Below are 109,570 nucleotides of genomic sequence, written 5' to 3'. Positions count from 1 at the left end.
ATGGTAACATGTTCAGCTGACCGATACTAATAGGTCGAGGGCTTGACCAATACAAATTATTACAAAGTAAACTTAAGTGCAATTTTGAAAGAATAATCTTTCAATATCTAGTGATGATGCGTCTAAGGGTTACACCCGTACCCATACCGAACACGAAGGTTAAGACTTAGACGGCTGATGGTACTGCATGGGCGACTGTGTGGGAGAGTAGGTGGTCGCTAGGTAAATGTGGCTAGATAGCTCAGTCGGTAGAGCAGAGGACTGAAAATCCTCGTGTCCCTGGTTCGATTCCTGGTCTGGCCACCATTTATTTTAAATTAATTCGGCGCTATAGCCAAGCGGTAAGGTCAAGGTCTGCAAAACCTTTATGCCCCGGTTCAAATCCGGGTGGCGCCTCCAAAAATAAAGTCTGTAAACTTTTTGTTTACAGACTTTTGTTTTGTGTGAGATAAATAAATATACAGCTGTAATTAATGCACAGCAGAATAAAAAAATAAGCATAATTGTGGATAAGTATATAAAAAAGCACTATTTTGCGATAAAATTCAGAAAAGTCAAAAGTTAGTCACAGAAAAATGAAAATAATACACAGTTTTTGTGGATAACTATTGTTGATTATTTTTATTTCTGTGGATTATTTATAACACAAATTCTTTAACTGGAGTTATTGAGCCTGCTTCAAAATCTATTTTAACAGAGCCGCCTACTGGAAGAGTTATATTTGGATATTCATGACCAAAAGGCAGATTAATAATAGTAGGCTTTTTTAATGGCAATATTTTTTGAGCAATAAGTTCATTCAGTGTGAAATTATGTTCTTTCATATCATTTTCACTTGGTGTAAAATTGCCTAGTATAAATCCCTTGCAGCATTTTAGCTTATTAGCTAAATCAAGTTGAGTTAACATTCTATCAATTGAATAAATCTTTTCATTCACATCTTCTAGAAATAATATTTTATTGTTTGTATCAATTTCAAAAGGAGTTCCTAAACTGCTACAAATGATAGACAGGTTCCCACCCACAAGCTTTCCACTTATATTTTTAGTATTATGAACTTGCACTGAGTCAAAAGAATTCAAATCTATTTTATAATTGCATGAGTTATCCATAATAGCAGTAAGAAAGCTATCTCGAGTGATAAGATCTGAGAAGTCTGATTTTACCATTGGACCATGAAAGGTCACAAGATTTAATTTTTTATATAAATAGTTTAGAATCAAGGTTATATCACTATAACCACAAAATATTTTAGGATGTTTTTTTATAATTTCCAAATCCAGATAGGGTAGAATACGTGCACTTCCATACCCACCTCTGAAACAAACAATAGCATCAACTTCATCATCAATAAACATATTCATTAGATCGCAAGCTCTTGCTTTATCTTCTCCTGCTAGGTATCCATACTTATCGAATACATGATTACCAACTTTTACATTAAAACCTAAATTTTTAAAATCAGAGATTTTTTTATCTATTATTTCTGCATCGTCGCAACCAGCAGGTGATACAATTCCAATAGTCTTTCCAAATTTAATTCCATGAGCGAGCATAATAAATACCTCCCAAATAAAAATATAAGAGGACCATATAGTCCTCTTGTGTAACAATCTCAATTATTATATTATTCATCAGAATCCATAATTGAGATTAAAATAGTGTTTAATCTCAATAAAACTATGAAAACATGTCTTTTTTATAAAGTAGTCCTGCAACAAGTAGAGCAATTCCCATGGTAACTCCCATCACTATGTGAAATGCATAAGGACTGTCTTGCAATGGCAATCTAATATTCATTCCATATATTCCACCCATTATGGTTGGGATAGCTAATAATATAGTTAGTGATGCAAGAGCTTTCATTACTATATTTAAGTTATTTGATATTACAGAGGCAAAAAAGTCCATAGTACTTGCTAATATATTGCTATATATTTCAGTCATTTCGATAGCTTGCTTATTTTCAATGATTACATCTTCTAATACATCTTTATCCTCTTCATACTTCTGCATTATTTCAAGCTTCAACATTTTTTCCAAAGTTATTTCATTAGATTTAAGTGAAGTGGAGAAGTATACAAGAGATTTTTCTAGAGAATGAAGTTGTATAAGTTCTCTATTTTTCATGGATTTATGGAGTCTTTTTTCTATCATAAGGCTTTTCTTGTCTATTTGTCTTAGATATATAAGATAATATGTAGAAACTCTATTTAAAATTTGTAGAATAAATCTTGATTTCTTAAATGAGAAAAAAGATTTAATTTTTCCATAAGTGAAATCACTTAATATCTTTGAATTTTTTAGACAAACAGTAATAAGTTCATTTTCAGTATGTATTATTCCTAGTGGATAAGTATCATAGGTTAAAGAGTTATCTTCCATCTCAGTAAATGGTATATCAACTATTACAAGCATATTTGAATCCTCTATATCAATACGAGAGGCTTCTTCATCATCTAGAGGTGCCCTTAAAAATTCTATTGGCACGGAGGTTTTTTTAGATATAAGAAGAAGTTCTTCATCCGAAGGGGCAACTAAGTTAATCCAGCAGCCAGGTTCAATATTATCTAAGTTTTTTAATGTTGGATCAACATCACTTACTGATTTATATATCTGAATCATATAAAATACCTCCATTAATATTTCATAAAAATTATAACACTTAAAAACAATATACTAAATAAAAATTATTATACATACTATAAATTATAACATACATTAGTAAAATGCAGTAAAAGATATTATATGAAAGAATAAACTAACCTAAGTATTAAAAACTACAGTTTAGGGGGGGAAAAACAAATATTTGCCTGTAAAAGTAATGGATAAATAATTGAAATGGATGTATAATCACTATGTTATAATATTAGCTTGTACAATGGGGGAAACAAGTATATGGGTACGATGCATAAGGAAGTAATAGAAAGAAAAAAAGCTTCCGCAATTGTTGTTAGTATAATAGTTTTATGTTTAATGATTGTTTTATCAAATTATAATCAATCAGTAGTAATTTATAATGAGCAAGTTAGTTTATTTATTAATATATTTATAATAGTATTAACTATAGCCTTTGGAGTTCTTCAAGTAGTAAGATGCAGAACTTACTATAAGTATTCAATTGTTGCTGACAAGCTTATTATTCATAAAGTCAAATCTACCGGACAGATAACTTTAGAGAATATTAAGATAAAGGATATAGTTTATTTGGGAAAAATAATATCCTCTCCTAAGAAATATCCTATAAGTAGCACAAGGCTTTATGTATGCAATATTTTTGGACTAAAAACTTGTTGTTGTATATATAAAGATGCACATAAATATAAGAAGTTTTATTTTCAACCAAGTGGAGATTTGATAAAGAAATTAAGATGTCATAGAATACGACAAAAGGAAACCTTGGTAGTTTAAAAATAGGGTCATTAAGCATTATATGCTTAATGACCCTATTTAACTTTATAAGTGCTTAATAGAAGCTTATTATAACTAATAATAAGCAAGGTTTATTCAAAAATTATATAAATATAATTTTATAATTAGTATAAGAATCACTTTAAATTCTTCTTAAATGAATAAAACTCACCTTTAATTTCTCCTAGAAGTTCTTCACTTTGGATTATATCATATCCTGTTGCTGCTAAAGCTAAAGCAGTTTTAACAGCAATTTCTAAGGCGTGATTAGTTAAAGTAGAATCTCTAAATTCTTTAGTTCCATATTTTATACTATCATCTTCAATTATAGAAATAAATGATTGTATACAGGGTGCTTTTTGACTTACAACTCCTAGACTCAAACCAGACCTAATATCGCGAGGAGGCTTAATATCAATTATACCATGTTCTTTTAAATTATGACTTAGTAATCTATTTAGAGTTAGATTTGTAAGAAGTTCTTCACTTGGTGGTTCATAAAGCGAGGTAGAGTTTTGAACTCTCATAAGCTTTGATATATAATAGCATACTTCTTTAATTTTTTGATCTACTACCATAGCAAGATCCATATCTTTAGCCCGTATATAAAATTTTATTTCTGTTTCATTAGGCATAAGAGATGGTGTAGTTCCACCTTTAGATAATACTGAGTCAATTTTAACATCATCAGGGAAACCTTTCATAAGCACATTAACTGTATTAAGAGTAAGTAGTGCGGCATCTAAACAAGAATAAGTATATTCATTTAAGAATCTTAATCCATTTACACAACTAAAGTTTATTTGTAATGGAATTATTGCTGCTGAAGTTCCACTTTCACAAGTAACTATATCGGGATGTGCTTCCAGTACAACGTCAATATCATCAAAAAAACCCTGATGAACCATAGTTGATTTAGTACCACCAAGGTATTCGCCGGGGCATCCTAAGAGTATTACTGTTCCAGAACTTTTCTCAATTATATGTCCTAGGGCTATAGCTGCACCTACAGAGATTGTTGAAAGAAGATTATGGCCAGTAATATGACCAGCTTCTTTAATTGCATCATACTCACAAACATAACATATCTTAGGGTAGCCTGATCCCTTTGTTGCGCAAAAAGAAGTATTTAAGCCTAAAAAACTATTTGTTACATTGAATCCTTTCTCAGATAGAAAGTTACTAATATATCTACAACATTCGTATTCCGAATAGCTTTCCTCAGGATTATTGTATAAGAATTTACATAGGTCACTTAAATTTTCCTTCTCAGAAGATAAATAAGATTCCATATCTTTTTTCATTAATTTTACCTCCGAAATAAACAGTTTAATATAGTTTATCCTTACTCTAAGAAAATATTTATTGTGGACAAATTAAGATTACAATCATTATTGAATAAAATATATTAGATGAGTTAAGAATTAAGATAATATGTAAATATATGGAGGCAGTAGTTAGATATGAATAATATATATAAAAATAAATGTATAGTATGTGGAAAAACTCATGAAAATGGTATAATAATAAACGGTAAAAAGATTTGTCGTAATTGCGAGATGAATTTAATTGGTTGCAAATCAAATACAGATTTTTACAAGTATTATTTGAGCTGTATTAAGAAACACGTAACCCCTCATATTTTGAAAAATAATTATGAAACAAGCGAGTATTTATAATATAGGAGGTTCTTATGAAGAGAGTTCCTTTAGTAGAAGCTTTAAAGGAATATGTTAAGCTACGTAATGCACCGTTTTCTATGCCCGGGCATAAGAGTGGCAGAGGGTTTAAATGTGATGCTTTGGATATAGATTTAACGGAATTTATATTATCTGCTGATATAACAGAAGTAGATGGATTAGACAACCTCCATAAACCAGAAGGGGTATTAAAAGAAGCCTTAGATATGCTTAGTAATCTCTATGGCAGCGAAAAGTCATACTTTTTAGTTAATGGGAGTACTTCAGGAAATTTAATAATGAGCTATACGTGTTTTGATGAAGGTGACAAGGTACTAGTTGAAAGAAATTGTCATAGATCTATAATGAATAGCCTCATTATGAGAAAATTAAAACCTATATACATGGAGAATACAATAAATCCAATACTTAAGGCTCCGGAGTCTATAAGTAGAGAATACTTTATTAAACTGCTTTCTGATAATGATGAGATAAAAGGAATTTTTCTTACTTATCCAAATTACTATGGGATTGGATGTGACATTAAGTTCATAATCGATCAATGTAAGAAGAGAGATATAAAAGTGCTAGTTGATTGTGCGCATGGAGCGCATTTTGGAATTCATGAGAGGTTGCCTAAAAATCCAGTTGAACTTGGTGCAGATATGGTAGTAATGAGTGCTCATAAAACTTTGCCAAGCTTTACTCAAACTTCTTATTTACACATAAATAATAAAATGCTAATAGAAAAAGCTGACTTTTATTTTGGAGTGTTTCAGAGTACGAGCCCATCATATATGTTTATGGCTTCTCTAGATTATAGCAGAGCTTTTCTTGAATATGAAGGTAAAAGAGCATATGATAATCTATTTGATAAAGTGGACAAGATAAAAAGCAAGATAAACAATCTCTCATATATTAAGGTTTTTGATAAAAGTTATATACATGAACCAGGTGTTATATTTGACGATAGCAGACTAGTGTTATTTTTAAGTAAAGGCTTAAGTGGGCATAAGCTTTTAGATGTATTAAGAGATAATAGAATTCAAGCTGAAATGAGTGGAGATAATAATGTGGTATTATTAACTTCCCCTTTTAATACTGAAGATGATTTTGTTAGTCTTCTGAAGACACTTGAAATATTAGATATCGATGCAATAAGGGATACAGATAAGTCCATATATGAAACTAAATTGCCAATACAAGATTTGATACCTGCAGATGCTTTTGCACTTGAAAAAGAAATAATACCATTAGAAACTTCGCTAGGAAGGACAGTTGGAGAAAATATAATCCCATATCCACCTGGTGTGCCTATGTTGATAATGGGTGAAAAGATAGAATATGAACATATTGAAGTCATAAAAAAATCACTTAATGATGGAATAACTATGTTAGGAATAAATAGTGGCAATATTAAGGTTATAAAAGAAAATCAATTATGTATAATGAATAAGTAAACGAATTTAACTTAATATAATAAGAAAGAGTGAGACATATGAAAAAAGGGTTATTTATAGTATTTGAAGGACCAGAAGGTGCTGGAAAAACTACTGTGATAAAGGAACTTGAAAGTTTATTTAGAGATTCAAAGATAGAATACATATTTACAAGAGAACCAGGTGGTATATCAATTTCTGAACAAATAAGAGGTATAATTCTTAATAGAGATAATGTAGAGATGGATGGAAGAACTGAAGCATTACTTTATGCGGCTTCAAGAAGACAACATTTAGTTGAAAAAGTAATTCCTGCTCTAGAAGAAGGTAAGGTAGTTTTATGTGATAGATTTATATTCTCATCCTTGGCATATCAGGGCTATGCTAGAGGTCTTGGAATGGACAATGTCATGGAAATAAATAACTTTGCTATTGAAGGTCACATGCCAGATTTGACTATACTATTTGATATAGATCCTAGAGAGGGTTTGAATAGGATACATAAAAATAATGAAAGAGAAGTAAATAGATTAGATCTAGAAGGTATAGAATTTCACGAAAAGGTAGTAGAGGCATATCACATATTAGCTAAAAGGTATGAACATAATACAGTGATTGTGGATGCTTCTAAATCTTTAGCTGAAGTAAAAGAAGCAGTTGCTAAAGAGATTATTACTTTTATCGAAAGAAAAGGATATATTTAACTAATTGTATTCAAAACTAATTAGTTGTGATAAAATAAAGAATAATAAAAGCTTACAATATATTCAATAAAATTTGCGGGAGGTGTTATTATGAAGTTAGTTATTGCAATAGTTCAGGATGATGATGCATTAGACTTAATTGATGGAATAACAGATGAAGGGTTTAGAGTAACGAAGCTTGCAACAACAGGTGGTTTCTTAAAATCAGGAAATACTACATTAATGATAGGTGTTGAAAAAGAAAGAGTTGATGTAGTTATTAACCTGATAGAAGATATCTGTAAGACAAGAAAACAGGTAGTATCTTCCCCATCTCCTATGGCTGGAACAACAGGAGTCTATATACCATACCCCGTAGAAGTTGAGGTTGGAGGAGCGACAGTATTTGTAGTTGACGTTGATAAGTTTGTCAAAATATAAAAGGGGGAGAGTGCATGGATTTTATAGGACATAGTGAAATATTAAACAGATTTGATAATAGTGTAGAAAGAAATGCACTCTCTCACGCTCATCTAATAATTGGTGAAGACGGAATTGGTAAGAGTATCTTAGCCAAAAGATTTGCAGCTAAAATAATGAAAAAAGATGATTTTAAAGAATATATTGATATAGTTAATTATAAAACTACTAAAAACTCTTTTGGAGTAGATGAAGTAAGAGAAATTATAACAGAAACAAATAAAAGGCCTTATGAAGGAGATAAAAAAGTAATTATTATATATGAGGGGAATAAGCTAACTGTTCAAGCACAGAATGCTTTACTTAAAACAATTGAAGAACCCCCTTTTGGTGTGTATATAATAATTTTATGTGAAAGTGCTGAATTAATTCTAGATACAATAAAGTCTAGATGCCAAGTACATAAGTTATTTCCGCTAAAGGAATCGGAAATAAAGCTTTTTATAGAAGAAAAGTATTCTAATATAGATGAAGATAAGAAGAGTACCTTAATTTCTTTTAGTGAAGGAATACCTGGAAAAGTTGAAAGGTTTATTGAAGATAGTAGTTTTGAAGAGTTAAGAAATATAGTATTGGATTTATTAAAGGACATAAATAGTCATAATGAAGACATAATACTAAAGTATGAGACTATTATAGCTAAGCATGATAATAAAGAAGAGGATATATTTTCGATTATAATATCCTTTGTAAGGGATATAATTATATATAAAGAGCTAGAAGATAGTACGTATATTATAAATAGAGATAAGCTAGATAAGATAAAAGACTTATCAAACATGATGGCTTATAAAAAGTTAAGGGGAATAATCAGCGTTATAGATGAAACTAGGAAAAATCTAAGGAGTAATACTAATGCTCAAATGACCTTTAATGTTATGATGATAAGCCTACTGGAGGTTTAATATGATCAAAGTCGTAGGAGTTCGTTTTAAAAAGGCAGGAAAGATTTATTATTTTAATCCAAACGAGATTGAAATAAAGAAGGACGATAACGTTATAGTTGAAACAGCAAGAGGAATAGAATTTGGAGAATGCGTAATCGGCCCTAAAGAAATAGATGAAAGTGAAATCGTTGCACCTCTAAAGAGTGTTCTAAGAGTGGCTGATGTTGATGATATAGCTAGGCATGAAGATAATAAAAGCAGAGAAAAGCATGCTTTTGAAGTATGTTTTGATAAAATAACAGAACATAAATTAAATATGAAACTTATAGATGTAGAATATACATTTGATAATAATAAAGTTATATTTTATTTCACTGCAGATGGAAGAGTAGATTTTAGAGAACTAGTAAAAGATCTTGCAACTATATTTAAAACAAGAATAGAACTTAGACAAATTGGAGTAAGAGATGAAGCTAAAATGATAGGGGGGCTAGGACCTTGCGGTAGATCCTTGTGTTGCTCTACATTCTTAGGTGATTTTGCTTCAGTTTCAATAAAGATGGCTAAAGAACAAAATCTTTCACTTAATCCTACCAAAATATCAGGAATATGTGGAAGACTTATGTGTTGTCTTAATTATGAGCAAAATACATATGAAGATATACGCAAAAGATTGCCTAAGATTGGTTCAGTTGTTGATACTGAGCTTGGACGAGGGGAAGTTATTTCTAACTCAGTAGTTAAAGAGAAGGTTAAAGTTAAACTCTTTAGAGGAGAAGAAGATTTTGTAGAAGAATTCAAGATTGAAAATGTTAAGATTATATCGGGCGGATATGAAGGTACCGTAGATGATAATGATATAAAGCTAGAATTAGATGACGATGTAGATAAAAAGATGATAAAGGACTTGTTTAGTGGTAATTAAGGAGGTAAACTATGAAATCTTCAATAAGAATTCCTAGCATGAAAACATCAGATGACATTATTAAGATTAAAAAGGCTATTTCAAGTAATGAAGGAGTAATTGCTTGTGAGATAAGCAAGGAAAAGGGAGAAGTTAATGTTGTTTATGACAATTATTTTGTTGAACTGGATGATATAATAACTTCCATTGAAGATTTGGGGTATATTGTTTTGTAAAATTGCATAACTAGAAACAAAAGTCTTTTAAAATTAAAAAAAACATGTTAAAATAAATGTGGTGTTTGTACACCACATTTTTTTAGGAGGTGTTTGTTATGGCATATAAAATTACAGATGCTTGCGTAAGCTGTGGAGCATGCGCTGCTGAATGCCCAGTTAATGCTATAAGTCAAGGAGATACACAATTCGATATAGATGCAAATTCATGCATCGATTGTGGAAACTGTGCTAATGTTTGCCCAGTAGGAGCACCAGTTCAAGACTAGTTTTAAATTGGACAGGCCACCGTAAGGTGGTCTTTTTTTATATAAAAATATTATTTAAGCAAACTAAAAAGTATGACGTTATTAGATGAATTTTCATTTTTATCAGGTATAAACTCATGAGAATCAATCTTTTTCACATTTTTAATAGAAGTCAGGAATTTTTCTGGACCTTCAAGCTCAAAAGTAAGCTGAGGGGTTTTGTAGTGCATAGGAATAATATAAGTTGGACTTATAGAAGTTGCAACCTTAGCAGCTTCTGAGCCATCAATAGTAAAATTCCCTCCTATAGGTATCATAAGAACGTCTACTTTTCCTATCTGTGATAATGTTTCAGAATCAAGTGTATGCCCGAGATCCCCAAGATGACATATTCTAAAACCATCAATATCGATAATATAAATAATATTAGTTCCTCTTTTTAATCCATTTTCTTTATCATGATAACTTTGTATACCTTTTACGGTACAAAAATCAGTTTCATGATATCCTATTGTATCTATTAATTTAGTTTCAGAATTAGCTACAGATATATAACAATGATCAAAGTGTTTATGACTCATAACTATTAAGTCAACTTTATCTTCATAAGTTGAATAACCTATATCATTAGGAAATGGATCTAATAATAACCTTTTCCCAATAGAATTTTTTAATAAAAACGAAGCATGTCCCAACCAAAGTATTTCCATATATTCACATCCTCAAATTTGTTTTTTATACTTCTATTATAACCATAACATGTGGTTATACTCAATTAGAGCAAAATAACTCTAAGTTTCTTTGATTATCTTTGTTAATTAATAAAACTTATTACTTGATTCAATATTGAAAAAATATTAATATATATTTAAGGTCAAAGAAAGTCAAAGTAAGGTGGTGATATGGTGGCAAGATTGTCTGACGTTATAGAAGAATTCATAAAAAACTTACTTGAGCAGAGCTGTGATCAAGAACTTCAAATACAAAGAAATGAGCTAGCTGACAAGTTCTCTTGTGCACCATCACAAATAAATTATGTGTTAACAACTAGATTTACTTGTGATAAGGGTTATTTGATTGAAAGCAAAAGAGGCGGTGGAGGCTGCATACTTATAAAGAAAATTACTTATGATACAAAAGATAAGATTTATCAAATAATAAGTTCTAGCATAGGAGATAGTTTAACCTATCAAAATGGAGTAGCAATAATAGAAAGCTTATATGATTTAGACATAATAAATAAACGGGAATTAGCTTTAATTAAAATTACAATTAATGATAGAACTCTCCAAAATACAGAAAATAAAAATAGAGTTCGAGCAGATATATTAAGATCATTGGTTATGGTTCTATTATCTTAAATAAAAGGGAGGTATGAGATATGTTATGTGATAAATGTGAATCAAGAGAAGCTACTGTTCATATCGTTAAGGTTGTAAATGGAGATAAGAAAGAAGTGAATCTATGTGATAAGTGTGCTAATGAATCCATGGAGATACCTTTAAATCCTTTTGAAGATTTAGGTGAGTTTTCATTCCAAAACCTTTTGAGTGGGCTTGTGGACTATGTAAACAAAACATCCAGAGATGCTCAGAAAACCGTAGTAACTTGTGAGAATTGTGGAATGGCTTATGATGAATTCCAAAAGACAGGACTTTTAGGGTGTAGTGAATGTTATAAAAACTTTCAGAATACAATTAATCCTGTAATAAAAAGAGTTCAAGGTGATGTAGAACATGTAGGAAAAGTCCCTACAAAAGCAGGTAAGTGTTTAGTAGAAAAGAAAAAATTATTGAAATTGAAGGAAGAACTTCAGCACGCAATTTTGGGTGAAGAGTATGAAAGAGCTGCAGTCCTTAGAGATGAAATAAAGTCACTTCAAGAAACCATTGGAGAATAGGAGGATGCTTTATGAATAACTGGATTAGTGGACTTGATAATGCTAATGATGAAATAGTTATTAGTTCAAGAGTAAGACTTGCAAGAAATTTAAAAAAAATCCCTTTTACTAATAAGCTTGATGAAAACACAGGAAGAGAAAATGTTGACAGAATAGAGAGTGCATTCTATTTAAATGAAAATACAAGAGATAAGTTTACAACAGTTAGGCTTTGGGAGATAGGTGGAAATGTATCAACTAGTTATTTTGAGAAGCATCTTATTAGTCCTAATTTACTAAAGTCTTATAAGAAAACAGCTTTTTTAGTTGATAAAGATGAAACAATGAGCATAATGATAAATGAAGAGGATCATATAAGACTTCAGTGTATAACAAAAGGATTTGATATTAAAGAAGCCTACAATGAAGCCACTAAACTTGATGACATGCTTGAAAATTATCTTGATTATGCTTTTGATGAGAGATTTGGATATTTAACAGCGTGTCCTACTAATATAGGCACTGGAATGAGAGCTTCAGTAATGATTCATCTTCCAGCACTTACTATGAATAAAGAAATAGATGGGTTAATAAAAGGATTAGCACAAGTAGGAATGACAATAAGAGGTCTTTATGGAGAAGGCTCTAATGCAGATAGTAATATATATCAAATATCTAATCAAGTAACCTTAGGAATTACCGAAGAAGAAATACTTACCAATCTACAGGCTGTTGTTTCTCAAATAACAGCTCAAGAAATAAAATCAAGAGAATACCTAAGAGCTAATTATGAATATGAAATTTTGGATAAAATATATAGGTCAATTGGAATACTAAAGAATGCAATTATTTTAAGTTCAAAAGAATGCCTAGAACTTTTGTCTTATGTAAGATTAGGCGTAGAAATGTCAATAATAGATGATATAGATAAAAAACTTTTGAACAGTTTACTGGTATTAATTCAGCCAGCTTCACTTCAACTTAAGGTTGGTAGAAAGCTAACAGAGAAAGAAAGAGATATAGAACGAGGGAAATTAGTTAGGGAGACATTTAGAAAAATTAATAATTAGGAGGTGACACCATGTTATTTGGAAGATTTACTGAAAGAGCTCAAAAGGTGTTAATGAATGCTAGAGAGCAATCTAAAAAGTATAAACATGGTTATATAGGTACAGAGCATATACTTGTAGGTATATTAGCAGATGAAGGTAAAAGTAAAGAATTATTAAACTCGTACGGTGTTACTGTAGAAGCTGTAGGTAAACTGATTCAACAATATGTTGGTGAAGGAGAAGTAGAATACTTCTCTGGTGAGATTCCTCTAACACCAAGAACAAAAAGACTTTTGGACAATAGTCTAGTAGAGGCTAGAAATCTAGGCCATAACTATATAAGTCCAGAGCATATATTACTAGCATTATTAGCTGATAATGAAGGTGTAGCATATACTATACTAAATAATCTTAATGTGAATTTTGAAAAGCTTAGATCAGATATAATAAACAGCTTTAATGGAAAGCCTGCATCACAAGGTGGTCAGCCAGATAGCCCACAGAGAAGAAGAACTGATAAAACACCAAGTTTAGATCAGTTTGGCAGAGACTTAACTGAAATGGCCGTTGAAGGCAAGTTAGATCCTGTAGTAGGAAGAGATGAAGAGACACAAAGAGTTTTAGAAATTCTTTGTAGAAGAATAAAAAATAATCCTTGTTTAATAGGAGACCCTGGAGTAGGTAAGACTGCAATAGCAGAAGGGTTAGCTCAAAAAATAGTTGAAGGAAATATACCTGAGATACTTAAAGATAAAAGAGTAGTTTCCTTAGATATAACATCAATGATAGCCGGTGCAAAATATAGAGGTGAATTTGAAGATAGATTAAAAAAGGTAATGGAAGAAATAAGAAACGCAGGTAATGTACTTTTATTTATAGATGAAATTCATACAATTGTAGGAGCTGGTGGTGCTGAGGGAGCAATAGATGCATCTAATATACTAAAACCAGCATTAGCAAGAGGAGAAATTCAATGTATAGGTGCTACAACTATAGATGAATACAGAAAATATATTGAAAAAGATTCTGCGCTTGAAAGAAGATTCCAGCCAGTAAATGTTGGAGAACCTTCTAAGGATGAAACTTTACAGATATTAAAAGGACTTAGAGATAAATATGAGGCTCATCATGGTGTTAAGATAACTGATGAAGCTCTAGAGGCTGCAGTTAATCTTTCAGATAGATATATAACAGATAGATATATGCCAGATAAAGCTATAGATCTAATTGATGAAGCAGCAGCTAAGGTTAGAATAGAAAACTTAACTACTCCTCCAGATTTAAAAGAAATGGAAGAACAAATAGAGAAAGCTACAAAGGAAAAGGAAGATGCCATAGCGGTACAAAATTTTGAAAAGGCAGCTGAACTTAGAGATAGAGAGAAGAAATTAAGAGAAAAGCTTGATCATATGAAGACGAACTGGACTACTCAAAGTAGTACTAAAACTCATATAGTTGGAGAGCAGCAAATAGCATCAGTTGTTTCAAAATGGACTAAAGTTCCTGTAGAAAAGCTTACAGAAACAGAATCAGAAAAGCTCTTAAAGCTTGAGGAAATACTTCATAAGAGAGTTGTAGGACAAAATGAAGCAGTTAAATCTGTATCTAGAGCAGTAAGAAGAGCTAGAGTAGGACTAAAAGATCCAAATAGGCCTATCGGATCCTTCATCTTCTTAGGGCCAACTGGAGTTGGAAAAACAGAGCTTTCAAAAGCATTAGCAGAGGCTATGTTCGGTGATGAAGATAATATAGTTAGAGTAGATATGTCTGAATATATGGAGAAACATTCAGTATCAAGACTTATTGGATCTCCTCCAGGATATGTAGGATATGATGAAGGTGGTCAGCTTACAGAGGCAGCAAGAAGAAGACCTTATTCAGTAATATTGCTTGATGAAATAGAAAAGGCTCACCCAGATGTGTTTAATGTATTACTTCAAATACTTGAAGATGGAAGACTTACAGATGGAAAAGGAAAGACTGTTAACTTTAAAAATACAATAATTATAATGACATCTAATGTAGGTGCTCATACAATAAAGAAACAAAAGTCTATAGGCTTTGGTTTAGATGAAAATAAGAGTGAAACAGAATATGAAAATATGAAAGAAAATGTTATGGATGATCTTAGAAAGACATTTAGACCAGAATTCCTAAATAGAATAGATGACACAATTGTGTTCCATGGATTACAAGAGGAAGACTTATTACAAATAGTCAACCTAATGGTAAATTCAGTTACAGAAAGACTAGATGAACAAGATATCCATTTAGATTTTGATGAAGAAAGTAGAAAGATTCTTGTTGAAAAAGGTAAAGATGTAACCTATGGAGCAAGACCTCTAAGAAGAGTGATTACCAAGAGTGTTGAGGATAAGTTAAGTGAAGAGATGCTTAAAGGTAATATAAAGAGAGGTCAAAGAGTAAAAGTTACTGTAGAAGAAGGAGAATTAAAGTTTACTCCAGAGCTAGTACCACAGGAATAAATTTGTTAGAAAAACCGTAGTTTATAAATATATGAACTTTAAGAATTAAAGTTTATGTATGAGAGAACTACGGTTCTTTTATTAGGGTATATCTGCAAACTTAATTTATTATTTTTAATAATCGTAGACTCCTGTGATTTTCATTAATATATAAATTGATTGTTAAGTTAAGAATCGTATAGACACATATATGAAAAAGATATAAGTAAGAACTCAATAAAAACTTGAATAATAAATATAAATAATAAAAAACTATAAGATAGGAGAAGTGTGCATAATTAATAATAATTATCTTTTAAAAATAGGTTGCAAAATGAGTTTATAGTGCTATAATAATATTAAAGATACCCCTTGGGGGTAAACAAAGCGGTCAAAAGTATTATTAGGAAAGAGGGAAAAGCATGGCGAAAAATGAAAAGCAAATTGATTTAATGATAATAGGTGGAGGCCCAGCTGGATTAACTGCAGCTATTTATGCAGCCAGAGCTAAGCTAGATATGGTGCTTTTGGAAGATGCTATAGTAGGCGGACAGGTAAGAACTAGTTATTCCATAGAAAACTATCCTGGATTTAAGACAGTTGAAGGTAGCAAACTAGCAGATTTAATGCAAGAACAGGCGCTTGAATTAGGTGCTAAAATAGATGAATTCGACTTAGTAGAAAGAGTAGATTTTTCAGAAAATGAAAAAATAGTTGAAACTACTAGTTATATATATAAGCCTAAAGCAGTAATAATAGCAACAGGGGCAACTCCTAAAAAACTTCCTATACCTAGTGAAGAAAAATTTTCTGGTAAGGGAATACATTACTGTGCAGTTTGTGATGGAGCGATGTATGAAGGAAAAGTTATTGGAGTAGTTGGTGGAGGAAATTCAGCTCTTGAAGAAGCTTTATTCCTTACTAAGTTTGCATCAAAAGTAATTATGGTAAGAAGATTCGATTATTTTAAAGGTGAAGCAGCAACTCTTGAAGAAGTTTTACACCATCCAAAGATAGAAGTTATGTACAACTGGGATCTAGTGGATGTATCTGGTGAAAAATTTATGGAGAAAGCTAAGATAAAGAACACAAACACAGGAGAAGAAAAAGAAATCCAGATGGAAGCTGTTTTTGGATATATAGGAACAGAACCTAAGACTGAACACTTCAAGGATTATGTAAACCTAACTCCTCAAGGTTATATATTAGCAGATGAAAATACAAGAACAAACATAAAAGGTGTGTATGCTGCTGGTGATGTAAGAGAAAAGCAATTTAGACAAATTACAACTGCAGTGGCAGACGGAACTATTGCTGCACTTGATGCAGAAAAATATATTTTAGAAGCAAAGAGAGGTAAATAATATGGTAAAAATATATTCAACTTCATGGTGTCCATGGTGTGTTAAGGCAAAAGATTACTTTAAGATAAAAGGAGTAGAATACTCAGAGATAAATGTAGCTGATGAGCATGAATTTAGAGAAGAAGTATTTGCTGTATCTGGTCAAAGATCAGTACCAGTTATTGAGATAAACGGAGAAGTGATAGTAGGTTTTGACAGAGCGAAAATAGATAGAGCATTGGAGGTAAAATAATGTTTAATGATATACGTAATGGAAGTGTATATAAAAATCTTGTGAATGGGCAATGGATTGAAACAAACACAAAGAAATTAATAGATATAAAATCACCAATTGATCAATCACTGGTAGGAAGCATTCAGGCAATGAGTAAAGAAGAAGTAGATGCTGCTATACAAAATGCTAGTGAAGCTCAATTATCCTGGAGAAATGTACCGCTAAATGAAAGAGCAGATATTCTTTATAAAACTGCAGATATTTTAGATAAGAAAGCGGAAGAAATAGCTAATATAATGGTAAGAGAAGTTGCAAAAGATAAGAAGAGTGCTGTTTCAGAAGTTACAAGAACTGCTGATTATATTAGATTTACTGCAGATGCTGCTAAGAGTATGGAAGGTGAGTCTATACCTTCAGATCCATTCCCTGGGTTCAATAGAAGCAAAATTTCAGTAGTAACTAGAGAACCACTAGGTGTGATACTTGCAATATCTCCATTTAATTATCCAGTAAATCTTTCTGCTTCAAAGATAGCGCCAGCTGTAGTAGCAGGTAATTCAGTAGTGTTAAAGCCAGCTACTCAAGGAAGTATATCAGCATTATATTTGGCAAAAGCTTTCCAAGAAGCCGGTCTTCCAGCAGGAGTTTTAAATACTGTAACTGGAAGAGGTAGTGAAATAGGTGACTATGCAGTTACTCATGATCATATAGATTTTATAAACTTCACAGGAAGTACAGAGGTTGGTAAGCATATATCACAAATAACTGCAATGAAACCTCTTCTAATGGAACTTGGAGGTAAGGATGCTGCTATAGTTTTAGAGGATGCAGACTTAGATCTTACAGTTAAAAATATAATAGCAGGTGGATATTCATATTCAGGTCAAAGATGTACAGCTGTTAAGAGAATATTAGTAATGGAATCAGTTGCAGATGAGTTGATAGCTAAACTTAAAACAAAGATTGAAGCTTTAAAGGTAGGTAATCCTTTAGAACAGGAGCAAGTTGATGTAGTGCCTTTAATAGACACTAAGGCAGCAGATTTTGTTGAAGAACTTATGAGAGATGCTGAAGAAAAAGGTGCAAAACTGATTATTGGTGGAAATAGAGAAGGAAACTTAATCTATCCAACACTATATGATGAAGTTACAGTGGATATGAGATTAGCATGGGAAGAACCATTTGGACCAGTACTTCCTATAATAAGAATTAGTGATAGAGATGCTGCAATAAAGATAGCCAATGCTTCAGAGTATGGTTTACAATCATCTGTATTTACAAAAGATATTAATGCTGCATTCTATATAGCATCAAAACTTGAAGTTGGTACTGTTCAAGTCAATAACAAGACTGAAAGAGGACCAGACCATTTCCCATTCTTAGGAGTTAAATCTTCTGGTATAGGTACTCAAGGTATAAGATACTCAATAGAAGCAATGAGTAGACCAAAAGCTATAGTTATAAATTTAGCTGATTAATTATTAATGTAATTCATAAAAACCTCTTTAGGATGATTTATAAAATTATCCTAAAGAGGTTTTTCTATTTGAAGAATAAGTAAGTCTAAAATCTGCTATTAATAGATTTTAAAATGGTGCTGTTAAAACACCGTGTTGAAATTAAGTGGTTATACATCCGATGCTTTAATGAGCTTACGCAAAGAATTAATATGATTTTGTCATATTCCATGGCTAAAACTGTAAACTCACTACGTTCGAACAGTACAGTTTATTAACGCCATTCCATCTGAAAAAATCATTTAATTCTAATAGCTCGCTCATATAGCATCTCCCGTATAACCACTTAATTTTAACAATAATATTAAACATAGCCTTTAAAATAAATTATTATTTGACTTAGAAAAACACTATGTTGTACAATAAGTACAACATAGTGTAAGTGAAATTAGGAGGATAAATGGAAGAATTAATTAATAAATTGCAGGATTTTAATTTTACAAAGACAGAAGCTGAAGTTTATATATGTTTGCTTAAGAATGGTGAGCTAAATGGTTCTCAAATATCAAAACTACTTAATATATCAAGGAGTTCAATATACAGTTCTTTAGAGAACTTATATAACAGAGGAAATGTGTTAATGCTTTCTGGTGAACCTACTATCTATAAAGCTCAGTCACCAGATACTTTGATAAATAATATAAAAAATAACTACCAAAGTTCTATAGATATATTAGAAAAGTCCTTAAGTAACATTGATAGATTTAAATTGGATGATCAATACTGGAATATGAAAGGGTATTCAAATTTTATAGATACTACTAAAAGATTATTATTAGAGACTGAAAATGAAGTATATATAGCCACTACTTTTGAGTTAAAGTTATTCGAAGAAGAAATAAGGCAATTAATTAAGAAGAATGTCAGAGTAATAGTTTTCTCCTTTGAGGATCTAGATATAAGTGAATTAGATATAGAATATTATCATCATGAAAGTAAGAGTATGTTTTATGACGGAAGAAGATGGATGATGATTGTTGATAATAAAAAATCGCTTATAGCTAATGAAACACGAGCTGGTGATATATTAGGAACTATAACAGAAAATTCATTAATGGTATCAATAATTGCAGAGCACATCCATCACGATATATATCTTTTAAAATTAAAGAATAAATATAATCAGAATATGGTTACTAATGATATATTAATTAATAGCGGCTTTGAACTTGGATCCTCGGTTTGTGGAAACCGTAAAGATAAATAATAATATAAATATTAAATCGGAGATGAGTATTTTGACGAATAAAAAGAAAGAGAAAAAACAACTAACTGTATTTAATCTAACCTGGCCAATTTTTATAGAAACCTTACTATTTATGCTACTCGGAAGTGTAGACACATTGATGTTAAGTAGGTATTCTGATAATTCAGTAGCGGCTGTTGGAGTATCTAATCAGTTGATATCAATGATGAATATAATGTTTGGAATATTATCTACAGGTACCTCAGTACTTATTGCTCAAAACTTAGGCGCTGGCAATAAAAAAATGGCTTCAAAGGTAGCCACCGTATCATTAATTATTAATCTATTATTTGGACTTTTACTTAGCGGAATCATGTATTTTGCGGCTCATGGCATATTGGGTGCTATGGGGATAAGACCAGAGCTTATGAAATTTGCAGTACAATATCTACAGATAGTAGGTGGATTTTTATTTATGCAAGCTGTGATGATGACTTGTACAGCTATAGTTAGAAGTCATGGGCTTACTAAAATATCAATGTATGTTACTATAGGCATGAATGTACTCCATGTTGTACTAGATTATGTATTTATATTTGGTGCTTTTGGAGTGCCTGTATTAGGAGTATCTGGAGTTGCAATATCCACAAATATTAGTAAGTTACTTGGACTTATTGTAATGATTTTTGTTGTATTCAGAAATGTTGAGAGAGGGTTTAGCATAAAAAACTTAAAACCATTTCCTACAAAGATAGTAAAAGATCTTTTGAAGATAGGGGTTCCTACTGCAGGAGAACAGCTTTCATATAATGTATCTCAGCTTGTTATAACATATTTTATCAACTTCTTAGGAAATGAGGCTCTAACTACGAAAGCATATGTACAAAATATCGTAATGTTTGCATATTTGTTTTCAATAGCTATAGGCCAAGGTACTGAAATACTTATAGGGCATTTAGTTGGTGCTGAGGAAAATGATAAAGCTTATAAGACCTGTATCCATAGCTTAAAACTTGCTTTAAAGATATCCTTTGGAATAGGAATTATATTCGCTTTACTTAGAAATCAAGCCTTATGTATATTTACTTCTAATCCAAACATATTAGCGGTGGGTGGAGTGATTCTGATAATAGACGCATTTTTAGAACCAGGACGTTCCTTTAATTTAGTAGTAATCAATTCTTTAAGAGCTTCTGGAGATGTTAAGTTCCCTGTTTATATGGGTATATTTTCAATGTGGGGAGTAAGCGTAACCTTATCATATTTGCTTGGCATAAAATTAGGTTTGGGGCTTGCAGGAATGTGGATAGCTTTTGCTTGTGATGAATGGTTCAGAGGAGTTCTAATGCTTTGGAGATGGAGAACAAGAAAGTGGGAGAAGATGGCCTTTGTTAAGAAAGGCATGGTTCAACAAGCATAATTAAGAGGTGCAAATTAAAAATATTATTTAGATTTTTACTTTATATAGAAATCTAGGTTTGTAATTGAAGCCTAGATTTTTTCATTCATAAACTTAAAATAAGCTAAAAGGAATAAGTACTGAATTTTCGCATATTATAAGTTTGATGTAATAGAAAGTTATATTTATTAGCTATGGGTGTAGCGTCAATTTATAGTAGTTAGTAATAAATTTACAAAATATACCCAGTAAATTAATAAAATTTAGAAGGAATTTTAAAGTATGTAAATAATATTAAATATATAGTTAATTTATTATGAGAAGAGGTGAGTTTGGTATCTATAATTTATGCTGTTAATAAGCATTGTATAGGTGCCAATTTATGAGATGATTGATGATAGCGAAAAGATGAGATGGAGTCTAAAAGAATTATACTCTTCATTTGATGGAGAAGATTTTAAAAATGACATGAAGTTATTAGATGATATAATAGATGAATTTACAAATTGGTGTGATAAGAATCTTTCAAATACTGATAATCTAAAAGAAAAGTTAGAAGCTTATATAAGTATTTTTACTGAATACAGAAATGTTATAGGAAGATTAGGAAGCTTTGCAAGTTTGAATTTTGCAGCTAATGCTAAAGATGAGAAGGCAAAAAAGTATATTACTTTAATTGAAAAAAAAGACACTAAAATCACTGAAGCTGAAGTCAAATTTTCAAAATGGATAAGTGATATAAAAAATTTAGATGAAATACTTAGTTCTTCTGAGATATTAAAAAAACATATATTTTACCTAAAAGAAATAGTTTCAAAAAGTAAATATATTTTAAGTGAGAAAGAAGAAGTGGCAATATCAAAGATGAGGCTTACAGGCTCTAGTGCTTGGTTAAAATTAAAAAATCAATTAACCTCAAATCATAAAGTTCAGATTGATATAGAAGGAAGAGTAGAAAAGTTACCTATAACCAAGATTAAAAATATGCAGTTTTCAAAGGATAATGTATTAAGAGAAAAGGCATTTTTTGCAGAGCGCATTAGTAACGATTCTATTGCAGAAGGTGTAGCTGCTGCATTGAATGGGATAAAGGGAGAGGTATTAACTATTTGTGAATTAAAAGGATATTCTTCACCTTTAAATATGACTCTTGATAATTCTAGAATGGATGAAGAAACTTTAAATGTTATGCTTAAAGTTATGAAAGAAGGCTTAGGGTATTTCAAAAGATATTTCTTAAAAAAAGCAGAGATATTAGGATATGAAGATAAGTTGCCTTATTATGATATAATGGCTCCAGTAGGAAGTAGAGATATGAACTTTAGCTATGAAGAAGCCAGAGATTTTATAGTAAAACATTTCTCGTCATTCTCGCCTGAAATGGGAGATTTAGCTTTAAAGGCTTTCGAAAGTAGATGGATAGATGCAGAAGTGAGAGAGGGAAAAAGAGGGGGAGCTTTCTGTCATAACCTTCATTTCATAAAGGAAAGTAGAGTGCTATGCAGCTATGATGGAAATTTTAAAAATGTATGCACTATAGCTCATGAACTTGGCCATGCTTATCATGGAAGTATACTTCAGAAAGAAAGTATATTAAACTCATCTTATCCTATGCCTCTGGCTGAGACAGCATCAATATTTGCTGAAAGTATTGTAAGAAATGCTGCTCTGAAAACAGCAGATAAAGATGAGGCATTGGTGATACTGGGAGCAGAACTAGAAAATTGTGCAAGTGTAATAGTAGATATATATGCAAGATTCTTATTTGAGAAGGAAGTATTTCATAGAAGAAAAGATGGAGAATTATCTGTAGATGAAATAAAAGATATAATGGTATGGGCTCAAAAAGAAGCTTATGGAGATGCAATAATTGAGGAAACCTTCGATTACTATGCATGGGTGCATAAACCACATTATTATTATGTTGAAAGAAACTTTTATAACTTTCCATATGCTTTTGGTCTATTATTTTCAAAAGGGCTATATAAGATATACTTGCAACAAGGAAATGATTTTATAGAAAAATATAATGAAGTGCTTAAGCTTACAGGCCAGGCAAATATTTATGATGTAGCTAAGCATGTAGAAATTGATTTGCATAATGAAGAGTTCTGGAGAGGATCTTTTGAAATTATAAAAAGAGACATAGATAAGTTTTGTAACGTAGACATCAGTTGAGAGTAGTATCTTTATTTTAAATATAGAGTTTTAATGTAACCTACTAGTTTTACCAGTAAAGAAGTGTGAGTACAGAATTTAGATAAGATTTAATTTGGATACTAATAACGTAAGTAGGTAATTACCATTTTAGTCTCAAAGTTTATAATATTAATATGCTTATAGGAGGAAATATGTTAGAAAAAAAGAAGATATTTAAAGAAGTTATGAGTTGGGTTTACACAATTGCTGGAGCGTTAATTTTAGTGACAATACTTGATACAAAAGTTTTTGCTATGGTTCAAGTACAACAGAGATCAATGGAGAATACTCTACATGATGGTCAGGAGTTACTTGTAGATAAAGTGAGCTATGATTTCACTGAACCTCAAAGAGGAGATGTAGTCATATTTCTAGAAAATAGGAGCAGGGATAATTCTTTTTCAGACTTTAAAATATTTTTAGATGATGTTATTCAAAGAAAGCAAGAGAATACTAGACTAGTAAAAAGAGTTATAGGGCTTCCTGGTGATGAGATAGATTTAAGAGATGGTTATGTATATGTAAATGGAGAAAAACTTAATGAAACTTATACTCAAGGCACAACTGTAAAACAAGGGGTTAACTTTCCACTAAAAGTATCTGAGGGTAAACTGTTTGTTTTAGGGGATAACAGAGAAGTAAGCATAGATAGTAGATCTTTTGGTCTTATAGATAAAAAGCAGGTTGAAGGAAAAGCAAGGCTAAGAGTGTGGCCTTTAGATAAGATTAGTTCTGTAAAATAGAGAAATAACCACTGAGACGAGACAGTCTCAGTGGTTATTTTGTTTATTTAAGGGTTACTTCTAGGGGTTCTCCCTGTGCAATTATTTTATAAGGTGAGGTGTTAACACTATAAAGATATTCTTCATTTGAATCCATATTTTTAAATTCAGCAATATAATCATTTTTATTAGACGAATCTAAATTTTTATAGAAACTAAAATCATCCAAAGAAAATGTATTATTTAGGTCTTTATTTTGCAACCAGATTGGAAACTGATGCTTTAATAAGTTTTTAGGATCATTAATTTCTAAATAAAACTTTATATTGTTAGACTCTTTTTTTATATTCGTAACATTGATGCTTCCTATACCATCAAATTTGAAGTTTTTAAGCGTTTTTAAATTATAAGCTATAAGCATTTCTTCTGAGTATTTAACCATTTTTTCTTTATCGTTTAGAGTGTCTAATAAATTTGTTTTATAAGCCATTATATAGACTTTTTTTGCATCTTTTTCTACATTGGTAAAATCGCATATAAAGTTTTTTTCATCTTGAGATCTACAAGATTTAGTTTCGTATATCCTGCCTTTATCATCATAAAGATAAAATGAAAAGTTTTCAAAATCCTTTGCGTTTGAAGGGAGAGTGAACTTTATTGATGTTCCTAAGGGACTGGTTTTAAACCTATCTATCTTGATTTTGCAGGAGTCAGTCAAACTAATGGTGCCTATGCTATTCTTTGCTATAGTTTGATCAATAATTTTCTCTCTTGAAACCGGTAAGCTAAATTTGACGCTTACGTCATTAGCTGGAATATTATGAATTTCTATAGAGAGATCAAATCTTTTTGGTGGCTTTTTTGAAGGATCTGTTTTAAAGGTAGTAACTACTAAGAGGGTGTTATCATCAATAATCTTTGAATGATTATCAGCAGTTATAAACAATCCAAATGAACTTGGTAGATATGGAGTTATCATAAAATCATTTATGTTCTTACCGTCCTTATTCTTTTCAATGTTCAATCCAGGTTTATAAATCCTCATAGCAACCATGACATTTTCATCATCAGCCATTAGTTTATCTATGGTGAATTTATAGCCGTTCTTCTCTTGGCTTAAACCGACATAACTAGAAAAATCCTTAAACTCTTTATAGTAACCTAATTTTTCGTATAAGGAATCTATTACCGGTATACTTTCAATAAAAGATTGTGCAAAAGCAGGTTTAACCGTAAAGGTTCCAACTGTTATAAAAATGGCTAGTGAAGCTGCAATATATATAAACCTTTTCTTCTTGGAAACTTTAATGTTTTTTCTGAAGTTATTTTTTAATTGTTTAACTTCTAGGTCTGTTAAGTCTGTTTCTATATTGTCAAACTCTTCTTCATTAAAAGAAGATGAATTTAATAATTCATATATATTATCATTCATTGACAAAACCTCCGTAACCGCTAGTTAATTGTTCCTTTAATTTTTTCTTTCCTCTGAAGATTCTATTATCTACTGAAGACCGAGTAAGATTTAGAGAAGAACATATTGTGTTTATGCTATCTCCAATAAGGTATCTTCTTATAAAAATTTCTCTATCAGGATATTCTAATGTGTTTATAATATTTAAAAGTTCATTTCTATTTTCATTATCTAAAATTATATCTTCAGTGCTTTTTTCATTTATTAGAGTGATATCATCAATATCACATTGATCTTTAGTTTTTATGAGTTTTCTTTTGTAATCTATTGCGTTATATTTACTTACTGCAATTAACCAAGAAGTGAATTTTGACTCCTCAGATTTATAAGAGGAAATATTGTTCCATACCTTTAAAATTACATCATTTAAGCACTCCATGCAGTCTTCTCTATGATCTGTTCCAAGAACAGAAGTTATTACTTTAAACATTAAATTAGAGTAGTTATCTATGACATAATCTAATGCAGAAGGATTCTTCTTTATCAGCTGATGTATAAAGTTTTCACTAGTGATCTTCATTTTGCACCGTCCTTTCATATATAACTACGTAGAGATAATTAAATTTCTCTCAAACAAAAAATGTAATAAATTATATATTAGTTAAAAAATTCTTAAATATTGTTATGAAAATAAGTATACTACAATATCTAGAGAATATTATTTGGTGATTTTTTAAACATCCGAGATAATGAACATATATGAGGAAACTTACAGGTAATAAAATATAGGCATTCAAAAATTTTTATAAAGTATAATTTTGTAAGAAAAAAGGATCAAGCTAAAAAGTAATAAATACTTTAAGCTTAATCCTTTATGTTATTTCATCATCAAAGATATTTTAATTAATAATTTTGAGTACCGGGTTGAGATATATCACTTAGTGAATGACCCGCTTTTTGATCAGCTTGAGGTTCTGTTGCTAGATCACCAAGTGAGACTACTCCTACTAGTCTTTGATTTTCAACTATAGGAATTCTTCTTATTTGTTGTTGACTCATTATTCTTGATAAGTCTTCTAAGCTCATATCTGGTGAAGCTGTTACTGGATTGGTTGTCATAATATTTTTAACAGAGTCGCTTGAAGTATGAGAGCTAGAAGATACTGCTCTTAAAGCTATATCTCTATCAGTTACAATTCCTATAACCTTGTCACTATCACATACTGGAACTGATCCTATATCATATTCCTTCATAAGTGTAGCAGCTCTTTCAATGGTATCATTTGAAGATAAACTTACTACGGATTTACTCATTATATCTCTTGCTTTCATAAAAAACACCTGCCTTCAATTAAATTTCAACATTAGTGTTTCCTTAAAAAATAAAATATTACTAGAAAAATTTATGATGAAGTATTTAACATGAATTAGCTATAATTGAGATATAATAATATTAATTGATATTATAAGTCTTTTATTCTATAATTTAGTAGATATTTTAAAACGATTAGATAAAAGGGGTTGAATTAATTGGAAGATATAATTTTTAGTGTATTCTTAATTATATTTGGTGCAATGGTATGTGGTGCTGGTGTTAGAGCTTCAGATGAAAGAATTAAGAATTTCTCAAATTTTAAAAAGTATGATAAAATTTCAAATGATTTAATAAAGTTTTTGAGAACTCAGAACATAGTAATTGGAGTAGCTCTAATATTAACTGGATGCTTAAACTTTTATACCACTTTATCTACAACAATATTAGCATTTATAATAATAGCTATATATTTAATTACGATAATTCTAAGTTTTGTAGCTAAGAGAAAGTACTTATAGTAGTGTTGTTATTTCATAAAAACTAAGATTTGATGATGTGATTAACAATAAAATAAGCAGCATAAATAATACTAGTATATAAAAAATCCCTCTTAGAGGGATTTTTACTATATAATAATAGAACAGGCTTTTATATCTAGTTAAGTAGCAATTATTTGGATATAATTAGAATATAAAGTTTAAGATTGATTTTACATTTAATATAAGGAGTGAATACAGTGCAATGGTTAAATAAATTAGAAAGAAAGTTTGGTAGGTTTGCAATAAGAAATTTAATGATGTATATAGTGGGAGCAAATCTATTTGTATATTTAGTTGATTACTTATTTCGAGGCAATGGCTTATTTCAAACAAGTCTATCATATAAACTTGCGTTTATACCAAGTCTTATTCTAAAAGGTGAGGTGTGGAGGCTTATAACATTTATTTTTATACCACCGAGTTCTTCTCCACTATTTATAATATTTGTTTTATATTTTTATTATATTATAGGTTCGTCCTTAGAAAATGAATGGGGAAGCTTTAAGTTTAATGTTTATTACTTTGTTGGTGTGATTGGCACTATAATAGCTGGCTTTATATCAGGGGGAGTATTAGGAACGTACCTAACACTTTCATTATTTTTAGCATTTGCATATGTGTATCCGAATTATCAAATACTACTGTTCTTTATAATTCCTGTTAAGATAAAGTACCTAGCTTGGCTTGATGCAGCGTTCTTAGCCTTGTCATTTATAGGAGGAGAACTAGATACTAAGTTAGCTATAGTTGCAGCTTTAATTAACTTCGTATTATTTTTCGGTAGGGATATATTAAGTAGAGGGAAGCATGGCGGTTATGCTTATAATAACAAGAGAAAATTTAAAAATAAAACTAAGAATATTAAGTTAGTATGGAGACATAAGTGCGAGATTTGCGGAATAACTGAAAATGATGACCCTACAATGGAGTTCAGATATTGTTCAATTTGTGAAGGAAATCATGAATACTGTATAAATCATTTAAGAAATCACGAACATGTAAAAAATTAAATTTAGACAAAAATAAATGAAGGTATCTCAATACTGAGATACCTTCATTTATTTTAATTAAAGACCTAAAGCTTGATCTATAGCAGGCTTATCAAATCCAACTATTACAGTACCGTTTATATCTAATACAGGAACTCCCATTTGTCTTGATTTATTAACCATTTCTTCTCTAGCGGTTAAATCTTCTTGAACATTTAGTTCCTCATAATTAACTCCTTGTGCTTTTAAGTAGCTCTTTGCCTTAACACACCAAGGGCATGAATTAGTTGTATATACTTTTACCATAACATTTCACTCCTTATTAACAAATAATTATTATCTACATTCATTATACCTCATGAGGGTATATTATTCAATACAAAAGTTATTGAATCTTTTATAGTATATGACTATTATTATGATGTGCTTACAAATAGTGGTTAAAAATATTTAATCATAAATATCTTTTTCTTATTCATAAGGGGAACTTATATTTCTTTATAAAATAAAGATCTAGGTTAGTTTTACTACGTGTGCAGTAATAGTTGAAATTATAGGCTTGCAATGTTTTAAAATCTTAAACTTACATACTTATGCTATATGATACATTTACAATGAATAAAACAACATTTTTATAATAATATATTTTGACAATATAAAAATTATATACCTATAAAAATTAGTTAATAAAAAATTTCTTATTAACTTGGATGGAATACTCTGTAGAATGTAAAAAATATATTTTGATTGGATTTGAAATATTATTTTAAATCCTTAATGAAACTATGAAGTTCTAATTTCAACTTTTAAGCTATGCATGCCACGAAAATCCTCAGGAGCTAAGATTTCTGAACATGCATAACTTAGGTTTTTCCAATGGAACCCTATAGTTTAAAATGCTATAATAAGTTTTGAAATAAATCTTGATGGTTCATATTTTAATGCTTGTAAAAGAATGTGAAGATTAAATTGAGATTAATTAAGCCAGCGAGTAAATTAATGCTGATGAGTAGAGTTTTACCCCTATAATATATTTAAAATGATAATGTTTTATTAATGGATCTTATTTATAAGGAAATAGATAAAACTATAAACAAATAAAGTATAGTAGTATAGTGGTCTAGACAAGTAGAGAAATTTATAATATAATTAAATCAGGAGGAACGAAAATGATAGATAAGAATAGTCCTATACCAGTTTATTATCAATTAAAGGAAGATATAAAGAGAAAAATATCTCAAGGAGTATGGAAGGTTGGTCAGTGTATAGATAGTGAGAGAGAGCTTTCGGAGAGCTATGGAGTAAGTAGAATGACAATAAGACAGGCTCTTGGCGAATTAGTTCAAGAAGGAATACTGATTAGAGAAAAAGGAAAAGGAACCTTTGTATGTGAACCCAAAGTAAAGCAAAAAGATATGATGAGCTTCTCTAATATAATTAAGAAGCTTGGTGGGAAGCTAGAAACTAAGGTTTTGGGACTAGAGATTATAGATACACCTGAAGATATGCATGATGTATTTTCTTTTGATAAGCTGTATAGAATAGATAGAATGAGAATTGTAGATGGGGAAACCATAGCAAATGAAATAGTATATATACCATGTGATTACTGTGGATATATAGATGAAAAGTTATTAGAAGGCTCACTTTTTGAGATGTTAGAAGGCTTTGGTTACAAAATAGATTATTCTCAATCTTCAATAAAAGCAATAATAATGGATGACTATTATAAAAAACTATTTAATGTAGACAGAGACGTTCCTTTGATCAATATATACTCTAAAACTATAACAAACAATGGAAAGATTCTTTTTGTAGAGGAATCTACCTACAGATCAGATAAGTATTTATTAGAAGTAGATATTTCAACACGGGAGGGGAAATTTAGATGAAAATAATAATTGCTAAAAATTATGATGAAATGAGTGAAATTGCAGCTCGAGAAATTGCTGATTTTATAAATAACAAACCAGATGCGGTTTTAGGGCTTGCTACTGGAGGAACTCCAGCTGGAATGTATAAGGAGCTTATCAAGTTAAATAAAGAAGGAAAAGCAGACTTCTCTAAAGTAACTAGTGTAAATCTTGATGAGTACGTAGGACTAAGTGGAGAACATGAGCAAAGCTATAGATATTTTATGGATGACAATCTATTCAATCATGTTAATATAGATAAAAGTAAAACTTTTGTTCCTAATGGATTAGCAGAAGATATAGATGCATCATGCAGAGAGTATGATGAAAGAATATCGGAACTTGGAGGAGTTGATCTTCAACTGCTTGGAATAGGTGGCAATGGTCATATAGGCTTTAATGAACCAGCTGAGTATTTATACCAAGGTACACATCAAACTGAATTAGCTGAAAGCACTATAGAAGCTAATGCAAGATTCTTTGATTCAATAGATGAGGTGCCAAAGAAAGCTATAACTATGGGTATTGGCGGAATAATGAAATCGAAAAAAATACTTCTTTTAGCTAGTGGAGAAAATAAGGCTGAAGCAGTTGCGCAATTAGTAAGTGGAAAGATAAGCACAAAAGCACCAGCTTCAATGCTACAAATGCACGGGAATGTAGTTGTTGTTATTGATGAAGCTGCAGCTAAGTTTATAAAAGAAGCATAATATATATTGAAAATGTCACATATTTGTGGCATTTTTTTATTGTTTATGAAACTATAAAGTTTTTAAGATAGGATTGCTTGCGTAATTCATTTATTTTGCTAAAATCTTATGGCTATATTAAAAATATAATTTATTTATATGATATACTTTAATATAAGCATGATACTATTATATAATGTTTAATGTTAACCCAATAATGCATATTAATATAGAAAGTTTATTCAGGATTTTATATTATTTTAACTAAAAAATTTAAAATATAAATTTTATTATGATAAAATATGGTTATATTTTTATTAAAATGAAAGAATATTAATATATAACAGGAAAAGATAAAGTAGTAGGTGGATATAATGGCTAAAATTAAAACTCTATATGTTTGTCAGCAATGTGGTTATGAATCACCAAAGTGGTTAGGAAAGTGCCCAGAATGTAATTCATGGAATTCTATGCTAGAAGAAGTAAAGGAAACTAAGCCACAAAAAGCTTTATTTCCATCAAGACAAACTAGTTCTCCTAAGCAAATAAAAGATATTAAATCTGGAGAAAAAGAAAGATATGATACAGGAATTATTGAACTCAATAGAGTTTTAGGTGGTGGCCTTGTAAGGGGATCTCTTACCTTAATATCTGGGGATCCTGGTATAGGAAAATCCACGCTGCTTTTACAAACGGCTAATAACATATCAAAAAAATACGGAAAGGTTCTTTACGTTTCTGGTGAAGAATCAGAAGAGCAGATTAAGATAAGAGGAGATAGGTTGGGAGTTGAGGCTGAAGAATTATATATAGTATCAGAAACTAGCCTTGATGTAATAGAAAGTTATATAGAAGATATAAAACCTGTTTTTGTAATAATTGACTCTATTCAAACCATATATAAAGAAGGGGTTACTTCTGCACCAGGAAGTGTGTCTCAAGTTAGAGAATGCTCTAATGTAATAATGAGGATGGGGAAAAGTAACAATATACCTTTATTTATAGTAGCTCATGTGACTAAACAAGGTGAATTAGCAGGTCCTAGAGTGCTAGAGCATATGGTTGATACAGTGCTTTCTTTTGAAGGAGAAAGAACAGAAGAATTTAGAATACTTAGAACGATGAAAAATAGATTTGGAACAACTAGTGAAATTGGAGTATTTGAAATGAGCCAAGAAGGTCTTATTCAGATTTATGATCCATCAAGAATGTTCTTAGAAGACACTAATTACAATCAAGAAGGGTCTATGGTTGTAGGACTTATGGAGGGTACAAGACCAATACTTGTAGAAATACAAGCGTTAGTTACAGAGACTAAAGCTGTCATGCCAAGGCGTACGGGAGTAGGTATAGATCATCAAAGACTTAGCTTAATTTTAGCTGTTCTTGAAAAAAAGATAAGAATACCATTTTATAATAGCGATGTTTATTTAAATGTAGTAGGTGGACTTAATATAGAGGGTACCACTGCAGACTTAGGTATCGCGTTAGCACTTATATCGTCATCTAAAGCAAATGCAGGGGCGTTAGAAAAAGTTATGATTATTGGTGAAGTAGGACTTACTGGAGAGATAAGACCGGTAAACAATTGTGATAGATTAGTAAATGAAGCACAAAAGATGGGGTTTACTAATGTAGTAGTTCCATATAGAAACTTAGATAAGCTTAACAAGGAAGGACTAAATGTAATTGGTGTCAGAACTTTAAAGGAAGCAGTAAGCAAGATTTTCTGATAGGTCGGTGAAAGATATATGAGAATAGAAAATGATAAAGAAATTAAAAACATTTTAAAAATAGTTGGTCCAGGAACGCAGCTTAGAGAAGGTCTTGAAAATATATTAAGGGCTAAAACTGGAGGGCTTATAGTACTAAGTAATACTGAAGAGGTCATGAGGATCGTTGATGGTGGATTTACTATAAATTCTGATTATTCACCGTCATATATTTACGAGCTAGCAAAAATGGATGGGGCAATTGTAATAAGTTCAGATCTAAAAAAGATTATTTGTGCAAATGCTCAATTAGTACCAGAGTCATCTATACAGACTTTTGAAACAGGCACAAGGCACAGAACTGCTCAAAGAGTAGCTAAACAAACAGGAATGATAGCAGTTGCTATCTCTCAGAGAAGAAATATAATAACTATATATAAAGGTGAGCTAAAATATGTATTGAGAGAAAGCAGTGTTATATTAGCAAGGGCTAATCAGGCTGTACAGACACTTGAAAAGTATGTGGCAGTTCTAGATAGAGTTATTAATAATCTGAATTTATTAGAGTTCCAGGATTTGGTGACTTTATTTGATGTAGTTACTGCTATTCAAAGGACAGAAATGGTAATGAGAATAGTAGGAGAGATAGAGAGATATATAGTTGAACTTGGAAATGAAGGCAGACTGATTTCCATGCAGCTAAACGAGCTAATAAAGAATATAGAGCAGGACGGAATACTTTTAATAAGAGATTATTGCAAGATTAATATGGACCATAATGAGATATATAAAGATATGCAGAAGCTTAGCCAAGAAGAATTACTTGATTTAGATATGATAGGTAAGCTTCTAGGATATGTATCAGTTCCAATGATAGATACATTAATTTCTCCAAGAGGTTATAGGATTCTAAACAAAGTGCCAAGAATTCCTGCAACTGTTATAGAAAATCTTATAAAACATTTTAAAGAATTGACAGCAATTCTAGATGCTACAACAGATGATTTAGATCAAGTTGAAGGTATTGGAGAAGCAAGAGCGAGAGCAATAAGAAATGGGCTAAGAAGAATAAAGGAACAAGTCTCATTAAATAAACAATTATAAAAAAGTTAGCAGGTTATAATCCTGCTAACTTTTTATTTGTTTTGTTAGATTTTATACGTTTCACTAATTAAAAGCTTTTAAAACTTAACACATTGTTAAGAAAGATAAAATCATATATATTTATCTAATTTACATCTTATTAGAATAAATCTTACAAAATTACATAAAAGTTTTGTAAAGTTAATACTAAAAGTATGATTATTTGGATACTATATATACGTGGTAAAAAAGCTTACAAGGCATTTTATCTATGATTATGATCAAGTATTATAAGTTCCATGTAAATGAATACGTTTAAAGTTGATGAAATATTAAAAAATTTACAAATGGTTGTTATTAAAATGCAATATTTAGGTAATAATTAATAAAGCGTCATCTAAACGTAAATTTTCCCAATGTATTTATTCGATCATATTCCTTTATCAATATATCGTAAAGGTTTAAATCTAAGGAGTTGCAAAGCGAAGTAAGATAGAAGATATTATTACCAATCTCTCTTTCAATAATTTCTCTGCAGCCTTCGCATAGTTCTCCTTCAAGATGACTTTTTAAACATTTATCTAAGACATCTATAGAATCGTCCTCTTCCGGAAGACATTGTTTATCAGCAGAAATTTTTACGCAACCACAATTTGTTACAGCTTTAGCTACAGCTCTATTCACCCTAGCATTAGACTCTTGAAATTTAGATAAAATATCAAGAATACTCTTGTGTCTTAGTAGTGATTCCTGCACAGCATTTTGAAAATCATCGAATATAACGTCTTTCATCGGTATCACTCCTTTTGATAAATTTGTTTGATATTTAATTTAATTATAAGTATTTTCAGATAATTTTGTCAATGAAGTAAGATGTGATCATCCTTAGATATTATATTAAATCATTGCTATTTTTTTTTATAGGGGGTATTTAAATAGTAATTTATAGAAAGTTCAAATCTATTCATTATGTTTTTTAGAAACTATATGTTATAATTGTTTAAAGGATTTTATAAAAATTGTTGTTTTCAAGAATGTATTTCAATATAATGGAAATACTTAGATAATAGGAGGTGAAAAATATTGGTAAAAAAACTTTTTAGACTTACTTTTACTATAATTGGATTAGTAGTTGGTTATTTTATAGCGGATGGGCTTATAAAAACAAATTATATAGCAAATAATTTTTCCTCTATAAAAATGCCAGTAGTAGCTTTAATTTTTTATTCTTTATTTATTATTATTTTCGGACTTATACTTTTTATTGTTTCTCCACTTTTGTATCGAGGTATATCAAAGTTAATAGATGCTATAGAAAGCAGTATGCAGAAACTCACTGCCAGTGAAATATTATTTGGTGCATTAGGTGCGATAATATCACTAATAATAGCATCATTATTTATGCTACCACTTAATGGAGTATTAAATAAGATACATGAAATATTAGCTCAGGTAGTGTTCATTGTAGTTAACCTTGTTGCGTTGGTAATTGGAGTAGATATTTCTGTTAAAAGAAAAGATGATATAATCGCTTTATTTGATGGATTAAAAAGAAGTTCGAGCAAAGATAAAAAGAATAAACACGGAAATAAAGCATATCCAAAAGTTTTAGATACGTCTGTTATAATTGATGGAAGAATATTTGATATATGCCAAACGGCATTTGTTGAAGGACCGTTAGTTATTCCAAGCTTTGTTCTTGATGAATTAAGACATATATCAGATTCATCAGATTCCTTAAAAAGAAATAGAGGAAGAAGAGGACTAGATATACTTAATAAGATTCAAAAAGAGCTAAGCATAGAGGTTCAGATTTGGGAAGGCGATTTTCCAGATATTCAGGAAGTGGATTCTAAGCTTTTAAAGTTAGCTCAAACTTTAAGTGGAAAAGTTGTAACTAATGACTATAACTTAAATAAAGTAGCGGAATTTCAAGGTGTACCTGTTCTTAATATAAATGAATTGGCTAATGCTATAAAGCCAGTAGTACTTCCAGGCGAAGACATGACCATAACAATTGTTAAAGATGGTAAAGAATCAGGTCAAGGGGTTGCATATCTTGACGATGGTACAATGATAGTTGTTGAAGGTGGAAGAAAGTTTATTGGAGAAAATATTGATGTTACAGTTACTTCAGTACTCCAAACTGCTGCAGGAAGAATGATATTTGCGAAACAGAAAGAAGTAGTTTAAAGGGGTTATTATTATGTCAAAAGCTTGTGCAATTATTGTGGCTGGCGGCAAGGGCAAGAGGATGGGTGCTGATATAGCTAAGCAATATATAAATATTGGAGGAAAACCAATATTATATTATGCAATTAAAGCCTTTGTAGAGTGCAGCTCTATAGATGAAGTAGTATTGGTCACTCAGAAAGATGAAATACAATATTGCAAGAGCGAAATAATTGAAAAGTTTAATCTGCCTGTAAAAAAGATTATTGAAGCAGGAGCAGAAAGACAGGATTCCGTATATAATGGATTAAAATCAATACAAGATTGTGATATAGTATTAATTCATGATGCTGCTAGACCATTTGTTACTAGAGATATAATTGAAAGTGGTATAACATATGCTAAAGAGTTTGGGGCAGCAGCTCCAGGAGTTACGCCTAAAGATACCATTAAGATTAAGGGTGATGACGGATTTTCTTTATCAACACCCAATAGAAGTACATTATTTGCAGTACAAACACCACAATGTTTTAGATATGATGAGATAAGACAATGCCATGAAAAAATAAAAAACAATAATATATCAGTAACTGATGATACTATGGCGTTTGAAATGTTTCATAGCAAAGTGTTTTTATATGAAGGTGACTATAAGAATATAAAGATAACTACTCCAGAAGATTTGATTTTAGCGGAAAATTTTGTAAAAGAAGCGTAAGTTTTTAGTGAATATAAGAAATATACTAGAAGAAGTTAAAGAAAAATTTCATATATTGACATGCTTTTTTTAAAAAGTTATAATAAATTAATCAAATTTAATATTGAAAAGCATTGAAGAAGAATAGTAAGAGCTACCTTACAGAGAGAGAATCCTTGGCTGAAAGATTTTCGACTGCTTTGAACCTGCTTCTGAGTTGTAGGTAAAAACTATCGGTCTAATACCGTTATTATTAGTTGAGTACAAATTTAGGTGGTACCGCGATATAAGTTCGCCCTAAGCATAGGGTGGACTTTTTTTATTTGTTTTTAAAATGAGATACGTAAAAAACGCAAATGAAAATTGAGTTAACCATTTTTATTCAAATTGAAAGTATGTAATTTTATAATTGCTTTAAAGATAGAGGAGGATACGCAAATGAAAATGTCAAACATGTTAGTTTCTACACTAAGAGAAGTACCTGCAGAAGCTGAAATAGATAGCCATAAGCTTATGCTAAGAGCAGGTATGATGAGAAAGATGGCATCAGGTATTTACAATTATATGCCACTTGGACTTAAAGTACTAAAAAAAATAGAAGATGTTGTTAGAGAAGAAATGGATAATGCAGGAGCACAAGAGTTTTTGGCTTCAGCTATGATTCCAGCTGAATTATGGAAAGAATCAGGAAGATGGGATGCTTACGGCGCAGAGATGTTTAGACTTAAAGATAGAAATGAAAGAGATTTTTGTCTTGGGCCAACTCATGAAGAAGTATTTACAGATATAGCTAGAAATGAAATAAAATCGTATAAGCAATTACCAGTAAATCTTTATCAAATACAAACTAAGTATAGAGATGAAAGAAGACCAAGGTTTGGGGTAATGAGATCCAGAGAGTTCATAATGAAAGATGCTTACAGTTTTGATAAAGATGAAGCAGGACTTGATATATCTTACAATAAGATGAATAAGGCTTATGTGAACATATTTAATAGATGTGGATTAGATGCAAAGTGTGTTGAAGCTGACTCAGGTGCTATTGGAGGATCAAACTCAGCAGAATTTATGGTTAAATCTGAAGTTGGTGAGGATGATATTGTATTCTGCAGTTCTTGTGATTATGCAGCTAATATTGAAAAAGCAGCACCAACTCCTGAAGTAGCAGAAGCTGAAGAACTAAAGGAACTTAATAAAATAGAAACTCCAAACACTAGAACAATAGAAGAACTTATAAAATTCTTTAATACTACAGAAAAGAAGTTTGCTAAAACTCTTATATACAATGCAGATGGTAAGATTGTTGCAGTTATGGTAAGAGGAGATAGAGAAGTAAATGAAACAAAGGTTGCAAATGCTTTAGGTGGTGTTACTAATTTAGAAATGGCAGATAATGAAGCAGTTGCAAAAGCAACTGGAGCACAAGTTGGATTTGCTGGACCAATAGGCATAAAGGTTGAAGCTTTATTTGTTGATACTGAAGTTGAAAAGATGTATAACTTCATAGTTGGAGCTAACGAAACTGGCTACCATATAGAGAATGTAAACTATGGAAGAGACTTTGAAGGAACTGTTGGAGACTTTAGAAACATAACTGAAGGCGAAAAATGTCCACACTGTGGAGGAGCAATTACTATATCTAGAGGAACTGAAGTAGGCCATATATTTAAACTTGGAACGAAATATTCAGTTTCTATGAATGCAAACTTTATAGATGAAAATGGAGAACAAAAGCCATTTATAATGGGATGTTATGGAATAGGAATAACAAGAACAATGGCATCTATAATAGAGCAACACCATGATGAAAATGGTATAGTTTGGCCACTTTCTGTATCACCATATCAAGTAGCATTAGTGATTGTTAATATAAAGGATGAAGCTCAAGTGAAGGTAGCTACCGAACTTTATGAATCTCTTAAAAAGAGAGGCGTTGACGTAATCCTAGACGATAGAAATGAAAGAGCTGGGGTTAAGTTTAAGGATGCTGATCTTATGGGAATACCAATGAGAATAACAGTAGGTAAAAAGATTACTGAGAATCAAGTAGAATTTAAGCTTAGAAATTCTCAAGATATTGATGTAATAAATATAGATGATGTATATAATACAGTAAAAAAACAGTTTGATGAATCTGGTTTGTATATATAAGAATATAATAAATATATAAAATTAATTCACAAAGGGAGGGTTGTTTATGATGAAAATATATAATACTCTAACAAATAAAAAAGAAGAATTTATCCCCATTGAACAAAATAAGGTGAGGATGTATGTTTGTGGACCAACAGTATATAATTTTTTTCATATAGGAAACGGAAGAACCTTTATAGTATTTGATACTATAAGAAGATATTTTGAATATAGAGGCTTTGAGGTTAAGTTCGTACAAAACTTTACAGATATTGATGATAAGATGATCAATAAAGCCAATGAAGAAGGAACAACAGTTAAGGAACTAGGTGATAGATATATAGATGAATACTATCAAGATGCAGACTCTCTTAATATAGAGAGAGCTACAGTTAACCCTAGAGCAACTGAATACATTGATGAGATTGTAAGTTTCGTAAAAGAGCTTGTTGATAAAGGGTATGCATATGAGATTAATGGGGATGTTTACTTCTCTACTAAAAAGTTTACTCACTATGGAAAGCTATCAGGTCAGAATATAGAAGATCTACAAGCTGGAGCAAGAATAAATGTTGATGAAAGAAAACAAGATCCTATGGATTTTGCTATATGGAAAGCTCAAAAACCAGGTGAACCAGGATGGGAAAGTCCGTGGGGATTAGGAAGACCGGGGTGGCATATAGAATGTTCTTGCATGGCAAAGGATATACTTGGTGAAACAATAGATATTCACGCAGGTGGATCAGATTTAGTATTCCCACACCATGAAAATGAAATAGCTCAAAGTGAAGCTCTTACAGGAAAACCATTTGCAAACTATTGGATGCATAGTGCTTTCCTTAATATAAACAATCAAAAAATGTCTAAATCATTAAATAACTTTTTTACAGCAAGAGAGATATTGAGCAATTATGAGGCTGATGTAATAAGATTTTTAATGTTATCAGCTCATTATAGACAACAACTTAATTTTAATGAGGAGTTATTAGAATCTGCAAAGGCATCAGTTGAGAGAATCTACAATGCTATAGCAAATTTAGAAAACTTACTTGAAGAAGTTAAGGTGGAAGTTGCTACAGATGAAGAAAGAAGTTATTTAAATTCTCTAAGTAAACATAAAGAAAAGTATATAGAGAGAATGGATGATGATTTTAATACTGCAGATGCTATCACAGCTATCTTTGATTTAATAAAGGATATTAATACTAATATATCAATAAATTCTTCTAAGGAATCTATAGTTGAAGCGTTAAAGCTTATAAGAGAACTTGGAGAACCTTTAGGAATTCTGCAGAAATCAACTAAGGTTTCATTAGAAGATGAGATAGAACAATTAGTTGAACAAAGACAACAAGCTAGAAAAGATAGAGACTGGGCATTAGCAGATAAAATTAGAGATGAGCTAAAAGACAGAGGTATTGTTCTTGAGGACACACCTCAGGGAGTAAGATGGAAAAAGATCTAATCTTTTAGTGACTGTTTTGGATATTTTAGACTTGTGGCATTGAAGAGCATAAATGGTGTTTCTTTGCCACGAGTCTTTTTATTGTACAGGAAAGTATTTGAAATTTAGTAATAAGCAATAAGTCATGAAGGGGGAAACAAGGTTGAGAAATCTAGAAAACATAAAAAAGGTAGTAATAAAAGTAGGCACCTCAACTCTTACTTATGCAAACGGAAATCTTAATTTAGTTAAGATGGAGAATATAGTTAGACAAATAGCAGACTTACATAATAGAGGTCTTGAAGTCATATTAGTTACTTCTGGCGCTATTGGTACAGGGGCTAGTGCTTTGGGGTATAAGGAAAGACCAAAAACCATACCAGAAAAGCAAGCATGTGCTGCTGTTGGGCAGGTAACTCTTATTCACATGTATCAGAAGCTTTTTTCAGAATATAATAAGGTTTCGGCTCAAATTCTTATGACTAGAGAAGATATCAGAGATAGAAAAAGGTATCTAAACGGAAGAAACACCTTCTTTACCCTGTTAGATATAGGTGCTATACCAATAGTTAATGAAAATGATGCTCTTGTGGTAGATGAAATCAAATTTGGTGATAATGATAGCCTTTCGGCTATGGTGGCGTCATTCGTAGATGCAGATCTGTTAATTATACTTTCTGATATAGAGGGACTATATGACAGTAACCCAAAAGAGAATAAAGATGCTAAAATCATAGATTATGTTGAGACCATAACGAAAGAAATTGAAGGTTATGCAGGTGGTGCAGGGTCAAAGCTTGGCACAGGAGGAATGATAACAAAACTTCATGCAGCTAAGATTTGCTGCTCATCTGGTGTCTCAATGATAATATGCAATGGAGCATCAAATGATAGCATAATAAGAGCTGTAAATGGTGAAAATGTTGGAACCTATTTTCAAGGCAAAGTTAAGCCTATGAAAGGAAGACAACATTGGTTAGCATACGAGGCAGCACCAAAAGCCAGTATAATAGTTGACCTAGGAGCTGAAAAGGCTCTAAGAAATCATAAAAGTCTTTTGCCAAAAGGCATAGTATCTATTGAGGGCAAATTCGATGAAGGTGATGTAGTAAGTATACTAAGTATTGACGGAAATAGGATAGGACACGGTATATCTAGCTATAACTCAAAAGATCTAAGTTCTGTAATTGGTGTAGAAACAAGAAAGATAGAAGAAATACTAGGGTATAAGCATTATGATGAAATCATTCATATAAATAATATGGTTATATTTTAAAGTTGGGGAGGTAACAAACATGGATTACAAAGCATATATGATGCAAAAAGGATTATTGGCAAAAGAAGCTTCAAGACGTATGGCTAATGTTACGACAGAAGTTAAGAATAAAGCTCTTTTAAATATAGCAAAAGCTATTAGAGAAAATACAAATATCATAATATCGGAGAATGCCAAGGATATAGAGAATGGCACAAACAAAGGTTTATCTAAAGCTATATTAGATAGATTGCTTCTGGATGAAAAAAGAATAGAAGCAATGGCTTCAGCTGTGGACCAAGTAGCAGGACTTAATGATCCTATAGGAGAAGTGATTGAGGGGTTTAAAACTTATAATGAGCTTAAGATTTCTAAGATAAGAGTTCCATTAGGTGTTGTAGGCATAATATACGAAGCTAGACCTAATGTTACTATTGATGCAACAGCGTTATGTATAAAGAGTGGAAATAGCTGCATACTTAGAGGTGGTTCTGAAGCAATAAATTCTAATATAGTTATTTCGGAAATTATATCTAAGGCTGCAACAGAAAGTGGACTTCCAAATGGAGCTGTAACCTTTGTTGATATAACTGATCGAGAAATAGTCGATATAATGCTTAAGTTCAATCAGTGTATTGATGTTCTTATCCCTAGAGGTGGTGCTAACCTAATAAGAAAGGTTGTTGAAAATGCCACAGTTCCTGTAATAGAAACTGGAGTTGGCAATTGCCATGTATTTGTAGATGAAAGTGCAGATGTTAAGAAGGCTATTGAAATTATAGTTAATGCTAAAACTCACAGACCAGGAGTATGTAATGCTATAGAAACTATATTAATTCACAAAAATATTGCAGAGAATATACTCGGAGAACTTAAAAAAGAGCTTGAGGGAAAAAAGGTTCAATTAAGAGGCTGCGAAGAAACTAGAGCGCTTATTGAATGTGAAGAGGCTACAGAAGAAGATTGGGCTACTGAATATCTTGATCTAATATTGGCAGTGAAGGTTGTTAGCGATATTGATGATGCATTAGAGCATATATATAAGTATGGAACTAAGCATTCAGAAGCTATAATAACTGAGAGCTACACAAATTCTCAAAGATTCTTAAAAGAAGTGGACGCAGCTGCAGTTTATGTAAATGCTTCTACTAGATTTACAGATGGAGGAGAGTTTGGCTTTGGTGCAGAAATAGGAATCTCAACTCAAAAGCTTCATGCAAGAGGACCTATGGGGTTAAAAGAATTAACTTCTTATAAGTATTTGATTTACGGAGATGGACAAATTAGGAAATAAATTTGAAGAAATTTTTAATTTTATTAGAGTAGCCTATGCTACTCTTTAAATTTTTATATAAAAATTCTATAATATGATTTAAAATAGAATAAGAATAAAATTTATTAAGAATGAGTAGTATATAGGTTAAGATATATATGTACAAGCTGAGGAGGTTTTTTATGAAACAAAGAAAATTTATTAATAACACTAAAAGGTCCTTTGTGGTTATAGGAATTATAACGTTCATATTTGCTGTATTATTTTTTAGGTTGGGATTTTTGATGATTGTCAGAAAAAACTTTCTTGTAGCTAAAGCAGAATCACAGTCTTCATATCAACAGACTATTATGCCTAAGAGAGGCAGTATACTAGATACCAATGGTCAGCAGCTTGCGGTTAGTGGGGATGTTTATAAATTAAGTTTGGACTTATTTGAGGTTCATAATTATGCTGATAATAAAAGCAGAAGAACTGGTGATAAGCCTCAAGAAATAGTAAAGGATATAGCAGATAAGCTTGCAGATATTTTAGGTAAAGATAAAAAAGAAGTTGAAGATTTCATGGAGAAAAAAAATGATCAAGGGGTTTACCCAAGAGGATTGGCTCTTGCTAGAAAAATAGAAAAGGGTCAAATAGATAAGATAAAAGAATTAAGAGATAAAAATAGCTATAACTTTGTGATTATAGAAAATGATACTAATAGATACTATCCTAACAATAATTTTCTTGCTCAGGTATTAGGTGGAGTAGATGTAGATGGTAAAGGCTTATTTGGCTTAGAGCAGTACTATAATAAGGACCTCACAGGGGTGCCAGGAATTAGCATAAGTCAGGTTGATAGAAAATCTAGAGATTTACCATATTCTAATCAAATATATACTCAACCTGTAAATGGTAAGGATTTAACTACAACTATAGACTCAAGAATTCAGTACATTTGTGAGAAAATAGCAGAAAAAACAATGGAAACTACCAAGGCTAAAGGCGTAAATATACTAGTAACTGATCCGAAAACTGGTGAAATATTGGCAATGGTAAATAAGCCAGATTTTAATCCTAATGATCCTAAAAAAGGAATAACTGATAACAATGCTCTTTTTGAGTTGTGGAGGAATAAGGCTGTAAATGATGTGTATGAACCAGGATCAACTTTTAAACTGGTAACTATGTCTGCAGCGCTAGAAGAAAATCTAACCTATAGAGATGATAAGTTTTATGATAAAGGATATGTTATTGTTGATGGAGTCCCTATAAATTGCTGGAAAGAAGGAGGACATGGAGCGGAGAATTTAGTAGACTTATTAAAAAATTCCTGTAATCCAGGGTTTATAGAGTTAGGTAAAAGGCTAGGTAAAGAAAAAATGAATAGCTATATAGAAAAATTCGGTTTTGGAAAACAAACTGGTATAGACTTCCCTGGAGAAGCAACTGGTATAGTAAAATCTACGTCAACTATGAGTAATGTAGACTTAGCTACAATTTCTTTTGGTCAAACTGATGCAGCATCAATGGTACAGCTTATAGGAGCAATAAATGCTGTATTTAACAATGGAGTATATACAACTCCTCACTTTATGAAGAATTTATCACAAGTTGATACTGATGGTAATAGAAAGGTAGTTGCTACCTATGAAGAAAAGAATAGCAGACAAGTAATAAGTCAAAAAACTGCTAATACAGTTGCTGGATTCTTGGAAGAAACCGTATCTAAGGGTTCTGGTAAGCTTGCTTACATTGAAGGTTATGGAGTGGCAGGTAAAACAGGAACTGCTCAGAAAGCAAATATTGGTGGAAAAGGATATGGAAAAGATGTAGTTGCTTCGTTTATTGGAGGGGCTCCATATAATAACCCTAAAATAAGCCTTCTAGTCACAATAGATACACCTGAAGGAATAGAACACATGGGCGGAGAAATAGCAGCACCAGTCGCTCATGATCTTTTTGATCAAATATTTAGAGCGATTGGATATGACCCTACAAAAAAATAATAAGCTTTAGGAAAGCGCAGTTTTAAGGAGATTACATGTTAGAAGATTTACTTTTTAAGAAATTAACTAAAGAAGAGGCTAGAAGATTAAATCCACTTCAATTAGCATTTGTAGGAGACGGAGTTTATGAAGTCTTCATAAGAAATTATATATTACTTGAAAATAAGGAATTATCAGCACATAAAATTCATGTTAAAGCTATTCAATATGTAAAAGCTCATGGACAAAGTGAAATTATGAAGGTTTTGGAAGCAGAGCTTAGTGAAGATGAATTTTATATTTTTAAAAGAGGAAGAAATGCTAAATCAGCAACAGTTCCTAAAAATGCAGATGTTATTGAATATAGATCAGCCACTGGGTTTGAAGCATTAGTTGGATATTTATTTCTTATAGGGGATAAAGAGAGGTTGCTTTATGTTTTAAACAGAAGTATAGAGATAATTAATCCTTAAAATTATAAGTTCTTAACTATTTAACTATATAACTAGTTAAATAGTTAAAAACATAAAAATCTAACTATATAAAAATATAAGAATATAACAATTTAAAAAGTTAAGAATTTATAGTGAAATTCAACAGTTGATAGTTTTTTGTAAGCTTTGTATAGCTACAAAAAGCTTTATACTGTTCAAAAATAATAAGATAATATTGATATGTTTGTTTAATGTCATTTATATAAGCAATAATATTAAGAGGAGTGGAAGGTTTGAGTTTAAAAGTTAAGTTAATACAATATACCCCTGAGGCTGAGAAAGTTATTGCAGCAGCAGCTAAACTTTGTTATAGTTCAGTTGGAATTGATTCTATTATGGACAATCTGAATGAAGAAAGTACAGATAAGTTTTTAAATATGCTTGTATCTATAGGGCATGAATCGCCTATAGAGCATGTATCTTTTACTTTTGGAGTAGAAGGTGTGTCTAGAAGCTTAAGTCATCAATTAGTAAGACATAGAATAGCGTCATACTCTCAACAAAGCCAAAGGTACGTAAAACTAAATCAATTTGAGTATATAATACCTCCAAGCATAGAGAATGACGAAAAGGCAAAAGAGGTGTACATAGCTGCTATGGAAAAAAGCCAAGAGGCTTATGATTCTTTAGTGGAAATTTTAAAAAATAATTACATAAGCTCTGGTATAGATGAAAAGAGCGCTGAGAAAAAGGCTATTGAAGATGCAAGATATGTATTTCCAAATGCCTGTGAGACAAAAGTTGTTTTTACTATGAATGCAAGAAGCTTACTGAATTTCTTTCATCATAGATGCTGTAACAGAGCGCAATGGGAAATAAGAGCAATGGCAGATGAAATGCTTGAAGAAGTTAAAAAGGTTTGTCCTACTCTATTTAAAAAGGCCGGTCCTAATTGCGTTAAAGGAGCTTGTCCTGAGGGGAAAATGACTTGCGGTAAAATAGTTGAAGTTAGGGAAAAGTACTTAGGAAAATAGGAATACAAGATTTAAGGAGATGAAGCACTTATGGCTCAAAGAATGAACAAAAGCAATAATAAAAATGAGAATAAGATTGATTATAAAAATAATAATAAGTTTGTTAAGAATGAACATGTTAAAAAGAACACAAGAGAAGATAGAAGAGAAGTAGATGCTCCGATTAGAGAGGATGTAGTAGAAGGTAGAAATGCAGTTATAGAGGCTTTGAAGTCTGATAGAACTATAGAGCAAATATTAATTGCTAATGGTAATATGGAAGGTTCTATTAACAAGATAATTGCTATGGCCAAAGAAAAAAGAGTTGTTATTAAAGAAGTGGATAGAAAAAAACTAGACTCAATTAGTGAAACTGGAACACATCAAGGTGTTATTGCAATAGTAACCCCATTTAAGTATTCAGAGGTAGAGGATATACTTAAATATGCAGAAGAAAAAGGTGAAAAGCCATTTATTATAATCTTAGATGAACTTGAAGATCCTCATAACCTTGGATCCATAGTTAGAACTGCTGAACTTTCCGGAGTACATGGGATAATAATTCCTAAAAGAAGAAATGTAGGAGTAACGTCAACTGTGTATAAATCAGCAGCAGGGGCAATAGAACATATGAAGATTGCTAAGGTTACGAACATAAATACAGTTATTGATGAGTTAAAGGAAGTTGGTGTATGGGTCTATGGTGCTGAAATAGACGGTGATTCATATTCTTATGAAACTGATTTTTCTGGCGCATGTGCTTTGATTATAGGTAGCGAAGGAAGAGGAATGTCTAAACTTACAAAAGATAAGTGCGATAAATTAGTTAAGATACCTATGGTAGGAAAAATAAACTCTTTGAATGCTTCAGTTGCAGGTGGAATAATGATGTACGAAATATTAAAATCAAGACTTTTGAAATAGTTTCAATAGAGTAGAGTGATATTGTGAGAATAATATATATTGATGGGTATAATGTTATAAACAGTTGGCCGAATTTAAATAAGATCAAAGATTATAGTTTTGAGTCAGCTAGACAACAGCTTATTGATACTATGCAGAATTATGGTAGCTATAAATCTTCCAAGATAGTCATAGTCTTTGATGCTCACAAAGTGGGCGGGAATATGGAAAAGAAAGATATAGCTGGAATGGTGACTGTGGTCTTTACTAAAGACGGAGAAACTGCTGATGCATACATAGAGAGAATGATAAATAACATAGGTAGAAAAGTTGAGGTTTTTGTTGTGACTTCAGACTGGTTGGAACAACAAACTATTTTTCAAAGAGGCGCTGTAAGGATGTCTTCCTTAGAGTTTTATAATGAAGTTTTATCTATAGAGGATAAGATAAGAAAAAAGACAGAAAAAAGTAAACTGAAGCAAAAAAACTTATTAGAAGATAGTTTAGATAAAAAAATACTGGAAGAACTTGAGAAAATACGCAGGAGTCGTTGATTTTACTTGACTAAGAAAGATTGGCTGATTTATAATTATTTAAGTAGCATCAGTGGTTAAAGGGGGGATAGTGTGGAGACGAGAGGTAGAGATAATAGCTTTGGAGAGTTTAAAGAAATTTCTGACGAAGAAGTAGTAATTAGAGCCAAAAAGGGTAATACTAATGCACAGGAGTATCTTATCAATAAATATGAAAACTTTGTCAAGACAAAGGCGAAGTCATATTTTCTTATTGGAGCAGACAAAGAAGATATTTATCAAGAAGGCATGATAGGTTTGTATAAATCTATTAGGGATTTTAATCCTGAAAAGCTTACCTCCTTTAAGGCGTTTGCTGAACTATGTGTCACAAGGCAGATAATAACAGCAATAAAAACTGCAACAAGGCAAAAACATATTCCTCTAAATACTTATGTTTCCCTTAACAAACCTATATATGATGAAGAATCTGATAGAACATTGCTTGATGTACTTGCTGGGCTTAAGATAACAGATCCAGAAGAACTTATAATAAGCAAGGAAGAAATGACTCATATTGAAAAAGAGATGGGAAGAGTGCTTTCAGATCTTGAGATGGAGGTACTTATGTCTTATTTAGATGGCAAGTCATATCAGGAAATTGCTTGTGATTTAGATAGGCAGGCTAAGTCGATAGATAACGCACTGCAAAGAGTAAAAAGAAAGTTAGAAAAATGTTTAAATATTAAATAATACAAAATACAAAAAATATTGACAAAAAAAATTAATGGTAGTAAACTTTATAATTGGTATATGTTATATATCAATTATATTATATAAAACTGCTCACGTAGCTCAGTCGGTAGAGCGTCACCTTGGTAAGGTGGAGGTCGACGGTTCAATCCCGTTCGTGAGCTCCATTTTTTGGAATTTACAAAACGCTAGGCAAAGTTTATCAAATTAAAAAAGGAGGAACACACAATGGCAAAGTCTAAATTTGAAAGAAATAAGCCACACGTAAATATCGGAACAATAGGACACGTAGATCACGGTAAGACAACATTAACAGCAGCAATAACATCAGTATTAGCAAACAAGGGATTTGCAGAAGCATTTAAGTATGACGAAATAGATAAGGCACCAGAAGAAAAAGAAAGAGGAATCACAATCAATACAGCACACGTTGAGTACCAAACAGAAAACAGACATTACGCTCACGTTGACTGTCCAGGACATGCTGACTATGTTAAGAACATGATAACAGGAGCAGCACAAATGGATGGAGCTATATTAGTTGTATCAGCAGCAGATGGCCCAATGCCACAAACAAGAGAACATATACTACTAGCATCAAGAGTAGGTGTTGACTATATAGTAGTATTCTTAAATAAAGCAGATATGGTTGATGACGAAGAATTATTAGAATTAGTTGAAATGGAAGTTAGAGAATTATTAAGCGAATACAACTTCCCAGGAGATGACATTCCAGTAATAAAGGGATCAGCATTAAAAGCATTAGAAAACCCAACAGATGAAGCTGCAACAGCTTGTATCGCTGAGTTAATGGATGCAGTAGATAGCTATATCCCAACACCAGAAAGAGCAACAGATAAGCCATTCTTAATGCCAATAGAAGATGTATTCACAATCACAGGTAGAGGAACAGTTGCAACAGGAAGAGTTGAAAAGGGAATACTACATGTAGGTGAAGAAGTAGAAATAATTGGTTTATCAGAAGAAAGAAGAAAAGTAGTAGTAACAGGAATAGAAATGTTCAGAAAGTTACTAGATGAAGCACAAGCAGGAGATAATATAGGAGCTCTATTAAGAGGTGTTCAAAGAGCAGACATCGAAAGAGGTCAAGTATTAGCAAAAACTGGATCAGTAAACCCACACAACAAGTTCGTAGGTCAAGTATACGTACTTAAGAAAGAAGAAGGCGGAAGACATACACCATTCTTCGATGGATACAGACCACAATTCTATTTCAGAACAACTGACGTAACAGGATCAATCAAGTTACCAGAAGGAATGGAAATGGTTATGCCAGGAGACCACATCGACATGAACGTTGAATTAATCACTCAAGTAGCGATGGATGAAGGATTAAGATTCGCTATAAGAGAAGGTGGAAGAACTGTAGGTTCAGGTGTTGTTACTAGCATCGTCGGTTAAGATCATCTTATGTGAGGGCTGGGTTTAATAACCTAGTCCTTTAAATAATCATGATTTCTTGACAGGATACGCTATTTATGATAAGTTAATTGAGTAACAAACTCATTATAAAAAAAGAGTTTATTTTTTTATGCCCATTATTTATTTGACTGGAGGTGCAGATCATGAGAGTGAAAGTAACTTTAGCATGCACAGAATGTAAGCAAAGAAACTATAATTCAATGAAGAACAAGAAGAATGACCCAGATAGATTAGAAATGAAGAAATACTGCAAGTTCTGCAAGAAGCATACTCTTCATAGAGAGACAAAGTAATTAAATTTTACACACTTTGTTTAAGGATGTGAATTTATGGCTGTAAATGGGAAGATTAAACAGGCTGAAGCTAAAAAAGAAGCTGGCTTATTTAAGTTTTTAAGAGAGGTTAAGGCTGAAGTTAATAGAATAACTTGGCCATCCAAAGACGAATTAAAGAAGGCGTTTATAGCAGTAGTGATTTTCGCTCTAGTATATATGGTACTAGTTGGCGGAGTAGACTTCATATTACAAAACCTCTTTGATTTACTTTTTAAACTTAAGAAATAAGAGGGAGGTTGGATGGATATATATCCATCTGATAAATTATGAGTGAAAGAGCTAGATGGTACGTAGTACACACATATTCTGGCTATGAGAATAAGGTTAAAGCTAACCTTGAAAAAGCCATTGAAAACAGAAATCTTCAATCATTCATCCAAGACGTTCAAGTACCGATGGAAGAAGTAATTGAAGAAAAAGATGGTAAGCAAAAAGTAACTCAGAAGAAGAAGTTCCCAGGATATGTGTTAGTGAAAATGATGATGACTGATGACTCATGGTATGTAGTTAGAAATACTAGAGGAGTTACAGGATTCGTTGGACCTGGATCAAAACCAGTGCCACTTACCGATGAAGAGGTAGAATCTATGGGAGTAAATGAAGCTCCAATAGAAATTAACTTAGAGGTAGGAGAGTCAATTAGGATTGTTTCTGGTCCTTTAAAAGATTTTATGGCGACTATTCAAGAAATAAATCCAGAAAAGCACAAGGTTAAGGCCTTGGTTGATATGTTTGGCAGAGAGACTCTTGCTGAACTAGATTTCCATCAAGTTGAAAAATTAGATTAACAATCAGACTAACGTCTTAATCAAGTGGGAGGGCGTATGTCCGAAATTACCACAGTATAGGAGGAATAACTCATGGCTAAGAAAGTAACAGGAATGATTAAATTACAACTTCCTGCAGGAAAGGCAACACCAGCACCACCAGTTGGTCCAGCTTTAGGACAACACGGTGTAAACATTATGGGATTCTGTAAAGAATTCAATGCAAAAACAGCTGATAAGGCTGGTCTTATAATACCAGTTGTTATTACTGTATATCAAGATAGATCTTTCAGCTTCATTCTTAAAACTCCTCCAGCTGCCGTTCTTATAAAGAAGGAGCTAGGATTAGAAAGCGGTTCAGGAGTACCAAACAAAACTAAAGTTGGTAAGATAACAAAAGAACAAGTTAGAAAAATAGCTGAATTGAAGATGCCAGACTTAAACGCTGCATCAGTAGAAGCTGCTATGAGCATGATAGCAGGTACTGCTAGAAGCATGGGCGTAGTTGTAGAAGAATAATATTCACTTAATCGGTGGGAGGTACTTACCGTTAATACCACAAAGGAGGCTTATATAAATGGGTAAGAAGTACGTAGAAAGCGCAAAGTTAGTTGATAAGAGCGCGTTATATTCACCAGCAGAAGCTTTAGAATTAGCAATAAAGACAGCTAAAGCTAAATTTGATGAAACTGTAGAAATACATGTAAGATTAGGGGTTGACCCTAGACACGCTGACCAACAAGTTAGAGGAGCAGTTGTTCTTCCACACGGAACTGGTAAGAGTGTTAAAGTATTAGTTTTTGCTAAAGGCGATAAAGCTAAAGAAGCAGAAGCTGCAGGAGCAGATTTCGTTGGAGCTGAAGAATTAGTTTCAAAGATCCAAGGCGAAAACTGGTTCGATTATGATGTAGTTGTAGCTACTCCAGATATGATGGGTGTTGTTGGTAGATTAGGTAGAGTTTTAGGACCTAAGGGATTAATGCCAAACCCTAAGTCAGGTACAGTAACATTTGATGTTGCTAAAGCTATAGCTGAAATCAAAGCTGGTAAGGTTGAATATAGAGTTGATAAAACTGCTATAGTTCACTGTCCAATAGGAAAGGCTTCATTCGGCGTAGAAAAGTTAGCAGATAACTTCCACACTTTAATGGAAGCTGTTATAAAAGCTAAGCCAGCAGCTGCAAAAGGACAATACGTTAAATCAGTATCACTAGCAGCTACAATGGGACCTGGAGTTAAAGTTAACCCAACAAAAGTTTTAGAATAGTATTGACTTAATAATACTAATCTAGTATAATAATTTTTGTTGTTAAAAGAGAATAATATTTCCGTAGACAGTGGGTGCGTAAGCATAACGTAAAACAACCTGCCGAGGGTTCCAATACAAGCTTGTAATGGTCTTTTCGTATCTACGGAAAGACCTTTCTTATTTATATAAAGCAGTTTTAGACTGTGAGGAGGTGGACACACAGTAATGAACAAGAATAGAGAATTAAAAGAAGCAAAAGTTGCTGAAATTAAAGAAAAGTTAGAAAAAGCTCAAGCAGTTATTCTTGCAGACTATCAAGGTCTAACAGTTGAAGAAGATACTGAATTAAGAAAAGCATTAAGAGAAGCTGGTGTAGAATATAAGGTTTATAAAAACAGTATGGTAACATTAGCAGCTAAAGAGCTTGGTCACGAAGGTATAGTTCAATACTTAGAAGGACCAGTTTCAATAGCATTCGGATACGAAGATGTTACAGCTCCAGCAAGAATTTTAGCTGATTTCGCTAAAACTCATAAGAAACTTGAGCTTAAGGCTGGTATAGTTGATGGAGAAATATTTGATCAAGATAAGGTTAACCAACTTGCATCAATACCATCAAAAGAAGTTCTTATTGCAAAACTTCTTGGAAGCTTCAAGGCTCCAATATCAAACCTTGCTTACTTATTAAGTGCTATAAAAGACAAAAAAGAAGCAGAATCTGCTGAATAGTCTTTAAAAAAACTAAACTATAAAATTAACTGAAAAATTTCGGAGGTGCGAATAATGAATAAAGAACAAATCATTGAAGCTATAAAGAATATGACTGTTTTAGAATTAAACGACTTAGTAAAGGCTTGCGAAGAAGAATTTGGAGTTAGTGCTGCTGCTCCTGTTGCTGCTGCTGGTGCTCCAGTTGCTGCTGCAGAAGAAAAGACTGAATTCGACGTAGTATTAGCTAGCGCTGGTTCAGAAAAGATAAAAGTTATAAAGGCAGTTAGAGAAATAACTGGTCTTGGATTAAAGGAAGCTAAGGAAATAGTTGACGGAGCTCCTAAGACTCTTAAAGAAGGCGTTTCAAAGGAAGATGCTGAAGCTATGAAAGCTAAGTTATCTGAAGTTGGAGCTACTGTAGAAGTAAAGTAGTCTTTTAAGATAAGACACTGCTTAAAGCGGTGTCTTTATCATTTAATATAACAATTTAAACAAAAATTAAGGGTTGTTAGAAATTTTTATATATAAAGCCATTAGGATACATTGACAACAAAAGCGTTAAATGATATGTTGATTAAGATGGTATAGTTATATATATGGATTGTTACTGATAAGCAGGCAATACCTAAATTAAAGTGAACTATTAAACTATAATAGTTGATTTTGATTTGGGTATTTTATTAATTTAGCTGTTAAATAAGTTGAGATGGAAGTGGGTTAATCTATGATCATTGAAAAGATATTGAATAACAATGTTGTGATTACTGTAGATCCCAAGACAAGACGAGAAAAAATTCTCATGGGAAGCGGATTAGCTTTTAAGAAAAAGGTAGGTCAAGAAATTGAGGATGATAAAATCGAGAAGATATTTATAATGGATAATCCTAACGACAGCGATAAGTTTAAAAAGCTGATAGAAGAAATTCCTATGGAGATTATACAGATAACTGGAGATATAGTAAAAAAAGCTGAAGAGCGATTAAATAGAACATTAGATAATCACATTTATGTTGCATTATCAGACCACATAGCTTTTTCTATAAAGCGACTTGCAAACGATATAGTGGTTCAAAATAACTTATTAGTGGAAATAAAAAGAGTACATAGGGAAGAGTTTGAGATTGGACAATGGGCGGTAGGTTATATAAATGAAAAACTTAATGTTTCATTACCTTTAGATGAAGCAGGGTTCATTTCGCTTCATATAGTAAATGCCAGTTATACTGATAATATAAGCGAATCATATATTTTAACTAATGTTGTAAGAGATGTTCTAAATATAATTAGATATCATTTTTCTACAGAATTTATTGAAGATGATTTAAATTATGATAGACTATTAACTCACTTAAAGTTTTTTGCTAAAAGAGTAATTACTGCGGAAAATACTGAAAAAACAGATAGTGAATTTATAGATATAATTAAAATTAAATATAGAGATGCTTATGACTGTTCATTAAAGATTAAAGCTTTTATAAAAAGTAAATATAACTATGAGGTTATCGAAGATGAGCTAGTGTACCTAAGTTTACATATACATAGAGTTATAAATGTAGTAAAAGCCAAAATTAAATAACATAATGGTTACTGAGTGTGCAAGCAGATCTAAGTTTATTGCAAGCTCTAATTCGATTTATATCGTTTTAGAGGTCGGTTTGCAATAGATTTGGGTCTTTTATTATATAGTGTATTTCTCTTGGCGTTGCTATAAATACGTCTTTTTAATAAGAAAATATATTGAAAAATAGTATAGAGAAGTGATGTTGATATCACAAAAATTAAAGGAGAAAAAATGAAAAAGATTTTTGGAGTTTTACAACCTGTAGGTAAAGCGCTTATGCTTCCTGTAGCGCTTCTTCCAGCGGCGGGGATATTGCTTGCTTTTGGCAATATGTTTAGAAATCCTTCATTTTTAGACAGGGTTCCAGCATTAAATGCAAATTGGTTCCAACTTTTGGCGTCTGTAATGGAGAATTCAGGTAGTGTAGTTTTTAGCAACCTTGCACTTTTGTTCGCGGTTGGGGTTGCTGTTGGGTTAAGTGATGGCGAAGGTGTTGCAGGATTAGCTGCAATAGTGGGTTTTCTTATAATGAATACAACGATGGGAACCTTCCTTGGTGTCAATGCAGACATGTTAAAGGATCCAATGTATGCAGATGTATTAGGTATACCAACACTTCAAACAGGAGTTTTTGGTGGAATAATTATAGGTATAGTGGCGTCTGTATTATATAAAAAATATTATAGAATTGAATTACCATCATATTTAGGTTTCTTTGCAGGAAAAAGATTTGTACCGATAGTAACAGCAGCAATTGCAGTATTAATAGGACTTCTTATGACTTTAATATGGCCTCCTATACAACATGGTCTATTTGCATTTTCAAGTGGAATGATCGATACAAATAAGACATTGGCTGCTTTTGTGTTTGGAGTAATTGAAAGAGCATTAATACCTTTTGGTTTGCATCACATATTTTACAATCCGTTCTGGTATCAGTTTGGTGAATATACAAATAAAGCTGGGCAACTAGTAATGGGAGATCAGAATATATTTATGGCTCAGTTAAAGGATGGAGTTCCATTCACAGCAGGTACTTTCATGACTGGTAAGTTTGTTTTCATGATGTTTGGGCTTCCGGCAGCTGCATTAGCAATATATCAAGAAGCTAGACCTGAAAAGAGAGCGGTAATAGGTAGTATAATGGTTTCTGCTGCACTAACTTCATTTTTAACAGGTATAACAGAACCATTAGAGTTCTCGTTCTTATTCGTTGCACCAGTATTATTTGGTATACACTGTATATTTGCAGGATTGTCATTTATGATAATGAATATATTGAACGTGAAGATAGGTATGACATTCTCAGGTGGAGTAATAGATTACATATTATTTGGTGTTATACCTAATAGAACACGATGGTGGTTAGTAATACCAGTTGGCTTAGTACTCTCGGTAATTTACTACTTTGGATTCAGATTTGTAATAAGAAAATTTGATTTGAAGACTCCAGGAAGAGAACCTGAAGATGAGAATGTTGCAGTTGTTGTAGACAAAGATGATTTAGCAGCAGAAATAATTGCTGCACTTGGTAATAAAAAGAATATTAAGAGTCTTGATGCTTGTATAACAAGATTGAGGGTTACAGTAAAAGATATACAAAAGGTTGATAGCAATAGATTGAGGCAATTAGGTGCTGCAGGAGTTATGCAAGTTGGTGATAACATTCAAGCTATATTTGGACCAATGTCAGATATAATAAAGTCACAAATAAGTGATATAATAGCTGGAAGAACAGTGACTAAGACTTTACCAAAGAGAAATGTAGTTGTTAATAAGCTAACAGAATATAAAGAAATTTCGAGTAATGATAGTATAGTGGCTCCTATAACAGGAAAACTTTTGGATTTAAGTGAAGTACCTGATGATGTATTTGCATCAAAAATGATGGGTGACGGATTTGCTATAGATCCAACTGATGGATTATTAGTTTCGCCGGTTGATGGTGTTGTAGAATCAATATTCCCAGCTAAGCATGCATTAACAATGATTGCAACCAATGGAAAAGAGATTTTGATTCATGTTGGTATAGATACAGTGCATTTGAGAGGACAGGGATTTGAGTTAATAGTGGAACCAGGTCAAAAGGTTAAAAAGGGAGATACGCTTTTAAGAATAGATTTGAATTATATCAAAGTAAACACTAAGTCTATAATTACTCCTATAATATTTACTAATTTAACTGAGGAAGAAGCAGTAATTTTATCATCTAACAGAGATGTAGTAAATGGACAAAAAGGTATAGTCTTTATAGTTAAAAAATAATAATGTCTAATTAGGTAAGCCTAGGGTAAAAACTCTAGGTTTATTTTTTTATTCGCTTCATCGACTTTTTTACAAAAACAAATTAAAGGCTATATTAATTTGTTAACTAAAATTTAATTTGATTAGTTTTAGTGGTAATATTAACATGTATTTATATGCCAAGTTTCATAATTTAATAAAAATAGTAATTCATAATGAAGAAATAAATTAGCTGCCATTGATAAAGAATATTAGTAAATTTTGTTTGCAAAGTTGTCATAAATACATTATAATGTATTTTTATAAATTTAATTGACAACTATTCAATGTTATGGTAGTATATTTAATTGCATTGAAATATAACTTTTCACATGTAAATTGGAAAGTTATGAATTAAATTATAAAATTTAGGCAAAATAATTAAATGCAGTGTATTAACTCCAATAGCATTTTTATGTTTATTGGTTATTTTAGTTTATACAAGGGGTGAAAGTTGATGGTACATCCTGTCCAAAATGGAAAAAGAACTAGAATGAGCTTTGGAAAGGTAAAAGATGTTGCAGAAATGCCGAACCTAATTGAGGTGCAATTAGATTCATACCAGTGGTTTTTAGATGAAGGTCTTCAAGAAGTATTTGATGACATAAATCCAATAGGAAACTTTACTGGAAATCTTGTACTTGAATTTGTAGGCTACAAACTTGATAGAGATAATATCAAGTACTCAGTAGAAGAGTGTAAAGAAAGAGATGCAACATTTGCTGCTCCACTAAAGGTGGCAGTAAGGCTCCAGAATAAAGAAACTGGTGAAATAAAGGAACAAGAAGTTTTCATGGGTGATTTCCCACTGATGACTGAACAAGGTACATTTGTTATTAATGGTGCAGAAAGAGTTATAGTTTCACAATTGGTAAGATCACCAGGCGTATACTATAATTTTGCTGTTGATAAAAGTGGTAAAAAACTTTATTCTTCAACAGTTATACCAAACAGAGGTGCTTGGTTAGAGTATGAAACAGATTCAAACGATGTTATCTATGTAAGAATAGATAAGACAAGAAAACTACCAATAACAATCTTAGCAAGAGCTATGGGTTTTGGAAGCGATCAAGAGCTTGTTGAATACTTTGGCGAAGACGAAAGATTTAAAGCTAGTATTGAAAAAGATAATACTAAGACAAAAGAAGAAGCTTTACTAGAAATATACAAGAGGTTAAGACCAGGTGAACCACCAACTGTTGATAGTGCAGTGTCACTTATAGATTCATTATTCTTTGATGCAAAGAGATATGATTTATCAAGAGTAGGTAGATACAAGTTTAACAAGAAGTTAGCAATTAACTTAAGAGTAGCAAATCAAATTGCTGCTACTGATATTGTTAATCCTGAAACTGGTGAAGTTTTAGTTTCAAAGGGTGAAAAGATATCAAGAGCTAAGGCAGAAGAAATTCAAGATTCAGGAATTAATGCAGTTGATATTATTGTTGATGATAAAGTAATTAGAGTAATCGGTAATCACTTTGTTAACATACATAAGCAATTCAGCTTTAACACTGATGATTTGAATATTAGAGAATTAGTTCATTACCCAACTTTAAAAGAAATTAAAGATAACTACTCAGATGAAGAGTCTATAAAGACAGCAATAAAGAAAAGCATAAATAAACTTATACCTAAGCATATTGTAAGAGATGATATATTTGCTACAATAAGCTATGAACTTGGCTTAGCTTGGGGTGTAGGATATGTTGATGACATAGACCACTTAGGAAATAGAAGACTTAGATCTGTTGGTGAGTTACTACAAAACCAATTTAGAATTGGTCTTTCAAGAATGGAAAGAGTAGTAAAGGAAAGAATGACTATACAAGATCAAGAAGGCTTAACTCCAGGTGGATTAATAAATATAAGACCTGTAGCAGCGGCTATTAAAGAGTTCTTTGGTAGTTCACAGCTTTCTCAATTCATGGATCAGACAAATCCGCTTTCAGAGTTAACTCATAAGAGAAGACTTTCAGCTCTTGGACCAGGAGGTCTTTCAAGAGAAAGAGCAGGATTTGAAGTAAGAGACGTTCATCATTCTCATTACGGTAGAATGTGTCCTATAGAAACTCCAGAAGGACCAAATATAGGTCTTATAAACTCACTTGCTACCTTTGCAAGGGTTAATGAGTATGGATTTATAGAAACTCCTTATAGAGTTGTAGACAAAGAAACAGGAAAAGCTACAGACGAAATAAGATATTTCACAGCAGATGAAGAAGATCAATACCTAGTTGCTCAAGCAAAGGAACCTATAGATGAAGAAGGTAACTTTGTTGATAAGAGAGTAACAGTAAGAGAAAAGGGAGAAGTTTTAGTTGTCCCTAGAGAAGAAGTTGATTTAGTAGATGTTTCTGCAAGACAGATAGTTTCAGTTGCTACTGCAATGATACCATTCTTAGAAAATGATGATGCTTCAAGAGCACTTATGGGATCAAACATGCAACGTCAGGCGGTTCCACTTTTAAAACCTGCAGCTCCTGTAGTTGGTACGGGGATTGAATTTAAAGCGGCAGTAGACTCAGGAGTTCTTCCTAAGGCTAGAAACGCTGGTGAAGCCATATACGTAAGTGCAAATGAAATTAGAATTAAGAGAGATTCTGATGGTGGAATAGATACTTATAGACTTCTTAAGTTTAAGAGAAGTAACCAAGGTACTTGTATAAATCAAAGACCTATAATCTCAAAGGGAGAGAAGATAGCTAAGAATCAAGTATTAGCTGATGGACCTTCTACAGACCTTGGAGAAATAGCTCTAGGAAAAAATATAAGAATTGGTTTCATAACTTGGGAAGGATACAACTATGAAGATGCTATGCTTATTTCTGAAGAACTAGTAAGAGAAGATGTATTTACTTCGATTCATATAGAAGAATATGAATGTGAAGCTAGAGATACTAAGCTAGGACCTGAAGAAATAACTAGAGATATACCAAACGTAGGAGAAGATGCTTTAAAAGATCTTGATGACAGAGGAATAATAAGAATTGGTGCTGAAGTTAGATCAGGCGATATTCTTGTTGGTAAGGTTACACCTAAGGGTGAAACTGAACTTACTGCTGAAGAAAGATTACTTAGAGCTATATTCGGTGAAAAAGCAAGAGAAGTTAGAGATACTTCTTTAAGAGTTCCTCATGGAGAAGCTGGTATAATAGTTGACGTTAAAGTCTTTACAAGAGAAAATGGAGATGAATTACCTCCAGGAGTAAATGAACTTGTAAGATGTTATATCGCTCAAAAGAGAAAGATATCTGTTGGTGACAAGATGGCTGGTAGACATGGTAATAAGGGTGTTATCTCTAGAGTATTACCTGAAGAAGATATGCCATTCTTACCAGATGGAAGACCGCTTCAGATCTGCTTGAACCCACTAGGAGTTCCTTCTCGTATGAATATAGGTCAGGTATTAGAAGTTCATTTAGGATGGGCTGCTTCTAGATTAGGTTGGCATATATCAACTCCTGTATTTGATGGTGCTACTGAAACTGATATAGAAGATTGTTTAGAACAAGCAGGATACAACAGAAATGGAAAGACAAAACTTAGAGATGGTAGAACCGGAGATGAGTTTGACAATGAAGTTACTGTTGGAATAATGTATATATTAAAACTTGCTCACTTAGTTGATGATAAGATACATGCTAGATCAACAGGTCCATACTCTTTGGTTACACAACAGCCACTAGGTGGTAAAGCTCAATTCGGAGGCCAAAGATTTGGTGAAATGGAAGTTTGGGCATTAGAAGCTTATGGTGCTGCTCATACACTTCAGGAAATATTAACAGTTAAGTCAGATGACGTTGTAGGTAGAGTTAAGACTTATGAGTCAATCGTTAAAGGTGAAAATATTCCTGAACCAGGTGTACCAGAATCATTCAAGGTTCTAATTAAAGAACTACAAGCTTTATGTTTAGATGTTAGAGTCTTAAATGATGATAAGGAAGAAGTTAAACTTAAAGAACTTGTAGATGAAGATATAGAAGAATTAGAAGTAAATATAGAAGGTACTGAAGATATAGTGCCACAAACTCCAGAGGTCGACGATAGTTATACTAGCGGAGAAGAAACTGAAGAAGATATAGATTACGATAGTTTAGATTTTGACGAATTCAATACAGACTTAGAACTTGATGATTTCAATGATGAACACTAAAAGTGAAGGGAGGATATACCCTTGTTTGAGTTAAATAATTTTGACGCTTTACAAATAGGATTGGCATCTCCAGAACAGATAAGAGAATGGTCTAGAGGTGAAGTAAAAAAACCTGAAACTATAAACTATAGAACACTAAAGCCAGAAAGAGATGGTTTGTTCTGTGAAAGAATATTTGGACCACAAAAAGACTGGGAATGTCATTGTGGTAAGTATAAGAGAGTTAGATATAAAGGTATTGTTTGTGATAGATGTGGTGTTGAAGTTACCAAAGCTAAGGTTAGAAGAGAGAGAATGGGGCATATAGAACTGGCTGCCCCAGTATCTCACATTTGGTACTTTAAAGGAATACCATCTAGAATGGGATTAATACTTGATATGTCACCAAGAGCATTAGAAAAAGTTTTATACTTTGCATCTTATATAGTTATAGATCCAAAGGAAACACCACTATTAAAGAAACAACTTCTAAATGAAAAAGAATATAGAGAAGCTGTAGATAAATATGGTGAAGAAAGCTTTGTTGCAGGAATGGGTGCTGAAGCAGTTAAAGACTTATTAGCTGAAATTGATTTAGAAAGATCATCAGTTGAGCTAAAAGAAGAATTAAAAACAAGCACTGGGCAAAAAAGAGTTAGAGTTATAAGAAGACTTGAAGTTATAGAATCATTCAGAAAATCAGGAAATTATCCTGAGTGGATGATTGTTGATGTAATTCCAGTTATACCTCCAGATTTAAGACCAATGGTTCAATTAGATGGAGGAAGATTTGCAACATCTGACTTAAATGATCTTTACAGAAGAGTTATAAACAGAAATAACAGACTTAAGAAGTTATTAGATCTTGGAGCTCCTGACATAATCGTTAGAAATGAAAAGAGAATGCTTCAAGAAGCTGTTGATGCTTTAATAGATAACGGTAGAAGAGGAAGACCGGTAACTGGTCCTGGAAACAGACCTCTAAAATCTCTATCAGATATGCTTAAAGGTAAGCAAGGTAGATTTAGACAAAATCTACTTGGTAAGAGAGTTGACTACTCAGGAAGATCTGTTATAGTTGTAGGACCTGAACTTAAGATGTACCAATGTGGACTTCCTAAGGAAATGGCTCTAGAATTATTTAAGCCTTTTGTAATGAAAAAGCTAGTTCAAGATGGAGTAGCTCACAATATAAAGAGTGCAAAGAGAATGGTAGAAAGAGTAATGCCTCAAGTATGGGATGTACTTGAAGATGTAATTGCAGATCATCCAGTATTACTTAACCGTGCTCCTACTCTTCATAGACTTGGAATTCAAGCTTTCCAACCTGTGCTTGTAGAAGGTAGAGCTATAAAGCTTCACCCACTTGTATGTACAGCATATAATGCAGACTTTGATGGAGACCAAATGGCTGTCCATGTTCCTTTATCAGTGGAAGCTCAAGCCGAAGCAAGATTCTTAATGCTTGCTGCAGGAAATATACTTAAGCCATCAGATGGTAAACCAGTATCTGTTCCTACACAGGATATGGTATTAGGTTCATACTATTTAACAATGGATAAGGATGGAGCTCTAGGAGAAGGTAGACATTTTGCATCAGTTGAAGAAGCTATAATGGCTTACCAAGTTAAGGAAATAGAAATCCATGCAAAGATATTTGTAAGAATGTCTAAGGTTGTGGATGGAATTAGAAGATCAGGCAGTATCAAAACTACTGTTGGTATGATAATATTTAATGAATCTATACCTCAGGATTTAGGTTTTATTGATAGAACTAATCCAGCAGACGAATTTAATCTAGAAGTTGATTTCTTGATAACAAAGAAATCCTTAGGAAAAATTATAGATGCTTGTTATATGGTTCATGGTCCAACAATGACATCTGTTATGCTTGATAAGATAAAGGCACAAGGGTATCACTATTCAACAATAGGTGCTGTAACAGTAGCGGCATCAGATATGATAGTACCAGATGCTAAGTATGAGCTTTTAAGAGAAACAGATGAAACAATTGAAAAGATTGAGAAAATGTATAGAAGAGGATTCATATCTGAAGAAGAAAGATATGAAAGAGTTATAGAAAAATGGACTAAGACAACTGAAGAAGTTGCCAATGCTCTTATGGACAGTTTGGATAAATTCAATCCAATATTCATGATGGCGGACTCTGGAGCCAGAGGATCTAAATCTCAGATTAAGCAGCTTGCTGGTATGAGAGGTCTTATGGCAAGTCCATCAGGTAAGATTATAGAATTACCGATCAGAGCTTCCTTTAGAGAAGGTCTAGATGTATCAGAGTACTTTATATCAACTCACGGTGCTAGAAAAGGTAATGCCGATACAGCTCTTAAGACTGCTGACTCAGGATACTTAACAAGAAGACTTGTTGATGTAAGCCAAGATGTTATAGTAAGACATGAGGACTGTGGCACTGAAGAAGGTTTATATGTAAGTGAGATAAAAGATGGTAATGAAATAATTGAAACCATTAAAGAAAGAATTGTCGGAAGATATATAGCAGAAGATATAATTAATCCAGCAACTAAAGAACTTATAGTTCCTGCACAAACATATATAGAAAATGATATGGCAGATAAGATTGTTGCAGCTGGAGTTAATAAAATAAAGATTAGATCTGTATTTACATGTAAAGCTAAGGTTGGAGTTTGCGCTAGATGTTATGGTATGAACATGGCAACAGCACAAAAGATCAACATTGGTGAAGCTGTAGGTATAGTAGCAGCTCAATCAATTGGTGAGCCTGGTACACAGCTTACAATGAGAACATTCCATACTGGTGGAGTTGTTGGAGCAGATATAACTCAAGGTCTTCCTAGAGTTGAAGAATTGTTCGAAGCAAGAAAGCCAAAGGGATTAGCAATAGTAAGTGAAATAGCAGGTACAGCAAGAGTAGAAGAAACAAAGAAGAAGAGAACTGTTATAATAACTTCAAATGAAGGTGAAGAATATAGCTACGATATACCATTTGGATCAAGACTTAAAGTTTCAGATGGAAGCGTAATAGAAGCCGGCGATGAAGTTACAGAAGGTTCAGTAAATCCACATGATGTTATGGCAATTAAAGGCGTGGATGGAGCTAGACAATATCTTCTAAACGAAGTTCAAAAAGTTTACAGACTTCAAGGTGTTGATATCAATGATAAGCATCTAGAAGTAGTTGTTAGACAGATGACAAGAAAAGTTAAAATTACTGAATCTGGAGATACTGAGCTTCTTCCAGGTACATTAATAGATATGTTTGATTTTGATGGTGAAAATGAAAGAGTTCAAGCTTTTGGAGGAGAATTAGCTCAAGGTGAGAAAGTTCTTCTTGGTATAACAAAGGCAGCTCTTGCAACAGACAGCTTCTTATCTGCTGCATCATTCCAAGAAACTACTAGAGTTTTAACTGATGCTGCTATAAAGGGTAAGATTGATCCGCTACTTGGATTAAAGGAGAATGTAATAATTGGTAAACTAATTCCTGCTGGTACTGGTATGATGAGGTACAGATCAGTAAAATTGAGCACAGAAAGCAGTTTAGCTGAAAAAGAGACTGCAAATGCTTTGGAAGAGTAGTAATTAATTATATTGACAGTAAAATTGATAGATGATACAATACAATTTGTGTGATTTAGCACAATTCTACAAGATTAACTTGTTTTAATGATAGCATTGAGGTAAAGTCTGATGCTTTACCTCTATGTTACTGTTTATTAGGGAGGTAATTTTCATGATAGACAGACTTTTAGGTAAAAAGGTCATAGGCACTAAGCAATGTATCAAATCCATGAAAAATGGAGAGGGAAAAACTCTTTATATAGCTAAAGATGCTGAACAAAAGCTAGTTAATCCAATAGTGGATTTGGCTAAAGAACATGGTGTTGAAGTAAAGTATGTTAATACAATGAAGGAACTTGGTCGTATGTGTGGTATAGAAGTAGGTTCTGCTGCTACACTTATGCTAGAGTAACTTAAATTAACTTAGCGAACACCTAATATTTATATAGATAGTTCAAAAACTTTCAGGAGGTGAAATGAATGCCAACTATAAGCCAATTAGTAAGAAAAGGCAGAAAGACACTAGCAACTAAATCAACTGCACCAGCACTAAAGGAATGTCCTCAAAAGAGAGGAGTTTGTACTGTAGTTAAAACTACTACTCCAAAGAAGCCTAACTCAGCGCTTAGAAAAATTGCGAGAGTTAGATTAACTAATGGATATGAAGTTTCAGCTTACATTCCAGGTGTTGGCCACAACTTACAAGAGCACAGCGTTGTTCTTATAAGAGGTGGAAGAGTTAAGGATCTTCCTGGTGTTAGATACCACATAGTAAGAGGAGCATTAGACTCTGCTGGAGTAGCTAACAGAATGCAGTCAAGATCAAAATATGGTGCTAAGAGACCAAAGCAAAAATAATTTTTGCTGACAGTGCTATGTCTTCAGCATTTACATAGATTTATATAGATTTATTTAGATAGCAGAAGTCAGAGCGCTTTGCGGTATTAATTTACCGAGTACCGATGAACTTAAAATTAAATTGTTAAGGAGGGAAGAAAAGTGCCAAGAAAAGGACATATTGCAAAGAGAGATGTATTAGCAGATCCAGTTTACAACTCAAAGGTTGTTACTAAGCTAATAAACAGTGTTATGGAAGATGGTAAAAAAGGAGTAGCTCAAAAAATATGCTACGACGCATTTGAAATCATGGCTCAAAGAACAGGTAAGGAAGCTATTGAAGTTTTTGAAACAGCTATGAATAACATCATGCCATTACTTGAAGTAAAGGCTAGAAGAATAGGTGGAGCAAACTACCAAGTTCCGATAGAAGTTAGACCTGAAAGAAGACAGACTCTAGCACTTAGATGGTTACTTGCAGCTTCAAATAACAGAGGCGAAAAGTACATGAGAGAAAGATTAGCTAACGAGCTTTTAGACGCAGCTAATAATACTGGAGCAGCTGTTAAGAAGAGAGAAGATATGCATAGAATGGCTGAGGCTAATAAAGCATTCGCTCATTACAGATACTAATCATAAAACTGTTTTGGCTTGTGCCAAAGCAGTTTTGTCGAATTTATAACATAAATCGAGAGGAGGAAATGTTTCATGGCTAGAAAATTTTCGTTAGAAAAATTCCGTAACTTTGGAATAATGGCTCATATAGATGCTGGTAAGACAACAACTACTGAGCGTATATTATTCTACACTGGAAAGAGTCATAAAATAGGTGAAGTTCATGAAGGCGCAGCAACAATGGACTGGATGGTTCAAGAGCAAGAAAGAGGTATAACTATTACTTCTGCTGCTACAACATGTGTATGGAAAGATCATGAATTAAATATAATAGATACACCAGGACACGTAGATTTTACAATAGAGGTTGAAAGATCTCTTAGAGTACTTGACGGTGCTGTAACTGTATTAGATGCAAAATCAGGTGTTGAACCTCAAACTGAAACTGTATGGAGACAGGCAGACAAGTATGGAGTTCCAAGAATGATTTATGTAAACAAGATGGATGCAACTGGAGCAGATTTCTTCAGATGTATTAATACAGTTAGAGATAGATTGAAAGCTAATGCTGTTCCAATACAAATACCAGTTGGGTCAGAAGAAAACTTTAAAGGAATAATAGATCTTTTAAAGAATAAGGCTGAAGTTTACTATGACGATCTTGGAAAAGATGTAAGAGAAGAAGATATACCAGCAGAATTAGCAGATCAAGCAGAAGAATATAGAGCTGCAATGGTTGAAGCTATAGCTGAAACTGATGAAGAATTAATGATGAAATACCTTGAAGGTGAAGAAATAACTGCAGAAGAGTTAAAAGCAGCTTTAAGAAAAGCTACTATAGCTAATCAAATAGTTCCATGTATATGTGGTTCTTCATACAAAAACAAGGGTGTTCAGTTAATGATTGATGGAGTTGTTGATTATTTACCATCACCATTAGATATACCTGCAGTTCAAGGAACAAGCTTAGAAGGCGAAGCTGATACAAGAGAAGCATCAGATGATGTTCCTATGTCAGCACTAGCATTTAAGATAGCTACTGACCCATTTGTTGGTAAGTTAGCATTTACAAGAATTTATTCTGGTGTTATGAAGAGTGGTACATATGTACTTAACTCAACTAAGAATAAGAAAGAAAGAATTGGTAGACTTGTTAAGATGCATGCTAATTCTAGAGAAGAAGTTGAAGAATTAGAAGCAGGTGAATTAGGAGCAGTTATCGGTTTAAAGAACACTACAACAGGTGATACTTTATGTGATGAAGATAGACCAATAGTTCTTGAGTCTATGGAATTCCCAGAACCAGTTATAAATGTTGCTATAGAGCCAAAGACAAAAGCAGGTCAAGAAAAGATGGGCTTAGCTCTTGCTAAATTAGCTGAAGAAGATCCATCATTCAAAACTTACACAAACCAAGAAACAGGTCAAACAATTATAGCTGGTATGGGTGAATTACATCTTGAAATTATAGTTGATAGACTTACAAGAGAATTCAAGGTTGAATGTAATGTAGGTGCTCCTCAAGTTGCTTACAAAGAAACAATTAGAGCTGCAGTTAAAGCAGAAGCTAAGTATGCTAAGCAATCAGGTGGTAAAGGACAATACGGTCATTGCGTTATTGAAATGGAACCAAATGAAGGAGAATACAAGTTTGAAAACGGTGTTGTTGGAGGAGCTATTCCAAGAGAATATATTCCAGCTATCGACAACGGTATTCAAGAAGCATCTAAGAATGGTATTATAGCTGGATACCCAGTTATAAACTTCAAGGTAAAAGTAGTTCATGGATCATACCATGAAGTTGACTCATCAGAAATGGCATTTAAGATCGCTGGATCTATGGCATTTAAGAATGCTATGGCTAAAGCAAACCCAGTATTACTTGAACCTTCAATGAAAGTTGAAGTTACAATGCCTGAAGAGTACATGGGAGATGTTATGGGTGACCTTAACTCAAGAAGAGGAAGAATCGAAGGAATGGAAGCTTTAAATGGAGCTCAAGTTATCAGAGCATTCGTTCCACTTTCAGAGATGTTTGGTTATGCTACAACTCTAAGATCAAGAACTCAAGGTAGAGGAACTTACACAATGGTATTCGATCATTATGAAGAAGTACCAAAGAGCATTCAAGAACAAATAGCAGGTAAAAAAGCTTAATAGATAGCTTAATTATATAAAAGTTATTTTAAGGAGGAATTCAAAAATGGCAAAGTCTAAATTTGAAAGAAATAAGCCACACGTAAATATCGGAACAATAGGACACGTAGATCACGGTAAGACAACATTAACAGCAGCAATAACATCAGTATTAGCAAACAAGGGATTTGCAGAAGCATTTAAGTATGACGAAATAGATAAGGCACCAGAAGAAAAAGAAAGAGGAATCACAATCAATACAGCACACGTTGAGTATCAAACAGAAAACAGACATTACGCTCACGTTGACTGTCCAGGACATGCTGACTATGTTAAGAACATGATAACAGGAGCAGCACAAATGGATGGAGCTATATTAGTTGTATCAGCAGCAGATGGCCCAATGCCACAAACAAGAGAACATATACTACTAGCATCAAGAGTAGGTGTTGACTATATAGTAGTATTCTTAAATAAAGCAGATATGGTTGATGACGAAGAATTATTAGAATTAGTTGAAATGGAAGTTAGAGAATTATTAAGCGAATACAACTTCCCAGGAGATGACATTCCAGTAATAAAGGGATCAGCATTAAAAGCATTAGAAAACCCAACAGATGAAGCTGCAACAGCTTGTATCGCTGAGTTAATGGATGCAGTAGATAACTATATCCCAACACCAGAAAGAGCAACAGATAAGCCATTCTTAATGCCAATAGAAGATGTATTCACAATCACAGGTAGAGGAACAGTTGCAACAGGAAGAGTTGAAAAGGGAATACTACATGTAGGTGAAGAAGTAGAAATAATCGGTTTATCAGAAGAAAGAAGAAAAGTAGTAGTAACAGGAATAGAAATGTTCAGAAAGTTACTAGATGAAGCACAAGCAGGAGATAATATAGGAGCTCTATTAAGAGGTGTTCAAAGAGCAGACATCGAAAGAGGTCAAGTATTAGCAAAAACTGGATCAGTAAACCCACACAACAAGTTCGTAGGTCAAGTATACGTACTTAAGAAAGAAGAAGGCGGAAGACATACACCATTCTTCGATGGATACAGACCACAATTCTATTTCAGAACAACTGACGTAACAGGATCAATCAAGTTACCAGATGGAATGGAAATGGTTATGCCAGGAGACCACATTGACATGAACGTTGAATTAATCACTCAAGTAGCGATGGATGAAGGATTAAGATTCGCTATAAGAGAAGGTGGAAGAACTGTAGGTTCAGGTGTTGTTACTAGCATCATCGGCTAATATTCTTCACATTTAGTTAGTGTTAAATTATAATTTATATAAATTGTTTTGATTAGTACCGGTTGAACTTTCGGGAAATATGCCTGAATCTGAATACTAAAAATAGTTTGCGCAAACTAGGATTATTATTTAGAGTAAAGGAATGGTTCGAGTATATACTTAAACGTGAATTGATAAGCGCAATATTAATTCATAAGTTCAAAAAGGCCTTAAATAGCAAGTAAAGAGACGTCTTTACTTGCTATTTTTTTATTCTTTAAAAGATTATAATGAAGTAAGCTGGGTATAATTAGTTTAAGTGTGGTAAAAAATGTTTAGTGATTTTAATCTTGTACATATTAAAATGAATAGAAAAATAAATAATAAGCAAAATAAGAAAATGTGTAGTAATTTAACGGAATTTGAGGACAAATTTCAGAGAAAGTATAATAAATAGATTATTTAGCAAAGATGAAGTAAAAAGATAAAAAAAGCTTGAAAATCAAATTGGTTCATAGTATAATAAAGAAGTTGCAAAGCTAACAGTGATGAATCAAGAGGTTGCGGGACTTCCCGGTAATTCTTGATGAGTATGTCTGGATCTAGAATCCGACGACAGGGAATCTGTATTACTATTTCTAAAATTACGAAACACCCGGTGCAGTTTACAGAAGTTCCGCTGTTGTGCGTAAGAAGTAATGCGTACATGAAAAGGAGGGAAAGCAGATGTCAAAACAAAAAATAAGAATCAGATTAAAGGCGTTTGATCACACAATATTAGATCAATCAGCTGAAAAAATTGTTGAAACTGCTAAGGCTACTGGAGCAAAGGTTGTAGGACCAGTTCCACTACCTACAGAAAAAGATATTATAACAGTTCTTAGAGCAGTTCACAAATATAAGGATTCAAGAGAGCAGTTCGAAATCAGAACTCACAAGAGATTAATCGATATCGTTAATCCATCACCAAAAACTGTTGATGCGTTAATGAGATTAAATCTTCCAGCAGGTGTAGATATCGAAATAAAGCTTTAATTTTAGATTATAAGTTTTTATGATTTTGAACTATTATGATTGCTTGATAGTAATCCGCTAATAAGTTTAGGAGGTGTAACCACATGAAAAAAGCAATATTAGGAAAAAAGATTGGGATGACTCAAATATTTGATCAAAATGGAAAAGTTGTTCCAGTAACTGTTGTTGAAGCTGGTCCATGTGTAGTTGTTCAAAAGAAGACTGTTGAAAAAGATGGTTATGAAGCAATACAAGTTGGATTCGGTGATGTAAGAGAAAAGTTGGTTAACAAACCAATGAAAGGACACTTTGCAAAAGCTGGTGTTGCATTAAAGAGACGTCTTAAAGAGTTCAGACTTGAAGATGTATCAGCTTATGAAATAGGTCAAGAAATAAAAGCTGACTTATTCCAAGTTGGAGAAAAAATTGATGTTTCTGGTATATCAAAAGGTAAGGGATTCCAAGGAACAATAAAGAGATGGAATGGACACAGAGGACCAATGACTCACGGTTCTAAGTTCCACAGATCTGTTGGTTCAATGGGAGCTTCTTCAGATCCATCAAGAACATTTAAGAATAAGAAAATGCCTGGACATATGGGTGCTGAAAATACAACTGTTCTTAATTTAGAAGTTGTAAAAGTAATGCCTGAAAAGAATCTTATACTAATAAAGGGTGGTATCCCAGGTCCTAATAAGGGAACTGTAGTTATAAGAAACTCAGTTAAGGGTTAATTTTCTGTAGAAAGGAGGAATAATGATGCCTGTAGTAGGATTATTTAATAAAGAAGGACAAAAAGTTGGAGATTTCCAATTAAATGAAAATGTGTTCGGAGTTGAAATAAATGAACATGCAATGCATCAAGTAGTTGTAGCATTGCTTGCTAATAAAAGACAAGGAACTCAATCAGCTAAAACAAGAGCTGAAGTTTCAGGTGGTGGAATAAAGCCATGGAGACAAAAAGGAACTGGTAGAGCAAGACAGGGTTCAACTAGATCACCACAATGGGCACACGGTGGTATCGTATTTGCACCAAAGCCAAGAAGTTATAGAGTATCTATACCAAAGACTATGAGAAGAGTTGCTATGAAATCTGCATTAAGCAGTAAAGTAGTTGATAACAGCTTATTAGTTCTTGAAGGTTTAGATTTCGAAGCTCCAAAGACAAAGCAAGTTATTAGTCTTTTAAATGCTTTAGAAGCAAAGAAGACATTAATAGTAACTGCTGAATCAAACGAAAATGTATATAAATCAGCAAGAAATATTCCTGGAGTTGCAGTAGTTCCAGTAAATAATATTAATGTTTATGATTTATTAAAATATGATAAGCTAGTGATCACTAAAGATGCAGTAGCTAAGATTGAGGAGGTGTACGCATAATGAATTTAACAAGCCATGATATAATAAGAAAGCCAGTTATAACTGAAAAGAGTATGGCAATAATGGCAGAAAAAAAATACACCTTCATAGTTCATAAATCAGCAAACAAAGTTCAAATAAAGAAAGCTGTAGAAGAAGTTTTCGGCGTAACAGTTGAAGATGTTAAAACTATGAGAGTTGAAGGAAAGACAAAGAGAGTTGGCGTTCACATCGGAAAGAGAGCTGACTTCAAAAAAGCTGTAGTTAAATTAGCAGCTGATAGCAAAACTATTGAATTCTTTGAAGGAATGCAATAATAATAAAAGCAGTTATTGGTCGTAAGGCCAGATAAGCGTAAGAAGGAGGGAATTTAAATGGCAGTTAAGAAGTTTAACCCTACCACTCCATCCAGAAGAAATATGACTATGTCTACTTTCGAAGAAATAACTACTGATATACCTGAGAAATCACTTCTTGTATCATTAAGTAGTACTGGTGGTAGAAATGCACAGGGTAAAATAACTGTTAGACACCACGGTGGTGGAGCTAAGAGAAAATACAGAATTATCGATTTTAAAAGAAACAAAGATGGAATTACAGCAAAGGTTGCTACTATAGAATACGATCCAAACAGATCTGCTTATATAGCACTTGTTGTATATGCTGATGGTGAGAAGAGATACATACTTGCTCCAGTTGGATTAAAAGTTGGAGATGTAATAGTATCAGGACCAGAATCAGATATAAAACCAGGAAACGCTCTTCCTTTAAAGAACATTCCAGTTGGTACATTTGTACACAATGTAGAATTACAAGCTGGTAAGGGTGGCCAAATGGTTAGATCGGCTGGTACAGCTGCTCAGCTAATGGCTAAAGAAGGCGGATATGCTACTTTAAGATTACCTTCAGGTGAAATGAGATATGTTAGAATTGAATGCAGAGCTACTATAGGTACTGTATCAAACTTAACACATGAAATCATCAAGATAGGTAAAGCTGGTAGAAAGAGACACATGGGTTGGAGACCAACTGTAAGAGGATCTGTAATGAACCCAGTAGACCATCCACACGGAGGTGGTGAAGGTAAGTCACCAGTAGGTAGACCATCACCATTAACACCATGGGGTAAACCAGCTCTTGGATACAAGACAAGAAAGCATAAAAAATACTCTGATAGATTCATTATTAAGAGAAGAAACAAAAAGTAGTATGAAGAGAGTGCTTAATTCTCTTCATAGCTTACTAACTTATTCGGAAAGTGAAGGGAGGATATTCTAGTGAGTAGATCAACTAAAAAGGGACCTTTCGTGCATGCTGGTCTTATGAAGAAAATAGAAGAAATGAATCAAGCTGGTGACAAGAAAGTTGTAAAGACTTGGTCAAGAAGCTCAACTATATTCCCAGAAATGATTGGTCATACAATTGCTGTACATGACGGAAGAAAGCATGTTCCAGTTTATGTATCAGAAGATATGGTTGGACATAAATTAGGTGAATTTGCATTGACAAGAACTTTCAAAGGTCATGTTGATACAGAAAAGACTTCAAAGAGAAAGTAATAGCCTGGAAAGGAGGAACTTAGAATGGAAGCTAAAGCTATAGCTAAGTATGTAAGAATGTCTCCTTTAAAAGTAGGAGTTGTTCTTGATTTAATAAGAGGAAAAAATGTTAATGAAGCTTTTGCTATATTACAATACACTCCAAAAGATGCTGCTGAAGTAATAAACAAAGTACTTAAGTCAGCTGTTGCTAACGCTGAAAACAATCATAGTTTAGATGTTAGCAGATTATTTGTAGCACAAGCACATGTAGGTCAAGGACCAACATTAAAGAGATTCAGACCTCATGCTCAAGGTAGAGCGTTCAGAATAAACAAGAGAACAAGTCATATAACACTAGTTGTTAAAGAAAGAGCTTAATAGAAGGAGGGAAACAGATGGGTCAGAAAGTGCATCCTCATGGATTAAGAGTTGGCGTTATTAAGGATTGGAATGCTAAATGGTATGCTGATAAGAAGAACTTCGCAGACAATTTAGTTGAAGATCATCAAATAAGAACATTCGTGAAGAAAGAATTATACTCAGCAGGTATTTCTAAGATTGAAATCGAAAGAGCTGCAAAGAGAGTAAAATTAAATATATTCACTGCTAAACCAGGTGTTATCATCGGTAGAGGTGGATCTGGTATTGAAAGTCTAAAAGTTAAGTTAGAAAAGTTCATAAAAGAAAAGAACGTTCTAATTAACATAGTGGAAGTTAAAAGTGCTGAAGCTGATGCTCAATTAATGGCTGAAAACATAGCTTCACAATTAGAAAAGAGAATATCATTCAGAAGAGCAATGAAGCAAACAATACAAAGAGCTATGAAGACTGGAGTTAAGGGTGTTAAAACTGCTTGTTCAGGAAGACTTGGCGGAGCTGAAATTGCAAGAGCTGAATTTTATCATGAAGGAACAATTCCACTACAAACTTTAAGAGCAGATATAGATTATGGATTTGCTGAAGCAGATACAACTTACGGTAAAATCGGAGTAAAAGTTTGGGTTTACAATGGAGAAGTTCTTCCAACTAAAAAAGTAGAGAAAGAACAAGTAAACGCATAGTAAGAAAGGAGGAATAACATCATGTTAATGCCTAAAAGAGTAAAGCATCGTAAGGTACAACGTGGTAGAATGACAGGTAAAGCTACAAGAGGTAATTTCCTTGCGTACGGAGACTACGGAATTCAAGCTACAACTTGTGGATGGATAACAAGCAATCAAATAGAGTCAGCGAGAATAGCTATAAACAGATACATTAGAAGAGGCGGTAAGCTTTGGATAAAGATATTCCCTGATAAGCCAGTAACTGAAAAACCTGCTGAAACAAGAATGGGATCTGGTAAAGGTTCACCTGAATACTGGGTAGCAGTTGTTAAACCAGGTAGAGTACTATTTGAATTATCAGGAGTTCAAGAAGAAGTAGCTAGAGAAGCTATGAGACTTGCATCACACAAACTTCCTGTAAAGACTAAGTTCGTTACAAGAAGAGATTTTGAGGAAATGGGTGGTGAAGAATAATGAAAGCTACAGAATTAAAAGAATTAAGATCAAGCAATCCTCAAGATTTAAAGGTTAAATTAAACGACCTTAAAGCTGAATTATTCAATTTAAGATTCCAATTAGCAACTGGCCAATTGGAAAATCCAATTAGAATAAGAGAAGTTAAGAAATCAATAGCTCAAATTAAAACAATAATAAGAGAAGAAGAATTGAAGGCATTCCAACAATAGTCTGAAAGGAGGTTTGTCCTGTGGAAAGAGGATTAAGAAAAAAGAGAATAGGAAGAGTTGTTTCAGATAAAATGGATAAGACTATAGTAGTTGCAGTTGAAACTAAGGTAAGACATCCATTGTATGGAAAGACAGTAAACAGAACTACTAAGTTTAAAGCTCATGATGAAAATAATGAAGCAAAAGTTAATGATAGAGTACAAATAATGGAAACAAGACCATTATCTAAGGATAAGAGATGGAGACTTGTTGAGATAATTGAAAGAGCTAAGTAATTTGGCTTAAGTTTCGAAAGGAGGGTAATTCAATGATACAACAACAAACCTTACTTAAAATTGCAGATAATTCTGGAGCAAAGGAAATAATGTGTATCAGAGTTTTAGGCGGTTCAAAAAGAAAGTATGGTAACATCGGAGATATCATCGTTGCTAGTGTTAAAAGTGCAACACCAGGCGGAGTTGTTAAAAAAGGTGATGTTGTAAAAGCAGTTATCGTTAGGTCAGTAAGAGGACTAAGAAGAGCAGATGGTTCATACATCAAATTTGATGAAAACGCTGCAGTTATTATAAAGGAAGATAAGCAACCAAGAGGAACTCGTATCTTCGGACCAGTTGCTAGGGAGCTAAGAGATAAGGAATTTAACAAAATTTTATCATTAGCACCTGAAGTTCTATAATAGATTAGGAGGTGGCTAAGATGAAGGTACATGTAAGAAAAAACGACACTGTAGTTGTAATATCAGGAAAAGACTCAGGTAAAATCGGTGAAGTTTTACAAGTATCACCAAAGACAGGAAAAGTTCTTGTTAAAGGTGTTAACATAGTGAGCAAACATGAAAAACCAAGCAGAACAAACATGCAAGGTGGAATAATAAAAGTTGAATCACCAATATATAGTTCAAAGGTTATGCTATATTGCGATAAATGTAAAAACGCAACTAGAATAAGCCATAAGGTTTTAGAAGACGGAACTAAAGTAAGAGTATGTAAGAAGTGTGGAGAAACATTCTAGAATCTGAAAGGAGGTACAAAAAATTATGCCAAGACTTCAAGAAAAATATGAAAAAGAAGTAGTTCAAGCGATGATGGAAAAGTTCGGTTATAAGAATATAATGCAAGTTCCAAAGCTTGAAAAAATAATAGTTAACATGGGAGTAGGAGAGGCTAAAGATAATCCTAAAGCCCTAGAATCAGCTGTTAGTGACTTAACAATAATAGTAGGTCAAAAACCTATTATAACAAGAGCTAAGAAGTCAGTTGCTAACTTTAAGATCAGACAAAATATGCCATTAGGATGCAAAGTTACATTAAGAAAGGCAAAGATGTATGAATTTGCTGATAAATTAATGTCAATAGCACTTCCAAGAGTTAGAGATTTCAGAGGAGTTTCAAGTAAATCTTTTGATGGTAGAGGAAATTACTCACTAGGAATCAAAGAGCAATTAATATTCCCAGAAATCGAGTACGATAAAGTTGATAAGGTTAGAGGAATGGATATTATCTTCGTTACAACTGCAAATACTGACGAAGAAGCAAGAGAATTGTTAAGATTCTTGGGAATGCCATTCGCTCAATAATAAGGAGGGTTACGATGGCACGTAAAGCAATGATTGAAAAATGGAAAAAAGAGCCTAAGTTCCAAACTAGGGCTTATACTAGATGTAGATTATGTGGAAGACCACATTCTGTACTTAAAAAATTCGGAATTTGCCGTATCTGTTTTAGAGAACTTGCTTACAAAGGAGAAATCCCTGGATGCAAGAAGGCAAGCTGGTAAAATCATTGATGTAATGAAAGGAGGCACAATATAATGGTTATGACAGATCCTATAGCAGATTTGCTAACACGTATAAGAAACGCAAATGCTGTGAGACATGAAGTAGTAGAGGTACCTTCTTCTAACATAAAGAAGGCTGTAGTAAATTTATTATTACAAGAAGGTTACATTAAGAATGTTGAAGAGTACAATGATGGTGTTGTACCAATGTTAAGAATCGCTTTAAAATACGGTTCTAACAAAGAAAGAGTTATAACTGGATTAAAGAGAATCTCTAAACCAGGTTTAAGAGTATACTGTAAGAAAGATGATATTCCTAAGGTTCTTAATGGATTAGGAGTTGCAGTAATATCTACTTCAAAAGGTATAGTTGTTGATAGAGAAGCTAGAAAAGAAGGCCTAGGCGGAGAAGTTATTTGCTACGTATGGTAATTACTATCCCAAATAGATAGGTTAAGTATAAATATATTAGGTCGTTTATGCCAAAATACAGGAGGTGCAATTATGTCAAGAGTTGGTAGATTGCCGATAGCTATCCCTGCTGGCGTAACTGTTACTGTAACACCAGACAACGTTGTTACAGTAAAGGGTCCAAAGGGAGAGCTAGTTAAAGCTATGCACAAGGACATAACAATAGCAGTTGAAGACAACCAAGCGGTTGTTACAAGACCAAGTGATGTTAAAGAACACAGAGCTCTACATGGTTTAACAAGAGCTTTATTAAATAATATGGTTACAGGCGTAACTAATGGATTCCAAAAAACATTGGAATTAGTAGGTGTAGGTTACAGAGCACAATTACAAGGTAAGAAGCTTGTAATGAACCTTGGATACTCACACCCAGTAGAAGTAGAACCAGTTGATGGAGTAACTTTTGCTTTAGAGGGAACTACAAAAGTTTTCGTTCAAGGTATTGATAAAGAAAAAGTTGGTGCAGTTGCTGCTGATATAAGATCATGGAGAGAACCAGAACCTTACAAAGGTAAAGGTATTAAATACTCTGATGAAGTTATCAGACGTAAGGAAGGTAAGACTGGTAAGAAGTAATAGAAAGGAGTGAACCTTATGTTCAAGAAGGTAGACAGAAAAGCGTCAAGAGAAAGACGTCACCTTAGAGTACGTAAGAAAGTTTTCGGTACTTCAGCTAGACCAAGACTTTCAGTTTATAGAAGTGAAAAGAATATATATGCTCAAATAATAGATGATGTTAATGCTGTTACTTTAGCATCTGCTTCAACTCTAGATAAAGAGTTTACAGCAAAAGCTGGAAGCAATAAAGAAGCTGCAAAATTTGTTGGCGAATTAGTTGCTAAGAGAGCTGCTGAAAAAGGTATAACAGAAGTTGTTTTTGACAGAGGCGGATATGTATATCACGGCAGAGTTCAAGAATTAGCTAATGGTGCAAGAGAAGCAGGACTAAAATTCTAATAAGGAGGGAAATACATGAGAATCGATCCTAGCACACTAGACCTTAAAGAAAAGGTTGTTTTCATAAACAGAGTTACTAAGGTTGTTAAGGGTGGTAGAAACTTCAGATTCAGCGCTCTAGTAGTTGTAGGAGATGGCAACGGACACGTAGGCGTTGGAATGGGTAAGTCAATTGAAATACCTGAAGCAATTAGAAAAGGAATTGAAGATGCTAAGAAGAACTTAGTAGAGGTTGCTATAGTTGGAACAACAGTACCTCACCAAATATATGGTAAGTTCGGAACTGGTAAGGTTCTTATAATGCCAGCTACAGAAGGTACTGGAGTTATAGCAGGAGGCCCTGCAAGATCAGTACTAGAATTAGCAGGATTAAAGGATGTTAGAGCTAAGTCATTAGGTTCTAATAACCCAAGAAACATGGTTAACGCAACAATCAACGGATTAGCTAGCTTAAGAACAGCTGAAGATATAGCTAAGTTAAGAGGAAAATCTGTTGAAGAGATTTTAGGTTAGGAGGGATTAGGCGATGGCTAAACTAAAAGTAACATTAGTTAAAAGCTTAATAGGTAGAAAAAAGGACCATATCGCTACTGCAAATGCCCTTGGACTAAGAAAAATCGGTAAAACAGTAGAACATGATGAAACTGCTCAAATCAGAGGTATGATAAACAAAGTTGACTACTTGTTAAAGGTAGAAGAAGTTTAATAACAAGGAGGTGTACTTAAATGAAACTTCATGAGTTAAAACCAGCTGCTGGAAGCAAAAAAGCTCCAAAGAGAGTAGGTAGAGGTACTGGTTCAGGATTAGGAAGAAACGCTGGTAAAGGTGAAAAGGGTCAAAATTCAAGATCTGGTGGTGGTGTTAGACCAGGATTTGAAGGGGGCCAAATGCCACTTTACAGAAGACTTCCTAAAAGAGGATTTACAAACATATTTGCAAAAGAATATGTTACAATCAATGTAGATAGATTAAACATATTTGAAAATGGAACAGAAGTTACTCCAGATTTATTACTTGAAAGAAGAGTAGTAAGTAAGGTGCTTGACGGAGTTAAGATATTAGGAAACGGAAATGTTGAGAAGAGTTTAACAGTAAAAGGTTGCAAGTTCTCAAAATCAGCGGCTGATAAAATAGTTGCTGCTGGAGGAAAAGTTGAGGTGATCTAATAATGCTATCAACCCTACGTAATGCCTGGAAGGTTCCGGAGTTAAGAAAAAGATTAATATGGACTTTTGTATTAGTTGCAATTTTCAGGATAGGAAATCATATTCCTGTTCCTGGAATTGATACATCTAGTCTTGATAACCTTACTAAGTCCGGAAGTTTATTTGGATTCTATGATTTAATTTCTGGTGGTGCTTTTAAAAGATTTAGTATATTTGCATTAGGAGTTGTTCCTTATATAAATGCATCAATCATAATGTCGTTGTTGAATATTTCTATTCCTCAGCTTGAGCAACTTTCGAAAGAAGGTGAAGAGGGAAGAAAGAAAATACAAAAGATTACTAGATATGCATCTATAGCATTTGGTTTTATAACAGCGTATGGTACTTATGTTCTTATTCATAATTTAGGAGCATTAAAAACTGATACACCTTTTAATACATTTTTAATAATGTTAACATTGGTAGTTGGTTCAACCTTCTGTATGTGGTTAGGAGACCAAATAACAGTTAAAGGTATAGGAAATGGTATTTCACTTTTAATATTTGTAAATATTATTTCTAGATTCCCTCAGACTTTAAGTGCTGTATTAGGTACTCAAAGTAAAGGGGACACAAATATAGTTGAAGTATTTTTATTAGCTGTAGCAGCACTTGCTTTATTAGCAGCAGTTATATTCTTATCTCTTTCTGAGAGAAGAATAACTGTTCAATATGCTGGAAAAGCAGTTGGTGGAAAAGTTTATAAAGGGCAATCAACTCATATTCCTTTAAGCTTAATAGGATCAACAGTTATAGCAATAATTTTTGCTATGTCAGTAATGCAATTCCCAACTGTAATTGCTCAGTTTTTCCCAACAAAGGGATGGGCTCAGTGGATTCAGGCTGGAACCTGGAGTCCTTTCAATAAAGATAAATGGTTATACCTAGTGATTTACGCTGTATTAACTATATTCTTTACTTGGTTCTATACTCAGGTTACATTTAAACCAGATGAAATGTCTGAGAATATGCATAAATCAGCTGGGTTTATTCCTGGAATAAGACCTGGCCAACCAACAGCAGATTATTTAACAAGACTTTTAGATAGAATCTCATTATTAGGTGGTATTTTTGCTGCAATTATAGCAGTATCACCACTATTAGTTGAAAATTATACAGCTTTTAAGGGTCTTTCATTTGGGGGAACATCTCTCCTAATATTAGTTAGTGTTTCGCTTGAAGTTATGAGACAATTGCAATCTCAACTTGTTATGAGACATTACCAAGGATTCCTTAAATAGATTAAACAATGGAGATGATGCCCGTGAAAATAGTATTATTAGGTCCTCCTGGTGCAGGAAAGGGAACACAGGCAAAATCAATAAGTAATAGATACTCCATTCCACATATATCTACTGGTGACATATTTAGAAAGAATATTTCTGAAAACACACCTTTAGGTGTAGAAGCTAAAAAATATATTGATGATGGTCAACTCGTGCCAGACGATGTGACTATCAATATGGTTAAAGATAGGCTTCAGCAAGAAGACTGTAAAAACGGATATCTATTAGATGGTTTTCCTAGGACAGTTCATCAAGCAGAGGCATTACAGTTATTTTTACAGGATAGAGGAGAAAACTTGGACACATCTTTATGCATTGATGTTCCAAAGGAATTTATTTTAGAAAGAATGACTGGTAGGAGAGTTTGTCCATCGTGTGGAGCTAGTTACCATGTAAAATTCAACCCACCAATAGTAGCTAGTAAGTGTGATGTTTGCGGAAGTGATATCATTCAGAGAAAAGACGATGCAGAAGAGACCGTTAGGGAAAGACTAGATGTCTATGAGAGACAAACACAGCCACTGATTGATTTTTATAGCAATAGAGATATGCTGTCAGTTGTTGATGGTACAAAAGCAATCAATGAGGTCTTTGAAAGTATCTGTCGCATATTAGGGAGCGATAAGTAATGATTATATTAAAAAATGATAATGAAATCGACCTAATGAGAAAAGCAGGAAGACTTCTTGGAGAAGTATTATTACTTCTAGAAGGAAATATAAAACCAGGAATAACTACAGCTGAACTAGATAAAATTGCAGAAGAATTTATAACTAAGCATGGAGCAAAACCATCTTTTAAAGGCTTATATGGATTTCCTAGTTCACTTTGTATATCGGTTAATGAAGTTGTAGTTCATGGATTTCCAGGAAAGTACAGATTAAAAGAAGGGGATATAATAAGTGTTGACGGTGGTGTCTTTTTAAATGGATATCATAGCGATGCTGCTAGAACCTTTGCTGTAGGTGAAATTTCTGATCAAGCAAGAAAATTAATAGATGTTACCAAAGAAAGTTTCTTTAAAGGGATAGAAAAAGCTCATGTAGGAAATAGATTAACAGATATATCTTATGATATTCAGCAATATGTTGAATCAAACGGATTTTCTGTAGTACGTGATTATGTAGGACACGGCATTGGTAAGGATGTGCATGAGGATCCTGAAGTTCCTAATTTCGGGCGTCCGGGTAGAGGTCCTAAACTTACTGAAGGTATGGTTTTAGCAATTGAACCTATGGTTAACATAGGGGATTACCATGTTAAAACATTATCTGATGATTGGACTGTAGTAACAGTTGATGGTAGCTTGTCAGCACACTATGAGAATACTGTAGCTATATTACCGAATGGCCCTGAAATATTGACACTGATAAAATAAATACGTGTTGCTTAGTTATAAATTCACATCTTGCCATTTTATTGGCTATGTTGATTTATGGCTAAGGTAATCATCGAGGTGAAAACTTTGCAAAAAGACACTTTAATTGGCAAGATGGTATTTTCAAAAGCGGGAAGAGATGAAGATAAACCTTATATAATTGTTGATCAGTTAAATGAGGAATATGTTCTGCTTGCTAATGGAAATACGAAAACATTAGAAATGCCAAAGAAAAAGAAACTAAAACACTTAGTTTTAACTAATAAAGTGGATGAACATGTTAAGGAATGTATATTATCTAAAGATAATACTACAGATCTTAAATTAAAAAGATTTTTAAAACTTAATGGCATTGTCAAGGAGGTCTGATTACCTTATGTCAAAAGATGATGTAATAGAAATGCAGGGCGTGGTGCTAGAAGCACTACCAAATGCTATGTTTCAAGTTGAGTTAGAAAGCGGACATAAGATATTAGCACATATTTCAGGAAAGCTTAGAATGAACTTTATAAGAATTCTACCAGGAGATAAAGTTACTATTGAACTTTCTCCATATGATCTAACTAGAGGTAGAATAACTTGGAGAGCGAAATAACATTCTTAAGTAATTTTAATATTTTGTGTTAACAAATCAAATTAATAGCAATCAAATTTTGCTAGCGAAAATACTATTCAGAGTAGTTTAAAGATAATATAAGATATTATCTTTGAGCCTCTAAAGGAATATGAGGAGGGTTAGCGATGAAGGTAAGACCATCAGTTAAGCCTATTTGCGAAAAGTGCAAAGTTATAAGAAGAAAAGGAAGAGTAATGGTAATCTGTGAAAATCCTAAGCACAAGCAAAAACAAGGCTAATAAGAAAATATAAGAAATAAAAAATAATTTGCGTTAGTATAAAAGTATTTGTTGACTTTTTGCTAAAACTAAAATAAGATTATATAGGTATTTTCTTAATGCTAATAAATTTTAGGGCGGCTGACTATAGGCGTTACCTATAGACCTAAGATTTTTTATATAAAATATGAATTAAAAACTTTAGTAAACGCATTTCAATTACCAGGAGGTGTAACTTTTAATGGCAAGAATAGCAGGTGTTGACCTACCAAGAGAAAAAAGAGTTGAAATAGGTCTAACTTATATATATGGAATAGGACTACCTACTTCACACAAAATTCTTGAAGCAACAGGAGTAAATCCTGATACAAGAGTTAAGGATCTTACTGAAGAAGAAGTAAACGCAGTAAGAGATTACATCAACAAGAACTTAAATGTTGAAGGTGATCTAAGAAGAGACATTGCGTTAAACATTAAGAGATTAGTTGAAATTGGTTCTTACAGAGGAATTAGACACAGAAGAGGTCTTCCAGTAAGAGGTCAAAAGACTAAGACTAATGCTAGAACAAGAAAAGGTCCTAAGAAGACTATAGCTAACAAGAAGAAATAGTGAGGAGGGAAGACAATGGCAGCTCAAAAGGTTAAGAAGACAAGAAGAAGAAAAGAGAGAAAGAATGTTGAACATGGTGCTGCACACATCAAGTCAACTTTCAATAACTCTATTGTTACTTTAACTGATGTTCAAGGTAATGCATTATCATGGGCAAGTGCAGGTGGATTAGGTTTTAGAGGCTCAAGAAAGAGCACTCCATATGCAGCTCAAATGGCAGCAGAGACTGCTGCTAAGGCAGCAATGGAACACGGTTTAAAGAGTGTTGAAGTTTATGTTAAAGGTCCAGGAGCTGGTAGAGAAGCAGCAATCAGATCTTTACAAGCAGCAGGTCTTGAAGTTACATTAATAAAAGATGTTACTCCAATACCACACAACGGATGTAGACCACCAAAAAGAAGAAGAGTATAGTTTACGTAATTAGGAGGTGTAATTAATGGCAAGATATACTGGAGCTACATGCAGATTATGTAGAAGAGAAGGTATGAAACTATTCCTTAAAGGGGATAGATGCTATACAGACAAATGCGCATTTGTTAGAAGAAGTTATGCACCAGGACAGCATGGAGCTAGCAAGAAGAAACTTTCTAACTATGGCGTACAATTAAGAGAAAAGCAAAAAGCAAAGAGAATATATGGTGTTCTTGAAAGCCAATTCTCAACATACTATAAAAGAGCTGAAAAATTAAGAGGAATTTCAGGTGAAAACCTATTAAGACTTCTTGAGTTAAGACTTGATAATGTTGCATTCAGATTAGGATACGGCGCATCAAGAGTTGAAGCTAGACAATTAGTTAACCATGGTCATTTCTTAGTAAATGGCAAGAAGGTTGACATTGCATCATACAAATTATCAGTAAATGACGTTGTAACTGTATCAGAAAAAAGCAGAGCTTCTGAAAAGTTCAAAGTTTTTGCTGAAAATCCAAAGCCATTACCAAAATGGTTAACAGGAAACCCTGACAACTTTGAAGGAAAAGTTGTAGCTGAGCCTGCAAGAGAGGACATCGATGTTCCAGTTAATGAAACACTGATCGTCGAATTATACAGCAAGTAAAAGTAATATTTGTATAGGTTTTTTAATCTTTGCAGATATAGGATCAGTTGCCCTCATAATAAGGTTGCCATTTTATATAAAAGGAGGGTTTGTTAATGTTAGAAATAGAAAAGCCAATAATCGAATGTGTTGAATCTAGCGATGACGGTACTTATGGTAAATTTGTTATTGAACCGCTAGAAAGAGGTTATGGAACAACTCTTGGTAATGCATTAAGAAGAATATTACTTTCTTCTTTACCAGGAGCTGCACCAACATCAGTAAAAATTGATGGTGTAGTTCATGAGTTCTCTACAGTAACTGGTGTTAAGGAAGATGTTACAGAATTAATTCTTAATATGAAGTCCTTAGCTCTTAGAATGACTGGAGATGGCCCAAAGACTATATACATTGATGCAAAAGGACCTGGAGTAGTTACAGGTGCTGATATAAAGACTGATGGTGATGTAGAAGTTGTTAGCGAAGATTTACATATCGCGACTTTAGATGAAAATGCTAAGTTGTATGTGGAGATTACCGTTAATAGAGGAAGAGGGTATGTTTCCCAAAATAAAAATAAGAGCGACAATCTTCCAATAGGTTCTATAGCAATGGACTCAATATATACACCTGTAAAGAGAGTTAATTTCACAGTTGAAAATACTAGAGTTGGCCAAATCACAGATTATGATAAGTTAACTTTAGAAGTTTGGACTAATGGAACAATAAAGATTGAAGAAGCTATAAGCTTATCTGCAAAGATTCTTATAGAGCACTTCAAATTATTTATGACTCTTACAGACAACACTAATGATGTTGAAATAATGATCGAAAAAGAAGAAGATAATAAAGAAAAAGTACTTGAAATGACTATAGAGGAGCTTGATTTATCAGTTAGATCATATAACTGTTTAAAGAGAGCTGGTATAAACACTGTTCAAGAGCTTGCTCAACGTTCAATGGATGATATGATGAAGGTAAGAAACCTTGGTAAGAAGTCCCTTGAAGAAGTTGAAAGAAAGCTTAAAGAATTGGGTTTAGGTCTTAGATTAAATGACGAGTAGGTAAGGAGGTAAAGCTATGGCAGGATATCGTAAGTTAGGTCGTCCTACTGATCAGAGAAAAGCTATGCTAAGAAACCTTGTTACAAGCTTCTTAAAGCATGGTAAAATAGAAACAACTGAAACAAGAGCTAAAGAAGCTAGAAGTCTTGCAGAGAAAATGATCACTCTTGCTAAAAGAGGAGATCTTCATGCAAGAAGACAGGTTTTGTCTTTTGTTACTGAAGAAGCAGTAGTGAAGAACTTATTTGAAAATGTTGCTCCAAAATACACTGAGAGAAACGGTGGTTATACAAGAATGTATAAAGTTGGCCCAAGAAGAGGCGACGGAGCTGAAATAGTTATACTTGAATTAGTATAATTTACTGGGGATTAAGTTACGGCTTAGTCCCCATTTTAACATATAAATTTATTTAGATGTATATTCATGTGTAAACAGTATAGAAAACTACTATTTTATAAAGTATAATAGACAATAGATATTGTCCACATTATAAAACTTATTCAGCAATTAGTAAGCTTTATAATGTGATTAGAAATAATTTTGGAGGAATTTCGATGAGTGATATGATGGTAGAATGCAAAGATCTCACTTTTAAATATGTAAATGGTGAAAACGGAGAAGAAAAATACGCTATTAATGGTGTTAACTTAAGTGTTAAAAAAGGTGAATTTTTAGTTGTGCTTGGACATAATGGCTCAGGAAAGTCCACTATTGCCAAACATATAAATGCATTACTCCTTCCTAGTGGAGGCAAAGTATATGTGGATGGAATTGATACATCTGATGTAAATAATACTTGGGAAGTAAGAAAAAGAGCTGGAATGGTGTTTCAGAACCCTGATAATCAGATGGTAGCTACAATTGTAGAAGAAGATGTAGCTTTTGGACCTGAAAATTTGGGTATAGAACCTTCAGAAATAAGAAAAAGAGTAGATGATAGCTTAAAGAAGGTTGAAATGTACGAGTATAGGAAACATGCTCCTCACCTGCTATCAGGAGGCCAAAAGCAAAGAATTGCAATAGCTGGCATTCTGGCTATGAGGCCACAATGTATAATATTAGATGAACCTACTGCTATGCTAGACCCTATAGGTAGAAAAGAAGTTATTAGTACTATAAAAGATGTTAATAAGAATTATGGAATAACTATAATTCTAATAACTCATTATATGGATGAAGCAGCTGAAGCTGATAGAATAGTAGTTATGGATCAAGGCAAAGTAATGATGGAAGGTGTTCCAAGAGAAGTGTTTTCACAAGTTGAAACTATGAAGAAGATAGGACTGGATGTACCTCAAGTAACTGAATTAGCTTATGAGCTTCAAAAGTCAGGAATAAATATAAACACTAAAATATTAAATGTAGATGAGATGGTGGATGCGTTATGTCAATTAAAATAGAAAACTTAACTCATATATATATGCCGAAATCGCCTTTTGAGAAAAAAGCATTAGATGATGTATCATTAGAAATAATGGATGGACAGTTTGTAGCTCTTATAGGTCATACTGGATCAGGTAAATCAACGCTTATTCAGCATTTAAATGGATTATTGAAACCATCTAGTGGGAAAATAGTTGTTGATGATATAGATATAACTCAAAAAGGGGTAAAGCTATCAGATATAAGAAAAAAAATAGGACTTGTATTCCAGTATCCGGAATATCAGCTTTTTGAAGAGACCATTGAGAAGGATATACAGTTTGGACCAAGAAATTTAGGTCTATCAGAAGATGAGATAGATAAAAGAACTAAGAGAGCTATGAAAATGGTTGGTTTAGATTATGAGACATATAAGGATAAATCGCCATTTGAACTAAGCGGAGGTCAAAAAAGAAGGGTTGCTATAGCTGGAGTTGTAGCAATGGAGCCTAAAATATTAATATTAGATGAACCTACAGCTGGATTGGATCCTAAGGGTAGGGATGAGATACTTGAGCAGATAAATATACTGCATAAGGAATATACTATGACTATAATACTTGTAAGCCATAGTATGGAAGATGTTGCAAAGCTGGCTGATAGAGTAGTAGTAATGAATAAAGGTAAATCTATATTAGATGGCATTCCTTCTGAAATATTTAATAAAATAGAAGTATTAGAAGAAGTGGGATTGGCTGCACCACAGGTAACTTACTTAGTTAGAGCTTTAAGAAATAAGGGATTTAATATAAGTGGCAGTGTGTTTACGGTAGAACAAGCTAAAAAAGAATTGCTGCAATATATAAAAAATAATAAGTAGAGAGGGAGATTAGGGATATTATGCTAAAGGAAATTACAATAGGCCAGTATATACCTGGTGATTCATTCATACATAAGTTAGATCCAAGAACTAAAATATTGATATCCATGCTTTTTATAGTTTCTCTTTTTATTATGAATAAATATGTTGGATATATTTTTGTTACAGCTTTCTTATGTGCATCAATACTATTTTCACAAGTTCATTTAAGGTTTTTATATAAAGGGTTGAAGCCTGTTTTTGTACTTATTTTGATAACTGCTGCATTAAATGTCTTTATGATACAAGGAAAACCAGAGAATTTACTTTTTGTTTGGAAGTTCTTAAAAATATATAAAGAGGGAATAGATACAGCAGTATTTATGACACTTAGACTTATATTCTTAATTTTAGGAACATCTCTATTAACTTTAACTACGTCTCCAATAGAGTTAACTGATGGAATTGAAAATCTTCTTAATCCATTTAAGAAAATAGGGGTTCCAGCACATGAGCTTGCGATGATGATGACTATAGCATTGAGATTTATACCAACTTTAATGGATGAAACTGATAAAATAATGAAGGCTCAACAAGCTAGAGGAGCAGATTTCGAATCTGGTAATGTAATACAGAAAGCGAAGAGCTTAATTCCTTTATTGGTTCCTTTATTCATAAGTTCATTTAGAAGAGCTGATGAGCTTGCTATGGCAATGGAAGCTAGATGTTATAGAGGTGGAGAAGGAAGAACAAGAATGAAGCAACTAAAATATGGAGCTAGGGATGTTGTAGCTTATATTATAATAATTGCTTTATTAGTAATAAGTTTTTACATTAGATTCGGAATAAAATAATTAGGTGATTTAGTTGAGAAATATAAAACTTGTTTTAGAGTATGATGGAACTAGCTATAATGGCTGGCAAAAACAGAAACATGGTATGACTGTACAAGATAAATTAAACAAGGCAATTAAAGCTGTAACTAAAGAAGAAATAGAGACTCTAGGAAGCTCCAGAACGGATTCTGGGGTTCATGCAAGAGGTTATGTAGCAAACTTTAGGACTGATAGTAGGATACCTGCTGAGAGGTTTAAGGATGCCCTTAATACAAAGCTACCCGATGATATATTAGTTGTATCCTCTGAAGAGGTTTCAGATGAATTTCATTCTAGATATTCATCAAAGGGAAAAATGTATAGTTACACTATAAGGAATAATGAAGTACCAACTGTTATAGGAAGAAATTATTTTTATAATTATGAAAAAAAACTAGATATAGAGTCTATAAGAGTGGCGGCTCAATATTTTTTGGGAACTCACGATTTTAAAGCTTTCCAAAATAAAGGTGGATCAGTAAAAACCACTGTTAGAACAATAAATCGTTTAGATATTGAAGTAAATGATGATATTATTAAATTTTATGTAGCAGGTAATGGTTTTTTATATAATATGGTAAGAATAATAGTGGGAACCTTAATAATGGTTGGTATACATAAGATTGAACCTAGTGATGTAAAAAAAATTATATCAGATAGAATAAGACTGAAAGCCGGAAAACCTGCACCAGCTTGTGGTTTATGTTTAGAAAAAGTTTTTTACTAAATATTGATAAAATTTGTTGACACGCCCGTAAGCGTGTATTATAATAGTCTATGTTCGTGAGATACGTGTATAAGATCCACTTAGCAGGGATCTTGACATTATAGATTTGACTATATGCGTAAGCAAGCTTTAAAGAAAGTTCAGGGAGGGAAAACGATGAAATCATACATTGCAAAAGCTAATGAAGTTGAAAGAAAATGGTATGTCGTTGATGCTGCTGGAAAGCCACTAGGAAGAGTTGCTAGCCAAGTTGCTTCAATATTAAGAGGTAAGAATAAGCCAACATTTACTCCAAATGTTGATTGCGGAGATTTCGTAATAATTATAAATGCTGAAAAGGTTCTTTTAACTGGAAAGAAATTAGATCAAAAGTTAATGAGAAAGCACAGCTTATATCCAGGTGGATTAAAAGAAACTCCATATAGAGAAGTTTTAGATAAGAAACCTGAATTCGCTTTTGAAGAAGCTGTAAGAAGAATGCTTCCAAAGGGAGTTTTAGGAAGAAAAATGCTTACAAAGCTAAAGGTTTATAGAGGTGCAGAACATAACCATGCAGCTCAAAATCCAGAAGTACTTGAATTAAAGTACTAATTTGACGCTCGGGAGGAGGATTAGAAATGGCAAAGGTTCAATACATGGCTACTGGAAGAAGAAAGAAATCAGTTGCAAGAGTTAGACTTGTTGCAGGTGAAGGTAAGGTAGTAATCAATAACAAAGATATAGAAACATATTTTGGTTTAGAAACTTTAAGAGTTATAGTTAATCAACCATTAGTATTAACTGGAACTAAAGATAAATTTGATGTTATAGTTAATGTACATGGTGGTGGACTTACAGGTCAAGCAGGAGCTATAAGACATGGTATATCAAGAGCTCTAGTTAAATCTGATGAAGCTGTTAAGCCAGAAATAAAGAAAGCAGGATTCTTAACAAGAGATCCAAGAATGAAGGAAAGAAAGAAATACGGTCTTAAGAAAGCTAGAAGATCACCACAGTTCTCAAAGAGATAGTATTTCAAAAAAAAGAGGAGCATTCCTCTTTTTTTTTATTGTAAAGGAATATATAAAATTTTTCTCATGTGCATTCGAAAAGGCAGATGCGTTAAAAAAGCTCACTGAAGAAGATCACTTAAGTGAGCTTTTTTATGTCTAAAATCATAATTTGTAAACATACCTATAGATATAATTTTTATATAGTGCATAAATCTATAAATGCTGCAGAAAATACTAAGGATATTATTGTATTTATGGAGGTCACTATGAGGAAGCGTATAGCTGTATTATTTGTTTGCATAATTTTATTTTTAACTAATACTGTAATTGTCAATGCAGTAGAAGACAAAACGAAACAAGCACAAAAAGTAGTATTAATAGATGCAGGACATGGTGGAATTGATGGTGGTGCAAAATCAAAGAACGGCACTATAGAAAAAGATATTAATCTAGCTATTTCATTAATGCTTAAAGACTATTTAGAGAAGAAAAATTATAAGGTCTATATGACGAGAGAAGATGACAGTGGGTTATATGAAAAAGGAAATTCTGTTAAAGAAAAAAAAGTAGAAGATTTAACTAATAGAGTCAAATTAAAAGAGAGTACTAAATGCGATATATTTGTAAGTATACATCAAAATATGTTCCCTCAGAGTAAATATTACGGAGCACAGGTATGGCACGCAAGTAATGAAGAAAGTAAAAAGCTAGGTGATACAATTCAAAGCTTACTAGTTGAGAGAATTGACAAAGATAATAAAAGAATAGCAAAAGCAGCTGGAGATCAATATAAGATATTAAGAGATAATTTAGGAATACCAAGTGTTATAGTTGAATGTGGATTTTTGTCTAATCCAAATGAAGAACAATTGCTAAAAACAGAAGATTATCAGAGAAAGTTAGCAGAGGCAATCAGCAATGGAGTAGATAAGTACTTTCAGTCTAAAAATAGTGCTGAATAACCAAATTTCCTAGGAAATAATGTTGTTATGCAGATATATAGAGAGTGTTTCAAAGTGATTAATATCTAAAAAACTCTGAAACAGTCTCTTTTTATATTATACAAAAGAGTATATTATACATAAGATTGTGCAAAATTATGGGTTCTTATAAGATAAAATCATTTTTTTACAAGATATTTTGATGTTATTATGTTTGTTGAACTATCAGTGACTACCCAATAAGTATTCCCACGAATTAATGTCAATGGAGTAACTCCATCACTTAAGAAGAACTTATTATCTCTCCAAAATATCTTTTGAACTTTTCCACCTGTGAATAAAAATCCATCACCTTCTCCTTTATGAGAAAAGATATCTTCGTGGTTTATATTTTTCTCATCTACATATTGTATGACTAAATTTGTAAAAGAGAGCTCTTTGTTTGTAACAACATTTTTTTCTGTTATTGGACCATTATAGTGAACATAGTTTTCTCCATTATATGTAAAACTGGAGGAAATACCTGGTTTATATTCTACAAAAACAGTATCACAATTGGATTTAAAATTAAATTTATATAAGTCTACCTTGTCCATAAAATCGAAATGAGGTATGTCTTTTAATGTTAGATTTTTAATCACATCTATAGAATCATTTCGCTCAATTTTCTTATTATAAAAGACTGCCCAATATTCTATATAATTGCTTTCCTTATTAAAGGTTTCATAGACTATATCACTTATCGTTACATTAGTGAGGTCTTTTATTTTTACTGGAGAATACTTAATACCGATTACTGAATTTGATGATCCAACCTCCGTAATTCTTTCACCTGTTATTGGGGATACACTAATACTGTTATGGGGAACTGAATTGGTCTTGTCCCTATTCATTATATGATAGAAATCGTAAAATACGATTAGTAATAGTATTACTATCAATCCGTATATTATTACGTCGTAAAGTTTTGAGGAAAGTTTTGTTTTCATGCCTACTCCTTAAAATAATGATATAATAGATTATAATTTCATTCTCATCATAATATGCTAAGAATTACAATTTATATTTAAAGATGAAACACTTCAATCCAAAATTTATTTGTTAAATAAATCTTATTAATATACTTGGGGAGGTTAATATGAAAGAAATACATATTACACAAATAATAGATTCAGTAAAGCAATTATGTATCTCTTCAAACTATTATCTTGGAGAAGATTTAAGAAATAGTTTACAAGATGCTAGAGAAAAGGAAAGTTGGCCAATAGCTAAAAATATTTTAGATAATATTGTGATAAATTCAAATATTGCTAAAAATGAAAATATGCCAATATGTCAGGATACAGGTATGACATGTGTGTTTGTTGAATTAGGGCAAGATGTACATATCATTGGTGGACTTCTTGAGGATGCAATAAATGAAGGAGTAAGAAGAGGATATGACGAAGGATTTTTGAGAAAATCTGTAGTTGAAGATCCTATAAAGAGAGTTAATACTAAAGATAATACCCCAGCAGTAATTTATTATAATATCGTAAGCGGAGATAAAATAAAAATTACTGTTGCGCCTAAAGGCTTTGGATCAGAAAATATGAGTGCAATAAAAATGTTAAAGCCATCAGACGGTATAGATGGTGTGAAAGAGTTTGTATTAGAAACTGTTAGAAAAGCTGGGCCTAATCCATGTCCACCAATAGTGGTTGGTGTTGGTATTGGTGGAACCTTTGATAAGGCTGCTAATTTAGCAAAGAAGGCATTAATAAGAAATATAAATGAAAGCAATTCAAGTAATTATTATGCTGATTTGGAAAAAGAACTTTTAGAAAAAATTAATGAGCTTGGAATAGGGCCTCAAGGCTTTGGTGGGAAAACCACAGCATTAGGTGTAAATGTTGAGGTGTATCCAACACATATTGCAGGACTACCAGTGGCGGTAAATATCAATTGTCATGCTACTAGACATGCTGAGATAGAGTTATAGGAGGAAGATTAATTGGAAAAGAAGATAATCATGCCATTAACTGACGAAAAAGTCTTAGATCTAAAGGCTGGGGATACAGTGCTTATCAGCGGTACTATATATGCTGCAAGAGATGCTGCTCACAAAAAGCTTATTGAATTAATAGAGAACAATAAAGAATTGCCTATTGATGTTAAAGATTCAGTTATTTATTATGTAGGTCCAACTCCAGCTAAACCAGGTGAGGTAATAGGGTCTGCTGGTCCAACAACTAGCTATAGAATGGATTCATATACTTCACAGCTGTTAAACCTAGGTCTTAAAGGTATGATAGGTAAGGGGCTAAGAAACAATGAAGTGGTTGAAAGTATAATAAAGAATAAAGCTGTATATTTTGGGGCTATTGGAGGAGCAGGCGCTCTTATTTCAAAATGCGTAAAGAAAAATGAGATTATTGCATATGAAGAACTAGGGGCTGAAGCTATAAGGAGATTGGAAGTAGAAGATTTACCTGTTGTAGTTATAATAGATAGCAAAGGTAATAATCTATATGAAATTGGACAAAAAAATTATTTAGCTAGTATTAAATAACAATATAGATACAATTAGATATATGTAAAATATAATCTTAAAACGGTCTTGTAATGTATTTTCATTTATAAGAAATTGTTAAATTGTTTCTAATCATATGTGTAAATAGATAAAGGGAATTTCTATAATCAGAGATATAGAAATTCCCTTTATCTATTAGATGTTTTTAAATCCTTTACCTCGAACTTCTGAAATATCAATTATGGTCACAAAAGCTTTAGGATCTACTAGATGAATTGTATTCTTTAGTTCGATCATCTGTCTTGTGGTCACAATACAATAAAGCATCTTCTTTCTATCATGAGTATATTCACCTTCAGCAAATAGAGAGGTCACACCTCTGTGTAAATCGTTAATTATGTAATTTATTACATCTTCTTCTCTTTCAGTAAGAATAAGAAGTAAGTTTTTTCTTGATAATCCTCTTACCATAACATCTAAGACATAGCTTTGTATAAACATAGAGATTAAAGTATATAGTGCTTTAGGGATACCGAAGAAAAAAGCACCTACTGCAACTATAACTAAGTTAAGAGTAAAGCCTAATTTTCCTATATTAAAATTGGAGTATTTTTTTCTAATAAGCATTGTAATTATATCAGTACCACCAGTAGATCCATTTCTTGAGAATACTAATCCATATCCAATTCCGCATAGTACACCACCGTATATGCAATAAAGAAGAATATCATCAAGAACTATAATTTTGGAAAATGGAGAAGTAATTATCAGTGACACAGATAATGACACCATTCCCAATGCAGAATACATTGTAAATTTCTTGTCTAGTTTAATATAGCTAATTATAAATAAAGGTAAGTTTATTAAGAATACAGAGAAACCTGCATTAAAGCCTTTTAAGTACTGGATTATTAGTGCTACTCCAGTAGCACCACCACTAAGAAGCTTTGCGTGGGTTAAAAATAAGTTTATGCCCAAGGATGATATAAAGCAGCCTGTTACTATTATTAAAATATCATATATGTAAGATTTTCGAGTTTTTATGTAGTCCATTTTAAAATCCTCTCACTAAAAGATAAATGTTTTACATGAAGATTATATAAGAATAACAGTATTATGTAAAAAGTAGAATAACCTATAAAAGCAAATTACAAGTTTTTATTCATGATTTAATAAAAAATGCTATAAATTCTTCATTATTGCTTATAAAGCCTAGTATACAATATTCGGTATTAATATATACGCAAATATAAATAAATTAATTATGATTAATTTATACATTAATAGACAATATTTATACTGTGATATAAAATATAGATTGAGTAATTAAAAATATTTAGTTGAATAGAGGAATATAAAATGAGAATTAAGCTTCCTGGAAGTATGAAAACTAAAATTATATTACTAATAATATTAGTATTTCTTAGTATAGGGATTTTTATAAAAGAAGGAATTACAAATAGTAAACACGCTGATAATAAAGCTACTATTGAAAATCAAACTATTAAATCTAAGTAAAACTCATTGGATTAATATGTACATTTTGGAAATTGGTTTAAAATTAATTTACAAAAGAGAGTAAGCGTTTAGCGGTTTGTAACATTATTGTAATGTACTACAATGTAGTAATAAATTAAAATATAATATGTAGGAGGGGATAATTATGAAAGTATTAGTGACAGGTGGAGCAGGATACATAGGTAGTACAATATGCTCTGCTCTTATTGATAATGGACATGAACCCATAATATTAGATTCATTAGTAACAGGAAGAGAAGAATTCACAAAAGGAAAGATATTTTATCAAGGAGATATAGCTGATAGGGATCTCTTGGAGACGATATTCTCTGAGCATCCAGACATTCACTATACAATACATTGTGCAGCATTAATTGTTGTTCCTGAATCTGTAGAAAGTCCTTATGAATATTATAGAGAAAATGTAGGCAAATCATTAGAATTATTTCATACGTTGAATAGATTAGGTTGTAAAAATGTAGTTTTTAGTTCATCAGCATCAATATATGATGATGTACCAAACTTCATGGTTACTGAAGAGGCACCGCTTAATGCAAGAAGTCCATATGCAAGGACAAAGTATATGATGGAAATGATACTAAAAGACTTCTGCTTTGCATATGGAATGAAGGGTATAGCATTAAGATACTTTAATCCAATAGGAGCAGATCCTAAAATGCGTTCAGGAGTACATGTTCAATTCCCAAGTCATGTATTAGGTAAGTTGGTTGATGTTGCTCGTGGAAATGATCCTGTATTTAAGATAACAGGTGTTAATTGGGAGACAAGAGATGGATCTGGAGTTAGAGATTTTGTTCATGTTTGGGATTTAGCACTTGCACATGTTAAAGCTGTTGAAAGATTTGAAGAGGCGTTTAAAGACTCGACAGCTATAGATAATTATCTAGTTATAAATCTTGGAAGTGGCGATGGGGTTACAGTAAAAGAACTAGTTAAAGCTTTTGAGAATGTGTATGGTAAAGAAATAAATAAAGAAGAAGCTCCACCGAGACCTGGGGATGTACCAGGATCTTATGCAAATGCTGACAGAGCAAAAAAATTGCTTGGATGGCAATCACAGCTGTCTATAGAACAAGGCATTGCAGATGCGTTAAAGTGGGGAGAAATAAGAGAAACCATAATTAAATACTAATATATGAGAAAATGTATTTAATATAAAGATAATAAAAAAATACAAGCTATAAAATATAATTGTTTATAGCTTGTATTTTTTGTTTTAGATATTATTAAAGATGTACCACTTTGATCTGAAATCTGTTTTTAAAACTATCACGGTTTCTGGTGAGAGAATTTAAAAATACAAAATTTATTACGAAGTTGTACATCTATATAATAAGTATTACTATGGATATTTATAAATTAATATATACGATTTAATCTAATTCTATGTGATTCAGAATTCCCTTAGATAATTGTAGTATGACTATTGCTGCAAACAAGTTCCAGATAAGAAATGCAAAATATATTGCATAATGCCCTAAAAATGATAATTCATTTGCGATAACAGCAGCACCTATTATTCCAGGAAGAACATAAAGTATTACTGAGAAAAACATTAATAATCCTTTTATTGCATCAGAATTTATACCACCAAACAATCTTAAATTAAGTACTGCTCCGTAAGTAAATACAAAGCCAAATGAGATATAAACAAGAATACAAAGTATTGCATCAAGTGGATTAGCTTTTATTATTACTGCTAAAGTTAAGAAGACTATAGCGCTATCTGAGATATATTTTAATATTGAAGATAGTGTGGCCCAGAATATTTTCTTATCATCACTATCTGGTATTAAAAATATATATGGTTTTACAATCTCAAAGTTAAACTTAGAAGCAAAATTAGATATGCAGCCCATGTATATCGTAAAGTATAGGAATATATTTATATCTTTTATAGGAAAGAATAGTCCATAACCTATTGCCCCTATAAGCAAGGCGCCTGTATACATATTAACAAGGCCAAAGCCTGTCTTTTTATATTCTAATAGATGCTTTCTGAAGATAGCTTCTCCAAACATACTATCATACTTATAGGTAACTTTTCTAGTTTTCCTTTTTCTCTTGCCCTCAAGCATAAAATCAGCAGATTTTAGTTGTTTAGTTTTTAGGTTTTTCATAGTTTCATTTAATTCAGATTTATCTAATACATCTTCATAGAAATCTAAATTCAAATTATAAAGTACAAATACTATCACAACTAGTACTAAAAGTAATAACCCTAGATAAATAAATAATGAATAGTTTAAACCGATAAAGCATTGGGTTATGATAGCTTTGACCCACCCAATTATAGGGACGTAATCTAAGCGATGATCACTATACATTGATGTAAGATATACTAATAAATTATCCCTATGATTATAGCCGTTAAAAGCTGTATAAAGTACTAAGACAGCAGCAAAAACTTCTGCCACTACTTGCAATATATTTTTTAAATAAGCTCTTTTTGAGCATATACTATAAATCAATACTGAAATGAATGATAAAATTATAAAAAATATTATATATGTTAATAGTAATACTACAACACCAAATGGCGCAAATCTGAACCAGTTAATCAAATTTGGTATTTGAAATAAAATAAACAAGGATGTAATAAAGGTAGTTTGAATCTCTTTAATAAATCCATACATAAGTATATTTTGTGGACTAAGTGGGGAAGTAAAGGCAAAATTCACATCACTCATAAGAAAAGATGAGTTTCTTTTCTGTGCTCCAAAATATACTGTGGTAATCATAAATATTATAGTAACTAGGGTTGATATGCCTATAAAGTAAACAGATGGTGTGCTTTTTAAATCTGCCTTCTTTGCTATAAAAGGTGCAGCAACGCAATAACCAAGTAAAAGTACATAAAATAAAATTGGTATCAATTTTGATGGTTTTCTTTTTATAAGCTTTATATTATTAATAAAGCTTCTTCTCAATATATACAAAAGAGGAGACATATTATTTTTCCTCCGTGAATTCAAAGAATATATCTTCCAGAGATTCATTGGATTCATCAAGTTCACTTTTACTCTTGGATAGTACTATTTCTCCATCTTTCATTATCAGTATTCTATCCCATAGCTCTTCCATGCTATCTAGTAGATGAGTACTTATTAGAATTGATACTCCATCATTTCTTAGCTCAGAAATTAAATTTTTTAATTCTTTTATAGCTTTTGGATCTAGACCAATCATAGGTTCATCAAAAAGTATTACAGAAGGATTTGTGATTAAAGCACAAATTATGCTTACCTTTTGTTGCATACCCTTGGACAATTCTTGAGCAAGCTTTTCTTTTTTATCAAACATATCAAAGGTTCTAAGTAATTCTTCAGCTCTTGCATCGTAATTTCTTATTCCATAAGCTTTGGCCATGAAATGAATATGTTCTTCTACAGTTAGTAGGGGATAGAGAGATGGTAGTTCAGGAACATATCCAAAAAGGCGTTTGCCTTCAACAGACTTATTAACTTTACCACATATTTTTATTTCACCTTCATATTTTAATAAACCTGCAATGGATTTTAAGGTAGTAGACTTACCTGCACCATTAGGTCCAACTAATACTGCTATTTCACCTTTATTTATTGTAAAGTTTATATTTTTAGCTGCTTCTAGCTTATTATATTTTTTATTTAAGTTTATCACTTCTAACATGCTATTCCTCCTTGAAATAATGACCTAATATTTTGTAATAAAATCTCATATTTAAATGAGTTTTTCAAAGTGTTGCTTATTAAATATATCGAAAGAGTGAATTGTTATATCTGGTGATATAAGAACACGTATACATTGTACCATTAAATTCCAAAAAATACTCTATTAACAATAAAACTTAAGAGAATTTTAAGATGTTTTAAATAAATATGCTTTTATATAAAAGATTGTTAAAATAATAGTTATGGATATTAGAACTTAAATTTATATTACAGTAAATGTGTATGAAATTTTTATAATTAGAGTTATTAAGGCATCATGGTGAATCAAGATTTATTATAAATGATAAAAAAGCACTTGTAGAGCAAATAAGAAAATCTTAATATATTTGTAATAAATTTGTATGTGGTTTTGTAATAAAAAGATAATATTATTGTATTTGGGTGATTTTAAAGTTTAGATAATAAAGGAGCACTTAGGAAGAGTTTTTATAGACGAAATGATATTATTGATTATGAGGTGTTAATTATGGAGAGTTTTTCAGTATTAGTGGTTGACGATGAGAAGGAAATAAGGGATGCAATTGAGATATATTTAAGGACAGAAGGTCTTAAGGTATTAAAGGCTTCCAATGGTATAGAAGCTTTAGATATGCTTCAGAGTAATAAGATACATATAATTATCTTAGATGTAATGATGCCAAAATTAGATGGAATAAGAACTTGCATGAGAATTCGAGAAGAAAATAATATACCAATCATAATGTTATCTGCTAAGTCCGAAGATAATGATAAGATATTGGGATTAAATATAGGTGCAGATGACTATATGACAAAGCCATTTAATCATTTGGAGCTTGTAGCTAGGGTTAGATCTCAGTTAAGAAGATATGAAAGCCCTTTGGTAGTTGAAGAAAAGGCTAATATCATACATATAAAAGATATGATATTAGATACAAATTTGAAGAGAGTTTTTATAAGGGGAGAAGAAGTTAGATTTACAGCTACGGAATTTAAGATAATTTCTCTTTTCACTGCTAATCCAGGGAGAGTGTTCTCTATAAAAGAGATATATGAAAGAGTTTGGGACGAGCCGTTCTATAGGAGTGAAAGTACAGTAACAGTTCATATAAGAAGGATAAGAGAAAAATTGGAAATTAACTCGAAAGAACCTGAATATATAAAGGTGGTGTGGGGTATTGGTTATAAGATTGATAAATAAATTAAAAGAGAGTTTCAAGAATTATTTTATGAAAATCTATGAACTTGAGATGTATATAGCAGTTTTAATGACTATATCCACATGGAAAACAGGAATTATAGATATTGTCACTATTATATGTTTATTGTGGTTAGTTATGTTTATATATAAAGTATTAAGGTATAGAAAAATATATGGGAATGAAGCTATAGCTAAATTTATATTTGATTTAAATATTATTAAATCGGTAGGTATAATTAAAAACTTTTTATATAATGTCCCTAGAATAGTAGTTAGAAATAAAAAAACATTAATAATAATAATAGGAATAACTGTAGGTATATATTTATTAATTGATCCATTTGATAATGCTCTATATAGGGTAAGGGGACATTATAATAATGCTTTAGATGGTATAACTATTTTGATATCATATGTTATTGGAGTTATAGTCTTTTTTTCTATATATATCATGAAAAGAATAAATTCGGTTGAAGAACTTATAGAACAAACAAAAGACCTTGCAAATGGCAATTTAAATAATAAGGTATATATGACTAATCAGGTTAGTGAGTTTAAAGAAATAGCTGATAATATTAATTCAATAAGGGAAGGATACGGAATAGTTTTATCAAATCAACTTAAAGTAGAAAAACTCAAAACAGAACTTATAACCAATGTATCACACGATCTTAGGACTCCTTTAACTTCAATAATCAATTATGTAGATATATTAAAAAGAGATGATATATCGGAAGAGGAGAGAACGGATTACTTAGAGGTGTTAAGCAATAAATCCTACAAGCTTAAAACTTTAATAGATGATTTATTCGAAATCTCTAAGATGAGTAGCGGGAAGGTAAAGCTAGATAAACAAGATCTGGATATAGTAGAGCTTTTATATCAAACACTAGGAGAATATACTGGACTCTATGAAGAAAAAGGATTGCAATTTAAGGTAAGTACACCAGATAGTTTAATTGTAAATGTAGATGGCTATAGGATGTCTAGAGTTATCGGTAATTTAGTTATTAACTCAATAAAGTATTCCATGAAAGATACTAGAATTTATATAGATGTGAATGATGAAGTGAAGTGCATAAAGCTAACTTTTAAAAACATAGCGGCGTATGAAATGGATTTTGACAGTGATGAAATATTCGAGAGATTTGTCAGAGGGGATAAGTCAAGAAATTCAGATATTGATGGATCAGGGCTTGGTCTTGCTATAGCTAGAAGTATAGTTGAACTTCATGCTGGTACAATGAATATTGAAACAGAAGGAGATATGTTTAAGGTTTATATAAGTATTCCTAAACAAGCAGAGTAAAGAGATGATAAGTCTCTTTACTTTTTTCTTGTGTTATTTTAATATAGTTTATAAACAAATACTAGCCGGAAAATAGTATGTTTATTTAGGAGGAAATCAATATGTCAGTTACATTTATACAATATCCAAAGTGTAGTACTTGTAGAAAAGCTAAAAAGTGGCTTCAAGATAATAATATAGAGTTTAATGAAAGAATCATTAATGAAGATAATCCTAAAAAAGAAGAGTTAAGCCTATGGATAGAAAAGAGTGGTCTGCCAATAAATAAATTTTTTAATACTAGTGGAAGGCTGTATAAAGAACTTAATCTTAAAGATAAAGTAAAGACAGCTTCCAATGAAGAACTTATCGAGGTTTTAGCTTCAGATGGAATGCTAGTGAAAAGGCCAATAATATTAAAAGATGATGTGGTTTTAATTGGATTTAAAGAAGAGCAGTGGGAAGATAAAATAAAATAGCTTTAATTAAGAAAAGAGGCATAGTCCTCTTTTTTTTCTGTATAAAGCGAGGAATAATCAAGTTTTGTAACTATGATAGGTAAGGGAAAGACTGCATGGTGTTTCGTGGATTATATTGGAAATATTTTTGTGGAAAGTTAGAGCTTAAAAAATGGTTTAGTAAGGAAAAAGAAGAAAAAATGAAATGTATACAATAAAGGTATATTATTTTGGCTATTTTGGGAAAAAAGCAATTTTACAAATTAATTAATTGGTTATTATAATATATAAGACAATATATTGTGTTATTGAGAATAGAATGTTAATAAACATACTATATATTGTGGGAGGAGAAATGCTATGAAAAATCTATCAGAACTGTGTGATATAGCGCTTAGTGCTATTAATGGGGATAAAGAAGTATATTCAAATAAAAAACTTGTAGATTCATTAGAACATATAATAAGAGAAAACATGAATTATGATGATATGATAAATTCTGCAATACAGGTTTGCCTAGAACTTACCACTGAAGAAGAACCAAAGTGGCTTAATGGAGCAGCTAAGCTATATATAGTAAGACTATATGATGAGGTAAGAGCTAACAGAGGAATCGATAAAGATTCAGATCCTTATAAAAACTTTTATGATTTTGTTTCTGAACTTACTGAAAAAGGGCTTTATGGAAAGTATATTTTGGAGAACTATTCAAAGGAAAACATAGATGAATTAGAAAAATATATGGACCAAAAGAGGGACCTTTTATTTACATACAGTGGTATAAGTTTGCTTGCTAAAAGATATCTAATTCAAGACTTCAATAGGAAGCCGCTTGAATTACCACAGCAGATGTTTATGGGAATAGCTATGCATTTAGCAATACCAGAAAAAGATGATAAAAGAGTTTATTGGGCTAAAAGATTTTATGATGTACTTAGTTCATTAAAAGCGACAATGGCTACTCCAACAATGTCAAATGCTAGAAAGCCATTTTATCAATTAAGTTCTTGCTTTATAGATACAGTAGAGGATAGTTTGAAAGGTATATATAAATCTCTAGATAATTTTGCAGAGGTATCAAAATTTGGTGGAGGAATGGGTATATACTTTGGTAAGGTAAGATCTTTAGGATCAGCAATAAGAGGGTTTAAAGGTGCTTCAGGAGGGGTTATACCTTGGGTGAAGCTATATAATGATACAGCAATAGCTGTAGATCAACTTGGTGTTAGAAATGGTAGTGTATCTATTTGGTTAGATGCATGGCATAGAGATTTACCAGAGTTTCTACAATTGAAGACTAATAATGGCGATGATAGAAAAAAAGCTCATGATGTGTTTCCTGGGATATGCTACCCTAATTTATTTTGGAAACTAGCAGAGGAAAAGATAGATAGTAATTGGTATCTGATGTGCCCACATGAAATAAGAACAGTTAAAGGTTATTCTCTAGAAGACTTCTATGGAGAGGCTTGGGAAGAGAGATATTGGGACTGCGTCAACGATGAAAGAATTGAAAAGAAGATAATGTCTATAAAAGATATTGTCAGACTTATAATAAAGAGTGCAGCAGAAACAGGAACACCATTTGCATTTTATAGAGATGCTGCTAATATGATGAATCCTAATAAGCATAAAGGAATGATATACTCATCTAACCTTTGTACTGAAATAATGCAAAATATGAGTGCTATGGATATCCTTCAGGAAGAAATAACAGATGTTAATGGAGATAAAGTAGTAATTGAGAGAACTAAGGCAGGAGATTTTGTTGTATGTAATTTATCTTCAGTAGTTTTAGGAAATGTTGATGTGACAAATGATGAAGAACTAGAATACATAGTAGAAACTCAAATAAGAGCTATGGATAATGTTATAGATTTAAATTATTATTCAGTTGCTTTTGCTGAGATAACAAACAAAAAATATAGAGCTATAGGACTGGGAACAAGCGGCTATCATCATATGCTTGCTAATAATAAGGTATCCTGGACTAGCGATTATCATATAGAATTTGCAGATAAAGTATATGAAAAGATAAATTATTATGCAATTAAGGCCTCAATGAACATATCTAAAGAAAAAGGAACATATCCACACTTTGAAGGTTCTGATTGGGAAACTGGTGATTACTTTAGAATTAGAAATTACGAATCACAAGAATGGGCTGAATTATCAGAGGATATAAAGAAGTATGGCATGAGAAACGGATATTTATTAGCTGTAGCACCAAATGGGTCAACGGCTACTATTGCGGGAACATCAGAGGGAATAGATCCGGTTATGTCTAGATTTTGGATGGAAGAGAAAAAGGGCAGTATAACTCCAAAGATAGCCCCAAATCTTTCAGAGGATAACTATTGGTACTATAATTCAGCATATAATATCGATCAAGCATGGTGTGTTAAGCTTAATGGAGTAAGACAAAGACATATTGATCAAGGACAGTCCTTTAATCTTTATATAACAACTAATTACACAATGAGACAGATAATGAACCTTTATATAGAAGCTTGTAAATCAGGCGTAAAGAGTATATATTATGTTAGATCTAAATCCCTAACAGTAAGTGATTGTGAGAGCTGCTCAGCTTAATTTCAGCGCAGTGATTAGGCATAAACTAAAAAAGTGCAGATGAATTAAGGAGGAATAAAATATGGCTATAAATAAGAAACCTCTGTTTAATGAAAATGGAGATACTGAAATCTCAAAAAAGAGAATGGTAAACGGAAATACAACAAATCTTAATGATTTTAATAATATGAAATACACTTGGGTGTCTGATTGGTATAGGCAGGCTATGAATAACTTTTGGATACCAGAAGAAATTAACTTAGCTCAAGACCTGAAGGATTATCCAAAGCTCACTGGTGAGGAAAGAGTAGCGTATGATAAGATATTATCATTTTTAATATTTCTTGACTCAATACAGACAGCTAACCTTGGAAATATAAATAACTATATAACAGCAAGTGAAGTGAATCTATGCTTAACTATCCAAGCGTTTCAAGAAGCAGTACATTCACAAAGCTATAGCTACATGTTAGATACAATATGCCCACCAGAAAAGAGAAATGAGATACTATTTCAGTGGAAGGATGATAAGATACTTCTTGAACGTAACAAGTTTATAGGTGATTTATATAATAATTTTGTTGAAAACCCAAATGAAAATACTTTCTTAAAAACTATTATGGCAAACTATATCTTAGAAGGAATATACTTTTACTCTGGATTTATGTTTTTCTATAACTTAGAGAGAAATGGTAAAATGCCTGGATCAGCTCAAGAAATTCGATACATAAATAGAGATGAAAATACTCATCTGTGGCTATTTAGAAATATAATTAGAGAGCTGCAGAGAGAAGAACCACAGATGTTTACTGAAGAATTAGTTGAAGAATTAAGAGAGATGGTTAGAACAGGTGTTGAGAATGAGATAGCTTGGGGACATTATGTAATAGCGGATGGAATTCAAGGACTAAATAAGAAGATGATACACGACTATATTAAATATTTAGGTAATATAAGGCTTAATGATATAGGTTTTAAGCCTTTATATGAAGGATATGATAAGAATCCATCTACATGGGTAGATATATATGCTGATGCTAATTCAGTTAAGACTGATTTCTTCGAAGCAAAATCAACAGCTTATGCTAAAGCAGGTGCTTTAGTTGATGATTTGTAGGATTATTAATTTCTAAATTAGGGATAGCTAAAGAGTTCCTATATGGAAGTTTAGTTTATACTTGTTCAATAATCATGTGCATATGACTTTTAGCGTGTATTAGTTAATAGTTTAGTTACGCATTCGATATTATTAATAAGAGTAAAGACAAAGGAATTATTAAATCCTTTGTCTTTACTCTTATTATGGATATGCTTAAAAGTATTATTGAAATTAAGTGATTATAAGTAAGCTCATTAAAGCATCGGATGAATAACCACTTAATTTTAACACAGTATTTTAGCATTACTTATATTATAAATAGGGTAAAGCATTTATGAAACAACACGTATGCTGTCTTTTAATTCTGATGGCTTAATTAATTGAGAGGGATCAAGCATTGTATCTATTTCTTCTTTGGAATAAATGTCTTCACTATATAGAATTTCTCTAATTGATTTGTCTTCTCTTAATGCTTTTTTAGCAAGTTCGCAGGCTTTGTCATAGCCTATGAATGGAACTAAAGAAGTCACTAAAGCAGTTGATTTTTCGAGGTTCTCAATACAATTTTTTTCGTTAACTAAAATATCGTCTATACATTTTTCTCTAAACAATATAGCAGCTTTTTCTAGAAGTTCTAAAGATTCTAACATACTTTCAGCTATTAGTGGAATAAAAGCGTTTAGTTCTAACTGACCAGAGGATGCGGCCATTGTTATAGCGGTATCATTAGCAATTACTCTCATAGATATTTGTCCTACCATCTCAGGAATTACTGGATTTACTTTGCCAGGCATTATTGATGAGCCTGCTTGGCGAGCTGGAAGTATGATTTCTCCAAAGCCACCTCTTGGTCCTGAATTTAAAATTCTAAGATCATTAGATATTTTGATTAAGTTCGATGCACAAATCTTCAAAGCGCTTGATACCTCAACGAAGGCGTCGGTATTTTGCGTACCATCTATGGAACATTCACATCTACTTACATTAAGCTTAGTAAGTGACCTTAAGGTATCTGATATTATAAAAATATATCTATCACTTGAGTTTATGCCAGTCCCGATAGCTGTTCCACCTATATTTATATTGCTTAGATTTTCTTCAGTTTTACCGATTCTATATAAATCTCTTTCTAAGGCTTTAGCGTATGCTCCAAATCCTTGTCCAACAGTCATTGGTACTGCATCCATTAGTTGAGTTCTACCAAGACGAAAGATTTTAGAAAATTGAGCTTCTTTTAATTCTAATGCTTCTTTAAGATTATTTATTTCATTTGCTAGTTTTTGAACCTTTTTTATGGTAACTATTTTTAGCGCTGTAGGGCAGACATCATTGGTAGATTGTGACATATTAACATCATTTAGTGGATGAATTATATTATAATCCCCCTTTTTACCGCCAATAATTTCGATAGCTCTATTAGCAATTACTTCATTGACATTCATATTTACTGAAGTACCTGCACCGCCTTGGAAAGCACTTACTTCAAATTGATCATCAAAAAGTCCGTCAATGATTTCTTCACTTGCCTTTATTATAGCATCAGCCTTTTGATCACTTAATTTACCAAGCTTTAAGTTTGTTATTGCAGCAGCTTTTTTTACTAATGCTATCTCTTTTACAAAATCTATATTTACAGGTTTGCTGTATAAGTCAAAGTTTTCTAATGCACGAACAGTATTTATTCCATAGTATTTAGAATTGTCAATCTCTTTTGAGCCTATTAAGTCTTTTTCTATTCTATATTCCATAATATTAACCTCGCTATAAGTTTTTTCTTTAATAAAATAAGATAATACATAATGCATAATTAATATCTATTAAAACCTTTGGCCAAAGATTTATTATAAATCAAAAGTTGTTGATGTAGTTCTCGTTAGTAATTTTATGTGCATCTGACTTTAAAAAATAAAAAAAGGTGCTTTCGCCTAGAAGCGAAAACACCTTTGTTCTACATGAATTATAATATTCTTATATCCATATATTTGTCAATGCATAGCACAAGTAATAGAAATATATATGCTATTTTCGATACGATTTCATTGATAAATATATAAAATATGGGTTATAAAATAAAATATATAGTATTTATAGTTGCTAAAAAATGTAATAGTAATATTTTAAGGAGTTTCATCTTTATCATTGCTCTTCTTTAAACCTATAGATTCAAAATACTGTCGATTATAAAGAACTCTAGTATCATTAGGAGAGTAATTATATGCTGTTTCATTATGCTCAAAAGCTTTTGTATGGTCTCCAAGTCTATCATAGCAAACACAAAGCTGTAGATGAGGCAACCAAGTCCAAGAGGCTTCGTTGAAGAAACCTAAGCTATTACTTGGCTTCTTGAGCTTAGTAGCTAATTCATACCAAAATATCGCTTGTTCGAGTTTATTCTCACATAAGTATGAAAAGCCAATTCTACAACAAGCTTCAGCTCTAGGTAAATCGTATTGGAAACTTTTAAAAGCATATTGTCGAGCTTTTTCAAATTTGCCTTCGCCTTGATAATAATCTGTAATGTTTGAGCAAACTCTTATATTATCTTCATACCAACCAAAGCCATCATCTAAGAATTTGTTATAGTTTAATAAAGCTTCTTCAAACTCACCATGATCATAAAGTTCATGTGCATAATATAATAAATCTCTCGGTGTGAATTCTATTCCTTCTTTTAGCTTGAATCTAAAGATTTCAATGTTCCTATTAGGGGTAGATTTTAATTTTTGATGAGTTACGCTTATATCGCTATTAATTATGTTTCCGTATACTTCTAAGTATTCGTGAATGAAACCTATCCACACAAAGTTTTTTACTCTTTTGACAAGTCTATTGCGTCTATAAGATGATGCTGCATTGCCGTACTCGTCTATTCCTATATTATATTTCATTGTAACTGAATCAACATTTGGGTCTAAAGTGGTTTTTAGCTTCTTAAATTTTTCAATATCTTCTGATAAAAATACATCATCCGCATCTAACCAAAGTATATAGTCTTTATTGGCTTTACTAAAAGCATAATTTCTTGCAGCTGAAAAGTCATCAATCCATTTAAAATCATAAATAGTACTGTTATATTTTTTTACTATCTCCTTTGTTCTATCCGTAGAGCCTGTATCAACAATTATGATTTCATCAACTATGTCTTTTATGCAATCTAAGCATCTGCCTATAGTGAGTTCTTCATCTTTAACTATCATACATAAACTGATACTTATATTTTCATTCATGGAAACTACCTCGCTTCATATCTCAATATTTTGATTTAAATATAAATTAGAGTTGTAAAAATCCTTTAATATATTATGATGTGGAAAATTTTTTGTTCATAATATGGATGTACCACTTCGTAATAAAATTTATTATTTTTAAATTCTCTCACCAGAAGCTGTGAGAGTTTTAAAAATAGATTTTGGATCGAAGTGGTACATCTATAGTAGTGATTTAGTTGGAGTATAGTATACATATGACAGATAACTGTAAGATCAAAGTCTCTGAGTAAGTATAAATTAAGAAGTTTATAGATAAGTGAAGGTTGAATAATTGGATTAAGAATAAAGGTTAAGAATAGAATAAATTTGAAAATAGCAAAATTAAGGTATGCAATTTTGGAATTTACATTAAGGAATAATTTAAAATGTACCCCAGGAGTATGTCAGACACTCTGGGGTACAAAATATTAATGATTATCTTAGACGAATTATTGAAAGAGAAGCACCTGCTCCACCACTAATTAAAGTAGCTGCACCTAAAAGTCCAAATAGCTGAAGAGTAATAGTAGAGTTAGCAGTTAAATCAACTATTATATCATTTGTAAATGATGAGGTCGATAACACGGGATCAACAGTAGAAGCTGTATTCGCTGATCCGTTTATTATCAATCTTGAGCTAACAGCTAAAGCGGCAGTTAAATTAATATCATAAGTGATATAATAGGTTCCAGCATTAGAGACGGTAAAAGTAGTATTAGTACCGTCTATACTAATTCCTGGGCCTATATTTTGACTGTTTGGTAAGGAAACTGAAGTACCTCCTAATATGACCGATATTATGGAACCACTAGTATTTGCTGCAAAGGCTGAATTTGTTGTTGGGGAAGTACCAGTAGAACCTGTTGAACCAGTAGGACCAGTAGCCCCTGTAACACCAGTTACTCCTGTTGAACCAGT

Annotated in this window: 119 protein-coding genes, 3 tRNA genes, 1 rRNA gene and 1 other annotated feature; of the genes, 107 read left to right on the top strand and 16 right to left on the bottom strand. The window is 32.3% G+C overall.

All coding sequences use genetic code 11. The features are described 5' to 3' along the window. The first annotated feature begins 106 nt into the window (after positions 1-106). From rrf to J3477_RS17160, 3 genes are all read left to right on the top strand, one after another. Positions 107-224, top strand: a 5S ribosomal RNA gene (gene rrf, locus J3477_RS17170). Positions 225-230: 6 nt separating this feature from the next. Then, positions 231-306, top strand: a tRNA-Phe gene (locus J3477_RS17165). A gap of 18 nt (positions 307-324) precedes the next feature. Further along, positions 325-399, top strand: a tRNA-Cys gene (locus J3477_RS17160). A gap of 239 nt (positions 400-638) precedes the next feature. Here J3477_RS17160 and J3477_RS17155 read toward each other — a convergent pair. Next, positions 639-1,556 carry a S66 peptidase family protein gene (locus J3477_RS17155; protein WP_206871151.1) on the bottom strand — a complete coding sequence of 306 codons (918 nt, stop codon included), beginning with the start codon at positions 1,554-1,556 and terminating at the stop codon, positions 639-641. Between the two features lie 124 nt (positions 1,557-1,680). Beyond that, the gene (locus J3477_RS17150; RefSeq protein WP_206871150.1) at positions 1,681-2,625 is read right to left on the bottom strand and encodes a magnesium transporter CorA family protein; all 945 of its coding nucleotides are present in this window, start codon (positions 2,623-2,625) and stop codon (positions 1,681-1,683) included. Positions 2,626-2,898: 273 nt separating this feature from the next. Between J3477_RS17150 and J3477_RS17145 the strand changes: the two genes are divergently transcribed. Then, complete coding sequence (locus J3477_RS17145; protein ID WP_206871149.1) at positions 2,899-3,411, top strand: hypothetical protein; 513 nt, start codon at positions 2,899-2,901, stop codon at positions 3,409-3,411. Positions 3,412-3,548: 137 nt separating this feature from the next. On the opposite strand, the gene J3477_RS17140 is transcribed toward J3477_RS17145, so the two are convergent. Next, on the bottom strand, positions 3,549-4,715 hold the full coding sequence (locus tag J3477_RS17140) for a zinc-binding metallopeptidase family protein (RefSeq protein WP_206871148.1): 1,167 nt from the start codon (positions 4,713-4,715) through the stop codon (positions 3,549-3,551). Between the two features lie 159 nt (positions 4,716-4,874). Between J3477_RS17140 and J3477_RS17135 the strand changes: the two genes are divergently transcribed. The 8 genes from J3477_RS17135 to fdxA all read left to right on the top strand — a co-directional run bounded on the left by J3477_RS17135 (position 4,875) and on the right by fdxA (position 9,988). After that, the gene (locus J3477_RS17135) at positions 4,875-5,090 is read left to right on the top strand and encodes a sigma factor G inhibitor Gin (protein ID WP_228731302.1); all 216 of its coding nucleotides are present in this window, start codon (positions 4,875-4,877) and stop codon (positions 5,088-5,090) included. 14 nt (positions 5,091-5,104) lie between these two features. Continuing rightward, entirely contained in the window at positions 5,105-6,550 is a 1,446-nt protein-coding gene (locus tag J3477_RS17130; protein WP_206871147.1) for an aminotransferase class I/II-fold pyridoxal phosphate-dependent enzyme, read from the top strand. A 38-nt stretch (positions 6,551-6,588) separates the two neighbouring features. Continuing rightward, positions 6,589-7,233, top strand: a complete 645-nt coding sequence (tmk, locus tag J3477_RS17125) for a dTMP kinase (RefSeq protein WP_206871146.1) — start codon at positions 6,589-6,591, stop codon at positions 7,231-7,233. 90 nt (positions 7,234-7,323) lie between these two features. Continuing rightward, the gene (gene darA / locus J3477_RS17120; RefSeq protein WP_183279257.1) at positions 7,324-7,653 is read left to right on the top strand and encodes a cyclic di-AMP receptor DarA; all 330 of its coding nucleotides are present in this window, start codon (positions 7,324-7,326) and stop codon (positions 7,651-7,653) included. A gap of 14 nt (positions 7,654-7,667) precedes the next feature. Then, positions 7,668-8,597 (top strand): DNA polymerase III subunit delta', encoded by a 930-nt coding sequence (locus J3477_RS17115; RefSeq protein ID WP_206871145.1) that lies wholly within the window; start codon positions 7,668-7,670, stop codon positions 8,595-8,597. Position 8,598: 1 nt separating this feature from the next. After that, a complete protein-coding gene (locus tag J3477_RS17110) occupies positions 8,599-9,504 on the top strand; it encodes a PSP1 domain-containing protein (RefSeq protein WP_206871144.1) in 906 nt (301 codons plus the stop codon). Positions 9,505-9,515: 11 nt separating this feature from the next. Beyond that, positions 9,516-9,719, top strand: coding sequence for a heavy-metal-associated domain-containing protein (locus J3477_RS17105; RefSeq protein ID WP_183279254.1), 204 nt, complete (start codon positions 9,516-9,518; stop codon positions 9,717-9,719). Between the two features lie 98 nt (positions 9,720-9,817). Then, on the top strand, positions 9,818-9,988 hold the full coding sequence (gene fdxA, locus J3477_RS17100) for a 4Fe-4S ferredoxin (protein WP_160678819.1): 171 nt from the start codon (positions 9,818-9,820) through the stop codon (positions 9,986-9,988). 50 nt (positions 9,989-10,038) lie between these two features. Here fdxA and J3477_RS17095 read toward each other — a convergent pair whose 3' ends face one another. Further along, on the bottom strand, positions 10,039-10,677 hold the full coding sequence (locus J3477_RS17095; protein ID WP_206871143.1) for an MBL fold metallo-hydrolase: 639 nt from the start codon (positions 10,675-10,677) through the stop codon (positions 10,039-10,041). 195 nt (positions 10,678-10,872) lie between these two features. On the opposite strand from J3477_RS17095, the gene J3477_RS17090 reads away from it, so the two are divergent. The 11 genes from J3477_RS17090 to lepB all read left to right on the top strand — a co-directional run bounded on the left by J3477_RS17090 (position 10,873) and on the right by lepB (position 23,985). Continuing rightward, complete coding sequence (locus J3477_RS17090; protein ID WP_206871170.1) at positions 10,873-11,328, top strand: CtsR family transcriptional regulator; 456 nt, start codon at positions 10,873-10,875, stop codon at positions 11,326-11,328. Positions 11,329-11,348: 20 nt separating this feature from the next. Then, positions 11,349-11,867 carry a UvrB/UvrC motif-containing protein gene (locus J3477_RS17085; RefSeq protein ID WP_206871142.1) on the top strand — a complete coding sequence of 173 codons (519 nt, stop codon included), beginning with the start codon at positions 11,349-11,351 and terminating at the stop codon, positions 11,865-11,867. 11 nt (positions 11,868-11,878) lie between these two features. Further along, positions 11,879-12,916: a protein arginine kinase gene (locus J3477_RS17080; protein ID WP_206871141.1), complete on the top strand. Its 1,038-nt coding sequence runs from the start codon at positions 11,879-11,881 to the stop codon at positions 12,914-12,916. Positions 12,917-12,927: 11 nt separating this feature from the next. After that, positions 12,928-15,384 (top strand): ATP-dependent Clp protease ATP-binding subunit, encoded by a 2,457-nt coding sequence (locus J3477_RS17075; protein WP_206871140.1) that lies wholly within the window; start codon positions 12,928-12,930, stop codon positions 15,382-15,384. Between the two features lie 401 nt (positions 15,385-15,785). Continuing rightward, positions 15,786-16,727, top strand: coding sequence for a thioredoxin-disulfide reductase (gene trxB / locus J3477_RS17070; RefSeq protein ID WP_206871139.1), 942 nt, complete (start codon positions 15,786-15,788; stop codon positions 16,725-16,727). A 1-nt stretch (position 16,728) separates the two neighbouring features. Beyond that, the gene (locus tag J3477_RS17065; RefSeq protein WP_206871138.1) at positions 16,729-16,959 is read left to right on the top strand and encodes a glutaredoxin domain-containing protein; all 231 of its coding nucleotides are present in this window, start codon (positions 16,729-16,731) and stop codon (positions 16,957-16,959) included. Beyond that, positions 16,959-18,419 carry an NADP-dependent glyceraldehyde-3-phosphate dehydrogenase gene (locus J3477_RS17060; protein WP_206871137.1) on the top strand — a complete coding sequence of 487 codons (1,461 nt, stop codon included), beginning with the start codon at positions 16,959-16,961 and terminating at the stop codon, positions 18,417-18,419. The genes J3477_RS17065 and J3477_RS17060 overlap by 1 nt, the downstream gene beginning before the upstream one ends. Positions 18,420-18,858: 439 nt before the next feature. After that, positions 18,859-19,665: a TrmB family transcriptional regulator gene (locus J3477_RS17055; protein WP_206871136.1), complete on the top strand. Its 807-nt coding sequence runs from the start codon at positions 18,859-18,861 to the stop codon at positions 19,663-19,665. A gap of 22 nt (positions 19,666-19,687) precedes the next feature. Then, entirely contained in the window at positions 19,688-21,064 is a 1,377-nt protein-coding gene (locus J3477_RS17050) for an MATE family efflux transporter (RefSeq protein ID WP_206871169.1), read from the top strand. A gap of 366 nt (positions 21,065-21,430) precedes the next feature. Further along, the gene (locus J3477_RS17045; RefSeq protein ID WP_228731301.1) at positions 21,431-23,221 is read left to right on the top strand and encodes a M3 family oligoendopeptidase; all 1,791 of its coding nucleotides are present in this window, start codon (positions 21,431-21,433) and stop codon (positions 23,219-23,221) included. 173 nt (positions 23,222-23,394) lie between these two features. Then, positions 23,395-23,985, top strand: a complete 591-nt coding sequence (gene lepB, locus J3477_RS17040) for a signal peptidase I (RefSeq protein ID WP_206871135.1) — start codon at positions 23,395-23,397, stop codon at positions 23,983-23,985. 43 nt (positions 23,986-24,028) lie between these two features. On the opposite strand, the gene J3477_RS17035 is transcribed toward lepB, so the two are convergent. The 3 genes from J3477_RS17035 to J3477_RS17025 all read right to left on the bottom strand — a co-directional run bounded on the left by J3477_RS17035 (position 24,029) and on the right by J3477_RS17025 (position 26,707). Continuing rightward, a complete protein-coding gene (locus J3477_RS17035) occupies positions 24,029-25,396 on the bottom strand; it encodes a DUF4179 domain-containing protein (RefSeq protein WP_206871134.1) in 1,368 nt (455 codons plus the stop codon). After that, positions 25,389-25,955, bottom strand: coding sequence for a sigma-70 family RNA polymerase sigma factor (locus J3477_RS17030; protein ID WP_206871133.1), 567 nt, complete (start codon positions 25,953-25,955; stop codon positions 25,389-25,391). The genes J3477_RS17035 and J3477_RS17030 overlap by 8 nt, the downstream gene beginning before the upstream one ends. A 323-nt stretch (positions 25,956-26,278) precedes the next feature. Continuing rightward, complete coding sequence (locus J3477_RS17025) at positions 26,279-26,707, bottom strand: CBS domain-containing protein (protein ID WP_206871132.1); 429 nt, start codon at positions 26,705-26,707, stop codon at positions 26,279-26,281. A gap of 198 nt (positions 26,708-26,905) precedes the next feature. On the opposite strand from J3477_RS17025, the gene J3477_RS17020 reads away from it, so the two are divergent. Further along, positions 26,906-27,208: a hypothetical protein gene (locus J3477_RS17020; protein WP_206871131.1), complete on the top strand. Its 303-nt coding sequence runs from the start codon at positions 26,906-26,908 to the stop codon at positions 27,206-27,208. A gap of 218 nt (positions 27,209-27,426) precedes the next feature. Next, positions 27,427-28,239 (top strand): rhomboid family intramembrane serine protease, encoded by an 813-nt coding sequence (locus tag J3477_RS17015; RefSeq protein ID WP_206871130.1) that lies wholly within the window; start codon positions 27,427-27,429, stop codon positions 28,237-28,239. A 57-nt stretch (positions 28,240-28,296) separates the two neighbouring features. On the opposite strand, the gene J3477_RS17010 is transcribed toward J3477_RS17015, so the two are convergent. Then, positions 28,297-28,524, bottom strand: a complete 228-nt coding sequence (locus tag J3477_RS17010) for a glutaredoxin family protein (protein ID WP_206871129.1) — start codon at positions 28,522-28,524, stop codon at positions 28,297-28,299. Between the two features lie 863 nt (positions 28,525-29,387). Here J3477_RS17010 and J3477_RS17005 point away from each other — a divergent pair. From J3477_RS17005 to disA, 4 genes are all read left to right on the top strand, one after another. Further along, entirely contained in the window at positions 29,388-30,110 is a 723-nt protein-coding gene (locus tag J3477_RS17005) for a GntR family transcriptional regulator (protein ID WP_206871128.1), read from the top strand. Further along, on the top strand, positions 30,107-30,841 hold the full coding sequence (gene nagB, locus J3477_RS17000; RefSeq protein WP_206871127.1) for a glucosamine-6-phosphate deaminase: 735 nt from the start codon (positions 30,107-30,109) through the stop codon (positions 30,839-30,841). The genes J3477_RS17005 and nagB overlap by 4 nt, the downstream gene beginning before the upstream one ends. 353 nt (positions 30,842-31,194) lie before the next feature. Continuing rightward, entirely contained in the window at positions 31,195-32,553 is a 1,359-nt protein-coding gene (gene radA / locus J3477_RS16995; RefSeq protein WP_206871126.1) for a DNA repair protein RadA, read from the top strand. Positions 32,554-32,571: 18 nt separating this feature from the next. Beyond that, positions 32,572-33,636: a DNA integrity scanning diadenylate cyclase DisA gene (gene disA / locus J3477_RS16990; RefSeq protein WP_206871125.1), complete on the top strand. Its 1,065-nt coding sequence runs from the start codon at positions 32,572-32,574 to the stop codon at positions 33,634-33,636. 372 nt (positions 33,637-34,008) lie between these two features. Here disA and J3477_RS16985 read toward each other — a convergent pair whose 3' ends face one another. Continuing rightward, the gene (locus tag J3477_RS16985) at positions 34,009-34,407 is read right to left on the bottom strand and encodes a nucleoside triphosphate pyrophosphohydrolase family protein (RefSeq protein WP_206871124.1); all 399 of its coding nucleotides are present in this window, start codon (positions 34,405-34,407) and stop codon (positions 34,009-34,011) included. A gap of 291 nt (positions 34,408-34,698) precedes the next feature. On the opposite strand from J3477_RS16985, the gene J3477_RS16980 reads away from it, so the two are divergent. From J3477_RS16980 to cwlD, 69 genes are all read left to right on the top strand, one after another. Further along, complete coding sequence (locus tag J3477_RS16980; RefSeq protein WP_206871123.1) at positions 34,699-35,808, top strand: PIN/TRAM domain-containing protein; 1,110 nt, start codon at positions 34,699-34,701, stop codon at positions 35,806-35,808. Between the two features lie 13 nt (positions 35,809-35,821). Beyond that, entirely contained in the window at positions 35,822-36,505 is a 684-nt protein-coding gene (ispD, locus tag J3477_RS16975; protein ID WP_206871122.1) for a 2-C-methyl-D-erythritol 4-phosphate cytidylyltransferase, read from the top strand. Between the two features lie 417 nt (positions 36,506-36,922). Next, the gene (locus J3477_RS16970) at positions 36,923-38,635 is read left to right on the top strand and encodes a proline--tRNA ligase (protein WP_206871121.1); all 1,713 of its coding nucleotides are present in this window, start codon (positions 36,923-36,925) and stop codon (positions 38,633-38,635) included. Positions 38,636-38,684: 49 nt separating this feature from the next. Further along, positions 38,685-40,082, top strand: coding sequence for a cysteine--tRNA ligase (gene cysS / locus J3477_RS16965; RefSeq protein ID WP_206871167.1), 1,398 nt, complete (start codon positions 38,685-38,687; stop codon positions 40,080-40,082). Positions 40,083-40,206: 124 nt separating this feature from the next. After that, entirely contained in the window at positions 40,207-41,337 is a 1,131-nt protein-coding gene (gene proB / locus J3477_RS16960) for a glutamate 5-kinase (RefSeq protein WP_206871120.1), read from the top strand. Positions 41,338-41,356: 19 nt separating this feature from the next. Next, positions 41,357-42,610 carry a glutamate-5-semialdehyde dehydrogenase gene (locus J3477_RS16955; RefSeq protein WP_206871119.1) on the top strand — a complete coding sequence of 418 codons (1,254 nt, stop codon included), beginning with the start codon at positions 41,357-41,359 and terminating at the stop codon, positions 42,608-42,610. 161 nt (positions 42,611-42,771) lie between these two features. Beyond that, positions 42,772-44,580 (top strand): penicillin-binding transpeptidase domain-containing protein, encoded by a 1,809-nt coding sequence (locus J3477_RS16950; protein ID WP_206871118.1) that lies wholly within the window; start codon positions 42,772-42,774, stop codon positions 44,578-44,580. A 35-nt stretch (positions 44,581-44,615) separates the two neighbouring features. Next, on the top strand, positions 44,616-45,032 hold the full coding sequence (locus J3477_RS16945) for a Mini-ribonuclease 3 (RefSeq protein ID WP_206871117.1): 417 nt from the start codon (positions 44,616-44,618) through the stop codon (positions 45,030-45,032). Positions 45,033-45,286: 254 nt separating this feature from the next. After that, positions 45,287-46,027: an FAD-dependent thymidylate synthase gene (gene thyX, locus J3477_RS16940; RefSeq protein ID WP_206871116.1), complete on the top strand. Its 741-nt coding sequence runs from the start codon at positions 45,287-45,289 to the stop codon at positions 46,025-46,027. Positions 46,028-46,057: 30 nt separating this feature from the next. Further along, positions 46,058-46,930, top strand: a complete 873-nt coding sequence (gene rlmB, locus J3477_RS16935) for a 23S rRNA (guanosine(2251)-2'-O)-methyltransferase RlmB (protein ID WP_206871115.1) — start codon at positions 46,058-46,060, stop codon at positions 46,928-46,930. Positions 46,931-46,953: 23 nt separating this feature from the next. Further along, the gene (locus tag J3477_RS16930) at positions 46,954-47,463 is read left to right on the top strand and encodes an NYN domain-containing protein (protein WP_206871114.1); all 510 of its coding nucleotides are present in this window, start codon (positions 46,954-46,956) and stop codon (positions 47,461-47,463) included. Positions 47,464-47,535: 72 nt separating this feature from the next. After that, positions 47,536-48,174: an RNA polymerase sporulation sigma factor SigH gene (gene sigH / locus J3477_RS16925; protein WP_183279226.1), complete on the top strand. Its 639-nt coding sequence runs from the start codon at positions 47,536-47,538 to the stop codon at positions 48,172-48,174. 91 nt (positions 48,175-48,265) lie between these two features. Then, positions 48,266-48,341: transfer RNA gene (locus tag J3477_RS16920), tRNA-Thr, on the top strand. 61 nt (positions 48,342-48,402) lie between these two features. Next, positions 48,403-49,596: an elongation factor Tu gene (tuf, locus tag J3477_RS16915; RefSeq protein WP_206871113.1), complete on the top strand. Its 1,194-nt coding sequence runs from the start codon at positions 48,403-48,405 to the stop codon at positions 49,594-49,596. A gap of 164 nt (positions 49,597-49,760) precedes the next feature. Further along, on the top strand, positions 49,761-49,910 hold the full coding sequence (gene rpmG / locus J3477_RS16910; RefSeq protein WP_128211257.1) for a 50S ribosomal protein L33: 150 nt from the start codon (positions 49,761-49,763) through the stop codon (positions 49,908-49,910). Positions 49,911-49,946: 36 nt separating this feature from the next. Then, complete coding sequence (secE, locus tag J3477_RS16905) at positions 49,947-50,180, top strand: preprotein translocase subunit SecE (protein WP_206871112.1); 234 nt, start codon at positions 49,947-49,949, stop codon at positions 50,178-50,180. Between the two features lie 38 nt (positions 50,181-50,218). Continuing rightward, a complete protein-coding gene (gene nusG / locus J3477_RS16900) occupies positions 50,219-50,740 on the top strand; it encodes a transcription termination/antitermination protein NusG (protein WP_183279224.1) in 522 nt (173 codons plus the stop codon). A gap of 72 nt (positions 50,741-50,812) precedes the next feature. Next, on the top strand, positions 50,813-51,238 hold the full coding sequence (gene rplK, locus J3477_RS16895; RefSeq protein ID WP_206871111.1) for a 50S ribosomal protein L11: 426 nt from the start codon (positions 50,813-50,815) through the stop codon (positions 51,236-51,238). 58 nt (positions 51,239-51,296) lie between these two features. After that, a complete protein-coding gene (rplA, locus tag J3477_RS16890; protein ID WP_206871110.1) occupies positions 51,297-51,986 on the top strand; it encodes a 50S ribosomal protein L1 in 690 nt (229 codons plus the stop codon). 43 nt (positions 51,987-52,029) lie between these two features. After that, positions 52,030-52,156: a sequence feature (ribosomal protein L10 leader region), on the top strand. A gap of 37 nt (positions 52,157-52,193) precedes the next feature. Beyond that, the gene (gene rplJ, locus J3477_RS16885) at positions 52,194-52,697 is read left to right on the top strand and encodes a 50S ribosomal protein L10 (RefSeq protein ID WP_206871109.1); all 504 of its coding nucleotides are present in this window, start codon (positions 52,194-52,196) and stop codon (positions 52,695-52,697) included. Positions 52,698-52,751: 54 nt separating this feature from the next. Continuing rightward, the gene (gene rplL / locus J3477_RS16880) at positions 52,752-53,111 is read left to right on the top strand and encodes a 50S ribosomal protein L7/L12 (protein ID WP_206871108.1); all 360 of its coding nucleotides are present in this window, start codon (positions 52,752-52,754) and stop codon (positions 53,109-53,111) included. A gap of 292 nt (positions 53,112-53,403) precedes the next feature. Next, a complete protein-coding gene (gene licT / locus J3477_RS16875; RefSeq protein WP_206871107.1) occupies positions 53,404-54,255 on the top strand; it encodes a BglG family transcription antiterminator LicT in 852 nt (283 codons plus the stop codon). Between the two features lie 216 nt (positions 54,256-54,471). After that, positions 54,472-56,505, top strand: coding sequence for a glucose-specific PTS transporter subunit IIBC (ptsG, locus tag J3477_RS16870; RefSeq protein ID WP_206871106.1), 2,034 nt, complete (start codon positions 54,472-54,474; stop codon positions 56,503-56,505). A gap of 475 nt (positions 56,506-56,980) precedes the next feature. Beyond that, a complete protein-coding gene (gene rpoB / locus J3477_RS16865; RefSeq protein ID WP_206871105.1) occupies positions 56,981-60,679 on the top strand; it encodes a DNA-directed RNA polymerase subunit beta in 3,699 nt (1,232 codons plus the stop codon). A gap of 21 nt (positions 60,680-60,700) precedes the next feature. Continuing rightward, a complete protein-coding gene (rpoC, locus tag J3477_RS16860) occupies positions 60,701-64,237 on the top strand; it encodes a DNA-directed RNA polymerase subunit beta' (RefSeq protein ID WP_206871104.1) in 3,537 nt (1,178 codons plus the stop codon). Between the two features lie 154 nt (positions 64,238-64,391). Next, positions 64,392-64,631, top strand: coding sequence for a ribosomal L7Ae/L30e/S12e/Gadd45 family protein (locus tag J3477_RS16855; protein WP_206871103.1), 240 nt, complete (start codon positions 64,392-64,394; stop codon positions 64,629-64,631). Between the two features lie 68 nt (positions 64,632-64,699). Continuing rightward, complete coding sequence (rpsL, locus tag J3477_RS16850) at positions 64,700-65,077, top strand: 30S ribosomal protein S12 (protein ID WP_206871102.1); 378 nt, start codon at positions 64,700-64,702, stop codon at positions 65,075-65,077. A 141-nt stretch (positions 65,078-65,218) separates the two neighbouring features. After that, positions 65,219-65,689: a 30S ribosomal protein S7 gene (rpsG, locus tag J3477_RS16845; RefSeq protein WP_183279214.1), complete on the top strand. Its 471-nt coding sequence runs from the start codon at positions 65,219-65,221 to the stop codon at positions 65,687-65,689. 75 nt (positions 65,690-65,764) lie between these two features. Then, positions 65,765-67,828 carry an elongation factor G gene (gene fusA / locus J3477_RS16840; RefSeq protein ID WP_206871101.1) on the top strand — a complete coding sequence of 688 codons (2,064 nt, stop codon included), beginning with the start codon at positions 65,765-65,767 and terminating at the stop codon, positions 67,826-67,828. 46 nt (positions 67,829-67,874) lie between these two features. Beyond that, a complete protein-coding gene (tuf, locus tag J3477_RS16835) occupies positions 67,875-69,068 on the top strand; it encodes an elongation factor Tu (protein ID WP_206871100.1) in 1,194 nt (397 codons plus the stop codon). 705 nt (positions 69,069-69,773) lie between these two features. Then, complete coding sequence (gene rpsJ / locus J3477_RS16830) at positions 69,774-70,082, top strand: 30S ribosomal protein S10 (protein ID WP_206871099.1); 309 nt, start codon at positions 69,774-69,776, stop codon at positions 70,080-70,082. A gap of 83 nt (positions 70,083-70,165) precedes the next feature. Next, positions 70,166-70,795, top strand: coding sequence for a 50S ribosomal protein L3 (gene rplC / locus J3477_RS16825; RefSeq protein WP_206871098.1), 630 nt, complete (start codon positions 70,166-70,168; stop codon positions 70,793-70,795). Between the two features lie 25 nt (positions 70,796-70,820). Next, positions 70,821-71,441, top strand: coding sequence for a 50S ribosomal protein L4 (gene rplD / locus J3477_RS16820; protein ID WP_206871166.1), 621 nt, complete (start codon positions 70,821-70,823; stop codon positions 71,439-71,441). Continuing rightward, complete coding sequence (rplW, locus tag J3477_RS16815) at positions 71,441-71,737, top strand: 50S ribosomal protein L23 (protein WP_206871097.1); 297 nt, start codon at positions 71,441-71,443, stop codon at positions 71,735-71,737. The genes rplD and rplW overlap by 1 nt, the downstream gene beginning before the upstream one ends. Before the next feature lie 57 nt (positions 71,738-71,794). After that, complete coding sequence (gene rplB / locus J3477_RS16810; protein ID WP_206871096.1) at positions 71,795-72,628, top strand: 50S ribosomal protein L2; 834 nt, start codon at positions 71,795-71,797, stop codon at positions 72,626-72,628. Positions 72,629-72,697: 69 nt separating this feature from the next. Next, complete coding sequence (rpsS, locus tag J3477_RS16805) at positions 72,698-72,979, top strand: 30S ribosomal protein S19 (protein ID WP_206871095.1); 282 nt, start codon at positions 72,698-72,700, stop codon at positions 72,977-72,979. Positions 72,980-73,003: 24 nt separating this feature from the next. After that, positions 73,004-73,339 carry a 50S ribosomal protein L22 gene (gene rplV / locus J3477_RS16800; RefSeq protein ID WP_183279207.1) on the top strand — a complete coding sequence of 112 codons (336 nt, stop codon included), beginning with the start codon at positions 73,004-73,006 and terminating at the stop codon, positions 73,337-73,339. 17 nt (positions 73,340-73,356) lie between these two features. Beyond that, positions 73,357-74,022, top strand: a complete 666-nt coding sequence (gene rpsC, locus J3477_RS16795; protein WP_206871094.1) for a 30S ribosomal protein S3 — start codon at positions 73,357-73,359, stop codon at positions 74,020-74,022. A gap of 21 nt (positions 74,023-74,043) precedes the next feature. Then, entirely contained in the window at positions 74,044-74,478 is a 435-nt protein-coding gene (gene rplP, locus J3477_RS16790) for a 50S ribosomal protein L16 (protein ID WP_183279205.1), read from the top strand. Then, entirely contained in the window at positions 74,478-74,690 is a 213-nt protein-coding gene (gene rpmC / locus J3477_RS16785) for a 50S ribosomal protein L29 (RefSeq protein WP_200271879.1), read from the top strand. Before rplP ends, rpmC begins: the two co-directional genes overlap by 1 nt. Before the next feature lie 20 nt (positions 74,691-74,710). Next, positions 74,711-74,965, top strand: a complete 255-nt coding sequence (rpsQ, locus tag J3477_RS16780) for a 30S ribosomal protein S17 (protein WP_183279203.1) — start codon at positions 74,711-74,713, stop codon at positions 74,963-74,965. A gap of 32 nt (positions 74,966-74,997) precedes the next feature. Then, a complete protein-coding gene (gene rplN, locus J3477_RS16775; RefSeq protein ID WP_183279202.1) occupies positions 74,998-75,366 on the top strand; it encodes a 50S ribosomal protein L14 in 369 nt (122 codons plus the stop codon). Between the two features lie 20 nt (positions 75,367-75,386). Beyond that, the gene (rplX, locus tag J3477_RS16770; RefSeq protein WP_206871093.1) at positions 75,387-75,701 is read left to right on the top strand and encodes a 50S ribosomal protein L24; all 315 of its coding nucleotides are present in this window, start codon (positions 75,387-75,389) and stop codon (positions 75,699-75,701) included. Between the two features lie 25 nt (positions 75,702-75,726). Further along, entirely contained in the window at positions 75,727-76,266 is a 540-nt protein-coding gene (rplE, locus tag J3477_RS16765; RefSeq protein WP_206871092.1) for a 50S ribosomal protein L5, read from the top strand. A 14-nt stretch (positions 76,267-76,280) separates the two neighbouring features. Next, the gene (locus J3477_RS16760; protein WP_128211285.1) at positions 76,281-76,466 is read left to right on the top strand and encodes a type Z 30S ribosomal protein S14; all 186 of its coding nucleotides are present in this window, start codon (positions 76,281-76,283) and stop codon (positions 76,464-76,466) included. 33 nt (positions 76,467-76,499) lie between these two features. Further along, on the top strand, positions 76,500-76,898 hold the full coding sequence (rpsH, locus tag J3477_RS16755; protein WP_183279199.1) for a 30S ribosomal protein S8: 399 nt from the start codon (positions 76,500-76,502) through the stop codon (positions 76,896-76,898). A 72-nt stretch (positions 76,899-76,970) separates the two neighbouring features. Beyond that, positions 76,971-77,513 carry a 50S ribosomal protein L6 gene (gene rplF / locus J3477_RS16750; protein ID WP_206871091.1) on the top strand — a complete coding sequence of 181 codons (543 nt, stop codon included), beginning with the start codon at positions 76,971-76,973 and terminating at the stop codon, positions 77,511-77,513. A gap of 18 nt (positions 77,514-77,531) precedes the next feature. Beyond that, positions 77,532-77,894 carry a 50S ribosomal protein L18 gene (rplR, locus tag J3477_RS16745; protein WP_183279197.1) on the top strand — a complete coding sequence of 121 codons (363 nt, stop codon included), beginning with the start codon at positions 77,532-77,534 and terminating at the stop codon, positions 77,892-77,894. A 15-nt stretch (positions 77,895-77,909) separates the two neighbouring features. Then, a complete protein-coding gene (gene rpsE, locus J3477_RS16740; protein WP_206871090.1) occupies positions 77,910-78,407 on the top strand; it encodes a 30S ribosomal protein S5 in 498 nt (165 codons plus the stop codon). A 13-nt stretch (positions 78,408-78,420) separates the two neighbouring features. Beyond that, on the top strand, positions 78,421-78,600 hold the full coding sequence (gene rpmD / locus J3477_RS16735; RefSeq protein ID WP_200271870.1) for a 50S ribosomal protein L30: 180 nt from the start codon (positions 78,421-78,423) through the stop codon (positions 78,598-78,600). A 20-nt stretch (positions 78,601-78,620) separates the two neighbouring features. Continuing rightward, complete coding sequence (rplO, locus tag J3477_RS16730) at positions 78,621-79,061, top strand: 50S ribosomal protein L15 (protein WP_206871089.1); 441 nt, start codon at positions 78,621-78,623, stop codon at positions 79,059-79,061. Between the two features lie 2 nt (positions 79,062-79,063). Continuing rightward, positions 79,064-80,341 (top strand): preprotein translocase subunit SecY, encoded by a 1,278-nt coding sequence (gene secY, locus J3477_RS16725; protein WP_206871088.1) that lies wholly within the window; start codon positions 79,064-79,066, stop codon positions 80,339-80,341. Between the two features lie 23 nt (positions 80,342-80,364). Further along, positions 80,365-81,015: an adenylate kinase gene (locus tag J3477_RS16720; RefSeq protein ID WP_206871087.1), complete on the top strand. Its 651-nt coding sequence runs from the start codon at positions 80,365-80,367 to the stop codon at positions 81,013-81,015. Further along, positions 81,015-81,764 (top strand): type I methionyl aminopeptidase, encoded by a 750-nt coding sequence (gene map, locus J3477_RS16715; protein ID WP_206871086.1) that lies wholly within the window; start codon positions 81,015-81,017, stop codon positions 81,762-81,764. Before J3477_RS16720 ends, map begins: the two co-directional genes overlap by 1 nt. Positions 81,765-81,851: 87 nt before the next feature. After that, positions 81,852-82,133: a KOW domain-containing RNA-binding protein gene (locus J3477_RS16710; RefSeq protein ID WP_183279192.1), complete on the top strand. Its 282-nt coding sequence runs from the start codon at positions 81,852-81,854 to the stop codon at positions 82,131-82,133. Positions 82,134-82,140: 7 nt separating this feature from the next. Continuing rightward, complete coding sequence (infA, locus tag J3477_RS16705) at positions 82,141-82,359, top strand: translation initiation factor IF-1 (RefSeq protein WP_005212092.1); 219 nt, start codon at positions 82,141-82,143, stop codon at positions 82,357-82,359. 146 nt (positions 82,360-82,505) lie between these two features. Next, positions 82,506-82,619, top strand: a complete 114-nt coding sequence (rpmJ, locus tag J3477_RS16700; protein ID WP_039312872.1) for a 50S ribosomal protein L36 — start codon at positions 82,506-82,508, stop codon at positions 82,617-82,619. 220 nt (positions 82,620-82,839) lie between these two features. Then, positions 82,840-83,208 carry a 30S ribosomal protein S13 gene (rpsM, locus tag J3477_RS16695; protein ID WP_128211295.1) on the top strand — a complete coding sequence of 123 codons (369 nt, stop codon included), beginning with the start codon at positions 82,840-82,842 and terminating at the stop codon, positions 83,206-83,208. A gap of 15 nt (positions 83,209-83,223) precedes the next feature. Continuing rightward, positions 83,224-83,619 (top strand): 30S ribosomal protein S11, encoded by a 396-nt coding sequence (gene rpsK / locus J3477_RS16690; RefSeq protein ID WP_128211296.1) that lies wholly within the window; start codon positions 83,224-83,226, stop codon positions 83,617-83,619. 25 nt (positions 83,620-83,644) lie between these two features. Beyond that, on the top strand, positions 83,645-84,265 hold the full coding sequence (gene rpsD, locus J3477_RS16685) for a 30S ribosomal protein S4 (RefSeq protein WP_200271860.1): 621 nt from the start codon (positions 83,645-83,647) through the stop codon (positions 84,263-84,265). Positions 84,266-84,360: 95 nt separating this feature from the next. Beyond that, positions 84,361-85,308, top strand: coding sequence for a DNA-directed RNA polymerase subunit alpha (locus J3477_RS16680; protein WP_183279190.1), 948 nt, complete (start codon positions 84,361-84,363; stop codon positions 85,306-85,308). A 16-nt stretch (positions 85,309-85,324) separates the two neighbouring features. Beyond that, a complete protein-coding gene (rplQ, locus tag J3477_RS16675) occupies positions 85,325-85,666 on the top strand; it encodes a 50S ribosomal protein L17 (protein ID WP_128211299.1) in 342 nt (113 codons plus the stop codon). A 197-nt stretch (positions 85,667-85,863) separates the two neighbouring features. Next, positions 85,864-86,709, top strand: a complete 846-nt coding sequence (locus tag J3477_RS16670) for an energy-coupling factor transporter ATPase (protein ID WP_206871085.1) — start codon at positions 85,864-85,866, stop codon at positions 86,707-86,709. Beyond that, positions 86,694-87,551 (top strand): energy-coupling factor transporter ATPase, encoded by an 858-nt coding sequence (locus J3477_RS16665; protein WP_206871084.1) that lies wholly within the window; start codon positions 86,694-86,696, stop codon positions 87,549-87,551. Before J3477_RS16670 ends, J3477_RS16665 begins: the two co-directional genes overlap by 16 nt. 20 nt (positions 87,552-87,571) lie before the next feature. Then, complete coding sequence (locus J3477_RS16660; RefSeq protein WP_206871083.1) at positions 87,572-88,384, top strand: energy-coupling factor transporter transmembrane component T family protein; 813 nt, start codon at positions 87,572-87,574, stop codon at positions 88,382-88,384. A 13-nt stretch (positions 88,385-88,397) separates the two neighbouring features. Further along, complete coding sequence (truA, locus tag J3477_RS16655; protein ID WP_206871082.1) at positions 88,398-89,132, top strand: tRNA pseudouridine(38-40) synthase TruA; 735 nt, start codon at positions 88,398-88,400, stop codon at positions 89,130-89,132. 156 nt (positions 89,133-89,288) lie between these two features. Continuing rightward, positions 89,289-89,723 carry a 50S ribosomal protein L13 gene (gene rplM, locus J3477_RS16650; protein WP_183279185.1) on the top strand — a complete coding sequence of 145 codons (435 nt, stop codon included), beginning with the start codon at positions 89,289-89,291 and terminating at the stop codon, positions 89,721-89,723. A 26-nt stretch (positions 89,724-89,749) separates the two neighbouring features. After that, positions 89,750-90,142: a 30S ribosomal protein S9 gene (gene rpsI, locus J3477_RS16645; protein WP_206871081.1), complete on the top strand. Its 393-nt coding sequence runs from the start codon at positions 89,750-89,752 to the stop codon at positions 90,140-90,142. Between the two features lie 248 nt (positions 90,143-90,390). After that, on the top strand, positions 90,391-91,086 hold the full coding sequence (gene cwlD / locus J3477_RS16640; RefSeq protein ID WP_206871080.1) for an N-acetylmuramoyl-L-alanine amidase CwlD: 696 nt from the start codon (positions 90,391-90,393) through the stop codon (positions 91,084-91,086). Positions 91,087-91,244: 158 nt separating this feature from the next. On the opposite strand, the gene J3477_RS16635 is transcribed toward cwlD, so the two are convergent. Then, positions 91,245-92,054, bottom strand: a complete 810-nt coding sequence (locus J3477_RS16635) for a DUF3048 C-terminal domain-containing protein (protein ID WP_206871079.1) — start codon at positions 92,052-92,054, stop codon at positions 91,245-91,247. A 149-nt stretch (positions 92,055-92,203) separates the two neighbouring features. Here J3477_RS16635 and J3477_RS16630 point away from each other — a divergent pair, with 149 nt between their 5' ends. Then, positions 92,204-93,046, top strand: a complete 843-nt coding sequence (locus tag J3477_RS16630; protein ID WP_206871078.1) for a fumarate hydratase — start codon at positions 92,204-92,206, stop codon at positions 93,044-93,046. 12 nt (positions 93,047-93,058) lie between these two features. Further along, the gene (locus tag J3477_RS16625; RefSeq protein WP_206871077.1) at positions 93,059-93,616 is read left to right on the top strand and encodes a Fe-S-containing hydro-lyase; all 558 of its coding nucleotides are present in this window, start codon (positions 93,059-93,061) and stop codon (positions 93,614-93,616) included. Positions 93,617-93,772: 156 nt separating this feature from the next. Here J3477_RS16625 and J3477_RS16620 read toward each other — a convergent pair whose 3' ends face one another. Next, positions 93,773-94,630, bottom strand: coding sequence for a YitT family protein (locus tag J3477_RS16620; RefSeq protein ID WP_206871076.1), 858 nt, complete (start codon positions 94,628-94,630; stop codon positions 93,773-93,775). Between the two features lie 306 nt (positions 94,631-94,936). Here J3477_RS16620 and J3477_RS16615 point away from each other — a divergent pair, with 306 nt between their 5' ends. Beyond that, entirely contained in the window at positions 94,937-95,095 is a 159-nt protein-coding gene (locus J3477_RS16615; RefSeq protein ID WP_206871075.1) for a hypothetical protein, read from the top strand. A gap of 145 nt (positions 95,096-95,240) precedes the next feature. Then, positions 95,241-96,248, top strand: a complete 1,008-nt coding sequence (gene galE, locus J3477_RS16610) for a UDP-glucose 4-epimerase GalE (protein WP_206871074.1) — start codon at positions 95,241-95,243, stop codon at positions 96,246-96,248. Between the two features lie 241 nt (positions 96,249-96,489). Here galE and J3477_RS16605 read toward each other — a convergent pair whose 3' ends face one another. Both J3477_RS16605 and J3477_RS16600 read right to left on the bottom strand, forming a co-directional pair. After that, positions 96,490-98,067, bottom strand: coding sequence for a putative ABC exporter domain-containing protein (locus J3477_RS16605; protein WP_206871073.1), 1,578 nt, complete (start codon positions 98,065-98,067; stop codon positions 96,490-96,492). Between the two features lies 1 nt (position 98,068). After that, positions 98,069-98,767, bottom strand: a complete 699-nt coding sequence (locus J3477_RS16600) for an ABC transporter ATP-binding protein (RefSeq protein WP_206871072.1) — start codon at positions 98,765-98,767, stop codon at positions 98,069-98,071. 528 nt (positions 98,768-99,295) lie between these two features. On the opposite strand from J3477_RS16600, the gene J3477_RS16595 reads away from it, so the two are divergent. The 5 genes from J3477_RS16595 (at position 99,296) to J3477_RS16575 (ending at position 105,422) form a co-directional block, all read left to right on the top strand. Further along, positions 99,296-99,988 (top strand): response regulator transcription factor, encoded by a 693-nt coding sequence (locus J3477_RS16595; RefSeq protein ID WP_206871071.1) that lies wholly within the window; start codon positions 99,296-99,298, stop codon positions 99,986-99,988. Beyond that, entirely contained in the window at positions 99,966-101,297 is a 1,332-nt protein-coding gene (locus J3477_RS16590) for a sensor histidine kinase (protein WP_206871070.1), read from the top strand. The genes J3477_RS16595 and J3477_RS16590 overlap by 23 nt, the downstream gene beginning before the upstream one ends. 101 nt (positions 101,298-101,398) lie before the next feature. Continuing rightward, a complete protein-coding gene (locus J3477_RS16585; protein ID WP_206871069.1) occupies positions 101,399-101,755 on the top strand; it encodes an arsenate reductase family protein in 357 nt (118 codons plus the stop codon). Between the two features lie 339 nt (positions 101,756-102,094). Next, positions 102,095-104,326, top strand: coding sequence for a ribonucleoside-diphosphate reductase subunit alpha (locus J3477_RS16580; protein WP_206871068.1), 2,232 nt, complete (start codon positions 102,095-102,097; stop codon positions 104,324-104,326). A 61-nt stretch (positions 104,327-104,387) separates the two neighbouring features. Next, entirely contained in the window at positions 104,388-105,422 is a 1,035-nt protein-coding gene (locus tag J3477_RS16575; RefSeq protein ID WP_206871067.1) for a ribonucleotide-diphosphate reductase subunit beta, read from the top strand. Between the two features lie 314 nt (positions 105,423-105,736). Here J3477_RS16575 and J3477_RS16570 read toward each other — a convergent pair whose 3' ends face one another. The 3 genes from J3477_RS16570 to J3477_RS16560 form a co-directional block, all read right to left on the bottom strand. Beyond that, positions 105,737-107,152 carry an aspartate ammonia-lyase gene (locus tag J3477_RS16570; protein ID WP_206871066.1) on the bottom strand — a complete coding sequence of 472 codons (1,416 nt, stop codon included), beginning with the start codon at positions 107,150-107,152 and terminating at the stop codon, positions 105,737-105,739. A 369-nt stretch (positions 107,153-107,521) separates the two neighbouring features. Next, the gene (locus J3477_RS16565; protein ID WP_228731300.1) at positions 107,522-108,631 is read right to left on the bottom strand and encodes a glycosyltransferase; all 1,110 of its coding nucleotides are present in this window, start codon (positions 108,629-108,631) and stop codon (positions 107,522-107,524) included. Positions 108,632-109,087: 456 nt separating this feature from the next. Next, on the bottom strand, positions 109,088-109,570 hold a 483-nt coding region (locus J3477_RS16560), incomplete at its 5' end, for a BclA C-terminal domain-containing protein (RefSeq protein WP_206871065.1).

Origin of the sequence: Clostridium zeae, assembly GCF_017312485.1 — a bacterium.
GTDB lineage: Bacteria > Bacillota > Clostridia > Clostridiales > Clostridiaceae > Clostridium_AR > Clostridium_AR zeae.
Note: the sequence above shows the minus strand (reverse complement) of the source record. Positions and strands in the feature narration are given on the sequence as shown.

Excerpts from the sequence above, each read along its gene's own strand:
- map (WP_206871086.1), top strand. The coding sequence starts at position 81,015 with ATGATTATATTAAAAAATGATAATGAAATCGACCTAATGAGAAAAGCA.
- rplB (WP_206871096.1), top strand. The coding sequence starts at position 71,795 with ATGGCAGTTAAGAAGTTTAACCCTACCACTCCATCCAGAAGAAATATG.
- secY (WP_206871088.1), top strand. The coding sequence starts at position 79,064 with ATGCTATCAACCCTACGTAATGCCTGGAAGGTTCCGGAGTTAAGAAAA.
- rpsL (WP_206871102.1), top strand. The coding sequence starts at position 64,700 with ATGCCAACTATAAGCCAATTAGTAAGAAAAGGCAGAAAGACACTAGCA.
- rpsD (WP_200271860.1), top strand. The coding sequence starts at position 83,645 with ATGGCAAGATATACTGGAGCTACATGCAGATTATGTAGAAGAGAAGGT.
- cysS (WP_206871167.1), top strand. The coding sequence starts at position 38,685 with ATGAAAATATATAATACTCTAACAAATAAAAAAGAAGAATTTATCCCC.
- J3477_RS16955 (WP_206871119.1), top strand. The coding sequence starts at position 41,357 with ATGGATTACAAAGCATATATGATGCAAAAAGGATTATTGGCAAAAGAA.
- J3477_RS17130 (WP_206871147.1), top strand. The coding sequence starts at position 5,105 with ATGAAGAGAGTTCCTTTAGTAGAAGCTTTAAAGGAATATGTTAAGCTA.
- J3477_RS17115 (WP_206871145.1), top strand. The coding sequence starts at position 7,668 with ATGGATTTTATAGGACATAGTGAAATATTAAACAGATTTGATAATAGT.
- J3477_RS16670 (WP_206871085.1), top strand. The coding sequence starts at position 85,864 with ATGAGTGATATGATGGTAGAATGCAAAGATCTCACTTTTAAATATGTA.
- rpsJ (WP_206871099.1), top strand. The coding sequence starts at position 69,774 with ATGTCAAAACAAAAAATAAGAATCAGATTAAAGGCGTTTGATCACACA.
- J3477_RS17105 (WP_183279254.1), top strand. The coding sequence starts at position 9,516 with ATGAAATCTTCAATAAGAATTCCTAGCATGAAAACATCAGATGACATT.
- J3477_RS16950 (WP_206871118.1), top strand. The coding sequence starts at position 42,772 with ATGAAACAAAGAAAATTTATTAATAACACTAAAAGGTCCTTTGTGGTT.
- J3477_RS16945 (WP_206871117.1), top strand. The coding sequence starts at position 44,616 with ATGTTAGAAGATTTACTTTTTAAGAAATTAACTAAAGAAGAGGCTAGA.
- J3477_RS16970 (WP_206871121.1), top strand. The coding sequence starts at position 36,923 with ATGAAAATGTCAAACATGTTAGTTTCTACACTAAGAGAAGTACCTGCA.
- rplR (WP_183279197.1), top strand. The coding sequence starts at position 77,532 with ATGTTCAAGAAGGTAGACAGAAAAGCGTCAAGAGAAAGACGTCACCTT.
- rplQ (WP_128211299.1), top strand. The coding sequence starts at position 85,325 with ATGGCAGGATATCGTAAGTTAGGTCGTCCTACTGATCAGAGAAAAGCT.
- J3477_RS16635 (WP_206871079.1), bottom strand. The coding sequence starts at position 92,054 with ATGAAAACAAAACTTTCCTCAAAACTTTACGACGTAATAATATACGGA.
- J3477_RS16595 (WP_206871071.1), top strand. The coding sequence starts at position 99,296 with ATGGAGAGTTTTTCAGTATTAGTGGTTGACGATGAGAAGGAAATAAGG.
- J3477_RS16570 (WP_206871066.1), bottom strand. The coding sequence starts at position 107,152 with ATGGAATATAGAATAGAAAAAGACTTAATAGGCTCAAAAGAGATTGAC.
- rplJ (WP_206871109.1), top strand. The coding sequence starts at position 52,194 with ATGAACAAGAATAGAGAATTAAAAGAAGCAAAAGTTGCTGAAATTAAA.
- rplL (WP_206871108.1), top strand. The coding sequence starts at position 52,752 with ATGAATAAAGAACAAATCATTGAAGCTATAAAGAATATGACTGTTTTA.
- trxB (WP_206871139.1), top strand. The coding sequence starts at position 15,786 with ATGGCGAAAAATGAAAAGCAAATTGATTTAATGATAATAGGTGGAGGC.
- J3477_RS16615 (WP_206871075.1), top strand. The coding sequence starts at position 94,937 with ATGAGAATTAAGCTTCCTGGAAGTATGAAAACTAAAATTATATTACTA.
- J3477_RS16680 (WP_183279190.1), top strand. The coding sequence starts at position 84,361 with ATGTTAGAAATAGAAAAGCCAATAATCGAATGTGTTGAATCTAGCGAT.
- fusA (WP_206871101.1), top strand. The coding sequence starts at position 65,765 with ATGGCTAGAAAATTTTCGTTAGAAAAATTCCGTAACTTTGGAATAATG.
- rplO (WP_206871089.1), top strand. The coding sequence starts at position 78,621 with ATGAAACTTCATGAGTTAAAACCAGCTGCTGGAAGCAAAAAAGCTCCA.
- rlmB (WP_206871115.1), top strand. The coding sequence starts at position 46,058 with ATGGCTCAAAGAATGAACAAAAGCAATAATAAAAATGAGAATAAGATT.
- disA (WP_206871125.1), top strand. The coding sequence starts at position 32,572 with ATGAGAATAGAAAATGATAAAGAAATTAAAAACATTTTAAAAATAGTT.
- J3477_RS17060 (WP_206871137.1), top strand. The coding sequence starts at position 16,959 with ATGTTTAATGATATACGTAATGGAAGTGTATATAAAAATCTTGTGAAT.
- radA (WP_206871126.1), top strand. The coding sequence starts at position 31,195 with ATGGCTAAAATTAAAACTCTATATGTTTGTCAGCAATGTGGTTATGAA.
- J3477_RS16660 (WP_206871083.1), top strand. The coding sequence starts at position 87,572 with ATGCTAAAGGAAATTACAATAGGCCAGTATATACCTGGTGATTCATTC.
- rpoB (WP_206871105.1), top strand. The coding sequence starts at position 56,981 with ATGGTACATCCTGTCCAAAATGGAAAAAGAACTAGAATGAGCTTTGGA.
- J3477_RS16565 (WP_228731300.1), bottom strand. The coding sequence starts at position 108,631 with ATGAATGAAAATATAAGTATCAGTTTATGTATGATAGTTAAAGATGAA.
- J3477_RS17135 (WP_228731302.1), top strand. The coding sequence starts at position 4,875 with ATGAATAATATATATAAAAATAAATGTATAGTATGTGGAAAAACTCAT.
- rpmJ (WP_039312872.1), top strand. The coding sequence starts at position 82,506 with ATGAAGGTAAGACCATCAGTTAAGCCTATTTGCGAAAAGTGCAAAGTT.
- nagB (WP_206871127.1), top strand. The coding sequence starts at position 30,107 with ATGAAAATAATAATTGCTAAAAATTATGATGAAATGAGTGAAATTGCA.
- J3477_RS17095 (WP_206871143.1), bottom strand. The coding sequence starts at position 10,677 with ATGGAAATACTTTGGTTGGGACATGCTTCGTTTTTATTAAAAAATTCT.
- J3477_RS17010 (WP_206871129.1), bottom strand. The coding sequence starts at position 28,524 with ATGGTAAAAGTATATACAACTAATTCATGCCCTTGGTGTGTTAAGGCA.
- darA (WP_183279257.1), top strand. The coding sequence starts at position 7,324 with ATGAAGTTAGTTATTGCAATAGTTCAGGATGATGATGCATTAGACTTA.
- licT (WP_206871107.1), top strand. The coding sequence starts at position 53,404 with ATGATCATTGAAAAGATATTGAATAACAATGTTGTGATTACTGTAGAT.
- J3477_RS17080 (WP_206871141.1), top strand. The coding sequence starts at position 11,879 with ATGAATAACTGGATTAGTGGACTTGATAATGCTAATGATGAAATAGTT.
- rplA (WP_206871110.1), top strand. The coding sequence starts at position 51,297 with ATGGGTAAGAAGTACGTAGAAAGCGCAAAGTTAGTTGATAAGAGCGCG.
- rplV (WP_183279207.1), top strand. The coding sequence starts at position 73,004 with ATGGAAGCTAAAGCTATAGCTAAGTATGTAAGAATGTCTCCTTTAAAA.
- rpsI (WP_206871081.1), top strand. The coding sequence starts at position 89,750 with ATGGCAAAGGTTCAATACATGGCTACTGGAAGAAGAAAGAAATCAGTT.
- J3477_RS17030 (WP_206871133.1), bottom strand. The coding sequence starts at position 25,955 with ATGAAGATCACTAGTGAAAACTTTATACATCAGCTGATAAAGAAGAAT.
- proB (WP_206871120.1), top strand. The coding sequence starts at position 40,207 with ATGAAGGGGGAAACAAGGTTGAGAAATCTAGAAAACATAAAAAAGGTA.
- rpmC (WP_200271879.1), top strand. The coding sequence starts at position 74,478 with ATGAAAGCTACAGAATTAAAAGAATTAAGATCAAGCAATCCTCAAGAT.
- J3477_RS17110 (WP_206871144.1), top strand. The coding sequence starts at position 8,599 with ATGATCAAAGTCGTAGGAGTTCGTTTTAAAAAGGCAGGAAAGATTTAT.
- J3477_RS16665 (WP_206871084.1), top strand. The coding sequence starts at position 86,694 with ATGTCAATTAAAATAGAAAACTTAACTCATATATATATGCCGAAATCG.
- rpsK (WP_128211296.1), top strand. The coding sequence starts at position 83,224 with ATGGCAGCTCAAAAGGTTAAGAAGACAAGAAGAAGAAAAGAGAGAAAG.
- J3477_RS16855 (WP_206871103.1), top strand. The coding sequence starts at position 64,392 with ATGATAGACAGACTTTTAGGTAAAAAGGTCATAGGCACTAAGCAATGT.
- rpmG (WP_128211257.1), top strand. The coding sequence starts at position 49,761 with ATGAGAGTGAAAGTAACTTTAGCATGCACAGAATGTAAGCAAAGAAAC.
- J3477_RS17055 (WP_206871136.1), top strand. The coding sequence starts at position 18,859 with ATGGAAGAATTAATTAATAAATTGCAGGATTTTAATTTTACAAAGACA.
- ispD (WP_206871122.1), top strand. The coding sequence starts at position 35,822 with ATGTCAAAAGCTTGTGCAATTATTGTGGCTGGCGGCAAGGGCAAGAGG.
- J3477_RS17035 (WP_206871134.1), bottom strand. The coding sequence starts at position 25,396 with ATGAATGATAATATATATGAATTATTAAATTCATCTTCTTTTAATGAA.
- rpmD (WP_200271870.1), top strand. The coding sequence starts at position 78,421 with ATGGCTAAACTAAAAGTAACATTAGTTAAAAGCTTAATAGGTAGAAAA.
- rpsM (WP_128211295.1), top strand. The coding sequence starts at position 82,840 with ATGGCAAGAATAGCAGGTGTTGACCTACCAAGAGAAAAAAGAGTTGAA.
- lepB (WP_206871135.1), top strand. The coding sequence starts at position 23,395 with ATGTTAGAAAAAAAGAAGATATTTAAAGAAGTTATGAGTTGGGTTTAC.
- rplN (WP_183279202.1), top strand. The coding sequence starts at position 74,998 with ATGATACAACAACAAACCTTACTTAAAATTGCAGATAATTCTGGAGCA.
- J3477_RS17065 (WP_206871138.1), top strand. The coding sequence starts at position 16,729 with ATGGTAAAAATATATTCAACTTCATGGTGTCCATGGTGTGTTAAGGCA.
- J3477_RS17145 (WP_206871149.1), top strand. The coding sequence starts at position 2,899 with ATGGGTACGATGCATAAGGAAGTAATAGAAAGAAAAAAAGCTTCCGCA.
- rplK (WP_206871111.1), top strand. The coding sequence starts at position 50,813 with ATGGCTAAGAAAGTAACAGGAATGATTAAATTACAACTTCCTGCAGGA.
- secE (WP_206871112.1), top strand. The coding sequence starts at position 49,947 with ATGGCTGTAAATGGGAAGATTAAACAGGCTGAAGCTAAAAAAGAAGCT.
- J3477_RS16575 (WP_206871067.1), top strand. The coding sequence starts at position 104,388 with ATGGCTATAAATAAGAAACCTCTGTTTAATGAAAATGGAGATACTGAA.
- J3477_RS16585 (WP_206871069.1), top strand. The coding sequence starts at position 101,399 with ATGTCAGTTACATTTATACAATATCCAAAGTGTAGTACTTGTAGAAAA.
- nusG (WP_183279224.1), top strand. The coding sequence starts at position 50,219 with ATGAGTGAAAGAGCTAGATGGTACGTAGTACACACATATTCTGGCTAT.
- rpsH (WP_183279199.1), top strand. The coding sequence starts at position 76,500 with ATGGTTATGACAGATCCTATAGCAGATTTGCTAACACGTATAAGAAAC.
- fdxA (WP_160678819.1), top strand. The coding sequence starts at position 9,818 with ATGGCATATAAAATTACAGATGCTTGCGTAAGCTGTGGAGCATGCGCT.
- rplX (WP_206871093.1), top strand. The coding sequence starts at position 75,387 with ATGAAGGTACATGTAAGAAAAAACGACACTGTAGTTGTAATATCAGGA.
- rplP (WP_183279205.1), top strand. The coding sequence starts at position 74,044 with ATGTTAATGCCTAAAAGAGTAAAGCATCGTAAGGTACAACGTGGTAGA.
- tmk (WP_206871146.1), top strand. The coding sequence starts at position 6,589 with ATGAAAAAAGGGTTATTTATAGTATTTGAAGGACCAGAAGGTGCTGGA.
- J3477_RS17155 (WP_206871151.1), bottom strand. The coding sequence starts at position 1,556 with ATGCTCGCTCATGGAATTAAATTTGGAAAGACTATTGGAATTGTATCA.
- rpsC (WP_206871094.1), top strand. The coding sequence starts at position 73,357 with ATGGGTCAGAAAGTGCATCCTCATGGATTAAGAGTTGGCGTTATTAAG.
- J3477_RS16985 (WP_206871124.1), bottom strand. The coding sequence starts at position 34,407 with ATGAAAGACGTTATATTCGATGATTTTCAAAATGCTGTGCAGGAATCA.
- rplW (WP_206871097.1), top strand. The coding sequence starts at position 71,441 with ATGAATTTAACAAGCCATGATATAATAAGAAAGCCAGTTATAACTGAA.
- J3477_RS17085 (WP_206871142.1), top strand. The coding sequence starts at position 11,349 with ATGTTATGTGATAAATGTGAATCAAGAGAAGCTACTGTTCATATCGTT.
- rplM (WP_183279185.1), top strand. The coding sequence starts at position 89,289 with ATGAAATCATACATTGCAAAAGCTAATGAAGTTGAAAGAAAATGGTAT.
- rplC (WP_206871098.1), top strand. The coding sequence starts at position 70,166 with ATGAAAAAAGCAATATTAGGAAAAAAGATTGGGATGACTCAAATATTT.
- galE (WP_206871074.1), top strand. The coding sequence starts at position 95,241 with ATGAAAGTATTAGTGACAGGTGGAGCAGGATACATAGGTAGTACAATA.
- cwlD (WP_206871080.1), top strand. The coding sequence starts at position 90,391 with ATGAGGAAGCGTATAGCTGTATTATTTGTTTGCATAATTTTATTTTTA.
- tuf (WP_206871100.1), top strand. The coding sequence starts at position 67,875 with ATGGCAAAGTCTAAATTTGAAAGAAATAAGCCACACGTAAATATCGGA.
- rplE (WP_206871092.1), top strand. The coding sequence starts at position 75,727 with ATGCCAAGACTTCAAGAAAAATATGAAAAAGAAGTAGTTCAAGCGATG.
- J3477_RS17045 (WP_228731301.1), top strand. The coding sequence starts at position 21,431 with ATGATTGATGATAGCGAAAAGATGAGATGGAGTCTAAAAGAATTATAC.
- J3477_RS16760 (WP_128211285.1), top strand. The coding sequence starts at position 76,281 with ATGGCACGTAAAGCAATGATTGAAAAATGGAAAAAAGAGCCTAAGTTC.
- J3477_RS16580 (WP_206871068.1), top strand. The coding sequence starts at position 102,095 with ATGAAAAATCTATCAGAACTGTGTGATATAGCGCTTAGTGCTATTAAT.
- J3477_RS17150 (WP_206871150.1), bottom strand. The coding sequence starts at position 2,625 with ATGATTCAGATATATAAATCAGTAAGTGATGTTGATCCAACATTAAAA.
- rpsE (WP_206871090.1), top strand. The coding sequence starts at position 77,910 with ATGAGAATCGATCCTAGCACACTAGACCTTAAAGAAAAGGTTGTTTTC.
- J3477_RS17005 (WP_206871128.1), top strand. The coding sequence starts at position 29,388 with ATGATAGATAAGAATAGTCCTATACCAGTTTATTATCAATTAAAGGAA.
- J3477_RS17050 (WP_206871169.1), top strand. The coding sequence starts at position 19,688 with ATGAGTATTTTGACGAATAAAAAGAAAGAGAAAAAACAACTAACTGTA.
- rplF (WP_206871091.1), top strand. The coding sequence starts at position 76,971 with ATGTCAAGAGTTGGTAGATTGCCGATAGCTATCCCTGCTGGCGTAACT.
- rplD (WP_206871166.1), top strand. The coding sequence starts at position 70,821 with ATGCCTGTAGTAGGATTATTTAATAAAGAAGGACAAAAAGTTGGAGAT.
- ptsG (WP_206871106.1), top strand. The coding sequence starts at position 54,472 with ATGAAAAAGATTTTTGGAGTTTTACAACCTGTAGGTAAAGCGCTTATG.
- J3477_RS16605 (WP_206871073.1), bottom strand. The coding sequence starts at position 98,067 with ATGTCTCCTCTTTTGTATATATTGAGAAGAAGCTTTATTAATAATATA.
- J3477_RS17025 (WP_206871132.1), bottom strand. The coding sequence starts at position 26,707 with ATGAAAGCAAGAGATATAATGAGTAAATCCGTAGTAAGTTTATCTTCA.
- J3477_RS17140 (WP_206871148.1), bottom strand. The coding sequence starts at position 4,715 with ATGAAAAAAGATATGGAATCTTATTTATCTTCTGAGAAGGAAAATTTA.
- J3477_RS17075 (WP_206871140.1), top strand. The coding sequence starts at position 12,928 with ATGTTATTTGGAAGATTTACTGAAAGAGCTCAAAAGGTGTTAATGAAT.
- J3477_RS16630 (WP_206871078.1), top strand. The coding sequence starts at position 92,204 with ATGAAAGAAATACATATTACACAAATAATAGATTCAGTAAAGCAATTA.
- infA (WP_005212092.1), top strand. The coding sequence starts at position 82,141 with ATGTCAAAAGATGATGTAATAGAAATGCAGGGCGTGGTGCTAGAAGCA.
- tuf (WP_206871113.1), top strand. The coding sequence starts at position 48,403 with ATGGCAAAGTCTAAATTTGAAAGAAATAAGCCACACGTAAATATCGGA.
- J3477_RS16620 (WP_206871076.1), bottom strand. The coding sequence starts at position 94,630 with ATGGACTACATAAAAACTCGAAAATCTTACATATATGATATTTTAATA.
- J3477_RS16600 (WP_206871072.1), bottom strand. The coding sequence starts at position 98,767 with ATGTTAGAAGTGATAAACTTAAATAAAAAATATAATAAGCTAGAAGCA.